Raw genomic sequence first — 111,041 nt, 5'->3', positions numbered from 1 at the left:
CGCGTGCTTCTTGAGCACGGCGGCCGAACGCGGGCGCAGCGCATGCTGGGCGGCGATCTCCTGGGCTTCGTCGGTGTACAGGAAGTTCAGGTAGGCCTTGGCCGCGTCGCCCGTGCCCTTCTTGGCCACGGTGCGCTCGACCACGGCCACCGGGTTCTCGGCCACGATGCTGGTGGACGGGTGGATCGCGTCGACCTTGCCCTTGCCGAATTCGCGCTCGACCGAGATGACTTCGGATTCGAAGGTGATCAGCACGTCGCCGGTGTTGCGTTGCAGGAAGATACTGGTCGCGTCGCGGCCGCCCTTGCCCAGCACGGGCACATTGGCGTAGAGCTTCTTGACGAACTCGGCCGCCTGCGCGTCGGTGCCTCCGTTCTCGCGCACATAGCCCCAGGCCGCGAGATACGCGTAGCGGCCGTTGCCGCCGGTCTTGGGGTTCACGACCACGACCTGCACGCCGGGCTTGATGAGGTCGTCCCAGTCCTTGATGCCCTTGGGGTTGCCGTTGCGCACCAGGAACAGCATGGTCGAGGTGGTCGGCGAGGCGTCGTTGGGAAAGCGCTTGGCCCAGTCCTTGGCGACGATGCCGTTGCCAGCCAGGAATTCGATGTCGGTGGTGGTGTTGAAGGTCACCACGTCGGCGTCCAGGCCGTCGTTGACGGCGCGCGCCTGGGCGCTGGAGCCGCCGTGGGCCTGGTCGACCTTGATGTCCTTGCCCGTGGTCTTCTTGTAGTAGGGCACGAAGGCGGCGTTGATGTCCTTGTAGAACTCGCGCGCCACGTCGTAGGAGACGTTCAGCAGCGTCTGGGTCTGGGCCGAGGCGGCGGTGGCGGCGGCGAACAGCGCGGCGGCCAGGACGAAGCGGGCCGTGCGGCCTGAGAAGAACTTGGTGGTCATGACGGAATCCCTGAGCAGATGCCGCATTGTCAAGACCGCTTCGCTATGCGCAAACTATTGTTTTTCTCTTTGCTTTCATCCGAAAACTTATAAGGCGTGAGCGAATGCAACGGGCTCAGTGGAAGTCTCCCGTCTCCAGATGGTCCAGGAAGGCCCGCACGGCCGGCACCAGGCCGCGCCGCGACGTGAACACCGCATGGGCGATGCCCGGCGGCGGCGACCAGCCTTCGAGCACTTCGACCAGCCGGTTCGCATTCAGTGCCTCGCGACACATGTAGCCCGGCAGCAACGCCACGCCCACGCCGTCGATGGCGGCGCGCAGCAAGGTCTCCAGGTCGTCGGCCACGTAGCGCGGGTGGTGTTGCCACAGAAACTCGGCGCCATCGGGCCCTTGCAGCTTGACGCCAGCCCGCCCGTCGAGCGCCGACATGGCCATGGAGTCGAGCTGCTGCAGGTCCTGCGGCCGCAACGGCCGGCCCTGGCGCGCCAGCAGCGCGGGGCTGGCCACGAGGACCGACTGCGAGCGACCCAACTGCTTGACGACCAGGCTGGCACTGTCCTGCACACTGAGGCGCACGCGCAAGGCCACGTCCACGCCCTCCTCCACCGGATCGACCACGCGGTTGCTGACCTCCATCTCCACGCGCACCTGCGGATGGGCCAAAAGGAACCCTGGCATCAGCGCGCCGACCACCGACTGCGCCAGCGTGACCGGGCAGGTCACGCGCACCGTGCCGCGCGGCGCCACCGACAGGCGCTGCACCACCTCGCTGGCGGCCAGCGCCTCGCTGCGCATGGCCAGGCAATGGCGCAGGTAGAGCGTGCCGACCTCGGTCAGTGAGAGCTTGCGCGTGCTGCGGTGCAGCAGGCGCACGCCCAGCCGGTCTTCCAGCTCGGCCACGCGGCGTGACAACCGCGATTTGGGCAGGCCCAGCGCGCGGCCCGCGGCGGCGAAGCTGCCGCGCTCGGCGACTTCGGCGAAGAACAGCATGTCGTTGAGGTCTTGCATGGTGCGATTGTTTCCAACAATAGGACGATCAATTTCAATCCAGCCATCTTATCGACGACTACATCCACCAGCACAATCAATCCATCGCATCCAACCTTTGAAAGCCCTGCCATGAACATCCTGCACGTCGACTCCAGCGTCCTCGGCGACGCCTCCGTCACCCGCCAGCTGACCGCCAGCACCGTTGCCGCCTGGCGCGCCGCCCATCCCGGCACCCAGGTGCAGTACCTGGACCTGGCCGCCGAAGCACCTGCTCACTTCGGCGCCGATGCCCTGAGCTTCAAGCTCGGCCTGGACCTGAGCCAGGTCAGCGCGGCGCAACGCGCCGAGAACCTCGTGACCGAACGCTACCTGGCGCAGTTCCTGGCGTCGGATGTCATCGTGGTCGGCGCACCGCTGTACAACTTCTCGATCCCGACCCAGCTCAAGGCCTGGATCGACCGCCTGGCCGTGCCGGGCCGCGCCTTCCGCTACACCGCGGCCGGCCCCGAAGGCCTGGCCAAGGGCAAGACCGTGATCGTGGTCTCGGGCCGCGGCGGCATCTACTCGACCAGCGAGCAGGGCCGCGCACTGGAACACCAGGAGAGCTACCTGCAGACCGTGTTCGGCTTCTTCGGCATCACCGACGTGCGCTTCGTGCGTGCCGAGGGCGTGGCCTACGGCCCCGAGCAGCGCGCCGCCGCGCTGCGCCAGGGCGAGGCCGACATCGCCGCCGCGCTGGTGACCGCGCCGGCTGCCGAAGCCGTCAGCGCCTGAGCCGCCGGCCGCGCGGCCTTGTCCGCCGCCGGACAACGGGCGGCCGCGCCAGCACCTACAGTGGCGTCTTCCCACCACCTGGAGACGCCACGATGAACGCCCCCCAAGACCTGCGCGCCCATGTCAGTGCCGAGGAATGGCAGCTGCGCACCGACCTGGCCGCCTGCTACCGCCTGGTAGCGCTGTACGGCTGGAGCGACCTGGTGTTCACGCACATCAGCGCCCGCATCCCCGGGCCCGAGCACCACTTCTTGATCAACCCCTACGGCCTGATGTTCGACGAGATCACGGCCTCCAGCCTCGTGAAGGTGGACCAGGCCTGCAACAAGCTGATCGAATCGCCCTACCCCGTGAACCCAGCCGGCTTCGTGATCCACAGCGCGATCCACGCCGTGCGCGACGACGCCCAGTGCGTGCTGCACACGCACACGCGCGCCGGCATCGCGGTCAGCGCGCAAAAGGGTGGCGTGCTGCCGATCAGCCAGCAATCGACCTTCGTGCTGGCCTCATTGGCTTACCACGACTATGAAGGTGTGGCGATCCGCGACGACGAGAAGGCGCGGCTGCAGGCCGACCTGGGCACGGCCAACTTCCTGATGCTGCGCAACCACGGCCTGCTGACCGTGGGCGCGAGCATCGCCGATGCCTTCCTGGCCATGTACACCTTCGAGAACACCTGCCAGATCCAGATCGCCGCGCAGGCCGGCGGCGCTGAACTGGTGTCGGTGGACCCGGCCATCGTCGATGGCGTGGGCCATGCCTCGCGTGTGCAGACCGGCGGCCTGGGCGGGCGCTTCGTCTGGCCCGCGCTGCTGCGCAAGCTGGACCGGATCGACCCGAGCTACAAGAACTGATCGCTCAGGAAAGGCCGCAGGCAGCGCCTGCGCTGCCGGCGTGCGTACAGCCCCCGCTCACTGGGCCGGACCGACCTCGCCGGGGGGCTGCTTCTTGATGGCCTCGGTGCCGTCGGCCCGGCGCTTGGCGCGCGCGGCGGCTTTTTCCTCGGGAGTGGCCTTGACCACAGGCGGCGGCGCCTTCGCGCGACCGACCTCGCCGTCGCTGTTCTGCTTCACGGCTTCGGCGCCCTCGACCCTGCGCTCGGCCCTGGCGGCGGCCCTTTCCTGCGGCGAGGCCGGCGTGGCCGACGGCGGCTTCTTCACACCGCCCACTTCGCCCTGCGCGAAGGCGCCCACGGCGAACATCTGGGCCACGGCGATGCCGAGGGAGAACATGGTTTTCTTCATGGCTGGCTTTCAGGTCTCTGGAAGTTGCAAAGCTCGCGCCGCCGGACTGCGCCGGCACCGCGAACATCCATCGTATCCAAGGACCCGCCAAGCCAGCCCATCCGCGTGCGCATGGGCGCGCAGGAAGCCGGCGCCCCGCACGGCGGGCGCGGCTGTGCCGGTGTTCAGGCCCGGGCGGCCGGTGCCGCCCGGCGCGCCCCTTACTTGGTGGGGCCGACTTCGCCGGGAGGCGCCTGCTTGATCGCCGCGGCGCCTTCGGCCTTGCGCTTGGCGCGCGCGGCCGCCTTCTCCTCGGCCGACACCTTGGTCCGCGGTGCCGCCTTCTTCACGCTCCCCACTTCACCAGGGGGTTGATCCTTGATTGCAGCGGCGCCCTCGGCCTTGCGCTCGGCGCGCGCAGCGGCGCGCTCCTCGGGCGAAGCCTTTTGGGCGGGCGGCGGAGCCTTGGAGGTGCCAGCCTCACCTTGTGCGAAAGCACCGACGGCGAACATTTGCGCCAAGGCCACGCCGAGCGTGAGAACTACTTTTTTCATTGCTGTCTTTCCAGATCTCTGGGTGATTGAAACGGCTCTTCTTCTGTGCCGAAACCAGGGGGGTCTTGCACAGAAGTGCTACACGATAACCGAGCTTTGCGGCGTAATTGCAACATTTCATTTACAAGTCTGATGGCAGCAACACCTCTTCTAGTAGGTCTTGTACGGCAGGAACTTGCCAGATAGCACGACGTTGACGCGGTCGCCCTTGGGGTCGGGCTGGCGCACGATGTCCATGGAGAAATCGATGGCGCTCATGATGCCGTCGCCGAATTCCTCGTGGATCAGCTCCTTGATGGTGGTGCCGTAGACGTTGACGATCTCGTACCAGCGGTAGATCAGCGGATCGGTCGGCACGGCCGTGGGCAGCGAGCCCTTGTACGGCACGACCTGCAGCCACTTCTGCTCCTCGGCCGTGAGGCCGAAGATCTTGCCGACCGCCTTGGCCTGCTCGGCCGTGGCCGTCATCTGCCCCAGGCACAGCGCCGTGGTCCATTCCTTGGACTGGCCGACCTTCTTGGCCACGTCGGCCCATTGGATGCCTTTGGCGACCTTGGCGGTGATGATTTTTTCGGTGACTTCGAGGCGGTTCATTGCGGGTGTGCTCCGTGCTGTGAAAACTCAGTGCGCCAGGGCGCGGGTGACGAGGAAATCGACGATGTGGTTGCGCAGGTCGTAGTAGCCGTCCAGGTGGTGCAGGCCTGCGCGCGTGCGCTCGCGCGGCAGCGGGTTCGCCACCACCTCGGCGATGCCGCCGGGCTTGTAGCCGCCGGGTGTGTCGGCACCGTTGTGCATCAGCAGGATGCGGTCGGCCAGCAGGATGGCCTCGTCCACGTCGTGCGTGATCATGAAGACGGTCTGCTGGGTCTGCCGCACGATGGCCAGCAGTTCGTCCTGGATGCTGCCGCGCGTGAGCGCGTCCAGCGCGCCGAAGGGCTCGTCCAGCAGCAGCATCTTGGGCTGGATGGAGAAGGCGCGCGCGATGCCCACGCGCTGCTTCATGCCGCCAGACAGCTGGCTCGGCTTCCTGTCGATGGCCGGCAGCAGGCCGACCATGGCGACGAACTTCTGCACATGGGCGTCGACCTGGTTGCGCGTCCACCCGGGCCAGCGCGACTTGACCGCAAAGGCAATGTTCTGGCGCACCGTGAGCCAGGGCATCAGCGCATGGCTTTGGAACACCACGCCGCGCTCCAGGCTGGGGCCCACGAGTTCGCGTCCGTCCATGAACACATGGCCGGCGCTGGCGCGGTCCAGCCCGGCCAGCACGTTCAGGATGGTGGTCTTGCCGCAGCCGCTGTGGCCGATGATGCAGACGAATTCGCCGCGCGCGAGCGCGAACGACACGTCGGCGAACACCGGCCGCGCCGGTACGAAGGCCTTCGCCAGGCCCTCGATCTTCAGGAAAGCGTCCACGGCCGGGGCCTTTCGTTCGTCGGCCCGCAGCGCCGCAGCGCGCGCTGGCACCTCACTCCACATAGGTCACCGCCTTCTGCAACCGGCCGAACGCCAGGTCCAGCAGCATGCCGACCACGCCGATCAGGAGGATGGCGAAGATCACGTTGGTCAGCGACAGGTTGTTCCACTCGTTCCAGACGAAGTAGCCGATGCCGGTGCCGCCCACGAGCATCTCGGCCGCCACGATCACGAGCCAGGCGATGCCCATGCTGATGCGCATGCCGGTGAGGATGGTGGGCGCCGCCGCCGGCAGGACCACCTGGAAGGCCTTGCGCAGCGGCCGCACCTCCAGCGTGCTGGCCACGTTGAGCCAGTCGCGCCGCACCGAAGCCACGCCGAACGCGGTGTTGACCAGCATCGGCCAGACCGAGCAGATGAAGATCACGAAGATGCCGCTGATGGCCGAGTCCTTGATGGTGTAGAGCGCCAGCGGCATCCAGGCCAGCGGGCTGATGGGCTTGAGCACCTGGATGAACGGGTCGAGCGCGCGGTAGACCAGTGGCGACATGCCGATCACGAAGCCCAGCGGAATCGCCACCGCACAGGCCAGCAGGAAGCCCAATGCCACGCGGCCGAGCGAGTGGCCCAGTTGGATCGCGATGCCCTTGTCGTTGGGCCCGTTGTCGTAGAACGGGTTGGACAGGTGGCCCCAGACCGTGGCGCCCATCTGCGCCAGCGTGGGAAAGCCGCCGCTGCGTGCCGCGCCGGGGTCCTTGCCGGTCAGCCTGGCGTACTCGATCTCCTCGGCCGTCATGCCGGCCGTGCTGCCGGCGGCGGTGCCGCCCGTGGTCGCCAGGTGCCAGATGCCCAGCAAGGCCAGGAAGATCAGCACAGACAGCAACGCGGCCCGCAGGTTCAGGCTGCTCATGCCTTGCCGATCGCGAAGCTCTTGGCATAGGCCGCGGCCTTGTCCGCGTCGAACTCCCTGCCCATGATCTTGAACTTCGGGTAGGCGCCCTCGGGCGTCTTCTGGTCCAGCGCCGCCATCTGCTTCTTCGCGTCGGTCAGCAGGAACACGCGCTCGGCGATCTGCTTGTAGTCCACCTCGCCCTTGATGTAGCCCCAGCGCTGCATCTGCGTGAGCATCCAGACCGCCATGCTCTGCCAGGGGATGGGGTCGAAGTCGGCGCGGTTGGGCACGGTCTGGATCTTGCCGAGGCCGTCGGCGAAACGGCCGGTCAGCACCTGCGCCAGCACGGTCTCGGGCTGGTTCAGGTACTGGGCCGGCGCGATGACCTTGGCGATGAGTTCGCGGTTCTTGGCCTCGCGCGCCATGGCGGATGCGGTGAGCACGGCGCGGTAGAGGGCGGCGAAGGTGTTGGGGTTCTGCTGGATGAAGGCCGTGCTGGTGCCGAAGGCGCAGCAGGGGTGACCGTCCCACAGGTCCCGGGTCAGCAGGTGCAGGAAGCCGATCTCCTCGAACACCGCACGCTGGTTGAACGGGTCCGGGCCCAGGTAGCCGTCGATGTTGCCGGCGCGCAGGTTGGCCACCATCTCGGGCGGCGGCACCACGCGGATCTGGATGTCGGTGTCCGGGTTCAGCCCATGCTCGGCCACGTAGTAGCGCAACAGGAAGTTGTGCATGCTGAACTCGAAGGGCACGGCGAACTTGAAGCCCTTCCAGAGCTTGGGGTCGCGTTTGTCCTTGTGCTTGTTGGCCAGCGTGATGGCCTGGCCGTTGGTGTTCTGGATGGTGGCCACGTTCATGGGCGTGGCCTGGCTGCCCACGCCCAGCGAAATGGCCAGCGGCATGGGGGAGAGGAAGTGCGTGGCGTCGTACTCCTTGTTGAGCATCTTGTCGCGGATCAGGGCCCAACCCGCCGTCTTGACCACCTCCACGTTGAGGCCCTGCTTCTGGTAGAAGCCCAGCGGGTGGGCCATGATCAGCGGCGTGGCGCAGGTGATCGGGATGAAGCCGATCTTGAGGTCCTTCTTCTCCAGCGCGCCCTTCTCCTGGGCCATGGCCTGCAGGCTGGCGATGGGCAGCACGCTGCCGATGGCGGCCATGGCCGTGCCGCGGCCCACGGCGCGGATGAAGCGCCGGCGCAGGGCGTCGTGCGGGAACAGCGCCTTGACCAGCGCCGCCTCGACGAAGGCGTTGGAGCGGGCCTGCACGTCGGGCCGGCGCGCGCGCTCGCGCAGCTCGCGCGCAGCGCTGGCGGCCGTGGCGTCGACGGCGGCCTCGGCCGCATGCTCGGCAGCACTGTGGTCGCGTCCGCAGCTGCAGGCCAGGCGCAGCGGGCGTTCGGCGTCGTAGGGGTCGGCGAAGTCGGACATGGCACAGCTCCAAGACAAGGATGCCTGCCGCAGTGCAAGCTCTTTGCCAACCGGCGCGCCGCTGTGGCCGGCCCTGCAAGATCGTGGGCGCCACCACGACGGCCTGTAGGGCCAGCCCTACAACAGCGGGCGTCAGCCCCGGTCCAGCATGTACAGCGTGAGTTCCACGTCGTTCTTGGTACCGGTCTTCTCGAGGATGCGCGCCCGGTAGGTGCTGACCGTGTTGGCCGCCAGGCCCAGCTGCGCACCAATTTCGCCCACGCTGTGCCCCGATGTGAGCAGGCGCAGCACCTGGTGCTCGCGGTGCGAGAGCGCATCCGCGCCCGGCCGTGCACCACGCCGGCCCATGGCCGCAGCCAGCGCTTCGGCCGTGGCGCCGCTGACCCACATGCCGCCCGAAGCGGCCTTGCGCACGGCCGCCAGCATGTCGTCGGGATCGGCCCCCTTGTGCAGGTAGCCGGCCGCGCCGAGGCGAATGCAGCGCACGGCGTACTGGCGCTCGGGGTAGGTGCTGAGCATCAGCACCGGCAGCGCAGGGAAGTCGCGGCGCAGTGTCTCCAGCACGTCCAGGCCGTCGCCCTGGGGCATGGCGATGTCCAGCAGCACGAGGTCCAGCCCCGCGCCGGCGGCGCGCACGGCCTGCAGCACCTCGGCGCCGCTGGCGGCCTCGGCGACGACCTGGACCTCGGGCGCATCGGCCAGCACCTGCTTCAGGCCTTCGCGCACGATGCGGTGGTCGTCGGCCAGCAACACCCGGATGGGGGCCGTCATGGCGCGGCCCCCAGCGGCATCTGCAAGCTGAAGGTGGCGCCCGCTCCAGGTACGCTGGCAATCTCGATCCGCCCGCCGAAGTGCCGTGCGCGCTCGCGCATGCCCATCACGCCGTAGGCTGTGCCCGCCTCGAAGGCCGCGGGGGGCGCGCCCACGCCGTCGTCGTGAACGGCCAGGCGCAGCTGCCGCGCGCAGGCCTGCACATCCACCGACAGCGTGCGCGCATGCGCGTGGCGGCCCACGTTGGACAGCATCTCCTGGAAGATGCGGAACACGGCCATGGCCTGCGCGCCGCCGGGCTCGGGCGCGCCGGCCACCTGCATGCGCCAGTGCAGCCGCAGCTCGGCCGCGGCCACGAACTCCTGCGCCTGCCATTCCAGCGCGGCCCACAGGCCCTGATGGTCCAGGATGCTGGGGCGCAGGTCGGTGATGATGCGGCCCACGTTGTCCACGGCCGATTCGATGAGCCGGCTCATGTTGCTGCACTTGCTGCGCATGCGCGTGCGCATGGCCTCGGCCTCGTGCGCGCTGCGCGCCTGCTGCTCGGCCAGGCGCTTGTCCAGCCAGTTGACGTCCATCTTGAGCGCCACGAGCAGGCTGCCGAGTTCGTCGTGCACCTCGCGCGCGATGCGCGTACGCTCCTCCTCGCGCACGGTGTCCAGGTGGGCCGAGAGTTCGCGCTGGCGCTGCAGCGCGAGCGACAGCGCGTGCGTGCGCTCGGCCACGCGCTGCTCCAGTTCGTCGCGCGCGTGGCGCAGCGCATCGGCCGCGCGCCGGCGCTCGGTGATGTCGACGAAGGTGATGACGGCGCCGCGCACCTCGCCGCCGTCGACGATGGGGTAGCTGGAGTATTCGACCGGAAAGGCCGTGCCGTCGGCGCGCCAGAAGACCTCGCTGTCGATCCGGCAGGGCAGGCCGCGGCGGAAGGCGTTGAAGATCGGGCAGTCCTCGTCGGCGTAGTGCGCACCGTCGGCATGCGAATGGTGCGTCACCTCGTGCATGTTGCGGCCCAGCAGCGCCGCCGGCGCATGGCCGATCAGGCGCGCACCGGCCCGGTTGATGAACATGCAGCGGCCGTCGAGGTCGATGCCGAAGATGCCGTCACCCGTGGACTGCAGCAGCAGGCCGAGCTGCTGTTGCCACAGGGGGTGGACGGCGGTGTCGGCCGTCGTGGCCAGGTCCAGGGCATCTGCATGCATGGACCCGGGGGCATGCAACCGCTGTGCCAGCGGTTGCTGCCGGCTCAGGGACGCAGTGCCAGATTGAGCTGGTCCACCACCTCGGCCCACTCGGCGTCGCGCTGCCATTGCTCGCGCAGGAACTGGGCCTGCGCAGGCGTCCAGAACGGCGCGTCGGGCAAGGCGATGGTTTCGGGCACGGGGCGGTGGCGCGCGATGAAGTCCTGCACCGCAGCCTCGTCGCTGGGAAGGCCCAGCTGGGCGAAAAGGTCGTGCATGGTGGGGGTCGACAGGTCCATTGTTGTTCCTTCACGAAAGGTGCGGGCCCATGGTCGGCGCGGCGCGCGCCCAGAACTGTAGGAAGTTGGAGCGACCCGACGCCGGTCAGAGGCCGAGATCGGACAGGCCAGGATGGTCGTCCGGCCGCCGGCCCAGCGGCCAGTGGAACTTGCGCTCCGACGCCTGGATCGGCAGGTCGTTGATGCTGGCGAAGCGGCGCGCCATGAGGCCATCGGCGTCGAATTCCCAATTCTCGTTGCCGTAGCTGCGGAACCAGTGTCCACTGTCGTCGTGCCATTCGTAGGCGAAGCGCACGGCGATGCGGTCCGCGTGGAAGGCCCACAACTCCTTGACGAGCCGGTAGTCCAGCTCGCGCGCCCACTTGCGCTGCAGCAGCGCACGGGCCTGCTCACGCCCGACCGGGAACTCGGCGCGGTTGCGCCAGACGGTGTCGGGCGTGTAGGCCAGCACCACGCGGTCGGGGTCGCGCGAATTCCAGCCGTCTTCGGCCAGGCGCACCTTCTGCGCGGCGGATTCGGCGGTGAAGGGGGGCAACGGCGGGCGTTGTTCGTCGGCGTTCATGGGTTTTCCTTGAAGTAGACAGGTTCGTCTACTTCAATGCTAATGCAGATAGACAGACCTGTCTACAATGCCCGGCATGGAGACGACCACCCCTTCGGCGCGCGAGCGCATCCTTGCCACCGCGCACGACCTGTTCTACCGCGACGGCATCCGCGCCACCGGCGTGGACCGGCTGATCGCCGAAAGCGGCGTGGCCAAGCTGACCTTCTACCGCCACTTCGCCTCCAAGGACGACCTGGTGCGCGCTTTCCTGGACCACCGCCACGAACGCTGGATGGCCTGGTTCGTCGACGCGCTGGGCCGCCATGGCGCCGGCCAGGCGCCGGGCCTGCAGCCACTGCGGGGTGCGCTCGAGGAGTGGTTCCGCACACCGACATTCCGCGGCTGCGCCTTCATCAACAGCGTGGTGGAGGTGGGCGCCAGCGTGCAGGGCGCGGCCGACACCGCGCGGCGCCACAAGCAGGAGATGGAACAGGTGATCGCCGAGCTGCTGCCGCCCGGCCCGCAGCGTGCGGCCCGCGCGCAGGCGGTGGGTGTGGCATTGGACGGCGCCGTGGTGCGCGCGCAGATGGGCGATGTGGACGGCGCGCTGGCCGCGCTGCGCGGGCTGCTCTGAGCCCGCGCAGAGATGGCAGTCAGTCGATCTGCAGCGGCGCGAACGACTTCACGAGATCGTCGATGGCCTTGACCTGGGCCAGGAAGGGTTCGAGCTTGTCCAGTGGCAGCGCGCTGGGGCCGTCGCACTTGGCCTGGTCGGGGTTGGGATGGGCCTCGAGAAACAGACCGGCCAGGCCCACGGCCATGCCGGCGCGCGCGAGGTCCACCACCTGGGTGCGGCGTCCGCCCGAGGCCGCGCCCGTGGGGTCGCGCTGCTGCAGCGCATGGGTCACGTCGAAGATCAGCGGCAGTCCACCTGTGGTCTTCTTCATCACGCCGAAGCCCAGCATGTCCACCACCAGGTTGTCGTAGCCGAAGCAGGTGCCGCGGTCGCACAGGATGATGCGTTCGTTGCCGGCCTCCTTGAACTTCTCGACGATGTTGAGCATCTGCGGCGGGCTCAGGAACTGCGGCTTCTTGATGTTGACCACGCGGCCGGTCTTGGCCAGGGCCACCACCAGGTCGGTCTGGCGCGCCAGGAAGGCCGGCAGCTGCAGCACGTCGACCACCTCGGCCACGGGCTGGGCCTGCCAGGGCTCGTGCACGTCGGTGATGACGGGCACGCCGAACTGCGCCTTGACGGCTTCGAAGATCTTCATGCCCTCCTCCAGGCCCGGGCCGCGGTAGGAGTGGATGGAGGAGCGGTTGGCCTTGTCGAAGCTGGCCTTGAACACGTAGGGAATGCCCAGCTTGGTCGTGACGCGCACGTACTCCTCGCAGGTGCGCAGGGCCAGGTCGCGGGACTCGAGCACGTTGATGCCGCCGAACAGCACGAAGGGGCGGTCGTTGCCGGCGGAGATGGTGGGGGTGATGGCGATCATGCGGGTCATCGGAGAAATCGATGCCCGGATTGTGGCCGGGAAGCCCTTGGCTGCATGCGCGCCGCGGACATTCGCCGGCCACTCAACGCTTGCCGCGCACCTTCTCGATCTCGGCCAGCATCTCGGCCGCCAGTGCCTCACCGCCCTCCTTCACGTACTTGGCGTTCACGGCCGCCACCTTCTCGCGCATGCGCGCGGCCTCGGCCGGCGCCACCGTGTTGACCTGCAGGCCCTTGGCCTTGAGGCTGTCAGCGGCCTTGTCGTTGGCCTCGCGCGAGACCTTGCGCTCGTAGGCGCCGGCCTCGGCCGCGGCGTCCATGAGGATCTGGCGGTCGGCCGGCGCGAGCTTGTCCCACTTCATCTTGCTGAATACCACGACCAGCGGGTTGTAGGCGTGGTTGGTGGCCGAGGCGAACTTCTGCACCTCCTGCAGCTTGAGCGCTTCGACCGCGGCAAAGGGGTTCTCCTGGCCGTCCATGGCACGCGTCTCCAGCGCGCCGTAGAGCTCCGGGATGGGCATGGGCACCGCGTTGGCACCCAGCGCGCCGAAGGTGTCGAGGAAGATGGTGCTCTGCGGCACGCGCAGCTTGAGGCCGGCGAAGTCCTCGGCCTTGGCGATCGGGCGCCGGCTGTTGGTCACGATGCGAAAGCCGTGGTCCCAGTAAGCGAGGCCGATCAGGCCCTTGTCGGGCAGCAGGTCGAGCAGACGCTTGCCGACCGGGCCGTCGAGCACGGCATCGGCCTCGGCGTAGCTGTTGAACAGGAAGGGCAGGTCCAGCAGCACGTACTCCTTGACCATGCCGGTCAACAGGCTGGGGATCACCACCGTCATGTCGATGGTGCCGCCGCGCAGCGAGGACAGCACGGCCACGTCGCCGCCCAGCGTGGCGCTGCCGAAGGTCTTGACCTCGATCCGCTTGCCGCTCTTTTGCTGCACGAGTTCGGCGAAGCGGCGGATGCCCAGCCCGTGCGGATGGTCGGGCGCCTGCACGTAGGCCACGCGCAGCGAGACCGGCTCCTGCGCCAATGCGGGCGCCGCGGCCCAGCCGAGCAGCGCGCTGGCGGCCACAGCCAGGAAGGTTCTGCTTTTCATGGTGGATGTCTCCTCACTCTTTGGAATCGATGCAATCAGCGGGTCACGGACCATTGGTCGACCAAGTGCTCGCGGAACTGCCGCGGGTCGACCTCGATGCCCAGGCCCGGCCCGTCCGGGATGGCGATGCGGCCGTCGGGCCGCACGCCCACGGCGCCGCACATGTCGCGGAACGGGTTGTGCGAGGGGTCGAACTCGAACAGCGGGTAGCGCAGGCCCGGGCCGCGCAGCTCCGGCAGGCCCGCGATGAACTGCAGCGACGCGTGGAAGTTGATGGCCGTTCCCCAGACGTGCGGCACCACCGGCAGCCCGTGCGCGTCGGCCAGTGCCGCGATCTTCAGGCCTTCGGTGAAGCCACCGCACAGCGCCAGGTCGGGCTGCACCACGTCCAGAGCGCCTTGCGCGAGGAAGTCGCGGAAGGGCGTCACGCCGAGCAGCGCCTCGCCGCCCGCCAGTGCCATCGGCAGGGCCTTGGACAGTTGCACGTAGCCCGGCAGGTTGTCGTGGCGGATGGGTTCCTCCAGCCAGACCAGGTCGCTCGGCGCGAAGTGCTGCGCGAACGCCAGCGCAGAGCGCACCGTGGCGCCTTCGTTCAGGTCGGCCATGAGCGGGAAGGCGTCGCCCACGCGCCGGCGCAGGCCGGCCAGCAGGGCGCCCTCGGCGCGCGCGTCCAGGCCCAGGCGCAGCTTCATCGCCTGAAAGCCGTCGCGCAGGTAGCCGTCGATGTCGCGCTCGAAGTCGCGGTAGGGGTCGCCGCCCGGCTTGAGGAAGGGGCCGCTGACATAGGCCGGCACCTCGTGCCGCAGCGCGCCGCCCAGCAGCCGCGCGATCGGCATGCCGGCGCGGCGGGCCGCGAGGTCCCAGGCCGCGATGTCGATGGCGCTCATGGCCATGGTGGTCACGCCGCGCCGGTCGTAGGTCAGGGTCTGGGCCATCGCGTTCCACAGCACGCGCGGCGCGCCATCGGCCTGCGCCAGCACGGCCTGGGCCAGCCCGCCGCGGATGGCGGCGGCCGCCGCACCCGGCATGGACCAGGTCTCGCCCCAGCCGGCCTGGCCGTCGGTGTCCGTCAAGCGCACCAGCAGCGTGACGCGGCGGTCGAAGAAGCGCATCGCGTTGCCGATCGGCTCGGGCAGCGTGCAGGCGATTTCGAAGCCGTCGATGCGGGCGATGCGGGCGCCTTGTGGTGTCTCCATGGCGGCGGATTGTGGAAAGGCGCTGACCATCCTGTCCAATACCGATTCTTCGCTGGTCCATAGACGGACTGCATACCCGAGGGTTTACCCATGAGCCTCACGCTCAGACACATCGAAGTCATCCGCGCCGTGCTGCAGGAGGGCTCGGTCACCGGCGCCGCGCGCCTGCTCGCGGTGTCGCAGCCGGCGCTGAGCCGCACGCTGAAGAACGCCGAAGGCCGCATCGGCATGCTGTTGTTCGAGCGGCGCGGCGGCCGCATGTCGCCGACGCCCGAGGCCCTGACGCTGCAGCGCGACATCGAGCGCGTGTACCGCGAGATCGAGGCCGTCGAGCGCACCTCCGGCGACCTGCGCAACCTGCGCGGCGGCCGGCTGTCGGTGGCCTGCAACCCGTCCGTGGCCTCGACGCTGGTGGCCACGGTGCTGGGCCAGACCGCCGCGCTGGCGCCCGACGCGCGCGTGTCGATCCAGACCGCGCTGAACTACGAGGTGGTGGAGCTGGTGCGCACGCGCAGCGCCGACATCGGTTACGCCTGGGACGTGCCGCGCCAGAGCGAGGTGGTGGCCACCGAGATCGGCCGTTCGCGCCTGGTGTGCCTGCTGCCCCGCGACCATGCGCTGGCGGCGCGCAAGTCGGTGTCGGCCAAGGACCTGCATGGCGTTCCGCTGATCTCGTTCAGCTCCACGTTGCCGATCGGTTTCGAGACCGAGAGCGCGTTCGCCGAGGCCGGCGCCACGCGCCGGATCGGCATCGAGGTAGGCCAGACCTTCGTGGCGGCCTCACTGGTGCGCGCCGGTGCCGGCATTGCCGTCGTGGACCAGCTGTCGGTGCGCGCCGTGGCAGACGACCTGCCGGTGCGGCCCCTGCTGCCCCGGCGTGTCGTGCGGCTGTACGCGATCACGCGGCCCGAGCGACCGTCGCTGCTGGCCCGGCAGTTCGCGGAACGCATCGCGCAGCTGGCGCGGGACACGGTGCGCTGAGCACGCCGACGTGCAGCCGGCGCCGGGATCTTGGTCCACTCCGATCGCGCATTCTTGGGTCTGGTGGCCACGCCACCGCGTTCCTACAGTGCCTCCATCCCCAAGGAAGGAACATGGACACCGCAACAAGCACCCCCCTGCCACCCGGCACGGCACTGCGCCACGCCGAGGACACCGCCGCGCTGCGCGCCTGCTGGCCCGTGGCGCAGCAGCTGCGCCCGCAGCTGGCCGGCATCGACGACTACCTGGAGCGCGTGCAGCGCATGCGCCAGCACAGCTACCGCGTGCTGGCCGCCTGGCACGGCGAGCGTGTGCTGGCGCTGGCCGGCTACCGGCTGCAGGAGAACCTGGTCTACGGCCGCTTCCTGTACATCGATGACCTCGTCAGCAGCGAGGAGGTGCGCGGCCAGGGCTGGGGCGCGCGGCTGATCGCGGCCACACGCGTTCTGGCCGCGCAGGCCGGCTGCGCCCACGTCGTGCTGGACACCGCCATCGCCAACACGGCCGCGCAGCGCTTCTACGCGGCCCAGGGTCTGGCGAACAAGGCCACGCGCTTCAGCTGCGCCGTGCCGACGGAGGTGGCCGCATGAAGCTGCTGCACATCGCCTGCAGCCCGCGTGTTCAGGGCTCGCACAGCGCGCGGCTGGCGCAGGCCATCGTCGAGCGGCTCTGCGTGCTGCACCCGGTCACGCAGGTGCAGCTGCGCGACCTGGCCGCCGAGCCGCTGCCGCATGTGGACGGCGCCTACGCCGATGCGCTGGCCGGCAGGCAGCCGGCGGGTGCCGCGGCCGGTGCACTGGTGCGCTCGGACGCGCTGATCGCCGAACTCGAACAGGCCGACGCCATCGTGCTCGGCACGCCCATGCACAACTTCACCGTGCCCTCGGTGCTCAAGTCCTGGATCGACCATGTGCTGCGCATCCACCGCACCTTTGCGCCCACACCCGAGGGCCACAAGCGCGGGCTGCTGCGCAACCGGCCGGTCTACATCGCTGTCGCCTCGGGCGGGATGTTCCTGGGCGAGCGCGCGCGCCAGCCGGATTTCCTGACGCCGTATCTGCGCGCCGTGCTCAACACCATGGGCCTGCACGACCTGCACTTCTTCGTGCTGCAGGCCACGGTGCGCGGGCCCGACGCGCTGGCCGCGGCCTGGGACGACGCACTGCGCCAGGTCGCGCAGCTCGCGGCAGCGCAGCCCGCCCCCCTCGAACTCCAGAACTGAAGAACGATGACGCAACGACTCCTGCTCAACGACGCGGCACCGAACGCCGCCAAGGGCCTGTACGCCACCAGCGCCTACCTCGCGCAATGCAGCCTGCCCAAGCCGCTGGTGGACCTGGTCTATCTGCGCGTGTCGCAGATCAACGGCTGCGCCTACTGCATCGATATGCACTCGCGCGACCTGCTCGCGCTGGGCATGGCCGTGGACAAGCTGCTGCTGGTGCCGGTGTGGCGCGAGGCGCTGCCCTTGTTCGACGCGCGCGAGCGCGCCGCGCTGCAATGGGCCGAGAGCCTCACGGCGGTGGCGCAGACGCAGGCGCCCGACGCCGACTACGCGGCGCTCACCGCCGTGTTCGGCGAACGCGAGATCGGCGATCTCACGCTGGCCGTGAGCCTCATGAACGCATTCAACCGGATCGGCGTGGGGCTTCGCATGGTGCCGAAGGCGGCTCAGGCCGTCGGCGCAGTCTGCGCGTAGGCCGGCACGCGGGCCGCGAAGTCCTCCAGCCAGGCCACGAGTGCCGGGTGTTCGGTGCGCCAGGCGCCCGCGAAGCGCAGGTCGAGGTAGCCCAACGCGCAGGCCTGGGCGATCTCGCCGATGTGCGGCACGCCCGCGCCGGGCACGGCGTGGTGCCTGGCCAGGTGCGCCAGCGCGCGCTCCATCTTGCCGCGCTGGTGCGCGAGCCATTGCTCGCCGCGCAACTCGGGCGGACGGTAGCGACCTTCGTAGACCTGCAGGATGCAGGCGTCGAGCAGGCCGTCGGCCAGCGCCTGGTGGCGCAGCACGGCCAGGCGGCCCGGCCCGGGCGGCACCAGCACGGGCGTGGCCGCAGTCTCGTTGAGGTATTCAACGATCACGCGCGAGTCGTACAACGGCTCGCCATCGTCCAGCAGCAGCGTGGGGATCTTGCCGAGCGGGTTCTGCTGGCGCAGCAGGTCGCTGGCGTCGTTGGTATCGGCCGCTTCGATGCGGATGAGATCGCTCAGGCCGGCGACGGCGGCGGCGATGCGGACCTTGCGGCCGAAGGGCGAGGCGGGGGAAGTGCGCAGGATGGGCATGGGCCGATGTTAGAGGTCGGCGTCGATCAGCGACTGCAACCGGGCCCAGTGCGCCGCAGCCTCCTCCACGCGGAGATTGGTCACGCCGAGCAGCAGGCCATTGTGCTCGGGGGCGGGCCGCGCGTACCAGGGCGACAGCGGCGCGGGCGACAGGCCCAGGGCCCGGGCCGCGCGCACGAGCGCCACGTCGGCGCGCCCGGGCGGCAGCTGGAGCAGCACGGCCAGCCCGGCAGCGCGGTGGGTGATGCCGGCCGCGCGCAGGCAGGCCAGCAGCGCATCGCGCCGCTGCTGGTACAGGCGCTTCATGCGCCGCAGGTGGCGCAGGTGGTGGCCGCCTCGCAGCAGTTCGGCCACAGCCTGCTGCACGAGCGGCGCAGGCGCGCTGCCGTGCAGGGCGGTGGCGGCATCGAAACGGGCGACCTGGTCGGCCGGCACCACCAGGAAGCCCAGGCGCAGCGCCGGGCTGATGGTCTTGCTGAAGGTGCCCACGTGCAGCACGCGCGCCGCGCCGACATCGGCCCCGAGAGCGGGCGCGGCGCGGCCTTGCAGCTGCAGTTCGCCGAGGTAATCGTCTTCGAGGACCCAGGCCTGCTGGCGGACGGCCCAGTCGAGCAGCGCGCGGCGCCGCGCCAGTGCCAGCGCCACGCCCAGCGGCGCCTGCTGGCCCGGCGTGACCACGGCCAGCGCGGCCTGCGGCGCCAGCGCCTGGCCGGCCGCCACGTCCAGGCCCTGCGCGTCCACGGGCACGGCCACGGTGTCCAGGCCCAGCGTGGCCAGCAGCTTGCGCGTGAGCGGGTAGCCGGGCTCCTCGGTCCAGGCCTGGCCCGCCAGACCCAGGGCCCGCACGGCGAGCGCGACGGAGGCGGCGTGCCCGCCCGTCACGTAGACCTGGGCGGGGCTGCAGGCCAGGCCACGCGCCACGGCGAGCATGGCGGCGATCTGCGTGCGCAACGCGGGCTCGCCGCGCGGATCGGGGTAGTCCGGCGCGGCACCGGCGGCCGTGCGCGCAGCGCGCACGAACAGGCGCGACCAGAGCTTGGCCGGGATGCCGTCCTGCGCCGGCACGCCCATCTGGAACACGCCATTGCCGCGCACGAGCCCGGGCAGCGGGCTCGGCGCGGCCGTGGCCGGTAGGTCGTCCTGCGGCCGCACAGGCACGCGCCGCGCCACGTGCGTGCCGGCCGCGCCCAGGGCCTGGACCAGGCCGGCGTCGATCAGCGTCTCGTAGGCCGCACGCACCGTTCCGCGCGCCACGCCCAGTTGGGAGGCCAGGTCGCGCCACGACGGCAGCCGTGCGCCCGGAGCCAGCCGGCCCTGTTCGATCGCGCTGCGCAGGCCGGCTGCGATCTGCTCGGTCAGCGCGGTGGGCGCTGCGCGGTCGAGCGCGAGCGCGAGCGGCACCTTCGGGTCGGCCACTCAGTCGGACAGCCGCGGTGCGTCGACCAGCGTGGCGAGCGGCAGGCTGGACAGTTCGCCGAGCAGCGCCGCGAGCTGGCGGCCGGCGGCCTCCACGAGCGCCCGGCCCTTCTCGGCCGTGGCATTGGCGGCGTTGCCGGCGGCGCCTTCGGCGTTGTAGTCCTGCATCTGCCAGCCGAGCTTGGCGGTCTTGCCGTTGCCCAGGATGGGGTAGGCGGCGGCACGGTCCTGCGACGTGGAGCGGAAATGGCGTGCCTGCACCATGTCGACGCGGGCCGGATCGAGCGCCAGCATCATCGAGGTCTCGATGTCGCCGCCATGGATGCCGAAGCGGTGTTCCTCTGCGTTGAACAGGCCCTCCACATCCGCGCCCAGCGGCAGCGTGTACCAGCTGGCGTGGTAGCACAGCAGTTCGCAGCGCGTGCGCAGGTCGCGCGCCACGATGTCCATGATGGACACCTGGCCGCCATGGCTGTTGAAGATCAGCAGCTTGCGCAGGCCGGCGCGCGCGACCGACTCGCCGATCTCGGTCCACAGGCGGATCGTGGTCTCGGCCGACAGCGACAGCGTGCCCGGAAAGCGCTCGTGTTCGCTGCTGCGGCCGATGGCCTGGGTCGGCAGGAACAGCACGGGCAGGGCCTCGGGCAGGTGCGGTAAAGCGGCAGCGATGACACCGTCGACCAGCGCCGCGTCCACCCGCACGGGCAGGTGCGGGCCGTGCTGCTCGGTGGCAGCCACGGGCAGCACGGCCACGGTGGCGGCGGGGTCCAGCCGCGCAAAGTCGCGCGTGCCGAGATCAGACCAGAATCGCGAGGGTAGGCTCATGGCGGGGATCTTAGAACGTGTTCCATGCCCATGCCCCCTGGCCAGCGCCGGCGCGGGCCGGGCGCTAACATGCCGGCCGCCCCCTGCCCCATTCCCCTATGTCATCGATTCCATCCGACGCGCCGGCCCCGGTGGCGTACGGCCCCTGGGCCATCGCTGCCGCCGGTGCCGTGGGCCTGGCCGTGGCCATGGGCATCGGCCGCTTCGCGTTCACGCCGCTGATGCCCATGATGCTGCACGACGGCGTGATCGACCTGGCCGGTGCCAGCTGGCTGGCCAGCGCCAACTATCTCGGCTACCTGCTCGGCGCAGTGCTGTGCACGCTGCAGCCCTGGCTCTGGCGCCGGCTCGGCAACCCACCACCGCCCGACGCCGCACGCATGGTGCAGGCCGGCCTCGCCGCCACCATCGTGCTGACGCTGGCCATGGCCCTGCCCTGGCCAGCGCTGTGGCCGGCGCTGCGCTTCGCGGCCGGCGTGGCCAGCGCCCTCGTCTTCGTCTACATCTCGGGCTGGTGCCTGGCACAGCTGGCGCGGCGCGGCCGCGGTGCGCTGGGCGGCATGATCTACGCGGGGCCGGGCACGGGCATCGTGCTGAGCGGCCTGATCGCCGGTGCGGTGGTGGCCGGGGACGGCAGCGCGCGGCTGGGCTGGCTGGTGTTCGGCGCGTCAGCCGCTGCCATGGCGGCCGCGGTGCGTCCGGTGCTGCAACGCGGCGAGTTGCCGGCGCCGCCGGTGGCTGTGGCGGCCGGCCCGGCCGCCGCGCAACGCACGGCTTCGCGTGGCGAGGTGGCGCTGCTGGCTGCGGGCTACGGTTGCGCCGGCTTCGGCTACATCATCACCGCCACGTTCCTGCCCGTGATCGCCCGCGCTGCGTTGCCGGCCTCGGTCTGGCTCGACCTGTTCTGGCCCATCTTCGGCGTCGGCGTGATCCTGGGTGCCATGGCCACCACGCGTGTCGCCCTGAGCGGCGACATGCGCCGGATGCTGGCGCTGTGCCATGGCGTGCAGGCCGTGGGCGTGGCCATGAGCCTGGTCAGCCCCACCTTGCCGGGCTTCGTGCTGGGCAGCCTGCTGCTGGGGTTGCCATTCACGGCCATCACCTATTTCGCGATGCAGGAGGTGCGCCGCCTGCGGCCCGCCAGCGCGGCGAGCACCATGGGACTGCTGACGGCGCTGTACGGCATCGGCCAGGTGCTGGGGCCGCCGCTGGTGGCGCTGTTGATCGGCTGGTCGGGCTCGCCAGCGCGTGGTTTCACGCTGGCGCTGATGGTGGCGGCCGGCACGCTGCTGGTGGGCGCGGCGCTGTACCTGCTGGGCGCGCGGCGCTATCCCAAGGACAGCGCGCCATGAGATCGGGTGGCCGGATGCTTGTTGCCCCCCTGCTCGCGGGGCTGGCAATGGGCGCCGCGGCGATGTCGCTGGACGATGCGCTGAAGTCGCCCGCCTGCCTGGCCGCTCGCGAGCGGCTCGACGCCATCATGGCCGAGCAGAAACCCGACATCGTTCTGTTGCGTGCGGCACGCCAGCGCGCGGCACGCGCCTGCTTCCGTGCCGAAGCAGATGCCCCACCGCCCTCGCGCGCCGAGCGCCCGCTGGTCGTGCTGCCACCAGTGCCTGCGCCGGCACCCGCCGCGGCGCCCACAGCGCCCGCAGCACCGACCGCCGCGGCACCACCCCGGCCACAGCCCTCGCAGGCGGCGCGCTGCGACGCAGGCGGCTGCTGGGACAGCCAGGGCCAGCGGCTGAACCGCACCGGCAACCAACTGGTCGATCCGCAGGGGCAGCTGTGCACGCAGCAGGGCACGGTGCTGAGCTGCCCTTGAACGGCACGCCTGCAGCGCCGGCTCCGTATGCCGTGGCGGTGCGCGCGCTGTGCGAGTTCACCGCCAAGGCCGGGGACCTGGACCTGCGCTTCACACCCGCGCCCACCGCGCTGGAAGGCATCGCCGGCCATGCGCTGGTGACCGGGCGGCGCGCCGCGGACTACGAGGCCGAGGTGCGGGTGCAGGGCCGCCACGGCGCGCTGCAGGTGCGCGGCCGCGCCGACGGCTTCGACGCTGCCCGGCGACGGCTCGAAGAGATCAAGACCCACCGGGGCGATCTGACGCGCCAGCCGGCCCAGCAACGGGTCCTGCACTGGGCCCAGCTCAAGGTCTATGGCGCCCTGCTGTGCGCCGAGCGCGGCCTGCCCGCGCTGACGCTGGCGCTGGTGTACTTCGACATTGCGAGCCAGCGCGAGACGGTGTTCGAGGAACGGCACGAAGCGGCTGCGCTGCAGGCCTTCTTCGAGCAGCAATGCCAGCGTTTCCTGGCCTGGGCCACGCAGGAGCAAGCCCACCGTGCGGCGCGTGACACGGCCCTGGCAGCGCTGGCGTTTCCGCACGCGGCGTTCCGGCCCGGCCAGCGCGATCTGGCCGAAGCCGTGTACCGCGCGGCCGCGCGCGGCCGGCCTTTGCTGGCGCAGGCCCCCACGGGCATCGGCAAGACGGTGGGCACGCTGTTCCCGCTGCTCAAGGCCTGCCCGGGCAAGGGCATCGACAAGCTGTTCTACCTGGCGGCGAAGACACCGGGCCGCCAGCTGGCGCTGGATGCCCTGGCGCGCATCGCGCCCGCGGGCCGGCCGCTGCGCGTGCTGGAGCTGACGGCGCGCGAGAAGAGCTGCGAGCATCTCGACAAGGCCTGCCATGGCGAGTCCTGCCCGTTGGCACGCGGTTTCTACGACCGGTTGCCGGCGGCCCGCGGCGCGGCGGTGGCCGCAGGGCCGCTGGCACGCGCCCCACTGCGCGAGGTGGCGCTGGCGCACCAGGTGTGCCCCTACTACCTGGGCCAGGAACTGGCGCGCTGGGCCGACGTGGTGGTCGGCGACTACAACTACTGGTTCGATGGCAGCGCCATGCTGTACGCGCTGGCCTTGCAGAACGAATGGCGTGTGGGCGTGCTGGTGGACGAGGCGCACAACCTGGTCGACCGCGGTCGCGCGATGTACTCGGCGGGCATGCAGCGCGGCACGGTGCGCGCGCTGGCGCGCGAGGCGCCCGCCGCGCTGCGTCGCCCGCTCGAACGGCTGGACCGGCAATGGCGCGCCCTGCTGGCCGAGGACGAGCGCTCCTACAGCACGCGCGAGGCGCCACCGGCCGCCTGGGCCACGGCGCTGCAGAATGCCGCCGCCGCGCTGGGCGACTACTTCGCCGATGCCGCCCCGGGCGTGCCGCATCCGCTCGACGGCGCACTGCAGTCGTTCTGGTTCGAGGCCCTGCAACTGCTGCGGCTGGTGCAGAGCTTCGGCCAGCATTCCATGGTCGACGTGACGCGCCTGCCGGCCGGCAGGGGCACGGGGCGCAACGATGCCGAACTGCACATCCGCAACCTGATCCCGGCAGAATTCCTGGCACCGCGGCTGGCGGCGGCGTGGAGCAGCACGCTGTTCTCAGCCACGCTGGCGCCGCCCGAGTTCTACCGCAACACGCTGGGACTGCCGGCCGACACGCCCTTCGTCGACATCGCATCGCCCTATGCCGCCGAGCAACTGCGCGTGCGCGTGGCCGACAGCATTTCCACCCGCTTCACCGAACGGCAGGCGTCTGCCGCGCCCATTGCCGCACTGATGGCGCAGCAGTACCTGGCGCAGCCCGGCAACTACCTGGCGTTCTTCAGCAGCCATGACTACCTGGAGCTGGTGGCCAACGCGTTCGCACGGATGCATCCGGCCATCCCGCACTGGCGCCAGACCCGGCGCATGGACGAGGCCGAGCGGGAGGCCTTCCTCACCCGGTTTGCGCCCGGTGGGGCCGGCATCGGCTTTGCGGTGCTGGGCGGCAGCTTCGGCGAGGGCATCGACCTGCCGGGCGATCGGCTCATCGGCGCCTTCGTCGCCACGCTCGGCCTGCCCCAGGTCAATCCCGTCAACGAGGAGATGCGCCGGCGCATGCAGGACGCATTCGGCGCCGGCTACGACTATGCCTATCTGTACCCCGGCCTGCGCAAGGTGGTGCAGGCGGCAGGCCGCGTGATCCGCTCACGCGAGGACCGGGGCGTGGTCGTGCTCATCGACGAGCGATTTTCCCGCCGCGCGGTGCGGGCCTTGCTGCCGGCGTGGTGGCCGCTGACAACGCCAGCAGCCTGAGGACGCCGGATTGTCGACAAACGTTTGCCGTGATTGCATAGGCAACGAACTGAATAGGACCGTCGATGGACTGGCATCTGCCCATACCAACACGACAAGGAAGGCCACATGCACCCAGCCCACGCGACACAAGGCAGCGCTGCTTCCGCGCACCACCCTGCTGCGGCAGTGTGACGGACACCACGCCCATGTGACGTTCGAGGAGCTCTTCTTCGACTTGGTCTATGTGTTTGCCGTCACGCAGCTCAGCCACCAGTTGCTGCACCACCTCACGGCCGCCGGCGTCATCGAAGTGCAGATCCTGTGGTTCGCCGTCTGGCTGGGCTGGCAGTACACCTCCTGGGTGACGAACTGGTTCGATCCCGAAACGCCGCACATCCGCGGTCTCATCTTCGCCAACATGCTGCTGGGTCTGTTGATGGCCTCCAGCCTCCCCCAGGCCTTCGGGGAGCGCGGGATGGTCTTCGCGCTGTCCTATGTGGCCATCCAGGTCGGGCGCACGGCCTTCATCGCCTTGCAGCTGCCGTCCGGCCATGCGCTGGCCGCGAACTACCGGCGCATGCTGGTCCGGCTCATGGTCTCGGCGGTGTTCTGGATCGCCGGCGCACTGGCCGAGCACGAAACGCGCGCCTTGCTCTGGTTCATTGCGGTGGTGTGCGAGTACGGCGCACCGATGGTGGGCTTCGCCGTGCCGGGCATGGGCCGCTCCAACACCCGGGACTGGAGCATCGAAGGCGGCCACCTGGCGGAACGCTGCCAGATGTTCGTCATCGTCGCGTTGGGCGAAACCTTGCTGGCCACCGGTGCAAGCCTGTCCGCCGCAGGGCATTGGTCGTCCGAGGTGCTTCAGGCGCTGGTGGCCACCTTCCTCGGCACGCTGGCCATGTGGTGGCTGTACTTCGGCACGTCGAGCAAGGACGCGAGCGGCTGCAGGTGGGGACGCTGCTGCCGATCGGCCTGCCGCGCAACCACTTCGCGCTGCGCGAGGATGCGGCCCACAGCGTGCTGGTCGCCGGTGGCATCGGCATCACGCCGCTGCGCGCCATGCAGGCCCGGCTGGCGCAACTGGGCCGGCCGTGGGAGCTGCACTACGCCTGCCGCGCACGGGCACGCGCCGCCTTTGCGGACGAACTCCAGGCGCAGGCGCCGGGCCGGGTGCAGCTGTACTTCGGTGACACGGCCGACGGGCGCCTGGACCTCGCGCGCACCGTGCAGGCCGCACCGGCCGGCGCGCACTTCTACTGCTGCGGGCCGCAGGCCATGCTGCAGGCCTTCGAACAGGCCACCGCCGCGCTGCCGGCCGAGCGCGTGCACCTGGAGCGCTTCGCCGCACAGCAGGCGCCGGCCGTGCAGGGCGGCTTCGTGGTCGAACTGGCGCGCTCGGGCCGGCGGCTGCCGGTCGCGCCCGGCATGACCATCCTGGACACCTTGCTGGCCAACGGCATCGATGCGCCCTATTCCTGCATGCAGGGCATCTGCGGCGCCTGCGCGACGCGCGTGCTCGACGGCCTGCCCGCGCACCAGGACAGCGTGCTCGGCCCGGCCGAGCGTGCCGCCAACCAGACCATGATGGTCTGCTGCTCCGGCGCGCACAGTCCCGTGCTGCGGTTGGACATCTGACCCAAGCCGACGCACCGATCTGGAGCACAACGCACCAGTTCGCACACGGACAGCAGGCATGAAATCCATGTTGGTGCATCAATGCACGAGAATGGCGCCCCTCCAACGTTATTCCATCCCTGCATCAGCTCATGCCGTACACCGATTGCCACGCTTTCATGGCCCATGTCGCCCAGCGCAACCCCGGCCAGCCCGAATACATCCAGGCCGTGACCGAGGTCATGGAAAGCCTGTGGCCCTTCATCGCCGAGCACCCGCGCTATGCGGAGCAGAGCCTGCTGGAGCGGCTGGTCGAGCCCGAGCGCATCGTGGTGTTCCGCGTGTCCTGGCAGGACGACCACGGCCAGATCCAGGTCAACCGCGGCTACCGCATCCAGCACAGCCTGGCCATCGGCCCCTACAAGGGCGGCCTGCGCTTCCACCCCTCGGTGAATCTGTCGATCCTGAAGTTCCTGGCCTTCGAGCAGACGCTCAAGAACGCGCTGACCACGCTGCCCATGGGCGGCGGCAAGGGCGGCTCCGACTTCGACCCCAAGGGCAAGAGCCCGGCCGAGGTCATGCGCTTCTGCCAGGCTTTCGCGAGCGAGCTGTTCCGCCATGTGGGCGCCGACACCGACGTGCCGGCCGGTGACATCGGCGTGGGCGGGCGCGAGGTCGGCTTCATCGCCGGCATGGTCAAGAAGCTGACCAACCGCGCCGACTGCGTGTTCACGGGCAAGGGCCTGGCCTTCGGCGGCTCGCTGATCCGGCCCGAGGCCACCGGCTACGGCACCGTGTACTTCGCGCAGGAGATGCTGGCGCACCAGGGCAAGTCGCTGGACGGCCTGCGCGTGTCGGTCTCGGGCGCCGGCAACGTGGCGCAGTACGCCATCGAGAAGGCCATGGCGCTGGGCGCCAAGGTGGTCACGGTGTCGGACTCCAGCGGCACCGTGGTCGACGAGGACGGTTTCACGACCGAGAAGCTGGCCGAGCTCATGGAAGTCAAGAACCACCTCTATGGCCGCGTGGCCGACTACGCCAAGCGCGCCGGCGGCCGCTTCGAGAAGGGCGCGACGCCCTGGGGCGTGAAGGTCGACGTGGCCCTGCCCTGCGCCACGCAGAACGAGCTGACCGGCGAGGACGCGCGTCGCCTGGCCGACAACGGCGTGCTGTGCGTGGCCGAGGGCGCCAACATGCCCTCCACGCTGGAGGCCGTGAAGGTGTTCGAGGAACGCGGCGTGCTGTTCGCGCCGGGCAAGGCCAGCAACGCGGGCGGCGTCGCCACCTCGGGCCTGGAGATGAGCCAGAACGCCATGCGCATCAGCTGGCCGCGCGAGGAAGTGGACGCGCGCCTGCTGGAGATCATGCGCAGCATCCACGGCGCCTGCGTGAAGCACGGCACGCGCAAGGACGGCAGCGTGAGCTACGTGGACGGCGCCAACATCGCCGGCTTCGTGAAGGTGGCCGACGCGATGATCGCGCAGGGCGTGCTGTAAACGCTCAGGCCGGTGACTTCGCCGTCACCGGCCTGTACTTGAACGCAGCGCGGATGATGCCGTGGTCGTTCGTCCCGAGACCCTTGTGGTCCTCGAAGTTCAGATGGTCGTTGTTGATCACCAGGCCGTCGAACATCCACAGGCGCTTCTTGCTGTTGTCGTAGAACTCCTGGCTCACGAGGATGTGGTCCAGCGATTCGCGGATGTCCTGGTGCACATGGGTGTAGTAGACGTCGCGCGTGTCGCGGTACTCCTGCAGCGTCTGCGCCGTGTACAGCGCCAGGTCCCCGCCGCCCTCGGAGTCGCCGACCAGGTAGCGCGGCTGCTCGGTCAGGATGTTGGCGGTGTTGCTGTGCTGGCCATCGTTGATGTCGCCCAGCACGATGACGGGCGTGTCGTTGCCCTGCATCGATGCGCTGAGCAGAAAGCGCAGCGCCGCCGCCTCGGCCGTGCGGCGGATGGTGGACAGCGCCGACCCGAGGCCCTTGGCGTGGCGGCCGTAGGTGGCCTTGTCGTACCAGTCTTCCTTGAACACCTGCGTGGGCGCCTTCGACTTGAAGTGGCAGACGTAGACATGCACGGCCGGCTGCTTGTCGCGCGGCAGGACCGTGAAGTGCAGCACCGGGCGCGAGAAGCCCTGGATGTTCACGTCGATCTGCGGCGTCTGCGGATCGTCGCCCTTGGAGCGCAGCACGAAGCCCTCGGGAAACGCGGTGATCCAGTCGGGCGCCCCCACCAGCAGCCCCTTGCGCACCAGGGCCGCGCAGACGATGTGCGTGCCGTTCGCGTCCGGCGGCACCAGCATGTCGTACTGGTCGGCCAGGCCGGATGCGTCCAAGGCCGCGGCCAGCGCGTCGGCATGCCAGAGTTCCTGCACGCCCAGCACGTCGGGTGCCAGCAGCTTGAGCTGGTGGGCCGTCCAGGCGATCTTGCGCTCGTACTGTTCCTGGGTCCAGCCGGCGCCGGTGTAGATCCGCAGGCCGGGAAGGTTCAGGTTGTAGAGGTTGAAGGTGGCAATCGTCAGGCGGGACAGCTTCATGGCAGGGCTCCAGCAGGAAAGGCGCGGCGCCGTCGATCTGACGCGTTCAGCGGCGTGCCGGCAAGATGCCGCAAGTCACACCTGGCCGAGCTGGCGCGCCTCGGCCTGCAGCACCAGCCGGTCGATGCGCTCGTCGGGCAGGTTCACGAGCAGCTCGATGTGCCGGCGCAGCCCATGCACGGCGTGCACGAAGCGTTCAGGGTCCTGCGCGCCCTCGGCGCGCGGATCGGCATGCGACCAGTGCGCCGTGGCGGGGTGGCCGGGCCAGACCGGGCAGGTCTCGCCCGCGGCCTCGTCGCACAGCGTGACCACCAGGTCCATGTGCGGCGCATCCGGGCCGCTGAATTCATCCCAGCCCTTGCTGCGCAGGCCATCGGTGGGCAGGTCTGCCGCTGCCAGGGCCTGCAAGGTGCGCGGGTCGGGCTGGCCGTCCGGCGTCGGCGTGCTGCCGGCCGAGTAGGCGGCGAAGCGGCTGCTGTCGAGGTGCCGCAGCAGCGACTCGGCCATCAGGCTGCGCGCCGCGTTGCTGTTGCACAGGAAAAGCACACGGATCGGGAACGGGTGTTGCATGCCAGGGGATTGTTCGGGCCACCGTGACAGCGGCGTGACAAGCCCGCTCAGCACGGCAGCACGATCTCCACGCGCAACCCGCCGCCCGCGCGGTTGACCAGCCGGATCTCGCCCGCATGGCGCTGTGCCACGCGCTGCGCGATCGGCAGGCCCAGGCCGGCACCGGTGTGGCCGCTGGCGCGCGACAGGTCGGCCTGGAAGAAGGGAGCGAACACCTGGTCCAGGTGCTCGGGCGCGATGCCCGGGCCGCGGTCGCGCACCGACAGGGCGACCGCGCCGCCCTGCAGTTCCAGGCCCACGTCGACCTGCCCGCCGCGCGGCGTGAAGCGCAGCGCATTGCGCAACACGTTCTCCAGCATGCTGGACAGCTCGGCCGCAGCGCCGTGCAGCAGCACCGGCTGGCGCGGTGGCTGCCAGGCCACGGCCTTGCCGGCGGCTTCGGCCTCGTAGGCCACGTCGGCGACCGTGTCGCCGACCAGGGCCGCCAGGTCCAGCGGCGCACGGGCGGCAGCACGCGGCTCGCGCAGGCGTGCCAGCCGCAGCACCTGGCCGGTCAACAGGTCGAGCCGGGCGCATTCGCGCTCGATGCGGTCCAGCTGCGCCGGCATGCCGGGGCCGCCGCGGCGCGCGAGTTCCAGGGCCAGCCGCAGCCGCGTGAGCGGCGAGCGCAGCTCGTGCGAGACATCGCGCAGCAGCAGTTCCTGGGCCGAGACCAGTTCCTGCAGCCGCTGCGCGGTGGCGTCGAAGTCGGCCGCCAGCGCGCCCAGTTCGTCGCTGCGGCCGGCCAGGCCCGGGCCCATGCGCGCGCCGAGTTCGCCGCGCGCCAGGCTGCGCAGGCCCTGCTGCACGCCGAGCACGGGCCGCATGATGTGGCGCGCCACCACCCAGCAGGCCAGGCCGCTCACGCACACCGCGCACAGAAACAACAGCACCAGCACATGCGGCACGCCCAGCACCTCGTAGGCCGAGGAATCGAATGGCAGGAACAGCGCGAAATGCACGCCGCCGCCGGCGCTCTCGATGGCCGGCACGTTCCACCAGGAGTCGGGCACCGGCACATGGGCGCGGTGCACGGCCGGGCCGGCGCTGGCCGGCCCGCCCTCCCACAGCGCCACCGTCTGGGCCAGGTTCAGCTGGACCCAGTCCTGCAGCCGCACCGGCAGCGGCCGGCCCAGCAGTTCGCGCCCCGCACGGTCCACCAGGAACACGCGCAGGCTGGCGTACTGCGCCTCGGTGCGGCGCACCCATTGGCCCAGTGCCGCATCGCCCGCACGGGCCGCGTGGCGCGCGGCCTGCGTGAGCTCGGCGGAGCTGACGCCGTCCAGCGCATGCAGCCGCGCCGAGGTCACAGCCAGCGTCACGCCGCTGCCGACCAGCAGGATCAGCACCAGCGCCGCCCAGAACGACAGGAAGAGGCGGCGGAACAGGCGCGTGTTCAGGCCGGCACCTCCGCCGCAGCGTGTGCCGGCAACGCCGCGTGCAGCACATAGCCCACGCCGCGCGCGCTGCGCAGCACCGGCGCGCCGGCGCGCGCGCCGTCCAGGCCCAGCTTGCGGCGCAGGTTGCTCACATGCGTGTCCAGGCTGCGGTCGGCCGGCAGCAGGGCGCGCCCCAGGCCCCAGCGCGTGAGCTGGGCGCGCGAGACCGGCCGGTTGGGCGCGCGCATCAGCGCCTCCAGGATGCGCGCCTCGGCCGCGGTCAGCGCCACCGTCACCCCACCGATGGCCGCCACCGCCTTGCCCGGCAGCAGCCGCAAGGCATCCAGGGACAGGGCCGGCTCCGGCAGCGGCGCCCCGGGCGCAGGGCGCAGGCCGCGCCGCAGCATGGCGAACAGGCGGGCGCGCAGTTCGCGCGGGTTGAAGGGCTTGGGCAGGTAGTCGTCGGCACCGGCCTCCAGGCCCATGATGCGGTCGTCCTCGTGGCCGCGCGCGCTGAGCATCAGCACGGGCGTGACCAGGGCCTGGGCACGCAGCGCGCGCAGCACGGCGTAGCCATCCAGCGTGGGCAGCATCACGTCCAGCAGCACCACATCGAAGCGCTCGCGCGCCAGCCGCTCGGCGGCCTCGCCGCCGTCGTGCACGCAGTCCAGCTGCACCGGCTCGGCCTCCAGGAACTCCTGCAGCATGCGGCACAGCTCCAGGTCGTCGTCGACCAGCAGCACGCGCGCTGCGGTGACATCCAGGTGCCCTGGCGTGATGGCCCGCAACGGCCGCCAGCAGGTTTGCAAAGAATTCATAAGAAAGGTGAAGGAACGGTGACCGGTTTCTATTATCCGCATTGCGAATATTTCTCATTTGCCACGCTCCCGCGCCGGCAGGAAAACCATCCAACGAGGTCCCGTGAACGCACGCATCCGCACCCGCAGCCTGGCCTTTGCGCCCTGTCTCCTGAGCCTTGTGCTGGCCCAGGCCTACGCCCAGAACGCCGACCAGGCCCTGCAGACCGTCGTGGTCACCGCCTCCGGCCAGGCGGTGGACATCCAGGAGGCGCCGGCCAGCATCAGCGTGATCACGCGCGAGGACATCGAGAAGAAGCCCGTCACCAGCATCGGCGAGCTGCTGTCCACCATCCCCGGCGTGACCGGCGGCACGGCCGCCACCGGCCCGCAGTCGAAGATCAAGCTGCGCGGCCTGCCCGACAAGTACACGCTGATCCTGGTCGACGGCAAGCGCCAGGGCAGCTCGGCCGGCGTGAACTACCGCGACGACCTGGGCCAGCAGGACCTGGACTGGATCACGCCCGAGATGATCGAGCGCATCGAAGTCGTGCGCGGCCCCATGTCCTCGCTGTACGGCTCGGACGCCATGGGCGGCGTGATCAACATCATCACCCGCAAGATCGGCACGCGCTGGGGCGGCTCGGTCACGGCCAACTACTCCCGGCCCAGCGACTCGGAGCGCGGCGACCGCAAGCAGACCGGCTTCCACATCAGCGGGCCGCTGTCCGACCGGATCGGCCTGCGCATCGGCGGCAACTACACGGTGCGCGATGCGGATGAGTCCACGGGTGGCTTCACGGGCGGCTACCAGTCCACCGCCGGCGCGAAGAACCAGAGCCTCAACGCGCTGCTGAACTGGCAGCTCACGCCCGACCAGGTGCTGGGCTTCGAAGCCGGCCAGGGCACACAACGCGCCACCGACTCGAAGACCGTCGATGCCGACGGCGACCCCTTGGTCGGCGCCTGGGGCCTGGCCAAGCTGGTCCACACCCACTTCGGCCTGAGCCACGACGGCAGGTGGGGCGACGTGCGTTCCAAGCTCAACCTCACGCACCACAGGTACGAGGACCAGGGCGACACCATCGGCAACAACGCGCGCGACACCACGCTGGACGGCCGCGTGGACCTGCCGCTCAAGCTGCTGGGCCTGGACCACGTGCTGACCCTGGGCGGCCAGTGGCGCCGCGAGGAGCTCGAGAACCGCGACACCATCGGCCTGGCACCGATCGACTACACCGGCGCGCCGGTCACTGGCACAGGCCTCAGCAACAGCACCTGGGCGCTGTTCGGCGAGGACACCCTGTTCCTGCGCGAGAACCTCTCGCTGACGCTGGGCCTGCGCATGGACCGGCACAGGAAGTACGGCACCAACTGGAGCCCGCGCGCTTACGTGGTCTATCACCCGGCCGAGGCATGGACCGTGCGCGGCGGCGTCTCGCGCGGCTTCCGTGCGCCGGGACTCAAGGAGAACTCGCCGAGCGCGGCCACACAGTCCGGCGGCAACGGTTGCCGCAGCCTGGCCGGCATGGGCTGGACCAGCAGCTTCCGCGATCCCGAAGGCAGGCCGGGCTGCTTCATGGTCGGCAACCCCGACCTGCAACCCGAGACCAGCATCAACCACGAGCTGGGCCTGGGGTACGACGAGGCCGGCTGGTCGGCCGGGGCCACCTACTTCCACACCAACTTCCGCAACAAGATCGACTACCAGCCGCTGGGTTTCTTCAACGGCTACTGGTGGACGCGCATGGAGAACGCCCAGCGCGCCCGCACGCGCGGCCTGGAGGCCTACCTGAACGTGCCGCTGGCCAAGGGCCTGGCATGGAAGAACAGCTTCACGCGCATGTTCGAGTCCAGGAACCTGACCACGGGCGCCGCGCTGCTGGCCGTTCCCAAGCTCGTCGCCAGCTCGGCGCTGAGCTGGCAGATCCGGCCGGACTGGAGCGCCGACCTCAGCGCGCGCTACACCGGCAAGGAGGTGGTGGTGACGGGCACGGCCAGCACCTTCGCCAAGGCCTACACCACGGTGGACCTGGCGACCAACTACCGCCTGAACGAAGCGCTGACGCTGCGCGCCGGCGTCGTCAACCTGGCCGACAAGCAGACCCGCGAGACCGGTGCCAACTACGACAACGGCGGACGCATGTACTTCGTCGGCGCCACGGCGCGCTTCTAGCCCTGCGCCGCGGCCTGGGCGGCACGGGCCAGCAGCAGCGTGCGCTCGGCACCATTGCCGGCCAGCCCGGCGGCGCGCAGCCATTCGGCCTGGGCTTCGGCGTGGCGGCCCAGCTTGCCCAGCAGGTCGGCACGCACGCTGGGCAGCCACTGGTAGTTGCGCAAGGCCTTGTCGCCCTGCAGGCGGTCGACCAGCACCAGCGCCGCGGCCGGGCCCTCGGCCATGCCGACCGCCACGGCGCGGTTGAGTTCGACCACGGGCGAGGGCGCCACCTGTGCGAGCCGGCCGTACAGCGCGGCGATGCGGGCCCAGTCGGTGTCCGCCGCCGCGGGCGCGCGCGCATGGCAGGCGGCGATGCCGGCCTGCAGCGCATAGAAGCCATCGGCACCGCCCAGCGCGGCCGCGCGCTCCAGCGCCACCAGGCCGCGGCGGATCAGCAGCCGGTCCCAGCGGCCGCGGTCCTGGTCGGCCAGCAGCACGGGCCGGCCGGCCTCGTCCAGCCGCGCCGCGGCGCGGGAGGCCTGCAGTTCCATGAGCGCGATGAGACCCCAGGCCTCGGGCTCCTGGGGCGCCAGGCCGCTCAGCATGCGGCCCAGGCGCAGCGCCTCCTGCACGAGCTCGGGCCGCATCCAGTCGTCGCCGGCCGTGGCCGTGTAGCCCTCGTTGAAGACCAGGTAGACCACCTCGAGCACCGAGGCCAGGCGCTCGGCCAGCGCCGCGCCCTGCGGCAGCTCGAAGGCCACGCCGGCCTCGCCCAGCTGGCGCTTGGCGCGCACGATGCGCTGGGCGATGGTGGGCTCGGGCACCAGGAAGGCGCGCGCGATCTCCTGCGTGGACAGGCCGCCCAGCAGCTTGAGCGTGAGCGCCACGCGCGCCTCGGCCGAGAGCACCGGGTGGCAGGCCGTGAAAATCAGCCGCAGCAGGTCGTCGCCGATCTGGTCGGCGCGTGCGGCGTCCAGCGCATCGACGAAGTCCGGCACGATCAAGGCCTCCTGTGCTTCGAGGTCATGGCCGACCTGCTCCAGCTTGTCAGCCGCCAGCTTGTCGCGCCGCAAATGGTCCAGCGCGCGGCGCTTGGCCGTGGTCGTGAGCCAGGCACCCGGGTTGTCGGGCACGCCGTCCCGCGGCCAGTGCTCGAGCGCGGCGATCAGCGCGTCCTGCGCCAGTTCCTCGGCCACGCCGATGTCGCGCGTCATGCGCGCGACCACGGCCACGATCCTGGCGGACTCGATGCGCCAGACCGCGGCGATCGCTGCGTGGGTCGCGGCGTGCGTGGCTTCGTGCATCAGGCTTGCGGCGGCTCGCCCGACATGTGGACCAGTTCCCAGACATGCCCATCCAGGTCGGTGAAGCCGTGGGAGTACATGAAGCCGTAGTCCTGCGCCTCGTTGGGCACGGTGGCGCCGGCCGCGCGGGCCTTGCGCACGAGGTCGTCGACCTCCTCGCGGCCGCTGCACGACAGGCAGACCAGCACCTCGACGCTCTGGTGCGCATCGACGATGGTTTTCTTGGTGAAGCTCTGGAAGAAGGGCTCGACCAGCAGCATGGCGAACAGGTTCTCGCCCAGCACCAGCGCGGCGCCCTGCGCGTTGGTGAACTGCGGGTTGAACTCGTAGCCCAGGCTGCGGAAGAAGGCCTGGCTGCGCGCCATGTCCTTGATGGGCAGGTTGACGAAGATCTGTGCGTGTTGCGGCATGGTGGGTCTCCTTACAAGGTTCCGATGGTCTTGAAGCGCTCGGTGGTGTCGCCCGGCGGGAAGTCGTCGACCTCGTAGAGCTGGCGCACCTCGATCTCGGCCGGCTGGCCGGCACCGACCGGGTTCGGGAAACGGCGCGCCCATTCCAGCGCCTCCTCGCGCGAGCGCACCTGGATCAGCGTGTAGCCGGCCACGAGTTCCTTGGCTTCGGCGAACGGGCCGTCGATGACGGTGCGTTGGTCGCCGGCGCCGTAGCGGATGCGCCAGCCGGCGGACTGCGGCTTGAGCCCGGCCGCGTCCAGCAGCACGCCGGCGCGCGCCAGTTCCTCGTGGTAGGCGGCCATGGCCGCGTACATGGCGGCGTGCGCCGGATCGTCTGCGACCGGCTGGGTCTCGACATCGAAGGCCGGCACGGACCGGACCAGAATCATGAAACGCATGGTGTTCTCCTGGTGACCATGCCTGCACGACGAAGCGGCGCGCGCGGATTCGACAGCGCGGCGAAAAAATTTCAGGTTGGCCGGCCGTCGTCCCAGCACGGCGCCAGGCCGCGCACTTCCACCGTGCACCATTCGGCCGCCGGACACTGCGCGGCGATCGCGAGCGCCTCTTCACGCGTGGCGCAGTTGAGCAGGAAGAAGCCGCCCACCATCTCCTTGGCCTCGGCGAAGGGGCCGTCCAGCAGTTGCGTCTTGCCGCCCCGGCGCTGCACGCGCGTGGCGGCATGCTCGGACGCCAGCGACTCGGCGGCCACCAGCAGGCCGCGCGCCTTCAGGTCGGCGCCGAAGCGCAGCATCTGGTCGTAGGCCGCGCGGCCTTCGGCCTCGCTGCGCGTGGCGCGTTGGCCGACGGGTTCGTGGATCAGCAGCATGTAGGACATGGGTCTCCTCGGCTCAGCGCAGCCATGGTACAGGCCGTCCATGTCGCTCAGCGCAAACCCTCCCACCAGAGGCGGTTGGCGCGCGGCGCGCCCACTGTGAGCACCTCGCCGATCTCGGGCGTGGCCAGGTCGATGCCCTTGGCCTGGGCCAGCGCCGCCAGCTCGGCCAGCGGTGCCTGCCAACGGTGGAAGGCCAGGTCGAAGGTGCTGTTGTGCACGCTGTAGAGCGTCTTGCCGCGCAGGTCCTCGAACGCGCGCACGGTCTCCTCGGGCGTCATGTGCACCGAGGGCCACCAGGCGTCGTAGGCGCCGTTCTCCATGAGCGCGATGTCGAAACCGCCAAAGCGCGCGCCGATCTGCGCGAAACCGCCGAAGTAGCCCGAGTCGCCGCTGTAGTAGATGCGCTGGCCGCCGACCTGGAGCACCCAGGACGACCACAGCGTGCTGTCGCGGTCCCACAGGCCGCGGCCCGAGAAGTGCTGCGAGGGCGTGGCCGTGAGCTGCACGCCGGCGTGCGTGGCGGCCTGCCACCAGTCGAACTCGGTGATGCGCTCGGGCGCCACGCCCATTTCCACCAGCCGCCGGCCCACGCCCAGCGGCACGAAGTAGCGCTGCACGCGGTCTTTCAAGTACTCGATGGTGGGCACGTCCAGGTGGTCGTAGTGGTCGTGCGAGAGGATCAGGCCCTCGATCGGCGGCAGCTCCGTCAGCGCCAACGGCGGCGCGTGGAAGCGCTTGGGCCCCATGAAGCTGAACGGCGAGACGCGCTCGCCGAACACGGGGTCGATCAGCCAGTAGCGCCCCTGCAGCTTGAGCAGGTGCGAGGAATGGCCCAGGCGCACGATGTGGTTGGCGTCCGGCGGCAGCGCCGCGAGTTGCGCCTGCGCGAGGGGGTGCACGGGAATGGCGTCCACCGGCACCGTGCCCTCCTTCTTGCCGAAGAAGAAGCGGCTCCAGATGCGCCAGCCCTCCTGCGAGGGCTTGGCCTCGGGGTTGGCCGCGTTGCGGAAGCGGCAACCCTCGGCCTCGTACTGCGGCGAGGCCGAAAAGCCAGCCTCGCAGGCGCGGGTGCTGGCGCAGCCGCCCAGCAGCAGCAGGGCCGTAAGGCCGATGGCGCGGGCCAAGACGCGCCCGTGGAAAGCAGATGCAGGCATGGGAAACAAACGGTGGAGCGCGAAAAGGCGCGGGCGCGAGCTTACCTATGATCCGCGGATGACCTGGTCCCGTCGCCTGGCCGCATTGGCCACCGCCTTCTTCCTGCTGCTGGCCCTGGGCCTGCACCCCTCGCACGCCCAGGGGCCGCAGCCGGCCGTCCAGCCTGCAGCGCCCGCCCCGGCCGAGCCCGTGCCCGACGTGGCCACGCTGCGCAGCGACTTCGAGAAGCTGCCCGAGACCGCCGTCGGCGCCGACGCCGTGCGCGCGCTGCAGGGCCGCTACGGCACACTGATCGCCGGCGCCAACAAGGTCATCGCAGCCCGCACCGGCCAGCTCAACGACCTCAATGCGCGCCTGGGAGAACTGGGCCCCGCGCCGGCGGCCGGCGCCAGCGAAGACCCCGACATCACGCGCCAGCGCCAGACCCTCACGCGCGAGCGCAACGGCGTGGACGCCGACATCCGGCTCGCGCGCCTGGTGGTCGTCGATGCCCAGCAGCGCAGCGACGACCTGCGCAACCGCCAGCGCGACCTGTTCGAGGCCCAGCTGACGGGCCGTGCGCCCTCGCCGCTGGGCAGCGTGTTCTGGCAGCAACTGGCCGACGCGTGGCCGGAGGACCAGGCGCGCCTGGTCCCGCTGCTCGACGAACTGCAGGCCGCCGTGCAGCGCATGGGGCAACCCGAGCACATCGGCCCCGTGCTGCTGGCGCTGGCGCTGGCGGTGCTGGCCATCACGGTGGGCGACCTGCTGGCCGAGCACGGCCTGGCCCGGCTCGCGCAGCGCCTGTTGCCGGGCGGGCGGCTGCGCCGTTCGCTGCTGGTGATCGCCATCGTGACCGTGAACCTGCTGGTCGTGGCCCTGGCCATGCGGGGCCTGCTGTCCCAGCTGCGCGCGCACGCCGCGTTCGGGCCGCTCAGCAGCAAGCTGGTGGCGCTGGCCGACGATTCGATGCTCTTCATCGCCTTCGTCACCGGCCTGGGCCGCGCGCTGCTGGCCAACCGGCGGCCGTCCTGGCGGCTGCCGCGCATCCCGGACACGCTGGCGCTGCGGCTCAACCCCTATCCCTGGCTGTTCGCGCTGGTCGGCGTGCTGGTCTGGATCCCCACGCAGATCGTCGAGATCGTCGGCGCGAGCCTGGCCGCCGTGCACCTGGTGCAGACCGTGACGGCGTTGGCCCTGGCGCTGCTGATCCTGGGCGCGCTGCTGCGCCTGCACGGCCCGCAGGCGGCCGCGCCAGCGGCCGAGGGCGAGGCGGCGCCGCCCGAAGCCGACCGCCCGCTGTGGGTCGGTCTGGCGATGGGCGCGGTGGCGCTGGCCCTGGTCGGCGTGATCGTGCTCACCGCCGCCGGCTACATGACCATCGGCAGCCTGCTGGCCTCCCAGCTGGCCTGGACCGGCCTCGTGGGCGTGACCTTCTACGTGCTGTTCAAGTTCGCCGACGACCTGTGCATGGCCGTCGTGGCCTCCCGCAGCGATTTCGGCCAGCGGCTGCAGCGCGGCTTCGGTTTCGCGCCGGCCACGCTGGACCAGGCCGCCGTGGTGCTGTCGGCGCTGGCGCGGCTGGTGCTGTTCTTCTACATGGTCATCGCACTGCTGGCGCCGCTGGGCACGCGGCCCGACGAGGTGCTGGAGCAGACCGGCCGCATCGGCAGCGGGCTGAAGATCGGCGAGTTCCAGCTGGTGCCGGCCGCGCTGTTCAGCGCCATCGCCGTGCTGGTGGGCGGCTTCGTCGCGCTGCGCGTGTTCCAGCGCTGGCTGCGCGAGCGCTACCTGCCCACCACGACGATGGAGCCGGGCATGCAGAGCTCGCTGGCCACGCTGCTCAACTACGTGGGCGTGGTGCTGGTGGTGGCGGCCGGCATGTCGGCGCTGGGCATCGGCGTGAACCGCATCGCCTGGATCGCCAGCGCCCTGTCGGTGGGCATCGGCTTCGGCCTGCAGGCCATCGTGCAGAACTTCATCTCGGGCCTGATCCTGCTGGCCGAGCGGCCCGTGAAGGTCGGCGACTGGGTGGTGCTGGGCACGACCGAGGGCGACATCAAGCGCATCAACGTGCGCGCCACCGAGATCCAGCTCGGCGACCGCTCCACCGTGATCGTGCCGAACTCCGAATTCATCACCAAGACCGTGCGCAACATGACGCTCAGCAACGCCGAGGGCCGCGTGCTGATCCGCCTGCCCATGCCGCTGGCGACCGACGCGCCCAAGGTGCGCGAACTCATGCTGGCGGCCTGCGCCGCCCATCCCAAGGTGCTGCCCACGCCCGCGCCTTCGCTGTCGCTGGAAGGCGTGGAGAACGGCATGCTGGTGTTCCAGTCCATCTGCTACGTGGACGGGCCGCGCAACGCCGGCGGCGTGCGCAGCGACCTGCTGTTCGCGATGCTGGAGTCGTTCCGCGACGCCGGCCTGGCGATGGCCGCGCCGCCCACCGTGGTGGTGGCGCCGCCACCCGCCGCGCCGGCCTGAAGTCCGCAGAAACCCTGGGGGCGTCGCCCGCGCGGCGCAATGCTCCCTCCACAATGCGCCCGCCCAGCCGCGCTGCGCGGGGCACCGCGGACTGTTCCCCAAGAACCAAGGACCAAGGACCACAGTGATGACCATCGCCCAGGCCTCCCTGTCTCGCCGGCTCGCCGTGCTGTCGCTGGCCGGCCTCGCCGCCTCCGCCACGCTGGCCCAGAACAGTGGCTACGAGCCGCAGCGCGGCCAGGCCGGCAAGGACGTGATCTGGATCCCCACGCCGGACGAGACCGTCACGCGCATGCTGCAGATGGCGGAGGTCCAGCCCACGGACCGCGTGTTCGACCTGGGTTCGGGCGACGGCAAGATCGCCATCGCCGCGGCGCGTGAGTTCGGCGCGCGCGCCACCGGCCTCGAATACAACGCCGACATGGTGGGCTTGTCGAACCGGCGTGCGCAGGAAGCCGGCGTCGCCGACAAGGTGCAGTTCCGCCAGGCCGACATCTTCCAGGCCGACTTCTCCAGCGCCACCGTGGTCACCATGTACCTGCTGCCCGCGCTGAACCTGCGGCTGCGCCCGCTGCTGTTCAAGATGGCGCCGGGCACGCGCGTGGTCTCGCACTCGTTCACGATGGGCGACTGGACGCCCGACGAGACCGCCCGCGCCGGCTACGGCGACGTCTACCTGTGGCATGTACCGGCCAACGCCTCGGGCAACTGGAAGCTGACCGGCGCCGGCCTGCCCGAGGCCGCGCTGTCGCTCGCGCAGCGCTACCAGGTGGTCAGCGGCGATGCGGTGTTCGGCGAGCTGCGCGCCAGCCTCGTGCGTCCGCGCATCGCAGGTCCGCAAATTAGCTTCGGCCTGCGCGATCCCAAGGGCCAGCTCTGGCAGTTCGAGGGCCGGGTGGCGGGCGACCGCATCACGGGCATGGCGACGCGGCCGGGCCAGGCCGGCGTGCCCTTCGAGGCACGCCGCACCGGCGAGGCCTCGCCCATCGCGCCCACCACCGCGGCGGCGGAACAGGACGCCAGCGCGTTCGCTGCGAGCACCGCCCGATGACATCGCCGGCGGCCGCCGCGCCGCTGACCATGCGCCACGCCATCGCCATCACGGTGGGCGTGGTCATCGGCGCGGGCATCTTCAAGGCGCCCTCGCTGGTCGCCGGCAGCGTGCCCAGCGCGGGCTGGATGTTCGCGCTGTGGGTGGCGGGCGGCTTGGTCGCGTTGATCGGCGCGCTGTGCTATGCCGAGCTGGCCAGCACCTACCCGAGCGCAGGCGGCGAGTACCACTTCCTGTCGCGTGCCTTCGGCCGCGGCACGGCACTGCTGTACGCCTGGGCGCGCTTCGCGGTCATCACCACGGGCTCGATCGCGCTGCTGGGCTTCGTGTTCGGCGACTACATGACGCAACTGCTGCCGCTCGGGCCCTACAGCAGCGCGCTGTGGGCGGCCATCGCCACCGTGGTGCTGACAGCCATCAACCTGCGCGGCATCCGCAGCGGGGCCGAGACGCAGTCCTGGCTCACGGCCGTGGAGGTCGGCGGTCTGGTGCTGATCGTCGGAGCGGCGCTGTGGTTCGCCCTGGGCGGTGGCAATGCCCCACCGCCACCGGCCGCAGCGCCCGGCCCGGTCTCGCTGGCCGGCGTGGGCTTCGGCATGGTCTTCGTGCTGCTGACCTTCGGCGGCTGGAACGATGCCGCCTACATCAGCGCCGACCTGAAGGACCGGCGCACCATCGCCCGCGCGCTGCTGATCTCGGTGCTGTTCCTGACCGCGCTGTACCTGCTCGTGAACTGGGCCTACTGGTCGGTGCTGGGCCTGGCGGGCATGGCCAAGTCGCAGGCCGTGGCCACCGACGTGCTGACGGCCGCCTTCGGCCCCGGCGCCGGCCAGCTCATCGCGGCCATGGTCGCGGCGGCGGCGCTGACCTCCATCAACGCCACCATGATCGTCGGCGCGCGCACTGCCAGCGCGCTCGGCCAGGACTGGCCGGCGCTCAAGGTGCTCGCAGCCTGGGACGAGGCGCGGCGCGTGCCGCGCAACGCGCTGCCGATCCAGTGCGTGCTGGCGCTGGCGCTGATCGTGCTGGGCGTGGCCTTCAAGGGCGGCTTCCAGGCCATGGTGGAGTACACGGCGCCGGTGTTCTGGCTGTTCTTCCTGCTGGTGGGCATCGCGCTGTTCCGGCTGCGCGCCATCGACGGTGCGCGCGAGCGGCCCTTCCGCGTGCCGCTGTACCCTGTGCTGCCTGCGCTGTTCTGCGCCAGCAGCGCCTACATGCTGTGGTCCAGCCTGGGCTATGTGTACTCGCAGCAGCTGGGCGGCTTCAACGCGGCCTGGGTCGGCGTGGGCGTGCTGGCCAGCGGGCTGGTGGTGCTGGGGCTGATGCGCACGGCCAGGGGTTGATCAGGCCTGGTCGGCGACGGCCACACGGTCACGCCCCAGCCGCTTGGCCTCGTAGAGTGCGGCATCGGCGCGGGCCAGCACGGCCGCCACGCTGGCGTCGCCATGGCGCACGCAGGCCACGCCCACGCTGATGGTGCAGGCCGGCACCTTGGCCGTGGCCGGCAGGCGCGCCACGGCGTCGCGCATGCGCTCGGCCACCATGCGGGCCTCGCCCGCGCCGGTCTCGGGCAGCAGCACCAGGAATTCCTCGCCACCGTAACGGCCGAGCCGGTCGACGTTGCGCAGCGCAGGGCCCAGCGCGTCGACCACGCGCGACAGCACGCGGTCACCCACGGCATGGCCGTGGCCGTCGTTGATGGACTTGAAGTGGTCCACGTCCACCATCAGCAGCGCGAAGCCATGCTCGAAACGCTGCCAGCGGCCGAACTCGCGCGTGCAGTCCTCCAGCACCACGCGCCGGGCCAGCGCGCCGGTCAGGCTGTCGTGGTTGGCCAGGTGCTCGAACTCCGAGCGCAGGCGCTCGCTGGCCATCAGCAGCACGCCCACGCTGACCAGCAGCACCGAAAAGCTGAAGGTGGCGATGTAGACCGATTGCATGGCCGACGGCGCGAAGCGGTGGCTGGTGGGCGTGTCCAGCCAGAAGGTGGAAATCGCGCGTGCCAGCAGCACCAGGGTCTGCACCGTGAGCACGCCGGCCGTGAAGCGCGCCGCGAAGCCCTTGCCCGCGCGCTGCAGCAGCAACCGGATGTGCAGCACCAGCACCACCGACAGCGTGCTGGCGAACACGGCCAGGCGCAGCCGGTAGTCCGGATAACCGATGAAGAAGAACACCTGCCAGAGCAGCAGCAGCACGCCGACCACAGCCCAGGGCCGCCAGCCGCTGCGCAGGCCGTAGAAGCGCCGCGTGCCGAAGTAGAACAGCGCACAGCCGCTCATGAGCAGGCCGTTGCCGAAGACGACGACCACGAGCGGCGCGAACAGCTTCTCCAGCCCGTAAAACACGGTCGAGGAGGCCGCCACCACGGGCGCGAGGCCCCACAGCCACATGCCGCGGATCGAGCCCGGGTAGTGCCGCCGGAGCATGAGCAGCACGAAGCCCATGGCCACGCTGGTCATGAACGCCATCAGGGTCAGGGAACGCAGATCCAGGGCGAACATGGCGCGGGAGGCTCAGGAACCGGGGCGACCGGCCGAAAGAAAAGGCGCGAGGGTACCGTATCCGGTCCCCCGCGCCCTGGCCCGCCCGTGGGCGGGAATCAGCCGCCGCTGAGCTGGCCCAGCCGGATCAGCAGCGTCTCGCCGCTGTTGGCGCCGTCGTCCACGCCGTCGTTGTCGTTGACGATGAGCCACTCGCCGTTGGCCAGGCGCGCCAGGCCCTCGATCTTCTCGACCACGTTGCCGCCGGCGAGCTTCAGATCGGGCAGCAGGTCGCGCACCAGCGTCTTGGTGAGTACGGCGCCGTCGGCCTGGCCGCTGAGGTCGATGCGGTACAGGCGCTTGATGCGCGCGTCCGGCCCACCCTGGTTGTCGCGCTCCACGAGCATGAACTGGTTGTTGCCCATGGCCGTGATGTCCGACAGGCCGACCCAGCCGCCATTGGGCGAGGCCACGGCGTCCAGCGGATAGAACATGAACTGCCAGGTCCTGGCCGCCAGGTCGTAGACGCCGATGCGCGGCCGCGCCTCGCCGGCCCAGGCGCGCTGGAAGGCCACGACCAGCCTGCCGTTGGATTCGGCGATGCCCTCGAAGCCGAAACGCTGCTGCTTGGCGTTGACCTCGGCCGGCAGCTGGATGATCTCCTGGATGACGCCCGTGGCCGTGAGCTTGAACACCAGGTTGGCCGACAGCACCGGACGCGCGGCCTCGCCCACCGTGCCCGCGCCTTCCGAGGCGATCCAGAAGCCGCCGTCGCTCGCGACGGAGATGCCCTCGGGGTCCAGGTTGACCGTGCCATCGGCATTGACCATGGCCGCCAGGTCGGTCGCGTCGAAGGCATTGGCGTCCTTCGCGGCGGGGAGCAGCGCGGCCAGCGCGGCGATCCTGCGGTCCGGGTCGGTGACGCGGATCTCGCGCTGGAGCTGGGCCGGCTTGCGGGCGGTGTCGATCTCGAAGATGCGGTTGCCGCGGAAGAAGCTGTCGTCGACCGCGTAGACGGTGGAACCCGTGGGCGCCGCCGCGAGCCCCGACAACGCAGACCAGGGGATGGGCGTGCCGTCGGCGCGGTCGGCCGACTGGATGGTCGGGTAGGCCGGTGCGGCGGTCTGGTACTGGTAGATGTTGAGGCTGGAGCGCACCAGGCTGGCGCGGTCGTCGGCCTCGCTGGCCACGATCAGGAGCTTGCGCGAGGGGATGGCCAGCACGCCCTCGGGCGCCAGCGCGGTCGGCAGCACCTGCTTGAAGGCCGGCACATCGGGCCGGCTCATGTCGTAGACCGAGATCACGCTGGAGCGCTCGGAGGCCACGAACAGGTAGTCCGTGCCGTCGAAACGGCCGAAGGCGACGTTCTCGGGCTCGTTGCCCTTGGCGTCCGAGCGCTTGTCGTTGTAGTGGCCCACGCGCGCGACCAGGTGCTCCAGCGTGTTGCCGGCATCCCAGACCACGTTGCCCTCGCTGTTCCACACCGTGAAGCCGCGGCTGCCGCCGTTCAGGTCGCCCTCGTTGGCGGTGGCGAAGCGGGTCTTCGACAACCAGGTCACACCGTCGGGCTCGCGCAGGCGGCCCGCCTGCGATTGGGTGAAGCTGACCTGGTTGGGGCGCGGCGCGTCCGTCAGGTCGACCTGGGTCAGGTCGACCGTGCCGGCGCTGAAGTGCCGGATGAGCTTGCCGCTGGCCAGGTCGACCAGCGCGATGTGGTTGTTTTCCTGCAGCGTGACGACGGCGACGTTGTCGTCGTTGATGGCCACGTACTCGGGCTCGGGGTCGCTCGGGTACAGCGTGGCGATGCCGGCCAGATCCACCGTGCGCGTCTTCCAGGTGCCGGGCGCGCCGGCCACGTCCACGATCACCAGGCTGCCGCCCGGCAGCTGCGGCGGCGCGCCGTCGCCCAGGTCTTCGTCGCGTTCGTTCTCGATGGCCACGGCCAGGTACTTGCCGTCCTTGCTCCGGGCGATGGAATCGGGCTGGCCCGGCAGCGCGATCTCGGCGACCATCTTGCGCGCGGCGATGTCCACCACCACCAGCTTGCCGCTGGGTGCGACGAAGCTCGGCGAGGTGTTGACGGCGACGATGGCGTGCGCGCCCAGCACGGTGACCGAGGTCGGCTCGCCGCCCATGGCCAGCGCGCCCAGGGCCTTCGGGACCTTCACGTCGCTGATGTCGACGAAGCCGATCTCGCCCTTGGGGCTGTTGCTGTAGACCAGCGTCATGCCGTCTTCGCTCGCAGCGACGATCTCGGCCGCCGTCACCTCGTCGGCTTCGCAGGACGCGCCGATCTGGCTGCAGACCGTGAAGGTCGCGGTGCGGTTGAAGAATTTGTCGGCGCTGGGGACGGACGCCGCGGGCTCGTCCTTGTCGCCGCCGCAGGCCACCAGCGCGGCCGACAGGGCCATGGTCGACAGGCCGCTGATCGCCAGCGACATCCAGTTCTTTTGCAAAGCGCTCTCCTCGGGTTGTAGGCGAGCGGGTTTGTATGGCAGCGGCGTGACGCCGCGATGACACCGTGCGCGCCGGGGTCAGCGCACCTTGCCGTCGAGCCAGGGGTCGCGCGCCTCGCCCCCGTACTGCTCCACGAGGAACTCGATGAAGGCGCGCGTGCGGCGCGGCAGGTGGTTGCGGCTGGGCACGGCCGCGTAGACGCGGTAGCTGGCGGCCGCCCAGGCCGGCAGCACGCGCTGCAGCGTGCCGGCCTGCAGGTCGTCGGCCACGTTCAGCGACAACGCACCGGCGATGCCGAAATGCCCGCGCGCGGCCGCGATCAGCACGGACGCGTTGTGGGACGTGATCGCCGAGCGCTGTGGCTGCAGCGTGGCGGTTTCGGGCGTGCCGTCGCGGCCGTCGGAATGGAACAACCAGACCTTGCGCTCGAAGGCCGACTCGGGCACGAGGATGGTGTGCTGCAGCAGGTCCTCGGGCTTGGCGATGGGCGCATGCTGGCGCAGGTACTCGGGCGTGGCGCACAGCACGACCTCGGCATGGGCGAGCAGCCGCGCGACGAAGTTGCCGTCCAGCGGATCGGGGTTGTGGACCAGGACGGTCACGTCGGCCGCGTCGTCGGGCACCGCGGCCTCGGGGCTGGACAGCAGCAGCTGGATGTTGAGCCCGGGGTGCCGCTGCGCGAAGCGCGGCACCAGCCGTGCCAGGCTGGCCGTCAGGAACTCCTGCGGCGCGGCCACGCGCAGTTGGCCGCGCACCATGCCGGTGGCCTCGCTGGCCTGGTTGTTGGCATCGTCGATGTCCTCCAGGATGCTGCGCACGCGCTCCAGGTACTGCGTGCCGACATCGGTCAGCGAGAGCGCGCGCGTGGTGCGGTTCAGCAGCCGCGACTTGAGCGACTCCTCGAGCTCGGCCACGGCCCGGGTGACCACCGAGTTGGCCACGTTGAGCGCGCGCGCCGCGCCCGCAAAGCTGCCTTCGTCCACCACCTTGACGAAGGTGCGCATGGTCTTGAGTTCGTCCATGCGCGCATTGTCTACGCAGGTCCGTGCAGCCCCGGGCTGCTGCAGAATCGCGCCGATGAAAGACACCTCGGGTGATGTCGCGCGCTGGGTGCGGTCGCTGGAAGCGGCCGATCCGCCGCTGCTGGCCACGCAGTACCGCTGGACGGCCAGCTCGGGCGGCCATGGCCACCAGCACTCGCGCGGCCAGCTGGCGTTCTCCGGCGAGGGCGTGATCACGGTGTCGACGGCCGGCGGCCGCTGGGTCACCCCGCCAAACCGCGCCGTCTGGATCCCGCCCCGGGTGTTCCACGAGACCTCGGCCGCGGTCGACATCCATTTGCACAGCGTGTTCGTGCGCGAAGACCTGGCCCGGACGCTGCCGCAGGCCGTCACGGCGGTGGCGGTGTCGCCGCTGCTGCGCGAGCTGATCCTGCACGCGGCGCAGTTCGCCGGCGCCGCGACCGTGGGCCCGGCCGAGCAGCGCGTGCTCGACGTGATCCTCGACCAGCTGCGGCTTGTGCGCATGGCGCCGCTGGACCTGCCGATGCCACGCGACAAGCGGCTGCTGAAGATCTGCGAGGCGATCCTGCGCGACCCAGCCGCGCGCATCTCGCTGCAGGAATGGGAACGCACGGTGGGCGCCAGCCGGCGCACCATCACGCGGCTGTTCCCGGCCGAGACGCAACTCACCTTCGACGGCTGGCGCAAGCAGGCCCTGCTGCTGGAAGCCCTGCGGCGCCTGGCCGACGGCCAGCCCGTCAGCCAGGTGGCGCTGGAGCTCAACTACGACAGCTCCAGCGCCTTCATCGCGATGTTCAAGAAGTCGCTGGGCGCCACGCCAGGCAAGTACTTCAGCCAGCCCTGCTGAGGCCGTGCGCCGCCGCCGCGCCCCTGGCCGGCACGACTGACGCTTTGCAGGGACCTGCTGTCCGATTCCAGCAAGCCCTGCCCAGAGGCTCTGCCTAACCTGCGGAGGTCCCTTCCGACCAACCCACAGGAGTTCCAGATGGTGAGCCAAACAATGACGCCGGGCTTCGGCATCGACCTCGTCCCATCGCTATCGCAGCGGCGCAAGGCCGCCGCGGCCAGCATGATCGGCACGACGATCGAGGTCTACGATTTCTTCATCTTCGGCACCGCCGCCGCGCTGATCTTCAGCAAGCAGTTTTTCCCCAGCCTGGACCCGACGGCCGCGCTCATCGCGTCCTTCCTCTCCTACGCAGCCGGCTACTTCGCGCGGCCCGTGGGCGCCTTCCTGTTCGGCCATTTCGGCGACCGCATGGGCCGCAAGGACACCTTGCTGATCACGCTGCTCATGATGGCTGTCCCCACCATCCTCATCGGCCTCTTGCCCACCTACGCGCAGATCGGCCTGGCGGCGCCATTGCTGCTGTGCGCCCTGCGCATCCTGCAAGGCATCGCCTATGGCGGTGAATGGGGCGGCGCGGTGCTGCTGGCGGTGGAGTACGCACCCAAGGGCAAAAAAGCCTTCTGGGGCGCCCTGCCCGCGGCCGGTGCCTCGGGCGGCATCGTGCTGGCCAGCCTGGCCTGGGCGGCGGCCTCCTCGCTGCCGGAGGATGCCTTCCAGTCCTGGGGCTGGCGCCTGCCGTTCCTGGCCAGCGCAGTGCTGCTGGTCGTCGGCGTGTTCCTGCGCCGCAGCGTGCAGGAGACGCCGCAGTTCGAAGCCGCCAAGCGCAGCGGCAACGTGGCCAAGGCGCCGATCTCCGAACTGCTGGCCACCGCCAAGCTGCCGATGCTGCGCTGCATCGGTCTGCGCGTGTTCGAGAACAGCTGGTTCGCCATCCTGCTGGTGTTCGTGGTGTCCTATGCGGTGACGACGGCCAAGATCCCCAAGGCCGAGATGCTCAACGCCATCGCACTCGGTGCACTCGTCTCCATGCCGATGTTCCTGGTGGTCGGCTGGATCGGCGACCGCATCGGCCAGAAGATCGTCTACGCCGTCGGCGCCGTGCTGCTGGCCGCTTGGACCTGGGTGATGTTCGCGTCGATCGCCAACGGCAGCCCGCTGATGCCGGTGATCGTGGCGCTGGGCCTGATCTGGCCCGCCACCTTCAGCCCGCAGACCTCGCTGTTCGCCGCGCAGTTCGACACCCGCGTGCGCTACTCGGGCCTGTCGGTCGCCACGCAACTGGCCGGCATCCTGGGTGGCGGCATCGCGCCCTTCATCGCCGCGGTGCTGGCCGCCAAGGCCGGTGGCGAGCCGACCCTGATCGCCGCCTACCTCAGCGTGCTGGCGCTGATCGGCCTCGTCAGCGTCGCATCCATGCGCCCGACGACCGCGCTGGACAAGTAAGCCCTCTCCCCCACCCCCAACGAAAGCCCCCCAATGACCGCATCCACCGATGTGCAACGTCGCGGCGTGGAGTTCTACGCATCCTGGTCGCCCGCGATGCAGAACTTCCACGTGGCGGACGACGACCTGGACGCCCTGATGGCGGCCGCCGACCACATCATCCCCGGCGGCGACGGCTGGCCGGTCCCGTCCAGCACCGACGTGCGGGCCTACATCGCACGCGGCGCGCGCCGCAAGGCCGATGTCGACTTCCTGACGCTGGTGGCCGGCCGCGTGCGCCCCTGCACCGGCTCGCACGACGCGATGCAGGCAGAACTGACCGCGCTGCAGGCCGAACAGCCCGTGGCCTTCCGCGTGCTGCTGGAGTTCGTCTACTACGCCTACTACGCACAGCAGGACGTGGCCCGCGCCATCCGCCAGATCCTGGACTGCGACTACATCACGCCGCCGCAGCCGCGCGGCTACGCGATGCCGCCGGACCGCATCAACCCCTCGCTGGACCACAGCTACACGCCGACCCGGCTGGTGCGCCGCGTGGACCTCAGCACCGTCGATTTCACCGAGAAGTAAGAGGAAGCCCCATGCGCAGCAACCCCCACCGCAATACCAGGACCGAGGTCTTGATCATCGGCGCCGGCATGGCCGGCGGCGCCATCGCCAAACGCATCAGCGACCACGGCATCCAGGTCATCTGCCTGGAGCAGGGACCGGAGATCCAGCAGAGCCAGCTGCCCCACCTGTCCGAATCCTTCGAGCTGGACAAGACCCGCGACGCCAACGTGCACCCCAACGTGCGCGGCCTCAAGGAAGACTACCCCGTCACCTCCGACGACATCGGCTCCAGCATCCGCATGGTCAACGCCGTCGGCGGCAGCGCCAACAAGTATTCCGGCGTCTGGATGCGCCCACGCCCCAGCGATTTCCGCAAGGGCACGGAGCACGGCATGGCACCGGACTGGCCGATCTCGTACGAAGACCTCGCGCCCTACTTCGACATCTGCGACGCCGAGATGGGCATCTCCGGCCTGAACGGCGACCCTGGCTACCCGGCGCGCGCGCCGCGCAGCACGCCCATGATCCCGCTGGGCCGCGGCGGCCAGCGCCTGGCCAGCACGCTGGACAAGCTGGGCTGGCACTGGTGGCCGACCGACAACGCCATCCTGACCGAGGACATGGACGGCCGGCTGGCCTGCAACCACTGCGGCCAGTGCGTGATGGGCTGCCCGCGCGGATCGATGGGCACGAGCGCCACCGCGTTCTGGCCGCAGGCCATCCGCAACGGCGTGGACCTGCGCACCTTCGCGCGCGTGCACCGCATCGTCTACGACGGCCAACGCGCCACCGGCGCCGTCTACGAAGACCTGAACACCGGCACGCAGCACGAGGTCTCGGCCGACATCGTGATCGTCTGCGCCAACGGCATCGGCACCACGCGGCTGCTGCTGATGTCGGGCAGCGGCGCCACGGCCGACGGCCTGGCCAATTCCAGCGGGCTGCTGGGCAAGAACCTGATGCTGCACCCGCAGGGCTTCGTCGAAGGCATCTTCGACGACCCGATGGACAGCTACAAGGGCGCGCGCGGGTCCCCGCTGTACTGCGGCGAGTTCATGGAGACCGACCCCTCGCGCGGCTTCGTCAACGGCTACACCATCGTGATGGTGCGTGCGCCCGGCGCGGGCTACGCGTCCATGGGCTACTCCACCTTCAAGCCCGTGCACTGGGGCGCCGACCACCACCGCCACTTCGGCGAAATGTTCAACCGCCAGCTCTGGCTCATGAACCTGGCCGAAGACCTGCCGATGGAGCGCAACACGGTCACGCTGGACCCGCACAAGAAGGACAGCAGCGGCCTGCCCGCCCCCAAGGTGGCCTACCGCATGCACGACCAGGACCGGCGCGCCACGCAGCACGCCATCGACCGCTCGCAGGAACTGATGTGGGCGGCCGGCGCGCGCATCGTCAACAACTCCGGCGTGCTGGAGCAGCCTTGCGGCTTCCACCTGATGGGCACGGCGCGCATGGGCTTCGACCGCACGGATTCGGTGGTCAACAAATGGCACCGCAGCTGGGACATCCCCAACCTGTTCGTGTGCGACGGCAGCTCCATGGCCAGCAGCTTCGGCGTGACGCCGACCGCCACCATCGGCGCGATGGCCGTGCGGCTGGCGGACTACATCGCCCGCAACAAGGGCACGCTGCTGCAGCGCACCGCCACCGAAGAAGCCGCCATCGCGTGAAGGAAGACAAGATGAACAAACTCGAGATGCACATCGACGGCCAGGCCGCCGCACCCGCCACCGGTGAATGGTTCGAGAGCTTCGACCCGTTCCTGGGCGAGCCCTGGGCGCTGATCCCGCGCGGCGGACCGGCAGATGTGGACCGCGCCGTGCAGGCCGCGCACGCGCAGTTCGCCACCGGCGCCTGGTCGCAGCTGACGCCGACGCAGCGCGGTGCGCTGCTGCGCAAGGTCGGCGACCTGATCGCGCGCGACGCCGAGAAGCTGGCCGCGCTGGAGGTCAAGGACAACGGCAAGCTGATCGCCGAGATGCAGGGCCAGCTCAACTACATCCCGCAGTGGTACTACTACTTCGGCGGGCTGGCCGACAAGATCGAGGGCGCGGTGCTGCCGTCCGACAAGAAGGGCTACTTCAACTTCACGCGGCACGAGCCGCTGGGCGTGGTCGCCGCGATCACGCCGTGGAACTCGCCGCTGCTGATCCTGTCGTGGAAGCTGGCGCCGGCCTTGGCGGCGGGCTGCACGGTGGTGATCAAGCCCTCGGAGTTCGCCTCCGCCTCCACGCTCGAATTCGTCAAGCTGTTCGCCGAGGCCGGCTTTCCGCCCGGCGTGGTGAACGTGGTCACCGGCTTCGGCAAGGACGTGGGCGCCGCGCTGGTCGAGCACCCGCTGGTGCGCAAGATCAGCTTCACCGGATCGGACCACACCGGCCGGCTGATCAACCAGCAGGCCGCGCGCAGCTTCAAGTCGGCCAACCTGGAGCTGGGCGGCAAGTCGCCCAACATCGTGTTCGCCGACGCCGACATGGACGATGCCGTCAACGGCGCGATCTCGGCCATCCTGGCGGCGACCGGGCAGACCTGCATCGCCGGCTCGCGGCTGCTGCTGCAGCGCTCGGTGCACGACCGGTTCCTGGAGAAGCTGATCCCGATCGCCCGTTCTGCGCGCATGGGCGACCCGTCGCTGCCGACCACGCAGGTGGGCCCGGTCACGACGCGCCAGCAGCTCGACAAGATCGAGTCGTACATCGCCGTTGCCCAGCAGGACGGCGCCAAGCTCGCGCTGGGCGGCCAGCGCGCGTCGCGGCCCGAATGCGGCAAGGGCTGGTTCGTCGAGCCCACCATCTTCACCGGCGTGCACAACCGCATGCGCATCGCGCAGGAGGAGGTGTTCGGGCCGGTGCTCTCGGTGATCCCGTTCGACACCGAGGAAGAGGCGGTGGCGATCGCCAACGACACGCCGTTCGGCCTGGGCGCCGGTGTCTGGACGCAGGACTTCGGCCGCATGCTGCGCATGTCCGAGCGCATCCAGGCCGGCACGGTGTGGGTCAACAGCTACCGCGCGGCCAGCTTCATGTCGCCGTTCGGCGGCTACAAGGATTCGGGCACGGGGCGCGAGAACGGCCTGGGCGCGATCCACGAATACCTGCAGACCAAGTCGGTCTGGATCAATGTCGGCGTGAAGACCGGCAACGCCTTCGTGATGCGCTGATCCCGGCGTGCCGCGGCCGGCCGCCGCGGCACAGGATGGCGTGTTCGCGGCATCCTCTGTCCTTTTCGCGGGATGCGGACGACGCCGACGCTGCGACCATCGCCAGCCAGGCACCCGCCATCCGCACACCACCCGTCCATGCACCCGCTCCGCGCGCTACCGCTGTCGCTGCTACCTCTGCCCCGCCGTCGGGGTCCGAGCGCAGCTGCCTGCGCCGCGACCGGTCCTGATTCCCCCTGACCCCGACCCTGCACCAGCTTCCTTGAAGCAGGGGAATCAGGCGCTCCGCGTTCTGATGTCCTGTTCGAGGTTTCCATGCTGGCACAGCCCCAATCCAAGTACCGCCCCTTCCCTGCCGTCGACCTGCCCGACCGGCAATGGCCTTCCCGCACGCTGACGCGTGCGCCCATTTGGCTTTCCACCGACCTGCGCGACGGCAACCAGGCCCTGTTCGAGCCGATGAACCGCGAGCGCAAGCTGCGGTTGTTCCACGCGCTGGTGCAGATCGGCTTCAAGGAGATCGAGGTCGGCTTTCCCTCGGCCTCGAAGACCGACTTCGAGATCGTGCGCCACCTGATCGAGGCCGACCTGATCCCGCAGGACGTGACGCCCATGGTCATCACGCAGCTGCGCGAAGACCTGGTCGAGCAGACGGTGCGCAGCGTGCGCGGCGCACGCCGCGTGATCGTGCACTTCTACAACGCCATCGCGCCGGCCTGGCGCGAGATCGTGTTCGGCATGGACGTGGCGCAGATCATCGCCATGGTGCAGCGACACATCGCCCTGCTGCGCCGCCTGACCGACGACGCGCCCGAGACGCAGTGGGTGCTGCAGTATTCGCCCGAGACCTTCTGCATGGCCGAGCTGGACGTCTCGCTGGCCGTGTGCAACGCCGCCATCGAGGCCTGGGACGCGGGACCGCAGCGGCCCATGGTCGTCAACCTGCCGACCACGGTGGAGGTCTCCACGCCCAACGTGTTCGCCGACCAGATCGAGTGGATGCACCGGCGCCTGGCCCGGCGCGAACACATCGTGCTGTCGGTGCATCCGCACAACGACCGCGGCACGGGTGTGGCGTGCGCCGAACAGGCGCTGCTGGCCGGGGCCCAGCGCGTGGAGGGCTGCCTGTTCGGCAACGGCGAGCGCAGTGGCAACCTGGACGTGGTGACGCTGGCGCTCAACCTGTACACCCAGGGCATCGCGCCGGGGCTGGACTTCTCCGACATCGCGCAGGTGGCGCGCATCGCCGAGGAATGCACCGCGCTGCCGATCCACCCGCGCCACCCGTATGTGGGCGACCTGGTGTTCACCGCGTTCTCGGGTTCGCACCAGGACGCCATCGCCAAGGGCTTCGCCGCGCAGGCGCCCGATGCGCCGTGGCGCGTGCCCTACCTGCCCATCGATCCGGCGGACCTGGGCCGCACCTACGACAGCATCGTGCGCGTCAACAGCCAGTCGGGCAAGGGCGGCATCGCCTTCCTGCTGCAGCGCGACCACGGCGTGGTGATGCCGCGGCGCATGCAGGTCGAGTTCAGCGCCATCGTGCAGAAACTCGCCGACGCGAGCGAGACCGAACTCGGCAGCGCGGAGATCTGGTCGGTGTTCGCGCGCACCTACCTCGCGCCCGCCACGGACGGGGCCATGCCGGCCTACCGCGGCCACCGCCTGTTCGACGCGCCGCAGGGCCAGGGCATCGCGCTCGACGTGGTGCTGGGCGACGGCACGCAGCGCCAGCTGCAGGGCGTCGGCACGGGGCCGATCGATGCGACGGCGGCGGCCCTCGGCCTGCCGCTGCGCATCGACAGCTACGAGGAACGCAGCCTGGGCACGGGCGCCGATGCGCAGGCCATGGCCATCGTCGAGGCCGCCTGGCCGGGCGTTGCCGGGTCGCGCTTCGGCGCCGGCCGCGACGCGAACATCGTCACGGCCTCGGTGCGGGCGGTGTTCAGCGCGGCGGCCCGCTTCGGCGGGTTTGCGCAGGGCCAGGTCTAGCGCTGCGCGCGCAGCAGGCCGTGGTGGCCTGCTGCGGCGACACGCCATGCCGCAAAACGGTCAGGGCATCGCGCGATGCGGCCGAGGCGCTGCGTCGGCACCCACCGCCTTGGCATAATTTCTTCGTCTTGCCGCGACGAGACGCAGCACACCTGGAGCCGGTATTGATTGAGAAACCCACGGACAGCAGAGCCCCGATCGCCGAGGAGCTTGCGCTCGGTCCGCGTCTGAAGAACCTCCGGCTGCGCTCCGGCCTGACGCTGGAGCAGGTGGCGCAACGCGCCGGGCTCGAAAAGGGCTATCTCTCGCGCCTGGAGCGCAGCTTGAAGCGCCCCTCCATCTCCACCGTGCTCAAGCTCTGCGAGGCGCTGGGCGTCAAGCTGTCCTCCTTGCTCGAAGAGAACCCCGAGGATTCACTGATCCGGGTGATCCGCAAGAAGGACCGCGAAGACCACGTGGTGCAGGGCAATGCCGACGGCGATGTGAAGAGCTACCAGATCGTCTCGCCGGCCGACGACAAGCGCTTCCTGAGCCTCTTCCTGGTCAAGCCCAGCGCGACCAAGACCACGCGCGCCAGCTCCAGCCATTCGGGCGAGGAGATCGCCTATGTGCTGCGCGGCCGGCTGGAGCTGACCATCGGCGGCACCACCATCACGGCCGACGAAGGCGACTGCGTGCACTTCATGGCGCAGACCGAGCACACCATGCGTTCGATCGGGCGTGCGGCCTGCGAGGTGCTGGTCGTCACCTCGCCTGTCCACTGAACTAGAGATCGAGCACCAGCCGCGCCGAGCGCGCGCGCGAGACGCAGATGCGGATGCAGCCGTCCTGGCCCTGCGCACCGGCGTACAGCGTGTCCTTGTGGTCCGGCTCGCCCTCCAGCACCACCTGCGTGCAGCGTCCGCAGGAGCCGTGCCGGCAGTCGTAGTCCACCGGCACCTGGGCCGCCAGCAGCGCGTCGAGGATGGTCTGGCCCGGCACGACACCGACCGTCCGGCCGTTGCGTGCCAGCACCACGTCAAAGGGCTTGTCGTCCGGCGATGCCATCGCCTCGAACGACTCCGCATGCACGCGGGCCGGATCCCAGGCCAGGTGGCGCGCATGCGCCTGCACGTCGTGGATCATGCCGGCCGGGCCGCAGACATAGACCTGCGCATCGGGGGGCGCTTCGGCGAGGATGGCGCGCAGGTCCAGCCGTCCCATGGCGGGCACGGCCGTGGTCACCACGGTGCAACGGCCATGCCGCAGGGCGCGCAGTTCGGCCAGGAACGGCATGTCGGCCTCGGTCTTGCCCAAATAGAACAGCGTGAACGCCGTGCCGTCCTGCTCCAGCTGGCGCGCCAAGGCCAGCAGCGGCGTGATGCCGATGCCACCCGCGATCAGCAGCGGATGGCCGCCGTGCGGGGCCAGGCCGAAGCCGTGCACGGGTTCGGACACCGTGACCACCCGCCCCGGGCGCGCGGCCGCGTGCAGGAACGACGACACGCCCGTGACGCGCCGGCCCAGCGCCACCGAGATCTCGTAGCCGGCCGCATCGTCCGGCCGCGAGGTCAGCGTGTAGGCCCGGCTGCCCTGCGTGCCCGAGGCCACGTCCTTGAGCGTGAGCACCACGTGCGCACCCGGCGCGAACGGCGTCACCGGCTTGCGGTCGAAGCGCACCAGGCGGAAGGTCTTCACGCAGGCGCTGGCGTCCTCGACCGACGCCACCCGGAACATCGCTGCGGCCATGGGCTCAGCGTCCGTTGTAGGACGGGTCGCCCTGGTCGCGCAGCCAGATGCGCAGCAGGTGCCGGCGCTTGCCCTCCTCGTCGTTGTCGACGAACTCGGTGCGGCTGTGCACGATGACCTGGTTGTTGACGAACTGCAGTTGCCCGGGCGCCATGTAGAACTCCGCGACCAGCTGGTCCTGCGCGAACAGTTCGTCGAGCGCGGCCACGGCATCGGCGGTGGCGTCGTCCATGTCGGCCTCGCCCATCTCGAAGGCGCTCTTCATCTGGTAGGGGCCGACGCGGGCCTTCAGCACGCCCTTGTCGACGTGCAGGAACGGCGCGACCATGCAGGCGGGTTCGGCCGGGTCGTGCTCGCGCATGCGGAAATAGGCGAAGTCCTCGTACAGCCGCGGCAGCACCTCGGGGTGGTGCTCCAGCAGCCAGTTGTAGCCGCTGATCACGCTGAAGGCGCGGCTCAGGCCGCCGCTCTTGGGCTCCTGCAGCATCAGCAGGCCCACGTATTCGGGCGGCCGCGGCGTGTTGGCGCCGTCGTTGTGGAACTCCAGCAGCTCGCGCGAGGTGGAGCCGCGCGCCGCGGTGCCGGCCTTCATCGGGATGCCGGCGTCCTTCACGTCGGCCATCATGTTGCCGTTGTGCTTCTGCGCCACAGGCCGGCCCAGCAGCGACGAGAACACCCAGTAGACGGCGCGCGCCTCGTCCACCGTCATCTGTTCGGTCGGCAGGCGGTCCAGCACGCAGATGCCGATGCCGTGGTCCAGGACCAGGCGCACCGGGCCGCGCAGGAAGGCCCGGGTCTGCTGCAGCTCGAACTGCTCGGGCGCGTAGGCCTGGAAGGGAGCCGGTGCGCGGCGCATGGCCTGCAGCATGTCCAGGATCTCCTGCGTGACCGCTGGCGGCACGGGGATGCGCCAGGACGATGGCTCCAGGGAATCCATCGTCCAGGCCATCGGCCCTTCGATGCGGGTGGCGTGCATGGCGTCGTTGCGTGCGTTCATGGTGGTCCCAAAGGATGGAGTTGCGACCGGGGAACGATAGGGTCGGCGCCTGCCATCGCCGCGTCGCGGACAGGCCAATCGATAGCGCGGCAAGGCCACGCGCATCGCCGCACGCGCCCGCCGCGGCGCGCAGGCCGATGCCGGCATGCATTTGTCCGAATCGCGATAGCGCCAGCGGCCGGGGCTGCGGATCATGGACCGCAGGCACGCCCCGCCTTCGCCACGTCCGCGCCGGGCCGTGGCCCGCGCCGCCCCACCCTGGAGAACTGTCGATGAACACCCACCGCGCCCGCCTGGCCCATGGCATGGCCGCCGTCTCGCTGGCCCTGTGCGGGCCCGCCGCCGCGCAGGACAGCCGGCCGACGAAGATCGTCGTGATCACCGCGCCCGGCGGCGCCGGCGACTTCATGGCGCGCTATGTGGCAGAGCGCCTGGGCACGCGGACCGGCCAGCCGGTGCTGGTGGAAAACCGGCCCGGCGCCGGCGGCAACATCGCTTCCAGCCTGGTCGCGCGCGCACCGGCCGATGGCCGGACGCTGCTGCTGACCTCGAACAACCACACCATCAACCCGCAGATCTTCAGCAAGGCCGGCTACGACGCGTTCAAGGACTTCGTGCCGGTGACGCAGCTCACGCGCGGGCCGATCGTCCTCGCGGTCGGCCCGGCCAGCCCGGCGCGCACGCTGCGCGAGTTCGTCGACGGCACGCACGGCAACGGCACCGCCGGCAACTACGCCACCTACGGCATTGGCGGCGCCGCGCACCTGGTCGGCGAGATGCTGAGCACCGAATCCGGTGCGCGCATGCAGCACGTGGCCTACCGGGGCGCGGCCCCGGCCCTGACCGACACGGTCGCGGGCCAGGTGCCGGCGGTGCTGGTGTCGCTGGCCGCCGCCAGCGCCTTCATCAAGTCGGGCCAGCTGCGCCCGCTGGCGGTGTCGTCGGCCGAGCGCTGGCCGGGCATGCCGATCCCGACCATGGCCGAGAGCGGCTGGAAGAACGTGGTCTACGACATCTGGATCGGCATCCTGGCCCCGGCCGGCACGCCGGCCGATGTGGTGCAGCAGCTCAACCGCGACATGGCCGAGATCGTGCAGATGCCCGAAGCCCGCGAGGCCTTCGCGCGGCAGGGCATGGAGCCGGTGGGCAGCAGCGTGGCCGCGTTCGAGGCGCAGCTGCGCCAGGAGGCGGCGACGATGACGCAGCTCATCAAGGCCAGCGGCATCCGCGCCGAGTGAAGCCTGCGGCCCTGCACGCAGGGCCGCAGCCAAGGGCGCATCAGGCCACGGCCGCCAGGGCGCGCCGGCCCTGCAGGCAGTCGCCCGCGCCGCGCAGCACGGCGCGCGCGAAGTACTGGAAGCTCAGGCCGATGATTTCGGGCTTGAGCAGGAAGTCGCGCGATTCGCGTGCCAGCTCCGGGCGCACCGGGTGCAGCGGGCCCAGCGCGGTGGCGCGCAGCTGGGCCTCGGCGCACTGCTCCAGCCACAGGGCGAGCACCGCGGCCTCCTCGAGGCTGGCACCGGCCGTCAGCAGGCCGTGGTTGGCCAGCAGCAGCGCCTTGCGGGCGCCGAGCGCCTCGGAAATGATGGCGCCCTCGCTGTCGGCGATCGGCAACCCGGGCCACTCGCGCAGGTAGCCGCAGTTGTCGAAGAACGGGGTGGCGTCCATGTGCGCCACGACCAGCGGGCGCCCCGTCATCGACAGCGCGGTGATGGCCGGCGGATGGGTGTGGACGATGCTCTGCACATCGGGGCGCGTGCGGTAGACCCACAGGTGAAAGCGCATGGCGGGGTTGGGCAGGTCGGTGCCGTGCAAGGGACGCAGGTCGTCGTCGACCAGGATCAGGTCGTCGGGCGTGGCCTCGTCGGCACCGACACCGAACTTCAGTGTCCAGAACGTGCCGGGCTCGGTGCCGCGCGCGCTGATCTGGCCGGCCAGGCCGCCGTGCCAGTGGCCGCGTGCGCCCAGCATGCGGCAGGCCAGCACCAGCTTGTGCGCCAGCGGACGCTGGTCCGACGGCACGGTGCGCGCCAGTTCGCCATCGACGCGCATGCGGGTCGCGCTCTTGTCATCCATTGCGTTCCTCCTTGGGTGGGATGCAGTGCCGCGATGTGCAGGCAACTTGTTGTCCATTCAATCACTCAGCCACTGCAGCGTCAATTCTCGAAAGCGACAGCACGTGTGGGAAACGGACATGCCATATTTGCGCCAGACAAACAGTTGCCCAGTGGCATACCGCTTGCATCGCCCATCCCGCATGCTCCGCAACCGTGCGCCGTGTGCTTTCCCAAACCACGCAATGAGGATCTGCCATGAATGCCATCCAGGTTGGACTGGTGCAAACCAGTTTTCGCAAAGTGCTGCCGAGCGCCGGCGCGGTGGGCGCCCTGTTCTACCAGCAGCTGTTCGCGTCTGCGCCGCAGCTGCGGCCGTTGTTCAAGGGCGACCTGCAGGAGCAGCAGACCAAGCTGATGGCCATGCTGCGCTACGTGGTGGAGCGGCTCGATGCGCTGCCGACGATCCTGCGCGACATCCAGGACCTGGCGCAGCGCCACGTGCGCTACGGCGTGCTGCCGGAGCACTATGCGCTGGTCGGTGCCGCCCTGCTGGCGACGCTGGAGAAGGGCCTGGGGCCCGACTTCGATGCCGAGACCCGCGCGGCTTGGGAGGCCGCCTACGGCGTGCTCTCCGGCGCGATGGTCCAAAGCGCCGCATGGTGAGCGGCGGTTGTGCAAGCCCGGTGCACTGCGCCCCTGAATTGGTGCACCGGCAGGCCGTTCACGCTGGCGCGCTTGTTGCGACAGCCAGTTGAGCGAGACGAAATGCGGAAAGGGCCGTTCCGCGTTCCATTCGAATGGCCCTGCAGGCCATCGTTCAGAGCGCATTCCCCTTGAACCAGGAGTTGCCATGCATCCGCTCGCCGATCCCGACCAGAGCTTTCGCGTCAGCGCCGACCGGTATGGCGCCAACCAGTTCTTTCCACTGCACACCCACGTGACCTTGCAGGTGGTGTTCAGCATGGACAGCAGTCTCACGGCCTCGACGCCAGCCGACGAGTGGCAGGTGCCGCCACAGTCGATGGTCTGGATTCCGCCGCACCAGCAGCATGGCCTGAGCGTGGCGCGCAACTGCCGGGTCTTCAGCGTGCATTTCCCCTCGCACGGCCTGCCGACGCCGGACGACTGCAGCGTGTCGCAGGTCTCACCGCTGGTGGTGGAGCTGGTGGCCTATCTGGCACGCGCCGACCGCGCGGTCGATGCGGCCCGCCAGTCGTGCCTGGAGAACCTGATCCGCGAGGAGCTGCAGGGCGTGGGCGCGCGACCGCGCGGCATGCAGCTGCCGCTGGACCGGCGCGCCGCGCGCGTGGCACGGGCGATCCTGGCAGAGCCGGCGAACCCGCGCACGCTGCACGACTGGGCCTGCGAGGTCGGCGCCTGCGAACGCACGCTGTCGCGCGTGTTCGAACGCCAGACCGGCCTCACCTTCAAGAAATGGCAGCAGCGCAGCCGCTTGCTGCGCGCCGTGGAACTGCTGCGCCAGGGCATGCCGGTCACCGAGGTGGCCCTGACGGTGGGCTACGAGAGCGTCAGCGCCTTCATCGCCGTCTTCCGCAAGGAGTACGGCGTGACGCCGGGGGCCTACACCGCGGAGGCGCGGCCCTGCGCTGGCGGCCGGTGGACCGCGGTCAAGGCCGGCGCGCCACACTGACCGGCCGCAGGGCGGGCCAGGCGCCGACTTGGCGCCGCTGCCCATCCCCAGCTTGTCGATGATCACCTTCTCCGTCTTCATGGGGCCCACGGCGTACTCCAGTCTCCGCAGGCTGTGCCGCTGGCGGCCCCGGGCCGGCGACGTCCCGGGCTGGGGCGGCGGGCTTGCGGCAGGATGGCGTTGTCGCGGACCCGGCGGGCTCAGGGCGCCAGCGTCATGCCGCCGACGGCGCGGTAATCGATCGAGAACAGGTACCACAGGATCAGCGTCGGGATCACGACGGGCAGCGACAGCCCGAGAAACAGCAGCACCGTGAGCAGGAAGGTCTTCATGTCCTCGGCCCAGCGCTTGACCAGTTCGATCAAGTCGACTTCCCAGAAACGCTGTTGCTGCTTCATGGTGGGTATCGCAAGAAAATGGCCACGGATGTTTGTACACCTGCGGCTCGGGCTGTGTCCATGGCGGTCAAGTGCCACCTGCCGCGCTGCGGGTTCTCAGGTGCCTGGCGCGGCGCGAGCGAGCTGCCAGTGGCAAAGCCGCTGCACGAAGGCCCGCATGGCCTGTGCGCGGGGGACCTACTTGGCCAGGCCCAGCTTTTCGATGATGAGCTTCTCCGTCTTCATGGTTTCCACCGCATACCTCTTGTAGGTGGCGCTGTCCATGTAGTAGGGCTCCATGTCGAACTTGGCCAGCGACTCCTTGTAGTTGGGCATGTCCATGGCCTTCTTGAAGGCGTCGTGCAGCACCTGGGCGACCTTGGGGTCCGTCCCCTTGGGCACCACCAGGCCGAACGGCGAGGTCTGCACGAGGTTGATGCCCACTTCCTTGAGCGTGGGCGCATCGGGGAACTTGGCCGAGCGCTTGTCGCCCCAGGTCGACAGCAGGCGCAGCCGGCCCTGCTCGACGTACGGGCCCCAGCCCGGCGTGTCGGCCACCGACATCACGTGGTTGCCGATCACCGCCTGCAGCGATTCGGAGTTGCCCTTGTACGGAATGTGGTTCAGCGTGATGCCGGACTGCATGGCGATGTTCTCCATCGTCAGGTGCAGCGTGGTCAGCGCGCCCGGCGTGCCGTAGGTCAGCTGGCCGGGGTGCGCCTTCGCATACGCGATGTAGTCCTGCATGCTCTTGATCGGCGAATCTGCCGGCACCACCAGCCCGAACGAGTAGCCGGCCAGGCCGATCACGTACTGCAGGTCCGCGACCGGATCCCAGTTGATCTTCTGCGTGTAGGGCAGGCGGAACACCGGCAACGGCACCTGGGCCAGCGTGTAGCCGTCGGCCGGCATGCTTTGCATCATCTGCGCCGGCAGGATGCCGCCCGCGCCGGGCTTGTTCTCGATGATGACGGGCTGGCCGAGGATCTTGGAGGCGTTCTCGGCCAGCACGCGGAACGGCACGTCGGTGGAGCCGCCGGCCGTGAAGCCGATCAGGATCTTGATCGCCTTGCTGGGGAAACGGTCGCCCTGCGCCAGGGCGGGGCCGGCCGCCAGGCCGGCGGCCAGCAGCAGCAGGGACAGGGTGCGGCGCTTCAGGAAACGTGCGTTCATGGTCTCAACTTCCAGGGAAACATGGCCCGGCCGGCGCCGGGCCGTTGGGGGAAAGGTCAGCTGGCCGGACAGCTGTTGGGCGTGCGCGAGGACGAGGAGAACTTGCAGCCGTAGGCCGGGTTGGCCACGGTGGCGCGGTCCAGCACCTCGTCACCCTCGGGCTTGACGCCGTTCTGCTCCCAGTTCGTCATCGCGTCGAAGGCCGCGGTCTGCTCGTCCAGCGTGAAGTCGCAATGGCTCACGCCGCGGATGGCCCGCTGCACCAGCCATTTGTCGGTGCCCAGCGCCATGGCGCGGCGCTTGTAGATCTGCTCCATGCTGAACGGCACGTAGACGTCGCCCAGCGTGTGGATGGTCACCACCGGCACGCTGATGCGCGCATTGGTCTTGGGGAACCAGCGCAAGCCGTCGCGGCGCAGGCGGTTGGCCTCGGGGTCGGCGCGCAGGCGGTAGGCGGCCTGGTTGAAGGCCTGCTCGGCCGGTGTCAGCGCGGGGTCGTTGTCGAACTGGTAGCTGATGCCGGTGGTGTCGTAGCCGTCCTTGTTCAGGATGCCGTTGACGGTGCCGTCGCGGCCGAAGGTGCCCCAGACGGTGGCGTTCATGCCACCGGCGAAGCCTTCGTTGAACATCGGCCGCTCGCCGCCGGTCAGCTGCTTGACGATCTCCTTGTACTGGTCGCCCAGTGGCGTGGTCGCGCTCGGGAAGGTCGCGAACAGCGCCGAGCGCACCTGCGGCGCCAGCGTGGCCCAGTTGGCCACGGGCCAGGCCGTGGCCGGCACGCCCACCAGCTGCTGCGCCGCGATCTGCGAGGCGCCGAAATAGTTGTAGAGCTCGGTGTCGCCCAGCACGCCGCACATGGGCACGGCGCCGTTGTAGCGCAGCTTGTTGTTGGCGGTCTCGAAGGCCTCGGCATCGACAGCCGCGGCCGCGATGTGGCCGCCCATGGAGGTGCCGATGATGTAGGTCTTGGTCGGCGCGGCCAGCGTGCGGCCGTTCTGCGTGCCGATCTTCTGGAACGCCAGCGCCAGCGCATTGGTGTCCTCGATGCCGGCGCGCACGTCGTAGTAGTTCTTGGAGAAGCTGGAAGCGGCCCAGGCGTAGCCCTTGGCGATCAGGTGCGCGCGGATGGGGGCGTCGCTCACGCTGAGGGCGGCGCCGGTGCCGCCGTAGCCGTGGGCGTACATGACCAGCATGCCATTCCAGTTCTTGGGCACCTCCACCCGGTAGCCGGCGCCGTTCAGCACGCCCCACCAGCGGTCGGTCTCGGCCGCGCCGGCGACGGCGGCGAACGGCAGGCGGGTCTCGTCCACGGTGAACTGGCGGCTGTCCTGGGCCCGCGTCTCCTCCGGCACCGGCGGCCCGTCGTCGCCGCCTCCGCAGGCGGACAGCGCCAGGGCGCCGAGAACGGAAAGGGTTGCGACCAAACGGCCACGCAGGGCAAAGGCTGTCACGGGTTCATCTCCTTGGGGTGGTTATGGGCCGTGTTTCTCTAAGCGGAATTATTTGCCGCAGCTGAAAACAGGCGAATTTCAGTATCGATCCCACATGTAAAGCGATTACCTAGGGAAATCCATGACGCTGCATTCGGTCTAGCCATTCAAATAATTCCGCATAGCAGAATTAAAGAGAGCCAGCATGGGACGAACCAGCCAGATCGATTTCGACGAGGGGGCGGACAGCCGCCGTTTCGTCACCGCGCTGGCGCGTGGCCTGGACGTGCTGGCCGCGTTCCAGGTCGACGAGAAGTGGCTCAGCAACACCGAGATCGCCGCGCGCACCGGCCTGCCCAAGCCGACGGTGGTGCGGCTGGCCTACACGCTGTGCGTGCAGGGCTACCTGCGCCACTCGCGCGAGAGCGGCAAGTACGCGCTGGGCGACAGCACGGCGGCGCTGGGCATCACCATGGTGTCCAACCTCAAGCTGCGGCGCATCGCGCGGCCCTACATGCAGGACCTGGCCGAGCGCTACGACATCTCGGTCTCGCTCGGCATCCGCCACGGCCTGTCGGTGCTGTACCTGGAGAACTGCCGCTCGGGCGCGCCGCTGTCGCTGGGGCTGGACATCGGCTCGCGCATCCCGATCGCCGACACCGCCATGGGCCATGCGCTGCTGGCCGTGATGGAGCCGAAGGAACGCGAGCGCCTGCTGGCCGAGATCCGCCAGGCCGAAGGCGCGCGCTGGCCCACCGTGCGCGAGGCCATCGCGGCGGGCTGCGCCCACTGGCAGGCGCGCGGCTTCACGGTCGTGGTGCGCGACTGGCAGAGCGACATCGCCGGCGTGGCCGCGGCCATCCGCCAGCCCGACGGCCGCGTCGTCACCCTCAACGCCGGCGGGCAGGCCAGCAAGTTCCCGCGCGAACTGCTGGAGCAGGAGATCGGCCCGCAGCTCGCGCGCATGGTCCGAGGGTGTTTCCGAAATGAATAGGCCCACGCCGGGGTGCCCTGCGGCCATGGGCAAGGCGCGACACGCAGGCCGTGCTGGAGCCCGGACAAGTGGCGCAACGCAGCCCATGGCCGCAGGGCGCCCCGGCCCGAAGGGTGCGGCCCCAGGACACGCCCACTCGGCGTTGCAAGGCTTGTGCGGGCAGACAGCCCGCACAGCGCCTTGCGCCTTGATTGGCCGCGCCCTGGGGCCACACGTGGGCCTATTGATTTTGGAAACACCCTCTAAGCACCGCTCAGTGCTGCGGCGCGGCCGACAGGTCGACCCCGCGCAGCATGTGCGCGACCAGCCAGGCCGCAGCGGCCACGAGCGCGGCCCCGGTCAGCGCAATGGCCTGCAGGGCACTGGTGAAGCTGGCATGCGCCGTGTGCAGCAGCGCCGCCGCGGTGGCCGCAGGCAGGCCCTCGGCCAGGTGCACCGCACCACCCAATGAAGCCCCGGCGGCCGGCAGCAGCTCCAGCCCCAGGCCCGCCGGCCACTCGCTGCCCAGCCCCTGCCGGTAGACCACCATGCCGGCACTGCCCAGCAGCGCGATGCCCAGCGCGCCGCTGAACTCCGACGCCGTTTCCGACAGCGCCGAGGCCGCGCCCGCGCGCTCGGGCGGCGCCGTGGTGATGATGATCTCGTTGCCGATCGTGAACACCGGCGCCATGCCCAGCGCCATGACGACGGTCGCCGGCACCAGCGTCCACAGGCCCTGCCCTGTCGCGAGCAGGCCGAAACCCAGCGCCGCGGCCACCAGGCCCACGACGATCACGCGCGCCCGCGGCCAGCGCGCCGCCAGCTGCGGCGCGGCCAGCGACCCCACGACGAAGGACAGCGCCCAGGGCAGCGTGGCGATGCCGGCCTCGAGCGGCGTCAGGTCCAGCACCAGTTGCAGGTACTGCGTCATGAAGATGTAGACGCCGAACATCGCCAGGCAGGTCAGCGCATAGGCGGCCAGCGCGGCGCAGAACGGCGCATGGCGGAACAGCCGCAGGTCCAGCAGCGGATAGGCGATGCGGCCCTGGCGGCGCAGGAACAGCGCGCCCACGGCGAGGCCCAGCAGCGTCATGGCCAACGAGGAGGCAGCGGGGCCATGCTCGGCCAGCTGCTTGAGCCCGTAGATCGTCAGCAGCACGGCAGCCAGCGACAGCGCCACGCTGGCGAGATCGAGCCGGCCGGCATCCGGGTCGCGGTACTCGGGCAGCAGGCGCGGCCCCAGCGCGAGCGTCAGCGCCATCACCGGCACGTTGATCCAGAACACCGCGCCCCAGTGGAAGAACTCCAGCAGCACGCCGCCCACCAGCGGCCCGATGGCGCTGCCCAGCGAGAAGGCCGCGATCCAGACGCCGATGGCGAACTGGCGCTGGCCGGCGTCGTGGAACATGTTGCGGATCAGCGCCATGGTCGAAGGCGCGATGGTCGCGCCGGCCAGGCCCAGCAGCGCGCGTGCCGCGACCAGCAGCTCGGCCGTGTGCGCGAGCGCCGCGAGTGCCGACGCGCCCGCGAAGAAGGCCGCGCCGGCCAGCAGCAGCCGGCGCCGGCCGATGCGGTCGCCCAGCGTGCCCATGGTGATCAGGAAACCCGCGACGAAGAAGCCGTAGATGTCCAGGATCCAGAGCAGCTGCGCGCTGGAGGGTTGCAGTTCGCGGCTCAGCACGGGCAGCGCGAGGTTGAGCACGGTGAGGTCCATGGCGTAGACCAGGCAGGGCAAGGCCAGAACGGCCAGGCCGGTCCATTCGCGCGCCGTGGCGCGCGTGGCGGGGGTAGCAGGAGACATCGCTGGAATCTACAGGCTGCGGATGTCCCCGCGACGATGCAGGCGCGCCGGAATCGACACGCCGGGGCGGCTGCCCGGCCGCGCCCCGAGCTCAGTCCAGCGTCGCGCCCGTCAGTTTGACCAGGCCGGCATAGCGCTGCAGCTCGGCGTTCCAGAACGCCGCGAAGCTGGCCGCCGTGCCCGGCCGCAGTTCGGCGCCCACGTCGGTCAGGCGCTTGCCGAGGTCGCCGGCCTGGAAGGCGGCCTGCACCGCGCCGTTGAGCCGCTCGACGATGGCGGCCGGCGTGCCGGCCGGTGCCGCCAGCCCGTACCAGGCGTTCATCTGCATGCCCTTGATGCCGAGCTCCTCGAAGGTCGGCACGCCCGGCAGCAGCGGATGCCGCGCGGCCGAGGCCACCGCGACCGCGCGCACCTTGCCGCCCTTGAGCTGGCCGTAGGCGCCGGTGTCCAGCATGTAGTCGAGCTGGCCGCCCATGACATCGGTCAGCGCGGGCGAGCTGCCCTTGTAGGGCACGTGGATCACGTCGATGCCCGCGATGGACTTGAACAGCTCGCCGGCCAGGTGGGCCGAGTTGCCGACGCCGCCCGAGCCGTAGGACAGCTTGCCCGGCTGGGCCTTGGCCGCCTGCACGATGTCGGCCGGCGACTTGTAGGGTGCGCCGGCGGCCACGATCATGACGCTGGGGATCACGGCCAGCGAGGCCACCGGCGTGAAGTCCTTGACCGGATCGAAGCCGGTGCGCTTGTACAGGTAGGGATTGGCCGAGTTGGTCGAACTGGTGGCCAGCAGCAGCGTGTAGCCGTCGGCCGGCTGGCGCACGAACTGCTGCGTGCCGATGTTGCCGCCCGCGCCGGCGATGTTGTCGACGACCACGCTTTGGCCCAGCTGCACGCGCAGCGCCTCGGCCACCGCACGGCCGACGGCATCGGCGCCGCCGCCTGCGGGCCAGGGCACGACCAGGCGGATCGGCTTGCTCGGATAGCTCTGCGCCAGGGCGGCGGTGCCACCCAGGGCCAGGGCGGTGCCGAGCGCGCACAGGCGCAGAAAGTGTTGTCGGTTCATCGGTTTGTCTCCAGGAAATGAAAGTGGGCGTTGCGCGCAGGCGCACGGGCTCAGTGCAGGCCGAAGCGGCGCAGCGTCTCGCCCAAGCCCAACAGTTCGACTGTGGACACGCCCTGCGCGATGGCCTGGCGCTGTTGCGCTTCCTTGTCCTCGCGCGCCAGGCTGGCGGCGATGGTGGCGTCCACGCGCTCGTGCGGCACCACGGCCACGCCATCGCGGTCGCCGACGACGATGTCGCCGGGGCGGATGCTCACGTCGCCGATGCTCACCGGCACGTCGACGCGGCCCGGCTGGTTCTTGCCCGTGCCCTTGATCGATAGGCCGCGGCAGAACACCGGAAAGCCCAGCTCGATGATGAGGTTGGCGTCGCGCACGCAGCCGTTGATGAGCAGCCCGGCGATGCCGCGCTGCATCGCCTGCAGCGTCAGCACGTCGCCCCAGGGGCCGGCCTCCATGAAGCCCTTGGCATCGACCACCAGCACGTCGCCAGGCCGCGCCTTCTGCACGGCGTAGTGCAGCATCAGGTTGTCGGCAGGCCGGCAGTCCACGGTGTACGCCGGGCCGGCCAGGCGGCAGGCCGGGTCGATCGGCTTGATGCCGTGGTCCAGCGCGCCTTGCGCGCCCTGGGCTTCGTAGACGGTGGCGGCGCCCAGCTGGCGCAGCAGGGCGATTGAATCGGAGAGCGGTGCGTTCGGCATGGGCGCGCATCTTCGGGCAATGCGCCAGCCAGGCACAGCAGCGAATGCTGAACCTTACTTCAGCTTTTCTGAAGTTCTGCCGCGCCGGGCCGTGGCCGGGGCGCCGGACTGCAGCAGCGCCAGCATGCGTTCGACCAGGGGGTTGTCGCCGTCCACGCGCGTGACCGCCATCACCACCGTGCGCGTCTTCAAGGCCGGGATCGGCAGGAACACGAGATCGCTCTGGCCGCGTTCGGCCACCGACGCGCCCACGATGGCATAGCCCAGGCCGGAGGCCACCAGGGCCAGCGCGGTGTGGATCTCGATCGCCTCGTGGTCCACGCGCGGCTGCGCGCCGGCCTGCAGCAGCGCCGCGAGCACGCGCTGCGCGAAGCCGCTGTGCGGGTCCTTGGGGTAGCTGATCAGCGCCAGTCCGTCCAGGTCGGCCACCGCGAGCCGGCGCCGGCGCGCCAGCGGGTGCTGGGCCGACAGCGCGACGACGAAGGGGTCTTCGAACAAGGGCGTGTGGCGCAGGTCGGCCACCGGCTCGGGCGCCAGCGCAAAGCGCGACAGGCCCAGGTGGATGCGCCCGCTGCGCAGTTGGGCCGGCTGGTGTTCGGACAGCATCTCGACCAGTTCGAGCTTGACCTCAGGATGCGCCTGCCGGAACGCATGCAGGGCGCTGGGCAGCCGCGAGTTGAGCAGCGAGCGCACGAAGCCAATGCCGAGCCAGCCGCTGCTGCCCGTGGCCAGTTCGCGCGACTCCTGCTCCAGCCGCTGGCCATCGCGCAGCAGGGCCTGGGCGCGCGGCAGGAAGAAGCGGCCCAGCGGCGTGAGCACCATGGGCCGGGCACGGCGGTCGAACAGCGCACCGCCCAGGCTGGATTCCAGCTGCGCCATCTGCATGCTGAGTGCGGTGGGCGCCACATGCAGCCGCTCGGCCGCGCGCGCGAGCGTTCCGCAGGCGGCCACCTCGCAAAAGTAGCGCAGCTGGCGAAAGTTCATGGTGGATGGGCCGCCCCGCGGCCTGCGGGACGGGCGCGGATCGTAGCAGCCCGCCCGCGCGGCGCGGCCTCAGGCGGCGGCGCTGTCTCCCTCGTCCACGTACCAGCGGTCCTTGCCCAGCATCACCCGGTGGTGCCCTGCGCCGGCCGGCATCATCGGGAAGCAGTTCTCCTGCGCCGCCACCTGCACGTCGAGGAAGAAGGGGCCGTCCCAGGCCAGGCATTCGGCCAGCGCGGCATCCAGCTCGGCCGGATCGGACACGCGCCGCGCGCCCCAGCCGAAGGCCTTGGCCAGCGCCACGAAGTCGGGCAGCGCGGCGTTCCAGCTGTGCGACAGGCGGTTGCCGTGGATCAGCTCCTGCCACTGCCGCACCATGCCCATGTAGCCGTTGTTGGACAGCACGAGCTTGACGGGCGTGGCGTGCTGCACGGCCGTGGACAGCTCCTGGATGTTCATGAGCACCGAGGCGTCGCCGCTCACGCAGACGACCAGCGCGTCCGGGTGTGCCACCTGCGCGCCGATGGCGGCCGGCAGGCCGTAGCCCATGGTGCCGGCGCCGCCCGAGGTCAGCCAGCGGCGCGGGCGCTCGAAGCGCAGGTACTGCGCGGCCCACATCTGGTGCTGGCCCACGTCGGTGGAGACGATGGCGTCGCGCCCGGCGATCTGCGCCTGCAGACTGGCCATCAGGTGCTGCGGCAGGATGGCGTCAAGCGCGGGCACGAAGTCCAGGCAGTGGTGCGCACGCCAGCGGTCCACGCGCTGCCACCAGGGGGCGAGCCGCGCGGGATCGAGGCCGCGCAGCTCGGGCAGGGCCAGCAACGCGTCGAGCACGGCGCCGCAGTCGCCGACGATGGGCACGTCGACCTGCACGGTGCGGTGGATCGCGCTGGGGTCGATGTCGACGTGGATCTTGCGGGCGTGCGGGCAGAACTCGTCGAGCTTGCCGGTCACGCGGTCGTCGAAGCGGGCGCCCACGTTGACGACCAGGTCGGCCTCGTGCATGGCCAGGTTGGCCTCGAGCGTGCCGTGCATGCCCAGCATGCCCACGAATTGGGGATCGGACGCGGGGAACGCGCCCAGCCCCATCAGCGTGAGCGTGCAGGGCCCGCCGACCTGGCGCACGAGCTGGGCGAAGGCTGCGCAGGCCGCGGGGCCCGCGTTGACGAGGCCGCCGCCGCCGTAGAACACGGGCCGGCGCGCGGTGGAGATCAGGTCGGCCGCGCGCTGCAGGCTGCCACGCGGCAGATTGCCACCCGGCGCGGCGCGCAACGGCCGCGCCGCTACGGGCTGGCCCACGGGCGCGAGCTGCACGTCCTTGGGCACGTCGAGCAGCACCGGGCCGGGACGCCCGCCCGCGGCGATGGCCAGCGCACGGCGCACGGCGTCGCCGACCTGGGCCGCGCTGCGCGGCTGGAAGTTCCACTTGGTCACGGGCCGCGACATGCCCAGCGCATCGCTTTCCTGGAAGGCCTGGGTGCCGATCACGGCCGTGGCCACCTGGCCGCTGATGCACAGAACGGGCACGGAATCGCTCATCGCGTCGAGCAGGCCCGTGATGGTGTTGCCCACGCCGGGACCGGAGGTGACCAGCACCACGCCGACCTTGCCCGTGCTGCGCGCATAGCCCTCGGCCGCGTGTACGGCGGCCTGCTCGTGGCGCACGAGGATGTGGCGCAACCGCGGCTCGCCGTGCAGCGCGTCGTAGAGCGGCAGCGCCGCACCGCCGGGGTAGCCGAACAGCGTGTCGACGCCGCCCTCGATCAGGGCGTCCAGCAGCGCCTGGGCGCCGTTGCGCGGAGCGGCGGGCGCCACCGGCAGGGCGGCGGCGGACAAGGGGGCGAGGACGTCGGTGGTTTTCATGCCCTCTATTTTTTCGGTATTGGCGCAGAATAGGCTTCCGATTATTCGAAGTCCAGCGCTTGTTCTTCGAAATTCCTTCGGAGAAGAAAATGCTTGACGGAAAAATCTTCGACAAGACCGATCTCGCCATCCTGCGCATCCTGCTGCAGGACGCGCGCCGCACGCTGCAGGAGATCGGCGCCGAGGTGGGCCTGTCGCCGACCAGTTGCTGGAGCCGCATCAAGCGGCTGCAGGACGAGGGCGTGATCAAGCGCTACACGGTGGAGGTGGACCCGGCCAGCCTCGGCTACCAGGACACGGTGATCGTGCAGCTCACGCTGGAGAGCCACACCGAGGACACGCTCTACGCCTTCGGCCAGGTGCTGGCCACCATCCCCGAGATCCTGGAGGCCTACCTGGTTTCGGGCGACTACGACTACTACATCCGCATCGCCGTGCGCGACACGCGCGACTACGAGCGGCTGCTGCGCGAGAAGCTCTACAAGATCCCCGGCATCCGGCACAGCAAGTCGCATTTCGTGCTGCGCGTGCTCAAGGAATCCACCGTGCCGGTGTAGGCCGCAGCGCACCCGCCGATGGGGGGTTCTCCGACCTTTACACAGGCGCGGCACCATGCCATCGCCTTGGATTGCGCCTGATCATGAACAAATGCGCTGCAAATTGCGCGCACTCCATGAACAGAAAGGCAGACACCATGCGCAGCAGTCGGCGGCTTCCCACCCACGGCGTTCTTGCGGCGGCCGCGTTGGCCTGCGGCGCCGGCGGGGCACTGGCCCAGGGCCTCACGTTTGCGCAGGACCAACGCGTCTGGCTGCAGGTCTCGGCCTACCGGCCCAACATGGATTCGCGCGTGCGGCTCGACGAAACCGACAGCGTGCTGCAGGGCACGCCCCTGGACGGCGAGAACGACTTCGGCCTGGCGCGCCGCAAGACCGTGCCGGCCGTGCTGCTGGGCGGCCGGCTGTCCGAACGCTGGCGCGCCGAGTTCGAGTACTTCTCGCTGAACCGCAGCGCCAGCGCCACGACCGACGGCATCCGCTTCGGCGACGGCGAGTTCGTGGCCGACATCGACACGCAGATGCGCACGCGCACCTACCGGCTCAGCGCGGGCTACTCCTTCCTCAAGCAGCCCGACCGCGAGGCCGGTGTGCTGGTCGGCGCGCATGTGACGGACGCCCTCCTGCGCGTGCAGGGCGCGGCCATCGTCAACGGACAGGCCGTGGGCGCCTTCACCGAGCGGCGCTCGGAAACCGTTCCCGCCCCCACGGTCGGCCTGTACGGCAGCTGGCGTCCCGGCGCCGGGCGCTGGGAGTTGAATGGCCGCATCGACCTCTTCAAGCTGAACATCGGCGACTACGATGGCCGCCTCGTGAACCTGCAGGCCAATGCGCTGTACCGCGTCACGCCCAACGTCGGTGTCGGCCTGGGCTGGCGCTACCACGACCTGCGCGTGGACGCCGATGCGCGCAACTTCTCCGGCGAGATCAACTACCGCATGAGCGGGCCGCAGCTGTTCCTGCAGGCCGGGTTCTGACCCCCCGCCCGCCGCGCGGCAGCGCGGATGCGGGATCGGTTCAGGACGCCTTCCAGAAGATGTAGTCGGCCTGGTAGGGCACGGTGGCGCGCTGGCCCTTGCTGGCCGGGGTGCAGGCCATGGTGGTGGGCGCCACCCCGCCCTGCAGCGCCACGCGCTGGATGTAGGTCACGCCGCTCATGGCGCCGCTGCCCATGGCCGGGTTGGCCTTGACCAGCTGGTACGGCAGGCTGGTCGGGCCGGAGGGCGCCACGGCCAGTTGCGTGGCCGTGAGCTTGGAACCGTCGCTGGACTCCCAGGTGGCCGGCGGGCCGTAGTAACGGCCGACCTGTTTGCCGGCACGGTCCAGCAGCCTCGCCTCGGGGCCGACGAAGCTCCACTCCACCTGGCCCGGCATGCCCGCCTTGTCGCGGCACTCGTAGAGGATCTCGCCCTTGCCGACGGTCTCCAGCGCCACGCGGTTGCCGGCCGGCACCTGGATGCTGGCCGGCAGGCCGGCCTGCGAGAACGCCATGCCGCCGCCGGACATGGAACCGCAGGCGGCCAGCAGCGCGGTGGCGGACAGGGCCAGCCCGAGGCGGGCGAAACGGGAAGAGCTTGGGGTGCGCATGGAACAATCTCCTGTGGGTTGAACGTGCTGCTACTACGGCCCAGCCGCGCGCCTGGATGCAGCGGCACTTGAAACAAGTTGTCAGCACCGGCGTTGAACTTCGGCGCCGGCGCGGCATCGCACCCCGGCCATGCCCGCTCCGCCCTCCCGGTCCACCACCCCCTCGCGCCGCACGCTGCTGCACGCTGCCGCGGCCGGCCTGCTGCCCGTGCCGGCACTGGGCCAGGCGCCAGCCGCCTTGCTGACGCGCGCCGTGCCGTCCACACGCGAGGCCCTGCCCGTGGTCGGCCTGGGCAGCTGGATCACCTTCAACGTCGGCGACGACCCCGAGGGCCGCGCGGCCGCCACGGCCGTGGTCCAGGCCTTCTTCGCCGCCGGCGGCAGGCTGATCGATTCTTCGCCCATGTACGGCTCGGCCCAGCAGGTCATCGGCTACGCCCTGGCCACGCTGCGGCAGCCGCCGCTCTACGCGGCCGACAAGGTCTGGACGCGCGGCGCCGCACGCGGCGCCGAGCAGATCGCCACCTCGCAGCAGCGCTGGCGCCTGGCGCGGCCGTTCGACCTGCTGCAGGTGCACAACCTGCTGGACTGGGAGACCCAGCTGCCGCGCCTGTTCGCGATGAAGGCCGCGGGCCAGCTGCGCCATGTGGGCATCACCACCTCCGAGGGCCGGCGCCACCGCGAGATCGAAGCCCTGATGGTCCGGCACCCGCTGGACTTCGTGCAGTTCAGCTACAACCTGCTGGACCGCGAGGCCGAGCAGCGGCTGCTGCCGCTGGCCGCCGAGCGCGGCATCGCCGTGCTCGTGAACCGGCCATTCCGCCAGGGCGCGCTGCTGCAGCAGCTGCAGCGCCACCCGCTGCCCGGCTGGGCCGCCGAGATCGGCTGCCGCCACTGGGCCCAGGTGGCGCTCAAGTTCGTGCTCGCGCACCCGGCCGTGACCTGCGCCATCCCGGCCACCAGCCAGGTCGCGCACCTGCGCCAGAACATGGAGGCTGCGCGCGGCCCGCTGCCCGACGCGGCGCTGCGCCGGCGCATGGCCGCGGACGTGGCCGCGCTCTAGGCCGGTCGCCCATGTCGGAGTGGTGGACCTACCGGCTGGAGGACTTCCTCATGTTCGCGCCGGCGACCTACCAGCGCCTGTTCGCGCTCTACAACGCCCAGGTCTGGCCGGCGCAGCTGCTCGCGCTGCCGCTGGGGGCGCTGGTGCTGTGGCGGCTGGCGCGCCGGCCGGCCCGCTGGCGTCTGGCCTGCGCGCTCATCGCCGCCGGCTGGCTCTGGACCGCCTGGGCCTTCCACGGGCAACGCTACGCCGGCATCCACAGCGCCGCGCCCTGGTTCGCGGCGGGCTTCGCGCTGCAGGCCGGACTGCTGGCCTGGATCGCCCGGCCCGCCAGCCCCTGGCGCGTGCAGACGCGGGCCGGCTGGCCGCGCGCGCTGGGCCTCGCGCTGCTGGCCAGCGCCTGGCTGCTGCAGCCGCTGGCCGAGCTGCTGCCCGACCGCCCCTGGCAGCAGGCCGCGCTGTTCGGCCTCACGCCCGACGCTACGGCCGTGGGCACGCTGGGCCTGCTGGCGCTGCTGCAGCGCCCGGGCCCGGTGCGCTGGCAGGCCGGCGCCTGGCTGGTGCCGCTGCTGTGGTGCGCCATCAGCGCCGCCACGCTGTGGACCCTGGCCATGCCCGCCTGGGCCTGGCTGGCCGCTGCGCCGCTGCTGGCCTTGGCGGCTGTGGCCGGCAGGCCGGCCGCCGGTCTGCGGTAGAAAGCCCTTCCCGCGGCCTGCTGCCGCGCCCTTCCCCACCAAGGCCCCCATGCTCGGCTCCCAACTCGTCGTCCGCGCGCTCGCGCGCCAGGGCGTCACCACCGTCTTCAGCCTGTCCGGCAACCAGATCATGCCGGTCTACGACGCCTGCCTCGACGCCGGCATCCGCATCGTCCACGTGCGCCACGAGGCCGCGGCCGTGTCCATGGCCGACGCCTGGGCCCAGGTCACGGGCGGCGTCGGCGTGGCCCTGCTGACGGCCGGCCCCGGCCTGGCCAATGGCCTGGCGCCGCTGATGTCGGCGCTGCACGCCGAGAGCCCGGTGCTGCTGCTGTCCGGCGACACGCCGCTGGCCGAGGACCGCCTGGGCGCCTTCCAGGAGCTGGACCAGGCCGGCATGACACGCCCCGTGACCAAGGCCGCGCGCCGCGTGCGCGGGCTGGAAGAACTGGCCGGCGCCGTGGACCAGGCCGTCGCGCTGGCACTGGCGCCGCGCCGCGGCCCCGTGCACCTGGCCCTGCCCTTCGACCTGCTGACGGCCGACAGCGGCATGGCCGCGCTGCCGCCGCTGCCCGCGCCTGTGCCCGGGCCGGCCGCCGACGCCACCAGCCTGGGCGCGCTGGCCCGGCTGCTGGCCCAGGCCGAACGCCCGCTGGTGCTGGCCGGCCCGGGCGCGGCGCGCGCGGCGGTGCGCGCCGACTGGCAGGCGCGCGGCGCGCAATGGGCAGTGCCGGTGCTGGCCCTGGAAAGCCCGCGCGGCCTGCGCGATCCCTCGCTGGGCGCGGCCGCCGAATGCCTGGCCCGCGCCGACCTGGTGGTGTTGGCCGGCAAGCCGCTGGACTTCACGCTGGGCTTCGGCCGCGGCCAGGTGTTCGGCGCGCAGACCCGCGTGGTCGTGCTGGACCCGGACCCGGCGCTCGTCGCGCGCGCACGCGGCCTGCTCGGCGAACGGCTCGCGCTGGCCTGCGTCTGCGAGAGCGGCGCGGCGCTGGACCGGGCCGCCCTGCTCGCCCGGCCGGCCGGCGACCGCGCGGACTGGCGCCACAACGTGGCCAGCGCACTGGCCGCGCGCAGCCAGGCCCGGCCCGCCTCCGTGGCACCGGGCCGCATCGGCTCGCGCGCGTTGTGCGAGCAGGTGCAGCAGTTCCTGGCCACCGCGCACGAACCCATCGTGGTCTGCGATGGCGGCGAGTTCGGTCAGTGGGCCCAGGCCTTCTGCCAGGCCCCGGTGCGCATCGTCAACGGCGTGGCCGGCGCCATCGGTGGCGGGCTGCCCCAGGCCATCGCGGCCAAGATCGCGCGGCCTGAGGCCACCGTGGTCGTGCTGATGGGCGATGGCACGGCGGGCTTTCACCTGATGGAGCTGGACACGGCGGTGCGCGAGGCCGCGCCCGTGATCGCCGTCATCGGCAACGACCTGCGCTGGAACGCCGAGCACCAGATCCAGCTGCGCAACCACGGCCCCGCGCGCCTGGTCGGCTGCCAGCTGGCCGACAGCGCGCGCTACCACGCGGTGGCGCAGGCGCTGGGCGGGTTCGGCGCCGCGGTGCGCGAGGCGGCGGAGCTTTCCGTGGCCCTGGGCCAGGCCCAGGCCAGCGGGCTGCCGGCCTGCGTCGATGTGGCCATCGACAGCCAGCCGGCACCGGTCTTCAGCGCAGTGCAGACCACGGGACATTGAGCACCATGGACATCCGCCCCTACCTGGAAGCCGACGAGGCCGCCGTGGTCGCGCTCTGGCAGGCCTGCGGCCTGACCCGCCCCTGGAACGACCCGCACAAGGACATCGCGCGCAAGCTCACGGTGCAGCGCGAGCTGTTCCTGGTCGGCGAACTGGACGGCCGCATCGTGGCCAGCGTGATGGCCGGCTACGAGGGCCACCGCGGCTGGGTCAACTACCTGGCCGTGGCACCAGAGCTGCAGGGCCGCGGCCACGGCGCCGCGCTGATGCAGCGCGTCGAGCAGGAGTTCCGCGCGCGCGGCTGCCCCAAGGTCAGCCTGCTCGTGCGCGCCAGCAACAGCGCCGTGCTCGCCTTCTACCGCCGGCTCGGCTATGCGGTGGACGAGGCCGTGCCGCTGGGCAAGCGGCTGATCGCCGACGGCCCCGTCTGAGCGCGCGGCCGCGCCGGGCCCTTGGCGCGGCCGGCACCGCAGACTACGATGCGGGCGGCCCTGCTGCCGCCCCCACCGCCCATGTCCGCCGCCCTGCTCGTCGCCCTGTGCTGCACCGGCGCCCTGCTGCTGACCACGGCGTACTTCTTCCTGGGCGCGGTGCCGCTGCTGACGCTCCGGCACGACACGCCGATGGACGCGCGCTTCGTGCGCGGCTTCTTCAACACCTACTACCTGGCCGCCATCAGCACCGCGGGTGCCACGGCCCTGAGCTGCTCGGTCGCCGGGCGGCCGGCCTTCGCGCTGGAGGCCGCCGCCATCGCGCTGCTGGCGGTGCTGTTGCGCCGCACCGTGCTGTCGCGCATGGACGCGCTGCGGGCCCGTGTCGAAGCCGGCGCGACCGACGTGGCGGCCGCGTTCCGGCGGATCCACGGCGTGGCGCTGCTGGCCAACTTCGGGCAACTCGTCGCCATCGTCTGGACCCTGGTCGCCGCGTCCATGCCCTGAGGCCACGCGGCACAATCCGCGGCCCATGCCCGCGCCCGCCCTGCTGCCCCGCCCGACCGCCCTGCTGCTGCTCTCGCTGATCGCCTGCTGTTTTGCCGGCAACCACGTGGCTGCGCGCCTCGCGTTCGACGACGGTGCAGGCGTGCTCACGGCCGTGCTGTGCCGCGCCGGCACCGCGCTGCTGGTGCTGGGCGCGCTGGTGCGGTGGCGACGCGAGCGGCTGGCGCTGCCGACCGCCACGCGCGGCTGGCAGCTGCTGCTGGGCCTGTTGATCGCGGTCCAGAGCCTGTGCCTGTACTCGGCCGTGGCGCGCATCCCGGTGGCGCTGGCGCTGCTGCTGGGCAACACCTTCCCGGTGCTGCTGGCGCTGCTGAACTGGGCCAGCGGCGGCCAGCCGCCGACGCGACGCGCCTGCGCGGTCATGGCCGTGGTGCTGCTGGGCCTGCTGCTCGCGCTGAACGTGCCGGCGCGGCTGGAGGAGGCACGCACGGGCGCCAGCGGCATCGCCTGGGGCGCTGGCGTGGCCTTCGCGCTGACGGCGGCCTCGGTGTTTGCCTGCGCGCTGTGGGTCACCGACCGCAAGCTCGCGGCCTTGCCGGGCACGGTGCGCAGCTTCTACACCATGCTCACGGTCTGCAGCAGCCTGGCCGTCGCGGGTGCGGGCGGCGCCATCCCCGGCGGCATGGCCTGGCCGCAGCACGGCCAGGGCTGGGCCGGCCTGGCGGTGCTGATGCTGCTGTACACCACGGGCTTCACGCTGCTGTTCGTGACCGTGCCGCGGCTGGACATGGCGCGCAACGCGCCCATGATGAACGTGGAGCCCATCGCCACGCTGTTCATCGGCTGGGCCGTGCTGGGCCAGTGGCTGGCGCCGATCCAGATCGCCGGCACCCTGGTGGTGCTGGCCGGCATCGTGCTGCTCTCGCGCGATCGGCGTTGACCGACAGCGCGCAGCGGCCGAACCGGGCAAGATCGGCGCGTCCATGCACCCCGCACCGCCTTCTCCCAGCGGCGTCCACACCGAACCCGCGACGCGTCACGCCGCGGCCGAACGCCACCCGCCGCCGGACACACACACACCGGCCGACCGTTACGCAGAACTGTTCGAGGCGGTGCAGCGCGCGGGCGTGTTCGCCGACAGCAAGACCTTTCCCGATTGCGCGCCATTGGGCGCGCCGGAGCAGATCCTCTCGGCCTACCGCCAGGCCTGCACGGCGCCGGGCTTCGACCTCGCCGCCTTCGCGGCCGCGCATTTCGCGCCGCAGCGGCCGGCGCTGGCCAGCCACGCCGATGCGCCAGCGCAGGACCTGCGCGGCCACATCGACGCGCTCTGGGATGCGCTGACGCGCCACCCTGGTCAGCACCCGCACCGTGGCTCGCTGCTGGCGCTGCCGCACCCCTACGTGGTGCCGGGCGGGCGCTTCGTGGAGATGTACTACTGGGACTCGTACTTCACCATGCTCGGGCTGGCGGCGAGCGGGCGCACGCAGCTGCTGCATGCGATGACCGACAACTTCGCCTACCTGATCGAGCGCTTCGGCCATGTGCCCAACGGCACGCGCACCTACTACCTGAGCCGTTCGCAGCCGCCGCTGTTCGCCTGCATGGCCGAACTCTGCGAAGGCTGCGGCGGCCAGGGCGCGCTGCGCTACCTGCCGCAGCTGCAGCGCGAGCACGCGTTCTGGATGGACGGCGCCGACACGCTGGCGCCGGGCCACGTGCACCGGCGCGCGGTGCGCCTGGCCGACGGCGCGCTGCTCAACCGCTACTGGGACGACCGCGACCAGCCGCGCGAGGAAGCCTGGCGCGAGGACGTGGCCACCGCTGCTGCGGCGCCGCAGCGGCCGGCGGCCGAGGTGTTCCGCGACCTGCGCGCCGCCGCCGAGTCGGGCTGGGACTTCAGCAGCCGCTGGCTCGACGCGCCACCGGCCGGCAGCGACCGGCTGCAGGCCCTGGCCACCATCCGCACCACGCGCATCCTGCCGGTGGACCTCAACGCGCTGCTGCACAAGCTGGAAAGCCGCATCGCCCACCTGGCGGCGCAGGCCGGCGACGACACGACGGCGCGCCGGCACCAGGCCCTGGCCGACGCGCGCCGCACCGCCATGGACCGCTGGCTCTGGAACGAGGAGGCCGGCGCCTGGCTCGACCTGGACTGGCCCGAGCAGCGGCCGCGTCCGGCCCTCAACGCTGCCACCGCCACGCCGCTGTTCACGCGCACGGCCAGTGCGGCGCAGGCGCGCCGGCTGGCCGACACGCTGGCGCGCCGCCTGCTCATGCCCGGCGGCCTGGCCACGACCGAGCAGTGCAGCGCCGAGCAATGGGACCGGCCCAACGGCTGGGCGCCGCTGCAGTGGATCGCCGCCGAGGGCCTGGCCGCCTACGGGCTCAGCGCGCTGGCCGGCGAGATCCGCACGCGCTGGCTGCGCACGGTGCAGGCGGTGTACGGCCGCGAGCACCGGCTGGTGGAGAAGTACGAACTGCACGCCCATCCCGAGGCCGTGGGCGGCAGCGGCGGCGAGTACCCGCTGCAGGACGGCTTCGGCTGGACCAATGGCGTCACGCGCCAGTGGCTTTGAGGCCGCCGGCTACGATCGCGCCCCATGCCGCATCTCCATGAACTGCCCTGCGTCGCCCTGTACTGGGATTTCGAGAATCTGCACGCCGGCCTGGTCGAGGCCCGCGCAGGCGAAGGCCACTACGCCAAGCCCGACGTGCGCTTCAAGCTGCAGGAGCCGCTGGTGGACGTGGCCGCCGTCACCGCCGCCGCCATCGCCGAGGGCCCGCTGGCCATCCACCGCGCCTACTGCAACTGGCAGTTCTTCAGCCGCTACCGCGACGCACTGATGCAGGCCGGCATGGACCTCGTGCAGATGTTCCCGCCCGGTGGCGCGGCCAAGAACGGTGCCGACATCCGGCTGAGCCTGGACGTGCTGGAAGACCTCGCGCGCCTGCCGCACATCCGCACCGTGGTGGTGGTGGGCGGCGACAGCGACTTCCTGCCGCTCGCGCAGAAGGTGCATGCAGCCGGTCGCCGGCTGGTCGGCGTGGGCACGCGGCCCAACACCAACCGCCACTGGGCCGGCAGCTGCGACGCCTTCCTCTGGTACGAGGACCTGGCCGGCGGCGCGGCCGCCGAGCCGGCAGCAGGCGGCTGAACGGCCGCGAAAACCCCGCTCCTATACTGGCCTGGATGCAGCCGACCGACCCCGTTTCCATGACCGATGTGCGCATGCGCGGCTTCACGCAGCGCGCCGAAGTGCCCACCGCACTGGCCTGGATCGATGGCCACACGCCCCGCCTCGCCAGCGAGGCCGTGGCCACCGAAGACGCCACCGGCCGCGTGCTCGCGCAGGACCTCGTCGCGCCCATCGCCGTGCCCGAATTCGACCGCGCCGCCATGGACGGCTACGCACTGCGCGGCGGCGAAACCACCGGTGCGGGCGACTACAACCCGCTCGAATTCGCGGTCGTGGGCCAGGCCTTCCCCGGCCGGCCATTCGACGGCGCGGTGCCCGTGGGCACGGCCGTGCGCATCATGACCGGCGCGCCCGTGCCCGCCGGGCTGGACGCCGTGCTGCCCGCCGAGTACGCGCGCGAGGAGAACGGCCGCGTGGCCGTGGCCCAGCCCGTGGCGCCGGGCCAGCACGTGGGCCGCGTGGGCGAAGACATCGCGCGCGGCAGCCAGGCGCTGGCCGCAGGCCGGCGGTTGCGCCCGCAGGATGCGGGCCTCATCGCCTCGCTGGGCCTGGCCCAGGTGCAGGTGGTGCGCCAGCCGCGCGTGCGCCTGCTGGTCACCGGCAACGAGGTGCGCGCCCCCGGCCAGGCCAAGGGCCCGCACGAGATCTACGACGCGAACTCGGTCACGCTGCGCGGCCTGGTGGAGCGCGACGGCGGTGTGCTCGCCTCGCACCAGCGCCTGGGCGACGACCCGGAGCGGATCGCGCAGGCGCTGGCCGCGCCGGGCGCCGACGTGGTGCTGGTCTCGGGCGGATCCAGCGTGGGCGCCGAAGACCATGCGCCGCGCCTGCTGGCCCACCTCGGCGAGCTGGCCATCCACGGCGTCGCCATGCGTCCTTCGAGCCCGGCCGGCATGGGACGCATCGGCGCGGCCCTGGTGTTCCTGCTGCCGGGCAACCCGGTCTCCTGCCTGTGCGCCTACGACTTCTTCGCCGGCCGCGCGATCCGCCGCCTGGGCGGCCGGCCGGACGACTGGTCCTACCCGCGCGTGCAGGCCCCGCTGGCGCGCAAGATCGTCTCGCAGGTCGGCCGCCTCGACTACGTGCGCGTGAAGCTCGGCGCCGACGGCGTGGAGCCCCTCGCGCTGTCGGGCGCCTCGGTGCTGAGCTCCACGGTGCGGGCCGACGGCTTCGTCGTCGTGCCGGCCGAGAGCGAAGGCCAGGGCGCCGGCAGCGACGTGACCGTCCATCTCTACGCATGCCCGTGAAAGCCCAATCGCAGTTTCTCCATGTGCTCACGCGCGACGAGGCGGAGCGCCGCTTCCGCGCCCACCTGACACTGGCCCCGCTGGGCGCCGAGACCGTGGCGCTGCACGCCGCGCTGGGCCGCGTGCTGGCCGAGGATGTGGTGGCCACCGTCGACGTGCCTGGCTTCGACCGCTCCAACGTGGACGGCTTCGCCGTGCAGGCCGCCGACACCTGGGGCGCGATGGAGGAAGAACCGCGCCTGCTGGCCCTCACGGCCGAAACCCTGGCGCCCGGCACCGTCCCGCAGGCCGAGGTGGCCGCGGGCGGGGCCACGGCGATCGCCACCGGAGGCATGCTGCCGCGCGGCGCCGATGCGGTGGTGATGGTGGAACACACCGACATGGAGGACGGCCGGCTGGTGCTGCGCCGCGCCGCCACCGCCGGCGAGAACATCAGCTACGCCGGCACCGACATCGCACGCGGCGAAACCGTGCTGCGCGCCGGCCAGCCGCTCAGCTCGCGCGAGATCGGCGTTCTCGCTGCGCTGGGCCTGGACCGCGTGCCCGTGCACCGCAAACCGCGCGTGGCCATCTTCTCCACCGGCAACGAGATCGTGGCGCCCGGCGCGCCGCTGCCCGTGGGCGCGGTCTACGACTCCAACGCCGCCATCCTCGCGGCCGCGGTCGAGGAACTGGGCGGCGAGCCCGTGCGCCTGGGCGTGGTGCCGGACGACGAAGCCCGGCTGGCGGCCGCGCTGCGCCAGGGCCTGGCATGCGATGCGGTGGTGTTCTCTGGCGGCACGTCCAAGGGCGAGGGCGACCTGTCCTACCGCATCGTGGCCGCGCTGCAGGACCCCGGCGTGGTCGCGCACGGCGTGGCGCTCAAGCCCGGCAAGCCGGTCTGCCTGGCCGTGACCCAGGGCAAGCCGGTGGTGATCCTGCCGGGCTTTCCGACCTCGGCGGTGTTCACCTTCCACGAGTTCATGGCGCCCGTGATCCGCGCCTTCGCCGGGCTGCCGCCGGAGCAGCGCCAGTGGGTGGATGCCAGGCTGCCCATGCGGGTGAACTCCGAGCGCGGCCGCACCGAATACCTGCTGGTGGGGCTGGTGCCCAGCGAGCAAGGCCTGGCCGCCTACCCCATGGGCAAGGGCTCGGGCTCGGTCACCACCTTCAGCAGTGCCGACGGCTACATCACCATCGGCCAGCACACCGAGATCCTCGACGCCGGTGCGCCGGTGCAGGTACAGCTGCTGGGCCAGGGCCTGCAGGCGGCCGACCTGATCCTGGTCGGCAGCCACTGCGTGGGCCTGGACTGGCTGGCCGGCCAGCTGGTGCGCCAGGGCCTGCGCATCAAGAGCATGAGCGTGGGCAGCACCGGCGGCCTGATGGCGGCCAGGCGCGGCGAATGCGACCTGGGCGGCATCCACCTCATGGACCCGGCCACGGGCGGCTACAACACCCATCTGCTGACGCCCGCGCTGGAGCTGGTGCCGGGCTACGGCCGCATGCAGGGCATCGTCTACCGCCGCGGCGATGCACGCTTCGAGGACCGCGACGCGGCCACGGCCATCGCCGCGGCGCGCGGCGAGGCCGGCTGCGTGATGGTCAACCGCAACGCTGGCAGCGGCACACGCATCCTGGTCGACCGGCTGCTCGGCGGCGCGGAGCCGGCCGGCTACGGCGTGCAGACCAAGTCGCACAACGCCGTCGCCGTGGCCGTGGCGCAGGGCCGTGCCGACTGGGGCCTGGCCATCGACACGGTGGCGCGGCAGTACGGGCTGGGCTTCATCCCGGTGCAGGAGGAGCGCTACGACTTCGTGCTGCCCAGGGACCGGCTGGCGCGCGCCCCGGTACAGGCCTTCCTCGCACTGCTGCGCTCGGACGCGGCGCGCGCCGCACTGCGCGAACTGGGCTTTCGCGTCGATTAAGAGGGGCTGACATGGCGGCGCCTATGCAGCGCCGTTCATATCGCGCAGCGCGAGGCGGGCCACCAGAATCGGCCCTCCCCTTCCCTTCCAAGGCACCCGACCCGATGCTGCTGCGCCAACGCCTCCTGCTCCTCGCCCTGCCCGCCGCCCTGCTCGCCTGCGCCGCCCAGGCGCAGGAGAAGTTCATCGTGCTGGCCTCGACCACCTCGACCGAGCAGTCCGGCCTGTTCAAGCACCTGCTGCCGCAATTCACGCAGGCCAGCGGCACGGCCGTGCGCGTGGTGGCCGTGGGCACCGGCCAGGCGCTGGACATGGCGCGCCGCGGCGACGCGGACGCGCTGTTCGTGCACGACCAGCCGGCCGAGGAGAAGTTCGTGGCCGAGGGCTTCGGCCTGGAGCGCCACGCCGTCATGTACAACGACTTCGTGCTGATCGGCCCTCAGGCCGACCCGGCCGGCACGCGCGGCAACGCCATCGCCGCCGCGCTCAAGCGACTGGCCGACACGGGCGCGGGCTTCGTCTCGCGCGGCGACAAGAGCGGCACCCATGCGGCCGAGCTGCGCCAGTGGAAGCTGGCCGGCGTCGACCTGGCCGCCGCCAAGCCCGCCGGCTACAAGGAATGCGGCTGCGGCATGGGCCAGGCGCTCAACATCGCGGCCTCCACCGGCGCCTACGTGCTGGCCGACCGCGGCACCTGGCTCAGCTTCAAGAACCGGGCCGACCTGGCCATCCTGGTCGAAGGCGACCGGCAGCTGTTCAACCAGTACGGTGTGATCGTGGTCAACCCCGCCAGGCACCCGCATGTGAAGAAGGACCTGGCCCAGGGCTTTGCCGACTGGGTGGTCTCGCCGGCGGGGCAGGCCGCCATCGCCTCCTACACCATCGGCGGCGAGCAGCTGTTCTTCCCGAACGCGACGCAGTGAACGCGGGCGGCCGTGGGACACTGCTGCCCCTTCCGTCCGCTCCGCCCATGCCTTCCTCCCGCCGCGGCATCCACCTGCGCTACACCTTCGAGACCGCCGCGACGCCGGGCCAGCAGCGCGCCGAGATCGAGAACCCCTTGTTCGACCTGCTCTCGGCCGTGCAGGCCGAGGGCTCCATCAGCGCCGCCGCGCGCGCGCTGGACAACTCCTACCGGCACGCCTGGGGTGCGCTCAAGCATTGGGAGGAGGTGCTGGGCGCGCCATTGGTGCTGTGGGGCCAGGGCCGCCACGCGCGGCTAACGCCGTTCGCGCAGCGTCTGCTGTGGGCCGAGCGCCAGGCCCGCGTGCGCATGACGCCGCATGTGGAGGCGCTGCGTGCCGAATTGGCGCGCGTGTTCGCGCTGGCCGACGACGCCGCGCTGCAGGTGCTGGAAATCTTTGCCAGCCACGACCTGGGCCTGCCCCGGCTGCAGGCGCTGGCGGAGGAACACGACGGCCTGCACATCGGCCTGCGCTTCGCGGGCAGCCAGGAGGCGCTGCGCGCGCTGGGCGAGGGCCGCTGCCGCGTCGCCGGCTTCCATGTGGCGCAGGACGCAGCGCCCGACAGCGTGATGGCGCGCGCGCTGCGCCCGTTGCTGCAGCCCGGCGAACACCAGCTGATCGGCAGCCACTGGCGGCGCCAGGGCTGGATCTGGCGTCCCGGCGAGGAGCGGCCCGATGGCATTGCCGCGCTGGGCAGCGGCCGCTGGCGCTTCGTCGCGCGCCAGCCCGCCTCGGGCACGCGGCTGCTGACGGACCACCTGCTGGCCCAGCATGGCGTGACCCCGCAAGACGTGCCGGGCTACACCACCCACATGGAAGACACGCACGTGGCCGTGGCCGCGGCGATCGCCAGCGGCGCGGCCGACGTGGGCATCGGCATCGAGGCGGCGGCCGCCGAGGCGGGCCTCGCGTTCGCGCCACTGGTCGACGAGAACTACTACCTGCTGTGCCGCAAGCAGGATCTGGAGACGCCGCCGCTGCGCGCCCTGCGCGCGCGCCTGGCCTCGCCGGCCTGGGCCGAGGCGCTGGCACGGCTGCCGGGCTACGGCGTGCAGCAGCCGGGGGAAGTGCTGTCGCTCACCGGGGCGCTGCCCTGGTGGCGCGACGCGCGGCCGAAGAAGTGACCGTCAGCGCTGCAGCTGCTGCAGTTCCTGCGGCGTGTTGGCGTTGAAGAAGGCAGCTGCGTCGTCGAACACCACCTCGGTCTTGCGGTGCTGGCCGGCCCACAGGCCGAACTTGCGCTCGCCCGTGTGCAGGAAGGCCACCAGGCTCTCGACCAGCTCGGTGCGCAGCAGGCAGAACACGGGCTGCGCGCGCCTCTGGCCGTCTTCCAGCGTGGCCGCCATGGCGATCTCGGCGTCCTGCGCCGCGGCGGCCGCGGCCAGGCGTTCGACCAGGTCGATCGGGAAGTCGGGCGTGTCGCAGGGCACCGTGACCAGCCAGGGCGTCTCGGCATGCTCCAGCCCGGTCAGCAGGCCGGCCAGCGGGCCGGCGTAGCCCTCCACCGAATCGGGCCAGACCGGTGCGCCCATGGCTTCGTAGGCCGACAGGTTGCGGTTGGCGCTGAGCATGCTGGTGCCGACCTGCGGCTGCAGGCGCAGCAGCGCATGCAGGGCCAGCGGCATGCCGCGGTGGTTCTGCAGGCCCTTGTCGACGCCGCCCATGCGGCTGCCGCGGCCGCCGGCCAGCACCAGGCCGGTGATGTCTTCGCGTGCGATGGTGTTCATGTCTCGAGCAGGTCGAAGGCCTGCGTCTCCACTTCGACGAAGGCCAGGGTCATGGCCGCGATGGCGCGCCACAGCTGCGCGGCGGGTTGCGCCTCGACCGCCTGGCACAGCGGCTCGATCCAGGGCTGCACGTGGGCGCGGAAGAAGTCGCGCTGCTGCGCCAGGGTGTCGGCCGCCATGCCCTCGCCCGCGATCAGGTAGCGCATGACCTCCAGCACATAGGACACATGGTCCTCGGTCTCGAACTGCGCGGCATCGCGCGTGAGGCCCAGGGCCGCCAAGTCCTCGCGCAGGCGGGCCAGCGGCTTCTCGTTGACGAAGCCGGCCAGAAAGAACGAGGCATAGGGGAAGACCTCGGGCTTGCCCACGCCCTGGAACAGCGCGGCGAACTCGTCCTGGGCCGATGCGGGCGTGGCGGCGCGCATCTGCGTCACCAGCGCCTGCCACGGCGCTTCGAGGAAGCTGCCGGGCTCGGGCGCCTCGGTCACAGCCAGCCGGAACTGCGCCAGCAAGGCGGCGTCGGGTGGCGCCAGCCACAGGCGCGCCAGCAGGCCGTAGAGCTCGGCGCGCGCGATTTCTTCGCTGAAGGTCTCGGTGCTCACAGGTCGGTGATCCGCAGTTCTTGGGGGTTGGAGTACATGTCGACGACGCGGCAGTCGCTGCACATCTTGAGCCGCTCGGCCGCGGCGCCCTGGAAGGCGGCGTGGCCGGCCAGCTTGGCGACCATGGTCTCGATCGCGCGCAGCGTGCCGAAGGGCTTGGCGCAGCGCACGCAGTGAAAGGGCTGCGCCTCGTGCAGCACCCGGGCCTGGGCACGCGCACGGCCACCGTCGGCCAGCAGCAGGCGCGGTTCGAGCCGGATCGCGTCCTCCGGGCAGGTGATGGCGCACAGGCCGCACTGCACGCAGCTCTTCTCGGTGAAACGCAGCTGCGGCCGGTCGGGGTTGTCGGACAGGGCCTGCGAGGGGCAGGCCCCCACGCAGGCCAGGCACAGCGTGCACTTGGCCGCGTCGACCTGCAGGCTGCCGTAGAGCGCCCCGGGCGCGGGCAGCGCGATGGCCTCGGGCACGGCCTGCGGGCTCTGCGCCAGCAGATGGGCCAGCGCCAGCTCGAGCGTGTTGCGCTTGTCGGCCTGGACCACGAAGCTGGCGGCCTGGGCCACGCCCTGGGCCGGCGGCACGCGCAGGGCCGCGTCGAGCGCAGTGGTGTCGCCTGCCGGAATCAGCCGAAAATGCGTGCCGGCATAGCCGAGCCCGTGCACGATGGCCTGGGCCTGCGCCATCTGCGCGGCGAGCGCCTCGAGGTACTGCGGCGCCTCGCTGCTGCCGGTCAGCACCCAGACCTGGCTCGCGCCCTGCGCCAGCGCGGCCAGCCACACATCCAGCCCCACGCTGGCGCTGTGCCACACGGCCAGCGGCAGCACGCGGGCCGGCACGCCATGGGCCCGGCCCGTGCTGGCCGCGCGGCCCAGCGCCTCGATGGCCGCCGTGCCCTCCTCCTGGCTGTGCAGCAGCAGGGCGGCATCGCGGCCGCCGGCCGCGCCATACGCGCGCAGCAGCGTGCGCACGCGCTTGCCGAGGTCGGCCGGCGTGGGATAGGCGAAGCCCAGCGCACCGCTGGGGCAGACCGTGCCGCAGGCGCCGCAGCCCACGCACAGGTGCGGCTCCACCACGATGCCCGCCGTCGGGTGGCCCACGCTGCCCCGCCCGCGCGCCGCCGTCTTGCCCTTGAGCGAGGCGTCGGAGCGGATGGCCTGGGCCGAGCACACGTCGATGCAGGCCGAGCAGCCGATCTGCTGGTTGCGCGTGTGGGCGCACAGCCGCTGCTCGTAGCGGAAGAAGCGGGGCTTGTCGAACTCGCCGACCAGCCCGCGCAGCTGCAGCACGGCCTGCGTGAGCGGTGCGCCGGGTGGCACATGGACGTAGCCCTGCGGCGGCTGGTGCATGGTCAGCGCAGGCACCTCGCCGAGGTCCAGCACGAGGTCGAAGCGCGCCTCCTCGCTGCGCGCGCTGCGCTCGAAATCGATCGCGCCGGCGGCCTGGCAGGCGGCTACGCAGTCGCGGTGGGACGTGCAGCGCGCCAGGTCGACCTGGTAGCCGAAATCGATCGCGCCCTCGGGGCAGGCTGCGATGCAGGCATTGCAGCGCGTGCACAGGTCCAGGTCGATTGGGTTGGCGCTGTCCCAGCCGGCCTCGAAGGCGCCCAGCCAGCCCGACAGGCGCGTGAGCCGGCCCCGCAGCACGACCTGCTCGTGCCGCTGCGCCAGCGCGCCGCCCTCGACCAGCAGCGTGAGATCGAGCGCATCGCCGAGCAGCGCCGCGGCAGCCTCGGCACGCTCGGCCGGGCCGACGACCAGGCAGCGCCCGGCCGAGCGGTAACCCACGGTCGCCACCGGCTCGGGCGGCGGCAGCTGGGCCGCGGCGATCAGCGCGGCCAGCTTGGGCGTGGCCGCCGCGCCATCGCGCGACCAGCCGCCGGTCTCGCGCAGGTTGACGAAGCGGATCGGGCGTTCGGCCAGTGGCGGCGCGCCTTCGGTCTGTTCGGCCAGTTCCAGGAACAAACGGCTTTCCTGGGTGCAGCCGACCAGCAGTTCCTCGCCGGACTTGGCGGCGCGCTGGAACGCCGGCGCCTCGCGCCGGCACAGCACGGAATGGACGTCGGCCAGGCCCTCAGCACTGGCCCCCGGCGTTGCCGCCAGCGCCCGGCTCAGGGCTGGGCGGTCCAGGGTCATGGAGCGATTGCAGTCGCAGATCAGGGTCTTCATCGTGGGGCTCCATCGCGGCCGCAGGGGGGAGCTGCGTGCCGGCTGCCGGCGGACCCGTCCGTGCGGGTTCCGTCTCGGTCTCGGGCTCGGCCAGGCCGAGGTAGGCCGCCTGCGCCATCTGCCGCAGCATGGCTGCGGGCAGTGGGTCGGGGGTGTTGTAGTCGTCGATGTAGGTGTCCAGCCCGTCCATCACGTTGAAATGCGGATCGCTGAACAGCTTCTTGAGCGCGGCGTTGCGGACCTCGCCGCTGACCTCGGGCGCGACGAAGCGCGAGAAGTCGGACTCGCGCGTCAGCTGCGTCACGTCGTCCAGCGTGGGCAGCGGCGGCGCGGCAGGCGCAGGCGCATCGACCGGTGCCTCGGCGGCTGCGGGCGCGGCCAAGGGCGCCGGCGCCTCGGGCAGCTCCGCCCCCTGGCGCGCCTGCACCTTGCGCTGCGACCAGCGCGAGAGAAAGCCGCTGTCCTGCGCCATGGCTCAGCGCCGCTCCTGCGGCGCCACGAAGGACGCCGGGCGCTTGCGCCGCTTGGGCTCGGGCCGGTAGTGCGCGTCGACGAAGTCCTGCAGCGCGGCGCGCACGCCTTCGTCCAGCGGGCAGTTGTCCACGCGCTCCTGCGCGTCGAGCCAGCGGCCGGCCTCGTTGTAGGAAAGCGTCACGACCTCGGGCCAGGCCCGCGACGGGTCGGCATGGTCGGTGCGCCACATCACGAACCAGACCGGGGTGCCCGAACTCAGGTTGAGGTAGTAGCCCTCGGCCTCGTCGCGGTGCAGCGTGACTGGCAGGTCGGGAAAGAGCCACTGCGCGCAGCGGCCATCGTCGCGCAGCAGCCGCGGGGCGCTGCCGAAGCCGCCGTCATCGGGGACAACCTCGGCGATGCTGAAGCGCCAGTCCTCCCAGCGGCTGGGTTGCCGCAGGCGGTCGATGCGCACCGCAACGCGCATGCAAGGAGGAAGCTCGTTCGAGAACACCGTGGGAAAGACTCCGCGGCGCCGCAGCGCCGGTTGGCGGCCAGTGCCGTGCGGCCGATGCGCGGCAGTGTAGCCCTGGCCGTGCCGTCGCCGCGGATGGGGGCAATCCCCAGCATGCGGGAATAAGGGAGCGGCCTATGCTCCAAAGGTAATATGCGTCGCTGTCCCGGCCATCGCGCCGGAAAGAGGTTAGCCAGATGTCCAAGCCAAACCCTTCGCGCGAATTGCGCCAGCCTGCCCTGTCCCGTCGCACCGTGTTCGCGGGCGTCGGTGTCGCGGGCGTCGCCGCGGCGGCCGCCACCGTGCTGCCCGGCGCCGTGCGCAGTACGGCACCTGCCGCCCCAGCGGCACCGCAGCCTGCCGGCTCGGGCTACCAGCTCACGGACCACGTGAAGCGCTACTACCAGACCGCGCGGGTCTGAGCCGCAGGAGGAGCCCGCCATGTTGCTCACCCGCAAGTCTTCCACCACGCACCCGGTGCACCTGTCCTCGGGCCTGGTGGCCCAGCTCGCGCGCGGGCTGTCCCACGCGGTGCCCACCGTCGACCGCCGTGCCTTCCTGCGCCGCTCCGGCCTGGGCGTGGGCGCCGGCATCGCGGCCTCGCAGCTCACGCTGGTCAAGAAGGTCGAGGCGGCGGCCGACGCACCCGCCGTCGGCAAGGGCAAGGTCGAGGTCAAGCGCACGGTCTGCGGCCACTGCTCGGTGGGCTGCGCGGTGGACGCGGTGGTCGAGAACGGCGTGTGGGTGCGCCAGGAGCCCGTGTTCGACTCCCCAATCAACATGGGCGCGCACTGCGCCAAGGGCGCGGCACTGCGCGAGCACGGGCATGGCGAGTTCCGCCTGAAGTACCCGATGAAGCTCGTCAACGGCAAGTACGAGCGCATCGGCTGGGACCAGGCGCTGGGCGAGATCAGCGCCAAGATGCTGGAGCTCAAGAAGGCCAGCGGCCCCGATTCGATCTTCGTCGTCGGCTCCTCCAAGCACAACAACGAGCAGGCCTACCTGCTGCGCAAGTGGCTGTCGTTCTGGGGCAGCAACAACACCGACCACCAGGCGCGCATCTGCCACAGCACCACGGTGGCCGGCGTCGCGAACACCTGGGGGTATGGCGCGATGACCAACTCCTACAACGACATGCAGAACGCCAAGGCGGCGCTGTACATCGGCTCGAACGCCGCCGAGGCGCACCCGGTGTCCATGCTGCACCTGCTGCATGCCAAGGAGACGGGCTGCAAGGTGATCGTGGTAGACCCGCGCTTCACGCGCACGGCGGCCAAGGCCGACGAGTACGTGCGCATCCGCTCGGGCACCGACATCGCCTTCCTGTTCGGCGTGCTCTACCAGGTGTTCAAGAACGGCTGGGAGGACAAGAAGTACGTCGAGGACCGCGTCTACGGCCTGGACAAGGTGCGCGAAGAGGTCATGGCCAAATGGACGCCGGACAAGGTGCAGGAGGTCTGCGGCGTCGACGAGGCCACCACGCTCAAGGTCGCGCGGATCATGGCCGAGAACCGGCCCAGCACGCTGGTGTGGTGCATGGGCCAGACGCAGCACACCATCGGCAACGCCATGGTGCGTGCCTCGTGCATCCTGCAGCTGGCGCTGGGCAACATCGGCAAGTCCGGCGGCGGCGCCAACATCTTCCGCGGCCACGACAACGTGCAGGGCGCCACCGACGTCGGCCCCAACCCCGATTCGCTGCCCGGCTACTACGGCCTGGCCGAAGGCGCGTTCAAGCACTTCGCCGCCACCTGGGGCGTGGACTTCGAGTGGATCAAGCAGCAGTACGCGCCGGGCATGATGACCAAGCCCGGCATGACGGTGTCGCGCTGGATCGACGGCGTGCTCGAGAAGAACGAGCTGATCGACCAGGACAGCAATCTGCGCGGCCTGTTCTTCTGGGGCCACGCGCCGAACTCGCAGACACGCGGCCTGGAGATGAAGAAGGCGCTGGACAAGCTCGACCTGCTGGTCGTCGTCGACCCGTTCCCCAGTGCCACGGCCGCGATGGCGGCCATGCCCGGCCAGGCGGGCGACCTGAACCCGAACCGCGCCGTGTACCTGCTGCCGGCCACCACGCAGTTCGAGACCAGCGGCTCGTGCACGGCGTCCAACCGCTCGATCCAGTGGCGCGAGAAGGTCATCGAGCCGCTGTGGGAAAGCCGCAGCGACCACATGATCATGTACCAGCTGGCCGAGAAGCTGGGCTTTGCCAAGGAGCTGGTCAAGAACTACAAGATGCAGAAGGTCAAGGGCATGGACGAGCCCGTGCCCGAGGACATCCTGCGCGAGATCAACAAGTGCGTCTGGACCATCGGCTACACCGGGCAGAGCCCCGAGCGCCTGAAGGCCCACATGCGCAACATGAACGTCTTCGACGTGAAGACGCTGCGCGCCAAGGGCGGCATCGACAAGGAGACCGGCTACGCGCTGGACGGCGACTACTTCGGCCTGCCCTGGCCGTGCTGGGGCACGCCGGAAATGAAGCACCCCGGCACCGCCAACCTGTACGACACCAGCCTGCACGTGATGGACGGCGGCGGCAACTTCCGCGCGAACTTCGGCGTGGAACGCGAGGGCGTCTCGCTGCTCGCGGCCGACGGCTCCACCAGCAAGGGCGCAGACCTCACCACCGGCTACCCCGAGTTCGACCACCTGCTGCTCAAGAAGCTGGGCTGGTGGGGCGAGCTCAGCGAGGTCGAGCAGAAGGCGGCCGAGGGCAAGAACTGGAAGACTGATCCGACCGGCGCCATCATCCGCGTGGCCATGAAGAACCATGGCTGCCACCCCTTCGGCAACGCGAAGGCGCGCGCCGTGGTCTGGAACTTCCCCGACCCGATCCCGCAGCACCGCGAGCCGCTGTACAGCACGCGCGCCGACCTCGTCGCCAAGTACCCCACGCACGACGACAAGAAGGCCTTCTGGCGCCTGCCCACGCTGTACAAGACGGTGCAGGAGCAGAACAAGGACATCGGCAAGACCTTCCCGCTGGTCATGACCTCGGGCCGGCTCGTCGAGTACGAGGGCGGCGGCGAGGAAACCCGCTCCAACCCCTGGCTGGCCGAGCTGCAGCAGGAGATGTTCGTGGAGATCAACCCGCGCGCAGCCAACGACCGCGGCATCCGCAACGGGGACGAGGTCTGGGTCAAGACCCCGCCCATGGCGGCCCTGCCCGACTTCAAGGGCCTGAAGGTGCGGGCCCTGGTCACCGAGCGCGTGGACGCGGGCACCGTGTTCCTGCCCTTCCACTTCTCGGGCCGCTGGGGCGGCATGGACCTGGCCAAGTACTACCCCGAGGGCGCCATGCCCATCGTGCGCGGCGAGGCCATCAACACCGCCACCACCTATGGCTACGACAGCGTCACGATGATGCAGGAAACCAAGACCACCGTGTGCCAGATCGAGAAGGCCGCATAAGGAATCCACCATGGCACGCATGAAATTCATCTGCGACTCGGAGCGCTGCATCGAGTGCAACGGCTGCGTCACGGCCTGCAAGGCCGAGAACGATGTGCCCTGGGGCGTGAACCGGCGCCGCGTGGTCACCATGGGCGATGGCCAGCCCGGCGAGAAGAGCATCTCGGTGGCCTGCATGCATTGCAGCGACGCGCCCTGCATGGCGGTGTGCCCGGTGGACTGCTTCTACCGCACCGACGAGGGCGTGGTGCTGCACGACAAGGATGTGTGCATCGGCTGCGGCTACTGCAGCTACGCCTGCCCGTTCGGCGCGCCGCAGTTCCCGAGCAACGGCACCTTCGGCCTGCGCGGCAAGATGGACAAGTGCACCTTCTGCGCCGGTGGCCCGGAAGAGCACGGCAGCGCCGCCGAGCTCGAGAAGTACGGCCGCAACCGGCTGTCCGAAGGCAAGCTGCCGGCCTGCGCCGAGATGTGCTCGACCAAGGCCTTGCTGGGCGGCGACGGCGACGTGGTGGCCGACATCTTCCGCACCCGCGTGCTGCACCGCGGCAAGGGCAGCGAAGTCTGGGGCTGGGGCACGGCCTACGGAAAGCCGAGCAAGTGATGACGCGCACACCCCTGCTCTGTACCGCGCTGGCAGCCGCCGCGCTGCTGCTCGGCGGCTGCGGCGAGAAGCCCCAGCATGCCGGCACCAGCCATGGCAACAGCACGCCGGCATGGAATGGCCCGCAGACCGGCTTCAGCGCACCGGGCTGGAAGGTCGGCGACCAGGCCAGCTGGGACGAACAGATCAAGCAGCGCAACCGCGGCCAGAACGAGTATCTGCGGCTGCCCTGACCCCCATGCAAAGGCCCCGACCATGAACAAGGCGCTTTCCCGCTGGCTCGCGGTCACCCTGCTGGGCGCGGCGAGCGCCTGGGCCCAGGCCCCGGACCCGGCCACTCCACCCGCCGCCACGGCGTCGAACGGCCCGCCACCCGGCTTCGTGGCACCGGCCGAGCCCAAGGCCGACGACAGCAACGCTGCGCGCGCGAAATCCCAGCCCGGCAACAACGCGCCGTTCTGGCGTGGCGTGCGCAACTCGGGCGAGACCGCGGGCGTGACCCAGGTGCCCGGCCTGGAGACGGGCGTGCTGATCCAGCGCTTCGAACGCTACCCGGGCGTGGACTACGCCACGGCCGGTGAAGCCTGGCGGCAGGTGCGCAACCGCTTCATCATTCCCTACGGTGGCGCGCTGATGCTGATCGCACTGGTGGCCATCGCGCTGTTCTACTTCGGACGCGGCAGCATGGGGCATGCCAGCGCGGAAGGCGGCCGGCGCATCGAGCGCTTCACACCCTTCGAGCGCGCCGCGCACTGGCTCAACGCCATCGCCTTTGTGCTGCTGGGCGTCTCGGGCATCGTCATGGCCTTCGGCAAGTTCCTGCTGCTGCCTTGGATGGGGCACACGGTGTTCGGCCTCATCACCTACTGGCTCAAGACGCTGCACAACTTCGTCGGGCCGCTGTTCGCCGTCTCGCTGCTGGTGATCTTCTTCACCTTCGTGAAGGACAACCTGCCGCGCCGCGAGGACTGGACCTGGGTCAAGAAGGCGGGCGGCATGTTCTCGGGCCACGAGGTGCCTTCGCACCGCTTCAACGCCGGCGAGAAGGGCATCTTCTGGGGTGGCGTGTTCGTGCTGGGCCTGACCGTGGTGCTCTCCGGCCTGGTGCTGGACCACCTCGTGCCCAACCTGGCCTACACGCGCGGCACCATGCAGATCGCCCACATGTTCCACGCCACGGGCGCGGTGCTGATGCTGTGCGCCTTCTTCGGCCACATCTACCTGGGGACCCTGGGCATGCGCGGCGCCTATACGGCCATGCGCAAGGGTTACGTCAGCGAGGCCTGGGCCCAGGAACACCATGCGCTCTGGTACGAGGACATCCGGGCCGGCAAGATTCCCGCGCAGCGCTCGGGCGACCCGGCCGCCAGGGACACCCTGCCCCAGACCCGCCAGGCATGAGCTGCCCCCGGAGATTGCCATGAGACACACCGCCCTGCTGGTCCTCGCCCTCGCCGCCGGCGCTGCCTCGGCCAAACTGCCCCCGCTGTCGGACGAAGCCAAGGCCAAGGCGGCCGAGACCGCGGCACGCACGGCCTGGTCCGACAAGGTCGCGGCCTACCAGCTGTGCCAGGCCATGGACCGGGTGGCCGCCGGCTACCTCGCGCACGCGCGCGCCGAGGGCAAGGCCTTGCAGCCGACGCCCACGCCACCCTGCAGCGATCCGGGCGCCTTCAATTACGTGCCCCCCGAGCCCAAGCCGATCGAGGCCGCCGGTGCGCATTCGCCACCCCAGACGGCGGCCACGCCGCACAACACCACGCAACCCGCCGCCGCGGGGACCAAGCCCTGAACGCGCAGGACGGGGACGCGCCTGCCGCGCGCGGGTTCGAAGCCAGCGCCACGCACAGCCCGCTGCCCGGCGCCCCGCGCATGACGCAGGCGGGCGCGCCGCTGCTGCGCCGCATCGAGATCCTCGACCAGCACGGCGAGCGCCGCACCATCGAGATCCCGGCCGAACGGCCGCTGACGGTGTTCGTGGACAAGCGTGAACTCGTCACCCTGATGACGCTGGGCGCCCAGCCCGAGCTGCTGGTGCTGGGCTACCTGCTCAACCAGCGTCTCATCGCCGGGCTTGGCGACGTGCAGGCCATCAGCGTCGACTGGGAAGTCGATGCCGCGGCCGTGCGCACGCGCGCGGGGCTGGCCGACCTGGAGGCACGCACGGCGCACCGCATCGTCACCACGGGCTGCGGCCAGGGCACGGTGTTCGGCGAGGCCATGGGCGCCCTGGACGGTCTGCAACTGCCCGACGCACGGGCCGCGCGCATCACGCAGCGCCAGCTCTACGCACTGCTGGACAGCCTGAAGCAGCGCGACACCGTGCACCGCCGGGCCGGCTCGGTGCACGGCTGCGCGCTGTTCCAAGGGGGCCGCATGCTGGTCTTCGCCGAGGACGTGGGCCGCCACAACGCCATCGACACCATCGCCGGCTGGATGCTGGTGCACGGCGTGGGCGGGGCCGACAAGGTCTTCTTCACCACCGGCCGGCTGACCAGCGAGATGGTGATCAAGGCCGCGCAGATGGGCGTGCCCATCGTGGTCTCGCGCAACGGTGTGACGGCCATGGGCCACGACCTGGCCACGCGCCTGGGCATGTGCCTGTTCGGCCGCGCGGCCAACCGGCACTTCCTGTGCTACACGGGCCTTGCGCGCTTCGACGCCGAGCCGCAGGCGGCCGGCCCCGCCCCGGCCTGAGCGGCGGCGCGGCTGCGCCGACAATGCGGCCCCGCGATGCACACCCTCACCGACAGCTGGGCGCTGGCCTGGCAACTCGTCCTCAACGCCGACCCCGAACTGCTGGGCATCACGGCGCTCTCGCTGCGCATCAGCGGCATGGCCACGGCCGTGGGCGCGCTGGTCGGGTTGCTGCTGGGTGCCTGGCTCGCGGTGGCGCGGTTTCCCGGACAGGGGCTGCTGGTCTGGCTGCTCAACACGCTGCTGGCCTTGCCGGCGGTGGTGGTGGGCCTGCTGGTGTACCTGCTGCTCTCGCGCTCGGGGCCGCTGGGTGCGCTCGGCATCCTCTTCACGCCGACCGCCATGGTGGTGGCGCAGAGCGTGCTCGTCACGCCCTTGATCGCGGCCCTCACGCGCCGGCTCGTGCTGGCGGCGCTGGCCGAGGGTGGCGACCAACTGCGCGCAGGGGGCGCGCGGCCCTTCGCCGCGGCACTGCTGATGCTGGTGCACGACCGGCTGGGCGTGGCCACCGTGCTGCTGACGGCCTTCGCGCGCGCCATCGCCGAGGTCGGCGCCGTGATGATCGTGGGCGGCAACATCGCCGGCGTCACGCGCGTGATGACCACCACCATCGCGCTGGAGACGAGCAAGGGCGATCTGGGGCTGGCGCTGGCGCTGGGCTGCGTGCTGCTGGCCGTGGTGGGCGCCGTCAACGGCGCCATCGGCCTGCTGCACTGGCTGGGCAGCCGGGTGCCGCCGGACCCGGCGCAGCAGCCCGCGCCGCCCTTGGCCGCGCACCGGCGGGCGGCACCCGCAGCGCCGGCGGCGCCGATCATCGTGGCCGAGAAGCTCTCGGTCCGGTTCGGCACCGTCGTGGCACTGGATGAGATCTCGCTCACGCTGCAGCGCGGCGACCACCTTGTACTGGTCGGAGCCAACGGCTCGGGCAAGACCACCTTGCTGCAAGCCCTGCACGGCCTGCTGCCCTGCGAGGGCCGCTGCACGCGCCTGGCGCTGCAGCCCGAGGGGCGCCTGCCACGCGCCGCCATGGTGTTCCAGCGGCCGTTCCTGCTGCGCCTTTCGGTCTGGCGCAATGTCTGGGTCGGCCTGTGGCTGGCGGGTGTGCCCGCGGCCGAACGCCAGGCGCGCTGCCAGGCGGCACTCGCGCGCGTGGGCCTGCTCGCGCAGGCCCACCGGCCGGCACGGACGCTGTCGGGCGGCCAGCAGCAACGCCTGGGGCTCGCGCGGGCCTGGAGCCTGCAGCCCGACATCCTGTTCCTGGACGAGCCCACCGCCAGCCTGGACCCGGGCGCGCAGCGCGAGATCGAGGCCCTGGTGCAGGCCCTCGCCGCCGACGGCGTCACGCTCGTGATGAGCACCCACCACCTGGGCCAGGCCCGCCGCCTGGCCACGCGCGTGGCCTACCTGCAGGGCGGGCGGCTGGTCGTCGAGCGCGGCGTGGCGCAGTTCTTCGACGGCGAACCGCTGCCGCCGCCGGCGGCGCAGTTCCTGCTGGGCGAGCTGGGCTGGCGCTGAAGCGGCTCAGGCCGCGAGGGCTTCGGGCATGGACACCGGCGCCAGCGCCCGGCACAGCTTGGCCCAGTCCTGGTCGTCCAACAGCGCACGGGCCTGCGCCAGCACGGGCGGCCGGGCCTCGGGCGGCAGGCCGCCGACCAGCTGCGCGCGCTCTGCAGGACTGAACGCACGCAGCATCCAGTGCAGCCACTGGCCCATCTCCTGTGGCCCGATGCTGGCGAGGATCCGGCCCTCGATGGCGGCCAACTCGGCATCGCTGTAGGCGGCCCACAGGGCCTGGTTGTGGCGCGTCTCCTCCACGTCCATGTGCTCGAAGTTCTCGGCGACGAAGGCCGCCAGCTGGCGGTACAGGCGGTGGGCCGCCGCCGGCTCGGGCGCGGCGCGCAGGGCAGCGGCCTGGGCACGCAGCGCGGCGATCGCGTCCAGGTGCTCGCGGTGCTCGGCCGCGATGCGGCCGCTGGCGCCGCTGCTGCGGGCCTCGATGGCCGGGTGGATGAAGTCGGTCTCGTGCTGCAGGTGGGCGCTGGCGCCATCGAGCAGCGCGTCGAGCCGGGCCAGGCCAGCGGCCAGGTCCTGGGCGTCGTCCAGGTCCATCCGGCCCAGGCCTTGCAGCGTGTCGGTCATGAACAGGCGCAAGGCCTTGTGGATGGGAGCGTAGATGTTGTAGCGGGCGGGGGTGTGCATGGTGTGGCGAAGCCGTGGTGGAGGAGGCGCCAGTGTTGCGGCGGGCGGCGGCGCCGGCATCGCCCCGACGGGCCATCCCCCGGGCCATCGGCATGGCTCCTTGCGGGCCGTGGCCGTGGCCCGTTCGGCCGATGGCCGCGGCACGCGCGGCCGGCACAGTGGCACGCCCACCCACCGGAGTCCCGACGATGCAAGCCTTGTTCTTCCTGCTGCCCTTGTGCGCCGCGCTGACCGCGCAGGCGGCCGGCCCCGCACCCCGCGACCGCATCGAACGCGGGCGCTACCTCGTGAACACCAGCGGCTGTGCGGACTGCCACACGCCGCTGAAGGTGGGGCCGCGCGGCCCCGTGCCCGACACCGCGCGCAGCTTCGCCGGGCATCCCGAAGGACTGGCCCTGCCACCCGCACCGGCGCTGCCGCCAGGGCCCTGGCAGGTCGTGGCCTCTGCCACGAACACGGCCTGGTCCGGCCCCTGGGGCACCAGCTTCACGGCCAACCTGACGCCCGACCCCGACACCGGCCTGGGCCGCTGGACCGTGCAGGACTTCGTGCAGACCCTGCGCACGGGCCGCCACCTGGGCCGTGGCCGGCCCGTGCTGCCGCCCATGCCCGCCGCCTACGGCCAGATGCGCGATACCGACCTGCAGGCCATGTTGGCCTACCTGCAGTCGCTGCCCCCCGTGCGCAACCGCGTGCCCGTACCACTGCCGCCCCCGGCGCGCTGAGCGCGGGCCGCGCGCGGGGCCGGGCCTTCCTAGAATCGGCCGGCCCACCGCCCCGCGCATGGACCTCCGAACACCTACCGCCCCGGCCAGCAAGTACCGCATCCCGCGACCGCGGCGCGATGCCGTGCCGCGCCCGGCGCTGCTGGCGCGCGCGCTCGAGCGTGCCGCCGACGCCAGGCTGGTGCTGGTCCAGGCACCGGCCGGTTTCGGCAAGACCACGCTGCTCGTGCAACTGGCCGCCGCGCTGGCCGCCACGCCCGGCGCCGAGGTGGTCTGGGTCTCCCTCGATGCCGAGGACAACGACGCCAACCGCCTGTTCGCCGCGCTGTTCGGCGCGCTCGCGGCCCTGGACCTGCCCTGGCCCGTGCCACCGGCCACGGTGCTGGCCCAGTTGCAGGACGCCAGCCCGGCCGCGCGCACCGCGCTGGGCGCCCTGCTCGATGCGCTGGGCGGCCGGCCGCAGGCCCGCATCGCCCTCGTGCTGGACGACCTGCACCACGTCAGCGATGCGGCCGCGCTGCAGCTGCTGGACACCTTGATCGCCCGCGCACCGCCCGAGCTGTGCCTGTTCATCGGCAGCCGCATCGCGCCGCCCCTGTCGCTCGCGCGTTGGCGCGCCGGCGGCGAACTCGTGGAACTCGGCTTGGCGGACCTGCAGTTCGACCTGGATGCCGCCCAGGCGCTGTGCCGGCTGCGCGGCCTGCAAGCCCCTTCCGACGACGCGCTGCAGGCCGTGCTGGTGCGCACCCACGGCTGGGTCGCCGGCCCGCACCTGGTGCTGGGCAGCGCGCGCCAGGGTAGCGGCATGCCCGCGCTGGTGGGCCCAGCAGCCAACCGCCATCTGTTCGACTACTTCGCGCAGGAGGTGTTGGCCGCGCTGCCCCCGCCCTTGCAGCAGTTCCTGCTCCACGGCAGCGTGCTGCCCGAGCTGAGCCCGGCACTGTGCCAGGCCGTCACGGGCCGCGGCGATGCCCGCGCCGTGCTGGACGATCTGTTCGACCGCCAGCTGTTCCTGAGCGCGCTGGACGAGACCGTGCCGGTGCTGCGCCTGCACGACCTGTTCCGCGATTTCCTGCGCGGCGAGCTCGACCGCCGCGCCCCCGGCCTGGCCGCCGAACTGCACGCCCGCGCCGCTGCCGCAGAGACCCGGGCCGAACGGGCCGTGCCGCACTGGCTGGCCGCCGGCCGCTGGCCCGAGGCCCTGGCCGCGCTGCGCCAGATGGCCGAAGGGCTGCTGGCCGTGGGCGGCACCCACCGCCTCGAACGCTGGCTGGAGCAACTGCCGCCGGACTGGCGCGAGACGCAACCCGATGCCGCCTTGCTGCGCGGCCTGTGCGCCTGGTCGCGCTGGGACTGGGTGCTGGCGCGCGACGAGTTCCAGCGCAGCCACGACGACTTCGCGCGGCAGGGCCGGCCGCGCGAGCGCTGCGTGGCGCTGGGCATGCTGGGCGCCTGCCACAACGCGCTGGGCGACCTGGAGCGGGCGGGCCAGGTGCTGGCCACGGCGGCCGATGCGCCGCTGCCCGCGGCGCTGCAGGTGGCCTTCGACTCGCTGGCGGCCTGGCACGGCGTGGCGCGCGGCGACGGCGCAGCCGTGGTGGCCGGCCTGGCCGCGATGGCGGACAACGCGGCGCTGGCGCCGGCGGCGCGCTACCCCAACATCGTGGACATGAGCTATGGCCACTTCATCGGCCTGCCCGGTACGCGGCCGCTCATGGAGCGGCTGCGCCGGCTCTGCCACGACGAAGTCCAGGTGCCGGCGCTGGACGCCTGGCTGGCCTTCTGGCATGGCGACCCCGCCGCGGCCCGGGCAGCGCTCGAGGCCCTGCTGCAACTGCAGCGCCAGCTGCCCGGCGACGTGATGCTGGGCATCAGTGCGCTGCACCTGCACAGCCTGCAACTCGCCGCGCAAGGCCAGGCCGCGCAAGCCCTGGCCGTGATCGCGCCCGTGGGCGACCGCATGACCCCGGGTTTCAGCCAGGGCTGGCGGCGCACCTATGTCCACGTGCAGGCCCGCATCCATTGGCGCGCCGAGGATGCCGACGGCCTGGCCGCGCTGCTGCCGGTGCTGGCCCATCCGCGCTCGCCACGCGAATGGCCGGTGCTGGACACCGGCGCCGCACTGGTGCAGGGCCAGCATGCGCTGCTGCGCGGCGACCTGCCGGCGGCCAGCGCGCTGCTGGAGCAGGCCGTGGTCCTGCAGCGCGGCGGGCGGCTGCCGGCCTTCATGGGCGACGCGCGTTGCGCATTGGCCATGTGCCGCGCCGCCCAGGGCGCGCTGGATGCCGCCGCCGCGGCGCTGGACGCGGTGTTGGCCGAGGCCGCCGACGACGCAGGCCTGGGCCTGCTGCTGGAGCCGCCCGGCCGCCTGCAGGCGCTGTGGCAGGCCGTGGGCCCGCGCCTGCGCTGTCCGGCCGGCGCGCAGGCCGCACTGCGCCGCCGCCTCGCGGCCTGGCAGGCGCAGCATGCGCCCGGCGCCACGGTGCCGCCGGACGACCCCTTGTCGGCACGCGAGCGCGAGGTGCTGGCCCTGCTGGCCGAGGGCCAGAGCAACAAGCTCATCGCCCGCGCGCTGGACCTGAGCCAGCACACCGTCAAGCGCCACGTGGCCAACATCCTGACCAAGCTGGCGCTGGACAGCCGCACGCAGGCGGCGGCTTACTGGCACCGGCGATGAACTGCGGCAGGCGGCGGCCCCGCCGCCCACAGCCGTGTTCACCTGTTGTCTTCAGCGAACGCGCGTGCGCTTTGCACGAACGCACGAAACGCGGCGGGCGGGTTCTTCCGGCCGGGGTAGTAGAGCGACAGCGGCGCCAAAGGAGGCGTCCAGTCCTCCAGAACCCGCACCAGTCGGCCAGTCGCAAGATCCTCGCGCACATCCGCTTCCATGACATAGCCGAGCCCGACGCCGCTTTGCGCGGCGATCCGGACCAGGCTGGGCTCATCGAGCGTGAGGGCGCCTTGCACATCGACCTGGACCGCCTCTGCGTCCTTCTCGAACCTCCAGCGCAACAAGGCGTGGTTCGGCAGCCGCGCCCGGATGCAAGGGAAGCGGTGCAGGTCCGTCGGCACGATCGGCCTGCCGTGCATGCGCAGGAATTCGGGCGATGCGACGACGGCATTGCTGCGCGGCAGGCCGAGCGAGAGGGACACCATGTCGCTGGGCACGAGATCGGCCGGCCTCAAACCCATGTCGAACCCTGCCGCGACGATGTCCACCAGGCGCCCCTCCGTGACCAGGTCGACATGCACCTGGGGGTGGCGGCGCAGAAACGTGAGGATGAGGGGCGCCATCACCTCGCGCGCCGCCGAGGCGAACGCATTGATGCGCAAGGTGCCACTCGGCGTCTCCTGGAGCGACTGCGCCGCGAGCATGGCGTCGTGGATGTCGGTCATCGCCGGGCCGACCCGCTCGACGAAGGCCTTGCCCGCGTCGGTGAGCGAAACGCTGCGCGTGGTCCGGTTGAACAGGCGAATGCCCAGGCGCTGCTCGAGCTTGCCGATGGCGTTGCTCAAGGCCGTCGTCGACATGCCCAGCTCCAGCGCCGCGCCCCGGAAGGAGTTGCGCCGCGCAACCGCCAACACAGCATCCAGATCGGCCAGCACAGAGCGCGTCATTGTCCCGATTTTCGAAATAGCTCATCCTATTTTGTCCAGATTGTTGCGGCAATCCTTCGGTCCTAAATTCCTCCCGTCGGCTCTGCCAAGGGGCCTGCCAGCCGCCAAAGGCTGTTCTGTTCAACCCACTGGAGCACTGAATGACTGTCAACTTGCCGCACAGCATCGCCGCCTATTTCGACGCCGACCGCCACGGCGGCCCGGATGCGGTTGCCGCCGCCTTCACCCCCGACGGCGTGGCGAAAGACGAAGGGAAGACCCATCGGGGCCGGGACGCCATCCGCGCGTGGAAGGCAGGCACCACGCAGAAGTACACCTACACGATGGAGCCGTTCTCCGTCGCCACCGACGAGGAGCACACCCACGTCACCTGCCACGTCGTGGGCGACTTTCCTGGCAGCCCGGTCGACCTGCGGTTCTCTTTCCTCCTCGCGAACGACAAGATCGCCCAGATGGAGGTGACGGCATGACCCCGTTCGTCACACTGCAGGGACGCCGGGCGCTGATCACGGGAGGCACGCTGGGTGCCGGTGCCGCCACCGTGGCGCTCTTCCGCGAACTCGGGGCACGCGTGTTCACCACCGCGCGCCACCGGCCCGCGGACATGACCGAAGACGGCTTCGTCGAGGCGGACCTGACCACGCAAAGCGGCGTTCAAACCGTGGTCGACGCCGTGCACCAGAAGCTCGGCGGGCTCGACATCCTCGTGAACGTTCTGGGCGGCTCTTCCGCCCCGTCGGGCGGCTTCGCCGCGCTCGACGACGCAGAGTGGGACAAGGAGTTCGGCCTGAATCTGTTCCCGGCGGTCAGGCTGGACCGCGCCCTGATCCCGGGCATGGTCGCCCAGGGCCGCGGCGTCGTCATCCACGTGACCTCGATCCAGAACCGTCTGCCGCTTCCCGAGGCCACGACGGCCTACGCGGCGGCGAAGGCGGCGCTGAACACCTACAGCAAGAGCATCTCCAAGGAGGTCTCGCCCAAGGGCGTGCGCGTGGTGCGCGTGTCGCCGGGCTGGATCGCCAGTCCGAACGCCAACGGCCTGGCCATGCGCATCGCCGAGGAAGCCGGCATCGGCTACGACGACGCCGTGCAGGTGATCATGAAGTCGCTCGGCGGCATCCCGCTGGGGCGACCGGCCGACCCGAAGGAGGTGGCCGATCTGATCGCCTTCCTCGCCTCGGACCGGGCATCGTCCATCACCGGCACCGAGCACGTGATCGACGGTGGCACCGTGCCGACGGCGTGACGTCGCGCCGCGCCCCCCATTCCCGCCTTGTCCCTCAACGCCGGCCTCCGCCGGCGTCCGCCCCCAGGGAGTTCGTCATGAAATCGTTGTTCAAACTGTCCGTCCTCGTCGCCGCACTGGGCGTCACCACCCTTGGCGTGATGCCTGCGGCCCAGGCCGCGGCAGCTGCCGAGCCGCCGACCGTGGTCTTCGTTCACGGCGCCTTCGCCGATGGATCGGCCTGGGACGAGATCATCCCCTCGCTGCACGCGCGGGGCCTCGAGGTCGTGTCCGTGCAGAACCCGCTGAGCTCGCTTGCCGACGACGTCGCCGCCACGCGGCGCGCGCTGGACGCAGGGACCGGCCCCGTGGTGCTCGTGGGCCATTCGTGGGGCGGTGTGGTCATCACGGAAGTGGGCAACCATCCGCGCGTGCAGTCGCTGGTGTATGTGGCCTCGTTCGCGCCGTCCGTCGGCCAGTCGATCAATGACCTCGCCAAGGACTATCCCAAGCCGAGCGGATTCGACCATCTGATCGTCGACAGGGAAGGCTTCGTGACCATGTCGCTGGAGGGCATCTCCCAGCACTTCGCCCAGGACGTCCCCGCCGCAAAGCACCGACTGATGACCGCAACCCAGGGGCCGATCCGCGGCGCCGCTTTCGACGAGAAGGTCAGCGTGGCCGCGTGGGCGACCAAGCCATCCTGGTTCATCGTTGCAGAGCAGGACCGCATGGTCCAGCCGGCACTGCAACTGGACAACGCGAAGAGGATCTCTGCCACGACCATCCGCGTGCCTGCGGGCCATGTGCCGCAACTGTCCAAACCCAAGGAAGTGACCCAGGCGATCCTGGACGCGGCGCAGTTCGGCCAGAAGTGAGCCTTGCCTGTCGCCCAGCTGACCTTGCGCCCGGAAAACGCGCCTTCTGCTGATCGCTTCAACGCAGGCCAGGAGGACGGAGACCCATGGGGCGCAGCCGGCTGCCTGATCCGCCCCCACCCCGTTCCAGCTGGGATCAGCGGATGACCCGATGTCGTCAAAACCTCGGCCTGGAGCCGTGTCCTCCAAGCGGCTCGACCGCCAGTCCGGCGCTGCATCCCGACTGTCCTGCGTCGTCCAGAGGGGTCGCGCGGATGCTGGAACCTGCGGGCACCGTTGCGCCGGCTGCTGCGCTGTGTGCGTGTCGCCCTTCGCGGCCGGCCAGCGTGACGCGCACATCGACAGGGCCGCTGCGGACGAAGGCTTGCGCCAAGGCTTCGGGGCCCTGGTCGATGCGGCCAAGGCGGTGGAAGCGCCCGGTCAGCGGGCGGACCGGCGTCCGGTACAGCACACCGAGGTCGGGCCCGGTGGACCAGGCGAACAACGTGCCGGCTTCGCACATGCGCGATTGCAGTTCGGCGACCCCCAGCGTCTGGGGCAGCGCGCCGAATCTCTCGCGCCCGAACAGGTCGTACAAGGTGATGGACAAGGGCAGCATCGCGACCAGCGCGTGGGCAGCCTCCGTGTCGGCCAGGGTCGCGGTGAGGACGCGGCCATCGCACTCCAGATGGATCTTCATGCTGAACCTCCGAGAAGGACCAGGCCCTGTCGCGGGCCGAACGTCGCCGGTGCCGCCCAGCAAGGGCGTCACACAGGCGGTACCGAGAAAAGCGCGGCGCCCGCGCGCGGGACGTGGCGCCGAATCGGCCCTTAGCGGCCGGGGTCTGGCAGCATCCCGGGCTGCTCCACCTGCATTTCGCGCAGGCGCTTGATGTCGCGCAGGGGCGGCATGCCGAAGAAGCGGCTGTATTCGCGGTTGAACTGCGACTGGCTCTCGTAGCCGACGCGGTGTCCGGCGGTCGCTGCATCCAGCCGCTCCACCATCATGATGCGGCGCGATTCCTGCAACCTCAGCTGCTTCTGGAACTGCAGCGGGCTCATGGATGTGACGGCCTTGAAGTGGTGGTGCAAGGACGACACGCTCATGTGCACCGATGCCGCCAGGTCTTCCATGCGCAGCGGCTCGCGAAAGCGCTGCGTGAGCAGGCCGATGGCGTGGGTGACGCGCTGGCTGTAGCCGTCTTTCACAGCCATCTGGGTCAGCTTCCAGCCATCGGGCGACTTCAGCAAGCGGTACAGGATCTCGCGCGAGATCAGGGGCGCCAGTGCAGGCACGTCCTCGGGGGAGTCCAGCAGCTTCATCAGGCGCAACACCGGCTCCAGCAGCGTGGCCGACAGTGCGCCCGTGAAAATGCCGCGCTGCGGGGTGCCCCTGGGGCCGGCGTTGGCCAGGCCGAACTCGAGCGCCACATCGGCGATCTCCTTGACGCCGAAGCTCAGCCTGAGGCCCAGGTAAGGGGCTTCGGGCGACGCGTCGATCACCTGGCTGGACACCGGCAGGTTCTGCGACGCCACCAGGTACTGGTTGTTGTCGTAGATGTACGTCTCCGCGCCCAGCAACACCCGCTTGCTGCCTTGCGCCAGGATGCAGAAGGATGGCTCGCAGATCGAATGCGCGGGGTGATGGACCTGCGTGGTGCGTGCGAAGCTGAGGTGCCCATAGGCAGATGCGTGCGCGCCGTCTTTGCCGGTGTGGCGCTCGATCAGCGCGGCCAGTTCGGCGCGCATCACCGTCACCTGCATCTGGTCGATGGGGGCTTGCGTGCCTGGTGTCGGCTTGGCGAAAGTGAGCATGGCGCAAGCTTATGGGACGCCGCAGGCTTTGTCTTGGCTGGGCCGCGCGTTGCCCAGGATTGGGCAAAGATCGTCAAGGATCCAGCAAGCTTGCCAGCGGCGTCAGCGGCGGGACCTGGGCGAGCGTCACCTGAGGTGGACCGGGGTTGAACCTTGGCCGCTGAGCGATCGGCCGCCGCGAGCCGGCTTGCAGGCTCAGCGGTGTCGGAGTTCGGACGGTCTCGCGAGGCTCCAACCCACCAGGGAGCTGCTTGCCGGTGAAGACCGGCTTGCTGGTCTTGGGCTGGCGGGGGACTGAATCGACCCGGATTTCCTAGACACCTTCAAGCCGTTGGGAATGGCGTCGTTCGAACTCCACCGGCGAAGTGTCGCCGGCCGTGCCGTGGCGACGCTTNGGAGTTCGGACGGTCTCGCGAGGCTCCAACCCACCAGGGAGCTGCTTGCCGGTGAAGACCGGCTTGCTGGTCTTGGGCTGGCGGGGGGCTGAATCGACCCGGATTTCCTAGACACCTTCAAGCCGTTGGGAATGGCGTCGTTCGAACTCCACCGGCGAAGTGTCGCCGGCCGTGCCGTGGCGACGCTTGGGGTTATAGAACATCTCGATGTAGTTAAAGATGTCGGCACGTGCGTCGCTGCGCGTGGCATAGATCTGCCGGCGCACACGCTCGCGCTTGAGCAGTTGGAAGAAGCTCTCTGCCACGGCGTTGTCGTGGCAGTTGCCCCGCCGGCTCATGCTGCTGATCAGGTTGTGCTCGCGCAAGAACGTCTGCCACTCATGGCCGGTGAATTGGCAGCCCTGATCGGAGTGCACCGTGACGGTGTCTACAGGCCTGCGGCGCCAAAGCGCCATCATTAGCGCGTCCAGRACCAAGCTGGTGTCGATGCGGCTACCCATGGACCAGCCCACGACCTGACGTGAGAACAGATCGACCACGACCGCCAGGTACAGCCAGCCCTCGTGCGTGCGGATGTAGGTGATGTCGGTCACCCAGGATCGATTGGGCTGAGCTACCGTGAACTCACGTTGCAGGTGGTTGGGCGCAACCACCGCAGGCTTGCCTGCACGCACGCCAGGGCGACGGCGGTAACCTGTCTGCGAGCGCAGCCCTTGGAGCTTGAGCAGCCGCGCCACGCGGTGCTTGCCGCAGCGCTCGCCTAGGTCGCGCATGTCCAGCGTCAGTTTGCGGTACCCATACACGCCGCCGCTCTCCAGCCACGCTTGCTTGAGCAGGCCGGTCAGACGTTGGTCGTCCTTGGCCCTGGCACTTTGTGACTCGGCCTTCCAGGCGTAGTAGCCACTGGGGTGCACCTGCATGACCCGGCACATGCGCCGAACGCTGTGCTGTGTCTCGTGTGCCTTCACGAACGCGTACCTCACCCGGACTGCTTGGCAAAGTACGCGGCGGTGGATTCAATCGGTCGCTGCAACGGCCTGGCGGAGTCTACTGGCGGGCGTTTCGTATCCCAGCGTCTTACGCGGCCGAGTGTTCAGGCGAGTCGCNGCGGTGGATTCAATCGGTCGCTGCAACGGCCTGGCGGAGTCTACTGGCGGGCGTTTCGTATCCCAGCGTCTTACGCGGCCGAGTGTTCAGGCGAGTCGCGATCTGATCGAGATCGTCCTGGCTACAGGTTGACAGATCCATTCCCTTCGGTAGGTACTGCCGAATCAAGCCGTTGGTGTTCTCGTTGGTCCCTCGTTGCCACGGGCTGCGCGGATCGCAGAAGAACACATCGACATCGGTCGCCATGGAGAACACTTTATGCTGGGCCAGCTCCATGCCGCGATCCCAGGTCAGGGTCTTCATCAGGCCGTCAGGCAAGCGGTCGACTTCACGGGAGAGAGCTCGTACGACACTGCCCGAGTCCTTGCCGTCAACTTGGACCAGCAGGGCGAAGCGCGAGTGCCGCTCCACCAACGTTGCGATGTGGCTGTTCTTTGCTCCGCTAACCAGGTCTCCTTCCCAATGGCCCGAAACCGCGCGGTCTTCGATCTGCGCAGGGCGCTCTCGAATAGAAGCGGCATCTGTGATCTGGCCTCGAGGCGCCTCTTTGCCCAGTCCAGCGCGAGCGCGGCGCATGGACCGGCGGGTTCGCAAATGCGCCATCAGCTCCTTCTTCAGAACGCCGCGGGCCTGCACAAAAAGGCTTCGGTAGATCGTCTCGTGCGACACCTGCATAGCGGCAGTATGCGGGTGTTCTCGCCGCAGCCAACCAGCGATTTGCTGCGGCGACCACTGCTCGGCCAGCTTGCTGGCAACCAACTGCGCCAGTTCAGGGTTGAGCGCCAGTACGCAGGGTTTGGGGCGTCGCGCTTGGTCCCATGCGCGCTCGTCAGCCTTTGCCGCACGGTAGCAAGTGCCTCCACCATTGCGGGCAACTTCCCTGGACACGGTCGAGGGCGCTCGGCCGAGTTGCTTTGCGATCTGCCTGCCTGACAGCCCTGCCGCCAAGCCGCGCGAGATCGACTCGCGCTCGTCCGCTGTCAAAGCCGTCGAAGCTCGCTTGCGCTCTGCGCAATAGATGCCTCCGCTAAGCGCAAGCACGCCGTGAATCGAACCAGGGTTCTTGCACAGCGCACGACCTATGTCGCTGATCGACTCGCCAACTCTCCACCTCTCCCACAGCTCGCGCCTCTGCGCACTCGACAACCCGGGACGCCCCAACCTCGCCATAGATTCAAACCTCGCTGCAGCCTTGTACCAAAGGTGTTGCAGCGACCGGTTGAAGCCAGGGCGGCCTTTTTTAGGATGTCGCGCTCCTCTGTCACGCGCCGCAGCTCGGCCTTCAGACGTCGTAGTTCTTCCGTCTGCGAAAGCTGCGCCTGCCGTTCGGCCGCCGGCGCTGAGTACGCCTTGATCCACTTGTATAGGCTGTGTTGGCTCACGCCGATCCGGGCGGAAACATCGGCCACCCGATGGCGGCGCTCCGTGATCTGCTTGACCGCTTCGATCTTGAATTCTTCAGGGTAGGGTTGCTTGTTCGTCATGGCACCTCCTATTGGGCCTCAGGTTTGAGGCTCGAAGGTGTCTACTGAACCCGGGTCGATTCACCCGCTGTCGGTGGAATGGGAGCAAAGTTGGAGCCACATCGAGTAGTTGCGCTGGG

106 protein-coding genes and 3 pseudogenes (1 of these 109 running past the window's edge) are annotated in these 111,041 nt (G+C 70.8%); 55 read left to right on the top strand and 54 right to left on the bottom strand.

The annotated features are described in order from the left end of the window. Window positions 1-897, bottom strand: the 5' portion of a protein-coding gene (locus ASF45_RS12350; protein WP_056662238.1) for a sulfate ABC transporter substrate-binding protein. 120 nt of this gene lie to the left of the window's left edge; only the first 897 of its 1,017 coding nucleotides appear in the window; it begins with the start codon at window positions 895-897; the stop codon falls past the left edge of the window. A 115-nt stretch (window positions 898-1,012) separates the two neighbouring features. Next, window positions 1,013-1,906 carry a LysR family transcriptional regulator gene (locus ASF45_RS12345; RefSeq protein ID WP_056662235.1) on the bottom strand — a complete coding sequence of 298 codons (894 nt, stop codon included), beginning with the start codon at window positions 1,904-1,906 and terminating at the stop codon, window positions 1,013-1,015. Window positions 1,907-2,017: 111 nt separating this feature from the next. Between ASF45_RS12345 and ASF45_RS12340 the strand changes: the two genes are divergently transcribed. Together ASF45_RS12340 and ASF45_RS12335 are read left to right on the top strand one after the other, a co-directional pair. Next, window positions 2,018-2,662: an FMN-dependent NADH-azoreductase gene (locus tag ASF45_RS12340; RefSeq protein ID WP_056662232.1), complete on the top strand. Its 645-nt coding sequence runs from the start codon at window positions 2,018-2,020 to the stop codon at window positions 2,660-2,662. 92 nt (window positions 2,663-2,754) lie between these two features. Continuing rightward, a complete protein-coding gene (locus ASF45_RS12335) occupies window positions 2,755-3,516 on the top strand; it encodes a class II aldolase/adducin family protein (RefSeq protein WP_056662229.1) in 762 nt (253 codons plus the stop codon). A gap of 57 nt (window positions 3,517-3,573) precedes the next feature. Here the strand turns inward: ASF45_RS12335 and ASF45_RS12330 are convergent, their stop codons facing one another. The 10 genes from ASF45_RS12330 to ASF45_RS12285 form a co-directional block, all read right to left on the bottom strand. Continuing rightward, window positions 3,574-3,906 (bottom strand): hypothetical protein, encoded by a 333-nt coding sequence (locus ASF45_RS12330; protein ID WP_056662226.1) that lies wholly within the window; start codon window positions 3,904-3,906, stop codon window positions 3,574-3,576. Between the two features lie 200 nt (window positions 3,907-4,106). Next, on the bottom strand, window positions 4,107-4,439 hold the full coding sequence (locus ASF45_RS12325) for a hypothetical protein (protein WP_063887654.1): 333 nt from the start codon (window positions 4,437-4,439) through the stop codon (window positions 4,107-4,109). Between the two features lie 150 nt (window positions 4,440-4,589). After that, a complete protein-coding gene (gene cynS / locus ASF45_RS12320) occupies window positions 4,590-5,033 on the bottom strand; it encodes a cyanase (protein ID WP_056662220.1) in 444 nt (147 codons plus the stop codon). Between the two features lie 27 nt (window positions 5,034-5,060). Next, window positions 5,061-5,918 carry an ABC transporter ATP-binding protein gene (locus tag ASF45_RS12315; RefSeq protein ID WP_056662217.1) on the bottom strand — a complete coding sequence of 286 codons (858 nt, stop codon included), beginning with the start codon at window positions 5,916-5,918 and terminating at the stop codon, window positions 5,061-5,063. Then, window positions 5,908-6,765 carry a nitrate ABC transporter permease gene (ntrB, locus tag ASF45_RS12310; RefSeq protein ID WP_056662214.1) on the bottom strand — a complete coding sequence of 286 codons (858 nt, stop codon included), beginning with the start codon at window positions 6,763-6,765 and terminating at the stop codon, window positions 5,908-5,910. The genes ASF45_RS12315 and ntrB overlap by 11 nt, the downstream gene beginning before the upstream one ends. Beyond that, on the bottom strand, window positions 6,762-8,174 hold the full coding sequence (locus tag ASF45_RS12305; protein WP_056662213.1) for a CmpA/NrtA family ABC transporter substrate-binding protein: 1,413 nt from the start codon (window positions 8,172-8,174) through the stop codon (window positions 6,762-6,764). Before ASF45_RS12305 ends, ntrB begins: the two co-directional genes overlap by 4 nt. A gap of 132 nt (window positions 8,175-8,306) precedes the next feature. Next, a complete protein-coding gene (locus ASF45_RS12300) occupies window positions 8,307-8,945 on the bottom strand; it encodes a response regulator transcription factor (protein WP_056662210.1) in 639 nt (212 codons plus the stop codon). Then, on the bottom strand, window positions 8,942-10,144 hold the full coding sequence (locus ASF45_RS12295; RefSeq protein ID WP_056662206.1) for a PAS domain-containing sensor histidine kinase: 1,203 nt from the start codon (window positions 10,142-10,144) through the stop codon (window positions 8,942-8,944). Before ASF45_RS12295 ends, ASF45_RS12300 begins: the two co-directional genes overlap by 4 nt. A 44-nt stretch (window positions 10,145-10,188) precedes the next feature. After that, complete coding sequence (locus ASF45_RS12290; RefSeq protein WP_056662203.1) at window positions 10,189-10,422, bottom strand: DUF2789 domain-containing protein; 234 nt, start codon at window positions 10,420-10,422, stop codon at window positions 10,189-10,191. 85 nt (window positions 10,423-10,507) lie between these two features. After that, complete coding sequence (locus ASF45_RS12285) at window positions 10,508-10,984, bottom strand: nuclear transport factor 2 family protein (protein WP_056662199.1); 477 nt, start codon at window positions 10,982-10,984, stop codon at window positions 10,508-10,510. A 76-nt stretch (window positions 10,985-11,060) separates the two neighbouring features. On the opposite strand from ASF45_RS12285, the gene ASF45_RS12280 reads away from it, so the two are divergent. Continuing rightward, the gene (locus tag ASF45_RS12280; protein WP_056663248.1) at window positions 11,061-11,600 is read left to right on the top strand and encodes a TetR/AcrR family transcriptional regulator; all 540 of its coding nucleotides are present in this window, start codon (window positions 11,061-11,063) and stop codon (window positions 11,598-11,600) included. Between the two features lie 19 nt (window positions 11,601-11,619). Here the strand turns inward: ASF45_RS12280 and kdsA are convergent, their stop codons facing one another. The 3 genes from kdsA to ASF45_RS12265 all read right to left on the bottom strand — a co-directional run bounded on the left by kdsA (window position 11,620) and on the right by ASF45_RS12265 (window position 14,751). Then, window positions 11,620-12,462 (bottom strand): 3-deoxy-8-phosphooctulonate synthase, encoded by an 843-nt coding sequence (gene kdsA, locus ASF45_RS12275; protein ID WP_056662197.1) that lies wholly within the window; start codon window positions 12,460-12,462, stop codon window positions 11,620-11,622. 82 nt (window positions 12,463-12,544) lie between these two features. After that, window positions 12,545-13,555, bottom strand: a complete 1,011-nt coding sequence (locus ASF45_RS12270; protein ID WP_056662194.1) for a TRAP transporter substrate-binding protein — start codon at window positions 13,553-13,555, stop codon at window positions 12,545-12,547. A gap of 35 nt (window positions 13,556-13,590) precedes the next feature. After that, on the bottom strand, window positions 13,591-14,751 hold the full coding sequence (locus ASF45_RS12265; RefSeq protein ID WP_162243996.1) for a mandelate racemase/muconate lactonizing enzyme family protein: 1,161 nt from the start codon (window positions 14,749-14,751) through the stop codon (window positions 13,591-13,593). Window positions 14,752-14,841: 90 nt separating this feature from the next. Between ASF45_RS12265 and ASF45_RS12260 the strand changes: the two genes are divergently transcribed. From ASF45_RS12260 to ASF45_RS12245, 4 genes are all read left to right on the top strand, one after another. Then, a complete protein-coding gene (locus ASF45_RS12260; RefSeq protein WP_056662186.1) occupies window positions 14,842-15,732 on the top strand; it encodes a LysR substrate-binding domain-containing protein in 891 nt (296 codons plus the stop codon). Between the two features lie 113 nt (window positions 15,733-15,845). Next, window positions 15,846-16,322: a GNAT family N-acetyltransferase gene (locus ASF45_RS12255; RefSeq protein ID WP_056662183.1), complete on the top strand. Its 477-nt coding sequence runs from the start codon at window positions 15,846-15,848 to the stop codon at window positions 16,320-16,322. Next, complete coding sequence (locus ASF45_RS12250) at window positions 16,319-16,954, top strand: FMN-dependent NADH-azoreductase (protein WP_056662181.1); 636 nt, start codon at window positions 16,319-16,321, stop codon at window positions 16,952-16,954. Before ASF45_RS12255 ends, ASF45_RS12250 begins: the two co-directional genes overlap by 4 nt. 6 nt (window positions 16,955-16,960) lie before the next feature. Next, window positions 16,961-17,431: a carboxymuconolactone decarboxylase family protein gene (locus ASF45_RS12245; protein ID WP_056662178.1), complete on the top strand. Its 471-nt coding sequence runs from the start codon at window positions 16,961-16,963 to the stop codon at window positions 17,429-17,431. On the opposite strand, the gene ASF45_RS12240 is transcribed toward ASF45_RS12245, so the two are convergent. Genes ASF45_RS12240 through ASF45_RS12230 form a run of 3 tightly spaced genes read right to left on the bottom strand, consistent with a single transcriptional unit; the run spans window position 17,404 to window position 20,253 of the window. Then, entirely contained in the window at window positions 17,404-18,012 is a 609-nt protein-coding gene (locus tag ASF45_RS12240; RefSeq protein WP_056662175.1) for a glutathione S-transferase family protein, read from the bottom strand. The two genes, ASF45_RS12245 and ASF45_RS12240, sit on opposite strands and share 28 nt — an antisense overlap. A 9-nt stretch (window positions 18,013-18,021) precedes the next feature. Continuing rightward, window positions 18,022-19,428, bottom strand: coding sequence for a PLP-dependent aminotransferase family protein (locus ASF45_RS12235; RefSeq protein WP_235580890.1), 1,407 nt, complete (start codon window positions 19,426-19,428; stop codon window positions 18,022-18,024). Beyond that, window positions 19,429-20,253: a creatininase family protein gene (locus tag ASF45_RS12230; RefSeq protein ID WP_056662172.1), complete on the bottom strand. Its 825-nt coding sequence runs from the start codon at window positions 20,251-20,253 to the stop codon at window positions 19,429-19,431. A 98-nt stretch (window positions 20,254-20,351) separates the two neighbouring features. Here ASF45_RS12230 and ASF45_RS12225 point away from each other — a divergent pair, with 98 nt between their 5' ends. The 6 genes and pseudogenes from ASF45_RS12225 (at window position 20,352) to gdhA (ending at window position 27,473) form a co-directional block, all read left to right on the top strand. Then, the gene (locus ASF45_RS12225; protein ID WP_056662169.1) at window positions 20,352-21,605 is read left to right on the top strand and encodes a YbfB/YjiJ family MFS transporter; all 1,254 of its coding nucleotides are present in this window, start codon (window positions 20,352-20,354) and stop codon (window positions 21,603-21,605) included. Window positions 21,606-21,619: 14 nt separating this feature from the next. Further along, a complete protein-coding gene (locus ASF45_RS12220) occupies window positions 21,620-22,078 on the top strand; it encodes a hypothetical protein (RefSeq protein WP_156472975.1) in 459 nt (152 codons plus the stop codon). Further along, window positions 22,075-24,378, top strand: coding sequence for an ATP-dependent DNA helicase (locus ASF45_RS12215; protein ID WP_056662162.1), 2,304 nt, complete (start codon window positions 22,075-22,077; stop codon window positions 24,376-24,378). Before ASF45_RS12220 ends, ASF45_RS12215 begins: the two co-directional genes overlap by 4 nt. 190 nt (window positions 24,379-24,568) lie before the next feature. Continuing rightward, window positions 24,569-25,234 (top strand): annotated as a pseudogene (locus tag ASF45_RS34480) (low temperature requirement protein A); the annotation flags it as partial. Between the two features lie 32 nt (window positions 25,235-25,266). Further along, complete coding sequence (locus tag ASF45_RS12210) at window positions 25,267-25,998, top strand: PDR/VanB family oxidoreductase (RefSeq protein WP_162243995.1); 732 nt, start codon at window positions 25,267-25,269, stop codon at window positions 25,996-25,998. A 131-nt stretch (window positions 25,999-26,129) separates the two neighbouring features. Next, complete coding sequence (gene gdhA / locus ASF45_RS12205; RefSeq protein ID WP_056662154.1) at window positions 26,130-27,473, top strand: NADP-specific glutamate dehydrogenase; 1,344 nt, start codon at window positions 26,130-26,132, stop codon at window positions 27,471-27,473. A gap of 4 nt (window positions 27,474-27,477) precedes the next feature. Here gdhA and ASF45_RS12200 read toward each other — a convergent pair whose 3' ends face one another. The 4 genes from ASF45_RS12200 to ASF45_RS12185 form a co-directional block, all read right to left on the bottom strand. Then, on the bottom strand, window positions 27,478-28,512 hold the full coding sequence (locus tag ASF45_RS12200) for an endonuclease/exonuclease/phosphatase family protein (protein ID WP_056662151.1): 1,035 nt from the start codon (window positions 28,510-28,512) through the stop codon (window positions 27,478-27,480). Window positions 28,513-28,587: 75 nt separating this feature from the next. Beyond that, the gene (locus ASF45_RS12195) at window positions 28,588-29,082 is read right to left on the bottom strand and encodes an arsenate reductase ArsC (RefSeq protein ID WP_056662149.1); all 495 of its coding nucleotides are present in this window, start codon (window positions 29,080-29,082) and stop codon (window positions 28,588-28,590) included. Window positions 29,083-29,129: 47 nt separating this feature from the next. Then, window positions 29,130-30,470: an ATP-binding protein gene (locus ASF45_RS36930; RefSeq protein ID WP_156472973.1), complete on the bottom strand. Its 1,341-nt coding sequence runs from the start codon at window positions 30,468-30,470 to the stop codon at window positions 29,130-29,132. A gap of 47 nt (window positions 30,471-30,517) precedes the next feature. After that, a complete protein-coding gene (locus tag ASF45_RS12185) occupies window positions 30,518-31,318 on the bottom strand; it encodes a response regulator transcription factor (protein WP_082550973.1) in 801 nt (266 codons plus the stop codon). A 103-nt stretch (window positions 31,319-31,421) separates the two neighbouring features. Here ASF45_RS12185 and ASF45_RS12180 point away from each other — a divergent pair, with 103 nt between their 5' ends. After that, window positions 31,422-33,473 carry a TonB-dependent receptor domain-containing protein gene (locus ASF45_RS12180; RefSeq protein WP_235580889.1) on the top strand — a complete coding sequence of 684 codons (2,052 nt, stop codon included), beginning with the start codon at window positions 31,422-31,424 and terminating at the stop codon, window positions 33,471-33,473. Here the strand turns inward: ASF45_RS12180 and ASF45_RS12175 are convergent. From ASF45_RS12175 to ASF45_RS12155, 5 genes are all read right to left on the bottom strand, one after another. Then, entirely contained in the window at window positions 33,470-34,759 is a 1,290-nt protein-coding gene (locus ASF45_RS12175; RefSeq protein WP_056662146.1) for an RNA polymerase sigma factor, read from the bottom strand. The genes ASF45_RS12180 and ASF45_RS12175 overlap by 4 nt on opposite strands. Further along, window positions 34,759-35,169 (bottom strand): VOC family protein, encoded by a 411-nt coding sequence (locus tag ASF45_RS12170; protein ID WP_056662143.1) that lies wholly within the window; start codon window positions 35,167-35,169, stop codon window positions 34,759-34,761. The genes ASF45_RS12175 and ASF45_RS12170 overlap by 1 nt, the downstream gene beginning before the upstream one ends. 11 nt (window positions 35,170-35,180) lie before the next feature. Next, window positions 35,181-35,609 (bottom strand): YciI family protein, encoded by a 429-nt coding sequence (locus tag ASF45_RS12165; RefSeq protein WP_056662140.1) that lies wholly within the window; start codon window positions 35,607-35,609, stop codon window positions 35,181-35,183. Window positions 35,610-35,680: 71 nt separating this feature from the next. After that, window positions 35,681-36,049 (bottom strand): YciI family protein, encoded by a 369-nt coding sequence (locus ASF45_RS12160; protein WP_056662137.1) that lies wholly within the window; start codon window positions 36,047-36,049, stop codon window positions 35,681-35,683. 47 nt (window positions 36,050-36,096) lie between these two features. Continuing rightward, a complete protein-coding gene (locus ASF45_RS12155) occupies window positions 36,097-37,203 on the bottom strand; it encodes an MBL fold metallo-hydrolase (RefSeq protein WP_056662134.1) in 1,107 nt (368 codons plus the stop codon). 58 nt (window positions 37,204-37,261) lie between these two features. Here ASF45_RS12155 and ASF45_RS12150 point away from each other — a divergent pair, with 58 nt between their 5' ends. From ASF45_RS12150 to ASF45_RS12140, 3 genes are all read left to right on the top strand, one after another. Continuing rightward, a complete protein-coding gene (locus tag ASF45_RS12150) occupies window positions 37,262-39,670 on the top strand; it encodes a DUF3772 domain-containing protein (RefSeq protein WP_056662131.1) in 2,409 nt (802 codons plus the stop codon). 127 nt (window positions 39,671-39,797) lie between these two features. Then, entirely contained in the window at window positions 39,798-40,721 is a 924-nt protein-coding gene (locus tag ASF45_RS12145) for a cyclopropane-fatty-acyl-phospholipid synthase family protein (protein WP_063887653.1), read from the top strand. After that, window positions 40,718-42,064 (top strand): APC family permease, encoded by a 1,347-nt coding sequence (locus ASF45_RS12140; protein WP_056662128.1) that lies wholly within the window; start codon window positions 40,718-40,720, stop codon window positions 42,062-42,064. The genes ASF45_RS12145 and ASF45_RS12140 overlap by 4 nt, the downstream gene beginning before the upstream one ends. Here ASF45_RS12140 and ASF45_RS12135 read toward each other — a convergent pair whose 3' ends face one another. The 3 genes from ASF45_RS12135 to ASF45_RS35840 all read right to left on the bottom strand — a co-directional run bounded on the left by ASF45_RS12135 (window position 42,065) and on the right by ASF45_RS35840 (window position 46,680). After that, on the bottom strand, window positions 42,065-43,222 hold the full coding sequence (locus tag ASF45_RS12135) for a GGDEF domain-containing protein (RefSeq protein ID WP_056662125.1): 1,158 nt from the start codon (window positions 43,220-43,222) through the stop codon (window positions 42,065-42,067). A 98-nt stretch (window positions 43,223-43,320) separates the two neighbouring features. Beyond that, window positions 43,321-45,657, bottom strand: coding sequence for an esterase-like activity of phytase family protein (locus ASF45_RS12130; protein ID WP_200932152.1), 2,337 nt, complete (start codon window positions 45,655-45,657; stop codon window positions 43,321-43,323). A gap of 78 nt (window positions 45,658-45,735) precedes the next feature. Continuing rightward, window positions 45,736-46,680: a LysR family transcriptional regulator gene (locus ASF45_RS35840; RefSeq protein ID WP_056662122.1), complete on the bottom strand. Its 945-nt coding sequence runs from the start codon at window positions 46,678-46,680 to the stop codon at window positions 45,736-45,738. A 55-nt stretch (window positions 46,681-46,735) separates the two neighbouring features. Here ASF45_RS35840 and ASF45_RS35835 point away from each other — a divergent pair, with 55 nt between their 5' ends. The 7 genes from ASF45_RS35835 (at window position 46,736) to ASF45_RS35830 (ending at window position 55,456) form a co-directional block, all read left to right on the top strand. Further along, window positions 46,736-47,527 (top strand): helix-turn-helix domain-containing protein, encoded by a 792-nt coding sequence (locus tag ASF45_RS35835; protein WP_056662119.1) that lies wholly within the window; start codon window positions 46,736-46,738, stop codon window positions 47,525-47,527. A 138-nt stretch (window positions 47,528-47,665) separates the two neighbouring features. Continuing rightward, entirely contained in the window at window positions 47,666-48,973 is a 1,308-nt protein-coding gene (locus ASF45_RS12115) for an MFS transporter (RefSeq protein ID WP_082550970.1), read from the top strand. Window positions 48,974-49,006: 33 nt separating this feature from the next. Then, on the top strand, window positions 49,007-49,543 hold the full coding sequence (locus tag ASF45_RS12110; RefSeq protein ID WP_056662116.1) for a hypothetical protein: 537 nt from the start codon (window positions 49,007-49,009) through the stop codon (window positions 49,541-49,543). Between the two features lie 11 nt (window positions 49,544-49,554). Continuing rightward, window positions 49,555-51,210 carry a GMC family oxidoreductase gene (locus tag ASF45_RS12105; protein WP_063887651.1) on the top strand — a complete coding sequence of 552 codons (1,656 nt, stop codon included), beginning with the start codon at window positions 49,555-49,557 and terminating at the stop codon, window positions 51,208-51,210. Between the two features lie 11 nt (window positions 51,211-51,221). Further along, window positions 51,222-52,700, top strand: a complete 1,479-nt coding sequence (locus tag ASF45_RS12100; protein ID WP_056662112.1) for an aldehyde dehydrogenase — start codon at window positions 51,222-51,224, stop codon at window positions 52,698-52,700. Window positions 52,701-53,015: 315 nt separating this feature from the next. Further along, complete coding sequence (locus tag ASF45_RS12095; RefSeq protein ID WP_056662110.1) at window positions 53,016-54,692, top strand: 2-isopropylmalate synthase; 1,677 nt, start codon at window positions 53,016-53,018, stop codon at window positions 54,690-54,692. 164 nt (window positions 54,693-54,856) lie between these two features. Then, window positions 54,857-55,456, top strand: coding sequence for a helix-turn-helix domain-containing protein (locus ASF45_RS35830; RefSeq protein WP_056662107.1), 600 nt, complete (start codon window positions 54,857-54,859; stop codon window positions 55,454-55,456). A gap of 1 nt (window position 55,457) precedes the next feature. On the opposite strand, the gene ASF45_RS12085 is transcribed toward ASF45_RS35830, so the two are convergent. Continuing rightward, complete coding sequence (locus ASF45_RS12085; RefSeq protein ID WP_056662104.1) at window positions 55,458-56,420, bottom strand: PDR/VanB family oxidoreductase; 963 nt, start codon at window positions 56,418-56,420, stop codon at window positions 55,458-55,460. A gap of 4 nt (window positions 56,421-56,424) precedes the next feature. After that, window positions 56,425-57,417, bottom strand: coding sequence for a TauD/TfdA family dioxygenase (locus ASF45_RS12080; protein ID WP_056662101.1), 993 nt, complete (start codon window positions 57,415-57,417; stop codon window positions 56,425-56,427). Window positions 57,418-57,689: 272 nt separating this feature from the next. On the opposite strand from ASF45_RS12080, the gene ASF45_RS12075 reads away from it, so the two are divergent. Further along, window positions 57,690-58,655 (top strand): tripartite tricarboxylate transporter substrate binding protein, encoded by a 966-nt coding sequence (locus tag ASF45_RS12075; RefSeq protein ID WP_056662098.1) that lies wholly within the window; start codon window positions 57,690-57,692, stop codon window positions 58,653-58,655. Window positions 58,656-58,695: 40 nt separating this feature from the next. Here ASF45_RS12075 and ASF45_RS12070 read toward each other — a convergent pair whose 3' ends face one another. After that, window positions 58,696-59,493 carry an aldolase gene (locus ASF45_RS12070; protein ID WP_056662095.1) on the bottom strand — a complete coding sequence of 266 codons (798 nt, stop codon included), beginning with the start codon at window positions 59,491-59,493 and terminating at the stop codon, window positions 58,696-58,698. Window positions 59,494-59,729: 236 nt separating this feature from the next. Here ASF45_RS12070 and ASF45_RS12065 point away from each other — a divergent pair, with 236 nt between their 5' ends. Together ASF45_RS12065 and ASF45_RS12060 are read left to right on the top strand one after the other, a co-directional pair. Beyond that, complete coding sequence (locus tag ASF45_RS12065; RefSeq protein ID WP_056662092.1) at window positions 59,730-60,137, top strand: globin family protein; 408 nt, start codon at window positions 59,730-59,732, stop codon at window positions 60,135-60,137. Between the two features lie 187 nt (window positions 60,138-60,324). Beyond that, window positions 60,325-61,125 carry an AraC family transcriptional regulator gene (locus ASF45_RS12060; protein ID WP_056662089.1) on the top strand — a complete coding sequence of 267 codons (801 nt, stop codon included), beginning with the start codon at window positions 60,325-60,327 and terminating at the stop codon, window positions 61,123-61,125. A 200-nt stretch (window positions 61,126-61,325) separates the two neighbouring features. Here ASF45_RS12060 and ASF45_RS12055 read toward each other — a convergent pair whose 3' ends face one another. The 3 genes from ASF45_RS12055 to ASF45_RS12045 form a co-directional block, all read right to left on the bottom strand. Beyond that, complete coding sequence (locus tag ASF45_RS12055; protein ID WP_056662085.1) at window positions 61,326-61,523, bottom strand: hypothetical protein; 198 nt, start codon at window positions 61,521-61,523, stop codon at window positions 61,326-61,328. A gap of 177 nt (window positions 61,524-61,700) precedes the next feature. Then, window positions 61,701-62,675 (bottom strand): tripartite tricarboxylate transporter substrate-binding protein, encoded by a 975-nt coding sequence (locus ASF45_RS12050; RefSeq protein ID WP_056662082.1) that lies wholly within the window; start codon window positions 62,673-62,675, stop codon window positions 61,701-61,703. A 56-nt stretch (window positions 62,676-62,731) separates the two neighbouring features. Further along, complete coding sequence (locus ASF45_RS12045) at window positions 62,732-64,126, bottom strand: alpha/beta hydrolase (RefSeq protein ID WP_235580888.1); 1,395 nt, start codon at window positions 64,124-64,126, stop codon at window positions 62,732-62,734. A gap of 184 nt (window positions 64,127-64,310) precedes the next feature. On the opposite strand from ASF45_RS12045, the gene ASF45_RS12040 reads away from it, so the two are divergent. Then, window positions 64,311-65,099 (top strand): IclR family transcriptional regulator, encoded by a 789-nt coding sequence (locus ASF45_RS12040; protein WP_056662079.1) that lies wholly within the window; start codon window positions 64,311-64,313, stop codon window positions 65,097-65,099. Between the two features lie 253 nt (window positions 65,100-65,352). On the opposite strand, the gene ASF45_RS12035 is transcribed toward ASF45_RS12040, so the two are convergent. From ASF45_RS12035 to ilvB, 5 genes are all read right to left on the bottom strand, one after another. Beyond that, entirely contained in the window at window positions 65,353-66,879 is a 1,527-nt protein-coding gene (locus tag ASF45_RS12035; protein WP_056662077.1) for an MFS transporter, read from the bottom strand. A gap of 91 nt (window positions 66,880-66,970) precedes the next feature. Then, complete coding sequence (locus ASF45_RS12030; protein WP_056662074.1) at window positions 66,971-67,942, bottom strand: tripartite tricarboxylate transporter substrate binding protein; 972 nt, start codon at window positions 67,940-67,942, stop codon at window positions 66,971-66,973. Between the two features lie 50 nt (window positions 67,943-67,992). Then, window positions 67,993-68,640, bottom strand: coding sequence for a 4-carboxy-4-hydroxy-2-oxoadipate aldolase/oxaloacetate decarboxylase (locus ASF45_RS12025; RefSeq protein WP_056662071.1), 648 nt, complete (start codon window positions 68,638-68,640; stop codon window positions 67,993-67,995). Window positions 68,641-68,694: 54 nt separating this feature from the next. Continuing rightward, window positions 68,695-69,624 carry a LysR family transcriptional regulator gene (locus ASF45_RS12020; protein ID WP_056662067.1) on the bottom strand — a complete coding sequence of 310 codons (930 nt, stop codon included), beginning with the start codon at window positions 69,622-69,624 and terminating at the stop codon, window positions 68,695-68,697. A gap of 69 nt (window positions 69,625-69,693) precedes the next feature. Continuing rightward, window positions 69,694-71,484 (bottom strand): biosynthetic-type acetolactate synthase large subunit, encoded by a 1,791-nt coding sequence (gene ilvB / locus ASF45_RS12015; protein WP_056662065.1) that lies wholly within the window; start codon window positions 71,482-71,484, stop codon window positions 69,694-69,696. Between the two features lie 89 nt (window positions 71,485-71,573). On the opposite strand from ilvB, the gene ASF45_RS12010 reads away from it, so the two are divergent. Continuing rightward, entirely contained in the window at window positions 71,574-72,041 is a 468-nt protein-coding gene (locus ASF45_RS12010; RefSeq protein WP_056662062.1) for an Lrp/AsnC family transcriptional regulator, read from the top strand. A gap of 137 nt (window positions 72,042-72,178) precedes the next feature. Then, window positions 72,179-73,018, top strand: coding sequence for a hypothetical protein (locus tag ASF45_RS12005; protein WP_156472970.1), 840 nt, complete (start codon window positions 72,179-72,181; stop codon window positions 73,016-73,018). 40 nt (window positions 73,019-73,058) lie between these two features. On the opposite strand, the gene ASF45_RS12000 is transcribed toward ASF45_RS12005, so the two are convergent. After that, window positions 73,059-73,628: a DUF3455 domain-containing protein gene (locus ASF45_RS12000; protein WP_056662056.1), complete on the bottom strand. Its 570-nt coding sequence runs from the start codon at window positions 73,626-73,628 to the stop codon at window positions 73,059-73,061. A 130-nt stretch (window positions 73,629-73,758) separates the two neighbouring features. Here ASF45_RS12000 and ASF45_RS11995 point away from each other — a divergent pair, with 130 nt between their 5' ends. The 12 genes from ASF45_RS11995 to ASF45_RS11940 all read left to right on the top strand — a co-directional run bounded on the left by ASF45_RS11995 (window position 73,759) and on the right by ASF45_RS11940 (window position 86,445). Beyond that, entirely contained in the window at window positions 73,759-74,691 is a 933-nt protein-coding gene (locus tag ASF45_RS11995) for an aldo/keto reductase (RefSeq protein WP_056662054.1), read from the top strand. A gap of 11 nt (window positions 74,692-74,702) precedes the next feature. After that, entirely contained in the window at window positions 74,703-75,386 is a 684-nt protein-coding gene (locus tag ASF45_RS11990; protein ID WP_056662051.1) for a DUF6064 family protein, read from the top strand. 49 nt (window positions 75,387-75,435) lie between these two features. Next, on the top strand, window positions 75,436-77,064 hold the full coding sequence (locus ASF45_RS11985) for a thiamine pyrophosphate-binding protein (protein WP_056662048.1): 1,629 nt from the start codon (window positions 75,436-75,438) through the stop codon (window positions 77,062-77,064). A 5-nt stretch (window positions 77,065-77,069) separates the two neighbouring features. Beyond that, window positions 77,070-77,495, top strand: a complete 426-nt coding sequence (locus tag ASF45_RS11980; RefSeq protein WP_056662046.1) for a GNAT family acetyltransferase — start codon at window positions 77,070-77,072, stop codon at window positions 77,493-77,495. Window positions 77,496-77,576: 81 nt separating this feature from the next. Next, window positions 77,577-78,002, top strand: a complete 426-nt coding sequence (locus tag ASF45_RS11975) for a hypothetical protein (protein WP_056663225.1) — start codon at window positions 77,577-77,579, stop codon at window positions 78,000-78,002. A 25-nt stretch (window positions 78,003-78,027) separates the two neighbouring features. Then, window positions 78,028-78,942, top strand: a complete 915-nt coding sequence (locus ASF45_RS11970) for a DMT family transporter (protein WP_056662043.1) — start codon at window positions 78,028-78,030, stop codon at window positions 78,940-78,942. 43 nt (window positions 78,943-78,985) lie between these two features. Beyond that, entirely contained in the window at window positions 78,986-80,581 is a 1,596-nt protein-coding gene (treF, locus tag ASF45_RS11965; protein WP_063887650.1) for an alpha,alpha-trehalase TreF, read from the top strand. Between the two features lie 24 nt (window positions 80,582-80,605). Continuing rightward, window positions 80,606-81,160, top strand: a complete 555-nt coding sequence (locus ASF45_RS11960; protein WP_063887649.1) for an NYN domain-containing protein — start codon at window positions 80,606-80,608, stop codon at window positions 81,158-81,160. Between the two features lie 35 nt (window positions 81,161-81,195). Next, a complete protein-coding gene (gene glp / locus ASF45_RS11955; RefSeq protein WP_235580887.1) occupies window positions 81,196-82,449 on the top strand; it encodes a gephyrin-like molybdotransferase Glp in 1,254 nt (417 codons plus the stop codon). After that, a complete protein-coding gene (locus ASF45_RS11950; RefSeq protein ID WP_056662037.1) occupies window positions 82,440-84,356 on the top strand; it encodes a molybdopterin biosynthesis protein in 1,917 nt (638 codons plus the stop codon). Before glp ends, ASF45_RS11950 begins: the two co-directional genes overlap by 10 nt. 104 nt (window positions 84,357-84,460) lie before the next feature. Then, window positions 84,461-85,279 (top strand): substrate-binding domain-containing protein, encoded by an 819-nt coding sequence (locus ASF45_RS11945; protein ID WP_056662034.1) that lies wholly within the window; start codon window positions 84,461-84,463, stop codon window positions 85,277-85,279. 47 nt (window positions 85,280-85,326) lie between these two features. After that, window positions 85,327-86,445, top strand: coding sequence for a substrate-binding domain-containing protein (locus ASF45_RS11940; protein WP_082550968.1), 1,119 nt, complete (start codon window positions 85,327-85,329; stop codon window positions 86,443-86,445). Window positions 86,446-86,448: 3 nt separating this feature from the next. Here ASF45_RS11940 and mobA read toward each other — a convergent pair whose 3' ends face one another. Genes mobA through ASF45_RS11915 form a run of 5 tightly spaced genes read right to left on the bottom strand, consistent with a single transcriptional unit; the run spans window position 86,449 to window position 90,752 of the window. After that, a complete protein-coding gene (mobA, locus tag ASF45_RS11935; RefSeq protein ID WP_056662031.1) occupies window positions 86,449-87,048 on the bottom strand; it encodes a molybdenum cofactor guanylyltransferase MobA in 600 nt (199 codons plus the stop codon). Next, on the bottom strand, window positions 87,045-87,650 hold the full coding sequence (locus tag ASF45_RS11930) for a molecular chaperone (protein WP_056662029.1): 606 nt from the start codon (window positions 87,648-87,650) through the stop codon (window positions 87,045-87,047). Before ASF45_RS11930 ends, mobA begins: the two co-directional genes overlap by 4 nt. Then, complete coding sequence (locus tag ASF45_RS11925) at window positions 87,647-89,812, bottom strand: 4Fe-4S binding protein (protein WP_056662026.1); 2,166 nt, start codon at window positions 89,810-89,812, stop codon at window positions 87,647-87,649. The genes ASF45_RS11930 and ASF45_RS11925 overlap by 4 nt, the downstream gene beginning before the upstream one ends. Next, window positions 89,718-90,284, bottom strand: a complete 567-nt coding sequence (locus tag ASF45_RS11920; RefSeq protein ID WP_056662023.1) for a DUF3306 domain-containing protein — start codon at window positions 90,282-90,284, stop codon at window positions 89,718-89,720. Before ASF45_RS11920 ends, ASF45_RS11925 begins: the two co-directional genes overlap by 95 nt. A gap of 3 nt (window positions 90,285-90,287) precedes the next feature. Then, window positions 90,288-90,752, bottom strand: coding sequence for a DUF3305 domain-containing protein (locus ASF45_RS11915; RefSeq protein ID WP_056662021.1), 465 nt, complete (start codon window positions 90,750-90,752; stop codon window positions 90,288-90,290). Between the two features lie 224 nt (window positions 90,753-90,976). Here ASF45_RS11915 and ASF45_RS11910 point away from each other — a divergent pair, with 224 nt between their 5' ends. The 8 genes from ASF45_RS11910 to ASF45_RS37080 all read left to right on the top strand — a co-directional run bounded on the left by ASF45_RS11910 (window position 90,977) and on the right by ASF45_RS37080 (window position 99,012). After that, the gene (locus ASF45_RS11910) at window positions 90,977-91,201 is read left to right on the top strand and encodes a hypothetical protein (RefSeq protein ID WP_056662018.1); all 225 of its coding nucleotides are present in this window, start codon (window positions 90,977-90,979) and stop codon (window positions 91,199-91,201) included. Window positions 91,202-91,220: 19 nt separating this feature from the next. Further along, window positions 91,221-94,196 (top strand): formate dehydrogenase subunit alpha, encoded by a 2,976-nt coding sequence (locus ASF45_RS11905; RefSeq protein ID WP_056662015.1) that lies wholly within the window; start codon window positions 91,221-91,223, stop codon window positions 94,194-94,196. Between the two features lie 10 nt (window positions 94,197-94,206). Further along, a complete protein-coding gene (gene fdh3B / locus ASF45_RS11900; RefSeq protein ID WP_056662013.1) occupies window positions 94,207-94,800 on the top strand; it encodes a formate dehydrogenase FDH3 subunit beta in 594 nt (197 codons plus the stop codon). Next, window positions 94,800-95,033: a hypothetical protein gene (locus ASF45_RS11895; RefSeq protein ID WP_056662010.1), complete on the top strand. Its 234-nt coding sequence runs from the start codon at window positions 94,800-94,802 to the stop codon at window positions 95,031-95,033. Before fdh3B ends, ASF45_RS11895 begins: the two co-directional genes overlap by 1 nt. A gap of 22 nt (window positions 95,034-95,055) precedes the next feature. Beyond that, window positions 95,056-96,201 (top strand): formate dehydrogenase subunit gamma, encoded by a 1,146-nt coding sequence (locus tag ASF45_RS11890; protein WP_056662006.1) that lies wholly within the window; start codon window positions 95,056-95,058, stop codon window positions 96,199-96,201. Between the two features lie 19 nt (window positions 96,202-96,220). Then, window positions 96,221-96,592, top strand: coding sequence for a hypothetical protein (locus ASF45_RS11885; RefSeq protein ID WP_056662003.1), 372 nt, complete (start codon window positions 96,221-96,223; stop codon window positions 96,590-96,592). Between the two features lie 80 nt (window positions 96,593-96,672). Beyond that, the gene (locus ASF45_RS11880; RefSeq protein WP_082550967.1) at window positions 96,673-97,497 is read left to right on the top strand and encodes a formate dehydrogenase accessory sulfurtransferase FdhD; all 825 of its coding nucleotides are present in this window, start codon (window positions 96,673-96,675) and stop codon (window positions 97,495-97,497) included. Window positions 97,498-97,533: 36 nt separating this feature from the next. Then, entirely contained in the window at window positions 97,534-99,012 is a 1,479-nt protein-coding gene (locus tag ASF45_RS37080) for an ABC transporter permease (RefSeq protein WP_056662001.1), read from the top strand. A 6-nt stretch (window positions 99,013-99,018) separates the two neighbouring features. Here ASF45_RS37080 and ASF45_RS11870 read toward each other — a convergent pair whose 3' ends face one another. Then, window positions 99,019-99,696 (bottom strand): hemerythrin domain-containing protein, encoded by a 678-nt coding sequence (locus ASF45_RS11870; RefSeq protein ID WP_056661999.1) that lies wholly within the window; start codon window positions 99,694-99,696, stop codon window positions 99,019-99,021. A 188-nt stretch (window positions 99,697-99,884) separates the two neighbouring features. On the opposite strand from ASF45_RS11870, the gene ASF45_RS11865 reads away from it, so the two are divergent. After that, window positions 99,885-100,421 carry a c-type cytochrome gene (locus ASF45_RS11865; RefSeq protein ID WP_056661996.1) on the top strand — a complete coding sequence of 179 codons (537 nt, stop codon included), beginning with the start codon at window positions 99,885-99,887 and terminating at the stop codon, window positions 100,419-100,421. 58 nt (window positions 100,422-100,479) lie between these two features. Further along, window positions 100,480-103,098 carry a LuxR C-terminal-related transcriptional regulator gene (locus tag ASF45_RS11860; protein ID WP_082550966.1) on the top strand — a complete coding sequence of 873 codons (2,619 nt, stop codon included), beginning with the start codon at window positions 100,480-100,482 and terminating at the stop codon, window positions 103,096-103,098. A gap of 38 nt (window positions 103,099-103,136) precedes the next feature. On the opposite strand, the gene ASF45_RS11855 is transcribed toward ASF45_RS11860, so the two are convergent. Continuing rightward, the gene (locus ASF45_RS11855; RefSeq protein ID WP_235580886.1) at window positions 103,137-104,027 is read right to left on the bottom strand and encodes a LysR substrate-binding domain-containing protein; all 891 of its coding nucleotides are present in this window, start codon (window positions 104,025-104,027) and stop codon (window positions 103,137-103,139) included. 152 nt (window positions 104,028-104,179) lie between these two features. Here ASF45_RS11855 and ASF45_RS11850 point away from each other — a divergent pair, with 152 nt between their 5' ends. The 3 genes from ASF45_RS11850 to ASF45_RS11840 all read left to right on the top strand — a co-directional run bounded on the left by ASF45_RS11850 (window position 104,180) and on the right by ASF45_RS11840 (window position 106,142). Beyond that, window positions 104,180-104,509 carry a nuclear transport factor 2 family protein gene (locus tag ASF45_RS11850; protein ID WP_056661988.1) on the top strand — a complete coding sequence of 110 codons (330 nt, stop codon included), beginning with the start codon at window positions 104,180-104,182 and terminating at the stop codon, window positions 104,507-104,509. Then, entirely contained in the window at window positions 104,506-105,285 is a 780-nt protein-coding gene (locus ASF45_RS11845; protein ID WP_056661985.1) for an SDR family oxidoreductase, read from the top strand. Before ASF45_RS11850 ends, ASF45_RS11845 begins: the two co-directional genes overlap by 4 nt. Window positions 105,286-105,362: 77 nt before the next feature. Beyond that, on the top strand, window positions 105,363-106,142 hold the full coding sequence (locus ASF45_RS11840; protein WP_056661982.1) for an alpha/beta fold hydrolase: 780 nt from the start codon (window positions 105,363-105,365) through the stop codon (window positions 106,140-106,142). Between the two features lie 157 nt (window positions 106,143-106,299). On the opposite strand, the gene ASF45_RS11835 is transcribed toward ASF45_RS11840, so the two are convergent. The 5 genes and pseudogenes from ASF45_RS11835 to ASF45_RS35225 form a co-directional block, all read right to left on the bottom strand. Continuing rightward, entirely contained in the window at window positions 106,300-106,821 is a 522-nt protein-coding gene (locus ASF45_RS11835; RefSeq protein ID WP_056661978.1) for a cyclophilin-like fold protein, read from the bottom strand. 131 nt (window positions 106,822-106,952) lie between these two features. Further along, window positions 106,953-107,936, bottom strand: a complete 984-nt coding sequence (locus tag ASF45_RS11830; RefSeq protein WP_056661974.1) for an AraC family transcriptional regulator — start codon at window positions 107,934-107,936, stop codon at window positions 106,953-106,955. 502 nt (window positions 107,937-108,438) lie between these two features. Continuing rightward, window positions 108,439-109,341 (bottom strand): annotated as a pseudogene (locus ASF45_RS11825) (IS3 family transposase); the annotation flags it as partial. 106 nt (window positions 109,342-109,447) lie between these two features. Beyond that, a complete protein-coding gene (locus tag ASF45_RS34455) occupies window positions 109,448-110,608 on the bottom strand; it encodes an IS30 family transposase (protein WP_082550965.1) in 1,161 nt (386 codons plus the stop codon). 65 nt (window positions 110,609-110,673) lie between these two features. After that, a pseudogene (locus ASF45_RS35225) lies at window positions 110,674-110,922 on the bottom strand (transposase); the annotation flags it as partial. Window positions 110,923-111,041 lie beyond the last annotated feature (119 nt).

Origin of the sequence: Pseudorhodoferax sp. Leaf265 (assembly GCF_001422365.1) — a bacterium.
Classification (GTDB): Bacteria; Pseudomonadota; Gammaproteobacteria; order Burkholderiales; family Burkholderiaceae_C; genus Pseudorhodoferax.
Note: the sequence above shows the minus strand (reverse complement) of the source record. Positions and strands in the feature narration are given on the sequence as shown.

Bases quoted from the DNA above. Each gene is read 5' to 3' on its own strand.
- ASF45_RS12345 (WP_056662235.1), bottom strand. From the start codon at position 1,906: ATGCAAGACCTCAACGACATGCTGTTCTTCGCCGAAGTCGCCGAGCGC.
- ASF45_RS12340 (WP_056662232.1), top strand. From the start codon at position 2,018: ATGAACATCCTGCACGTCGACTCCAGCGTCCTCGGCGACGCCTCCGTC.
- ASF45_RS12335 (WP_056662229.1), top strand. From the start codon at position 2,755: ATGAACGCCCCCCAAGACCTGCGCGCCCATGTCAGTGCCGAGGAATGG.
- ASF45_RS12330 (WP_056662226.1), bottom strand. From the start codon at position 3,906: ATGAAGAAAACCATGTTCTCCCTCGGCATCGCCGTGGCCCAGATGTTC.
- ASF45_RS12325 (WP_063887654.1), bottom strand. From the start codon at position 4,439: ATGAAAAAAGTAGTTCTCACGCTCGGCGTGGCCTTGGCGCAAATGTTC.
- cynS (WP_056662220.1), bottom strand. From the start codon at position 5,033: ATGAACCGCCTCGAAGTCACCGAAAAAATCATCACCGCCAAGGTCGCC.
- ASF45_RS12315 (WP_056662217.1), bottom strand. From the start codon at position 5,918: ATGTGGAGTGAGGTGCCAGCGCGCGCTGCGGCGCTGCGGGCCGACGAA.
- ntrB (WP_056662214.1), bottom strand. From the start codon at position 6,765: ATGAGCAGCCTGAACCTGCGGGCCGCGTTGCTGTCTGTGCTGATCTTC.
- ASF45_RS12305 (WP_056662213.1), bottom strand. From the start codon at position 8,174: ATGTCCGACTTCGCCGACCCCTACGACGCCGAACGCCCGCTGCGCCTG.
- ASF45_RS12300 (WP_056662210.1), bottom strand. From the start codon at position 8,945: ATGACGGCCCCCATCCGGGTGTTGCTGGCCGACGACCACCGCATCGTG.
- ASF45_RS12295 (WP_056662206.1), bottom strand. From the start codon at position 10,144: ATGCATGCAGATGCCCTGGACCTGGCCACGACGGCCGACACCGCCGTC.
- ASF45_RS12290 (WP_056662203.1), bottom strand. From the start codon at position 10,422: ATGGACCTGTCGACCCCCACCATGCACGACCTTTTCGCCCAGCTGGGC.
- ASF45_RS12285 (WP_056662199.1), bottom strand. From the start codon at position 10,984: ATGAACGCCGACGAACAACGCCCGCCGTTGCCCCCCTTCACCGCCGAA.
- ASF45_RS12280 (WP_056663248.1), top strand. From the start codon at position 11,061: ATGGAGACGACCACCCCTTCGGCGCGCGAGCGCATCCTTGCCACCGCG.
- kdsA (WP_056662197.1), bottom strand. From the start codon at position 12,462: ATGATCGCCATCACCCCCACCATCTCCGCCGGCAACGACCGCCCCTTC.
- ASF45_RS12270 (WP_056662194.1), bottom strand. From the start codon at position 13,555: ATGAAAAGCAGAACCTTCCTGGCTGTGGCCGCCAGCGCGCTGCTCGGC.
- ASF45_RS12265 (WP_162243996.1), bottom strand. From the start codon at position 14,751: ATGGAGACACCACAAGGCGCCCGCATCGCCCGCATCGACGGCTTCGAA.
- ASF45_RS12260 (WP_056662186.1), top strand. From the start codon at position 14,842: ATGAGCCTCACGCTCAGACACATCGAAGTCATCCGCGCCGTGCTGCAG.
- ASF45_RS12255 (WP_056662183.1), top strand. From the start codon at position 15,846: ATGGACACCGCAACAAGCACCCCCCTGCCACCCGGCACGGCACTGCGC.
- ASF45_RS12250 (WP_056662181.1), top strand. From the start codon at position 16,319: ATGAAGCTGCTGCACATCGCCTGCAGCCCGCGTGTTCAGGGCTCGCAC.
- ASF45_RS12245 (WP_056662178.1), top strand. From the start codon at position 16,961: ATGACGCAACGACTCCTGCTCAACGACGCGGCACCGAACGCCGCCAAG.
- ASF45_RS12240 (WP_056662175.1), bottom strand. From the start codon at position 18,012: ATGCCCATCCTGCGCACTTCCCCCGCCTCGCCCTTCGGCCGCAAGGTC.
- ASF45_RS12230 (WP_056662172.1), bottom strand. From the start codon at position 20,253: ATGAGCCTACCCTCGCGATTCTGGTCTGATCTCGGCACGCGCGACTTT.
- ASF45_RS12225 (WP_056662169.1), top strand. From the start codon at position 20,352: ATGTCATCGATTCCATCCGACGCGCCGGCCCCGGTGGCGTACGGCCCC.
- ASF45_RS12220 (WP_156472975.1), top strand. From the start codon at position 21,620: ATGCTTGTTGCCCCCCTGCTCGCGGGGCTGGCAATGGGCGCCGCGGCG.
- gdhA (WP_056662154.1), top strand. From the start codon at position 26,130: ATGCCGTACACCGATTGCCACGCTTTCATGGCCCATGTCGCCCAGCGC.
- ASF45_RS12200 (WP_056662151.1), bottom strand. From the start codon at position 28,512: ATGAAGCTGTCCCGCCTGACGATTGCCACCTTCAACCTCTACAACCTG.
- ASF45_RS12195 (WP_056662149.1), bottom strand. From the start codon at position 29,082: ATGCAACACCCGTTCCCGATCCGTGTGCTTTTCCTGTGCAACAGCAAC.
- ASF45_RS12185 (WP_082550973.1), bottom strand. From the start codon at position 31,318: ATGAATTCTTTGCAAACCTGCTGGCGGCCGTTGCGGGCCATCACGCCA.
- ASF45_RS12175 (WP_056662146.1), bottom strand. From the start codon at position 34,759: ATGCACGAAGCCACGCACGCCGCGACCCACGCAGCGATCGCCGCGGTC.
- ASF45_RS12170 (WP_056662143.1), bottom strand. From the start codon at position 35,169: ATGCCGCAACACGCACAGATCTTCGTCAACCTGCCCATCAAGGACATG.
- ASF45_RS12165 (WP_056662140.1), bottom strand. From the start codon at position 35,609: ATGCGTTTCATGATTCTGGTCCGGTCCGTGCCGGCCTTCGATGTCGAG.
- ASF45_RS12160 (WP_056662137.1), bottom strand. From the start codon at position 36,049: ATGTCCTACATGCTGCTGATCCACGAACCCGTCGGCCAACGCGCCACG.
- ASF45_RS12155 (WP_056662134.1), bottom strand. From the start codon at position 37,203: ATGCCTGCATCTGCTTTCCACGGGCGCGTCTTGGCCCGCGCCATCGGC.
- ASF45_RS12150 (WP_056662131.1), top strand. From the start codon at position 37,262: ATGACCTGGTCCCGTCGCCTGGCCGCATTGGCCACCGCCTTCTTCCTG.
- ASF45_RS12145 (WP_063887653.1), top strand. From the start codon at position 39,798: ATGACCATCGCCCAGGCCTCCCTGTCTCGCCGGCTCGCCGTGCTGTCG.
- ASF45_RS12140 (WP_056662128.1), top strand. From the start codon at position 40,718: ATGACATCGCCGGCGGCCGCCGCGCCGCTGACCATGCGCCACGCCATC.
- ASF45_RS12135 (WP_056662125.1), bottom strand. From the start codon at position 43,222: ATGTTCGCCCTGGATCTGCGTTCCCTGACCCTGATGGCGTTCATGACC.
- ASF45_RS35840 (WP_056662122.1), bottom strand. From the start codon at position 46,680: ATGGACGAACTCAAGACCATGCGCACCTTCGTCAAGGTGGTGGACGAA.
- ASF45_RS35835 (WP_056662119.1), top strand. From the start codon at position 46,736: ATGAAAGACACCTCGGGTGATGTCGCGCGCTGGGTGCGGTCGCTGGAA.
- ASF45_RS12115 (WP_082550970.1), top strand. From the start codon at position 47,666: ATGGTGAGCCAAACAATGACGCCGGGCTTCGGCATCGACCTCGTCCCA.
- ASF45_RS12110 (WP_056662116.1), top strand. From the start codon at position 49,007: ATGACCGCATCCACCGATGTGCAACGTCGCGGCGTGGAGTTCTACGCA.
- ASF45_RS12105 (WP_063887651.1), top strand. From the start codon at position 49,555: ATGCGCAGCAACCCCCACCGCAATACCAGGACCGAGGTCTTGATCATC.
- ASF45_RS12100 (WP_056662112.1), top strand. From the start codon at position 51,222: ATGAACAAACTCGAGATGCACATCGACGGCCAGGCCGCCGCACCCGCC.
- ASF45_RS12095 (WP_056662110.1), top strand. From the start codon at position 53,016: ATGCTGGCACAGCCCCAATCCAAGTACCGCCCCTTCCCTGCCGTCGAC.
- ASF45_RS12085 (WP_056662104.1), bottom strand. From the start codon at position 56,420: ATGGCCGCAGCGATGTTCCGGGTGGCGTCGGTCGAGGACGCCAGCGCC.
- ASF45_RS12080 (WP_056662101.1), bottom strand. From the start codon at position 57,417: ATGAACGCACGCAACGACGCCATGCACGCCACCCGCATCGAAGGGCCG.
- ASF45_RS12075 (WP_056662098.1), top strand. From the start codon at position 57,690: ATGAACACCCACCGCGCCCGCCTGGCCCATGGCATGGCCGCCGTCTCG.
- ASF45_RS12070 (WP_056662095.1), bottom strand. From the start codon at position 59,493: ATGGATGACAAGAGCGCGACCCGCATGCGCGTCGATGGCGAACTGGCG.
- ASF45_RS12065 (WP_056662092.1), top strand. From the start codon at position 59,730: ATGAATGCCATCCAGGTTGGACTGGTGCAAACCAGTTTTCGCAAAGTG.
- ASF45_RS12060 (WP_056662089.1), top strand. From the start codon at position 60,325: ATGCATCCGCTCGCCGATCCCGACCAGAGCTTTCGCGTCAGCGCCGAC.
- ASF45_RS12055 (WP_056662085.1), bottom strand. From the start codon at position 61,523: ATGAAGCAGCAACAGCGTTTCTGGGAAGTCGACTTGATCGAACTGGTC.
- ASF45_RS12050 (WP_056662082.1), bottom strand. From the start codon at position 62,675: ATGAACGCACGTTTCCTGAAGCGCCGCACCCTGTCCCTGCTGCTGCTG.
- ASF45_RS12040 (WP_056662079.1), top strand. From the start codon at position 64,311: ATGGGACGAACCAGCCAGATCGATTTCGACGAGGGGGCGGACAGCCGC.
- ASF45_RS12035 (WP_056662077.1), bottom strand. From the start codon at position 66,879: ATGTCTCCTGCTACCCCCGCCACGCGCGCCACGGCGCGCGAATGGACC.
- ASF45_RS12030 (WP_056662074.1), bottom strand. From the start codon at position 67,942: ATGAACCGACAACACTTTCTGCGCCTGTGCGCGCTCGGCACCGCCCTG.
- ASF45_RS12025 (WP_056662071.1), bottom strand. From the start codon at position 68,640: ATGCCGAACGCACCGCTCTCCGATTCAATCGCCCTGCTGCGCCAGCTG.
- ASF45_RS12020 (WP_056662067.1), bottom strand. From the start codon at position 69,624: ATGAACTTTCGCCAGCTGCGCTACTTTTGCGAGGTGGCCGCCTGCGGA.
- ilvB (WP_056662065.1), bottom strand. From the start codon at position 71,484: ATGAAAACCACCGACGTCCTCGCCCCCTTGTCCGCCGCCGCCCTGCCG.
- ASF45_RS12010 (WP_056662062.1), top strand. From the start codon at position 71,574: ATGCTTGACGGAAAAATCTTCGACAAGACCGATCTCGCCATCCTGCGC.
- ASF45_RS12005 (WP_156472970.1), top strand. From the start codon at position 72,179: ATGCGCAGCAGTCGGCGGCTTCCCACCCACGGCGTTCTTGCGGCGGCC.
- ASF45_RS12000 (WP_056662056.1), bottom strand. From the start codon at position 73,628: ATGCGCACCCCAAGCTCTTCCCGTTTCGCCCGCCTCGGGCTGGCCCTG.
- ASF45_RS11995 (WP_056662054.1), top strand. From the start codon at position 73,759: ATGCCCGCTCCGCCCTCCCGGTCCACCACCCCCTCGCGCCGCACGCTG.
- ASF45_RS11990 (WP_056662051.1), top strand. From the start codon at position 74,703: ATGTCGGAGTGGTGGACCTACCGGCTGGAGGACTTCCTCATGTTCGCG.
- ASF45_RS11985 (WP_056662048.1), top strand. From the start codon at position 75,436: ATGCTCGGCTCCCAACTCGTCGTCCGCGCGCTCGCGCGCCAGGGCGTC.
- ASF45_RS11980 (WP_056662046.1), top strand. From the start codon at position 77,070: ATGGACATCCGCCCCTACCTGGAAGCCGACGAGGCCGCCGTGGTCGCG.
- ASF45_RS11975 (WP_056663225.1), top strand. From the start codon at position 77,577: ATGTCCGCCGCCCTGCTCGTCGCCCTGTGCTGCACCGGCGCCCTGCTG.
- ASF45_RS11970 (WP_056662043.1), top strand. From the start codon at position 78,028: ATGCCCGCGCCCGCCCTGCTGCCCCGCCCGACCGCCCTGCTGCTGCTC.
- treF (WP_063887650.1), top strand. From the start codon at position 78,986: ATGCACCCCGCACCGCCTTCTCCCAGCGGCGTCCACACCGAACCCGCG.
- ASF45_RS11960 (WP_063887649.1), top strand. From the start codon at position 80,606: ATGCCGCATCTCCATGAACTGCCCTGCGTCGCCCTGTACTGGGATTTC.
- glp (WP_235580887.1), top strand. From the start codon at position 81,196: ATGCAGCCGACCGACCCCGTTTCCATGACCGATGTGCGCATGCGCGGC.
- ASF45_RS11950 (WP_056662037.1), top strand. From the start codon at position 82,440: ATGCCCGTGAAAGCCCAATCGCAGTTTCTCCATGTGCTCACGCGCGAC.
- ASF45_RS11945 (WP_056662034.1), top strand. From the start codon at position 84,461: ATGCTGCTGCGCCAACGCCTCCTGCTCCTCGCCCTGCCCGCCGCCCTG.
- ASF45_RS11940 (WP_082550968.1), top strand. From the start codon at position 85,327: ATGCCTTCCTCCCGCCGCGGCATCCACCTGCGCTACACCTTCGAGACC.
- mobA (WP_056662031.1), bottom strand. From the start codon at position 87,048: ATGAACACCATCGCACGCGAAGACATCACCGGCCTGGTGCTGGCCGGC.
- ASF45_RS11925 (WP_056662026.1), bottom strand. From the start codon at position 89,812: ATGAAGACCCTGATCTGCGACTGCAATCGCTCCATGACCCTGGACCGC.
- ASF45_RS11920 (WP_056662023.1), bottom strand. From the start codon at position 90,284: ATGGCGCAGGACAGCGGCTTTCTCTCGCGCTGGTCGCAGCGCAAGGTG.
- ASF45_RS11915 (WP_056662021.1), bottom strand. From the start codon at position 90,752: ATGCGCGTTGCGGTGCGCATCGACCGCCTGCGGCAACCCAGCCGCTGG.
- ASF45_RS11910 (WP_056662018.1), top strand. From the start codon at position 90,977: ATGTCCAAGCCAAACCCTTCGCGCGAATTGCGCCAGCCTGCCCTGTCC.
- ASF45_RS11905 (WP_056662015.1), top strand. From the start codon at position 91,221: ATGTTGCTCACCCGCAAGTCTTCCACCACGCACCCGGTGCACCTGTCC.
- fdh3B (WP_056662013.1), top strand. From the start codon at position 94,207: ATGGCACGCATGAAATTCATCTGCGACTCGGAGCGCTGCATCGAGTGC.
- ASF45_RS11895 (WP_056662010.1), top strand. From the start codon at position 94,800: ATGACGCGCACACCCCTGCTCTGTACCGCGCTGGCAGCCGCCGCGCTG.
- ASF45_RS11890 (WP_056662006.1), top strand. From the start codon at position 95,056: ATGAACAAGGCGCTTTCCCGCTGGCTCGCGGTCACCCTGCTGGGCGCG.
- ASF45_RS11885 (WP_056662003.1), top strand. From the start codon at position 96,221: ATGAGACACACCGCCCTGCTGGTCCTCGCCCTCGCCGCCGGCGCTGCC.
- ASF45_RS11880 (WP_082550967.1), top strand. From the start codon at position 96,673: ATGACGCAGGCGGGCGCGCCGCTGCTGCGCCGCATCGAGATCCTCGAC.
- ASF45_RS37080 (WP_056662001.1), top strand. From the start codon at position 97,534: ATGCACACCCTCACCGACAGCTGGGCGCTGGCCTGGCAACTCGTCCTC.
- ASF45_RS11870 (WP_056661999.1), bottom strand. From the start codon at position 99,696: ATGCACACCCCCGCCCGCTACAACATCTACGCTCCCATCCACAAGGCC.
- ASF45_RS11865 (WP_056661996.1), top strand. From the start codon at position 99,885: ATGCAAGCCTTGTTCTTCCTGCTGCCCTTGTGCGCCGCGCTGACCGCG.
- ASF45_RS11860 (WP_082550966.1), top strand. From the start codon at position 100,480: ATGGACCTCCGAACACCTACCGCCCCGGCCAGCAAGTACCGCATCCCG.
- ASF45_RS11850 (WP_056661988.1), top strand. From the start codon at position 104,180: ATGACTGTCAACTTGCCGCACAGCATCGCCGCCTATTTCGACGCCGAC.
- ASF45_RS11845 (WP_056661985.1), top strand. From the start codon at position 104,506: ATGACCCCGTTCGTCACACTGCAGGGACGCCGGGCGCTGATCACGGGA.
- ASF45_RS11840 (WP_056661982.1), top strand. From the start codon at position 105,363: ATGAAATCGTTGTTCAAACTGTCCGTCCTCGTCGCCGCACTGGGCGTC.
- ASF45_RS11835 (WP_056661978.1), bottom strand. From the start codon at position 106,821: ATGAAGATCCATCTGGAGTGCGATGGCCGCGTCCTCACCGCGACCCTG.
- ASF45_RS11830 (WP_056661974.1), bottom strand. From the start codon at position 107,936: ATGCTCACTTTCGCCAAGCCGACACCAGGCACGCAAGCCCCCATCGAC.
- ASF45_RS34455 (WP_082550965.1), bottom strand. From the start codon at position 110,608: ATGGCGAGGTTGGGGCGTCCCGGGTTGTCGAGTGCGCAGAGGCGCGAG.